This window comes from Streptomyces sp. NPDC004838 (genome assembly GCF_053600955.1).
Genome location: NZ_JBSGAW010000004.1, coordinates 115,344 through 230,686, shown reverse-complemented (window position 1 = coordinate 230,686; position 115,343 = coordinate 115,344). Strand labels below are relative to the sequence as shown.

Sequence of the window (115,343 nt, the reverse complement as noted above, 5' to 3'; positions counted from 1 at the left end):
CCTCGCGGTCGTAGAGGCCGGTGCCGAAGCCCGGAGTCCCGAGCGCGAAGTCGATCGCGGTGTCGACGGGGGCCTTGACCGTGTACTCATGGGCGGCGACTCCGTCCTCGATGGCTTCCCAGGCGTCCATGACGTCCATCAGTCCGGCGCCCTGCTCATGCGCCTTCACTCCGGGGATCCTGTCCGCGGTGCTGGTGACGGCGGTACGCAGCTTCGCCGGGGTGAGGTCGATACCGCGCTGCCCGGCGGCCGACAGCAGCAGCGCGCTCGCGCCCGCCACCTGCGGCGAGGACATCGAGGTGCCCTGGATCATCGAGTAGCCGGGCGGGAGCTGGTAGCCGGCGTCGGCGACCGGGCCGCCGGGGGCCCAGGTCTGCGTGGTCTGGATCGCCGAGCCGGGCCCGGTGATGGTGGGCGTGAAGCCGCCGTCCTCGCGCGGGCCGCGGGAGGAGAACGGCATCATGGCGTACTTCTTGCTCACCTGCGAGCCGTAGTTGGCGGCCCAGGTCTCCTTGGAGATGGACGCGCCGACGGAGATCGCCTTGTCGGCGACGCCGGGGTCGCCGATGGTGTTGACGCCCGGACCGTCGTTGCCCGCGGAGATCACCAGCTGGACGCCGTAGAGGTCGATGAGCCGGTTGTACAGCTCCGCACGGGCGTTGTTGCCGTCGTTCAGCGCCGGCAGTCCGCCGATGGAGATGTTGACGATGTCCACACCGCGGTTGACGACCAGATCGGCCAGGCCCTCGGTGAGCGCGATGTTGGTGCAGCCGCCACTCCAGGAGCAGGCGCGCGAGGAGACCAGCTTGGCGCCGGGGGCGGCCCCGTTCATCCGGCCGCCGAACAGGCCGTTGGCGGCGGTGATACCGGCGACGTGCGAACCGTGCGAGCCCTCGATGACACCGATGTTCGCGTAGTCGGCCTTCGCGCCCGTGGCGGGGTCGTAGACGACGTCCTTGCGCAGCTCGATGACGAACGGGATGCGCTCGACGACCGGGGTGGCCGGGTCGTCGGTGCCGAAGTAGCCGACCTGGAAGCCGTCCTTGTACGGCTTCATGGCGGTGTCGTTCCCGAAGTCGGCGTCGTCGTCGAGGTCGACGCGGACGGTTCCCGCGGCCGGGTCGTACAGCATGGCCCACACATCGGTGGTGTCGCCGTCGCGGTTGAGGTCACCGGCCATGTCGCCGCCGAGGGTCGCTCGCTCCGCGAAGAGACTGAACCGGTACTTTCCGCTCGGGGCGTTGTAGGTACGGCCGTTGACGGCGAACGTCGGACCGGAGACCTCCAGCCGCATCTGGCGCCAGGTGCCGTCGCGGTCGGCGACCGGGTCGGTCGCGGTGACCCAGTCGACGATCTTCCGCTCGCCGGTGGTGGTCTTCTGGAGCGCCGGGTGACCGAGGTCGACGCCGGAGTCCAGGATGCCGATGGTCACCCCGCGTCCGTCGTACTTCGGGTACTTCTTCACGAAGTCCACCGCGCCCGTCTCGAAGGACGGGTTGTACGGGTTCTTCGCGGGCGTGTTCCGGTCGGGAGCGGGGTACTTCCCGCCCTGCGGGCCCGCCTTGACGGAGGCACCGGCGGCCGGCCCGGCGGCGTCGGCGACCGGGGTCGGGTCGTCCAGCTTCACCTCGTGCTTGAGGTCGATGCCGTGGACGCTGGGGAGCCTGGCGGCGGCCTTGAGGGCGCGTTCCGCCTGCGCCGTGGGGATGGTGGCCCGCACATAGCCGAGCTTGTCGTAGGTCCTGCCGACCAGCGCGCCCTTGACGGCGTCCAGTTGACCGGCGACCTGCTCGGTCTCTCCGGGGGCGGTCGCCACCATGACGGTGACGTTCTTCTCGCCCTTGGCCTCCGCCTCGGCGAGCAACTCGACGTCGGCCGCGCCGATCTTCTTCTCGGCGGGCCGTGCCGTCTTCGCCCCGGCGCCCGCGCCCGGATCGTCGGCGGGCGGAGTGGAGAGGGCGGGTACGGTTCCCGCGGCCACCAGCGCGGTCACGATCGAGGCGGTGGCCGCGATGCGGGCCACGCGTCTGCGCCCGGACACGGAGCGCCCCGATATGGAGCGTCCGGATGTGGAGCTGGGTGATTGGAGGGTCATCAGCATCCCTGTGGGTGAAAGAGACGATTCCCTGCGGTGAAGAGTCGGTCCGGATTTCGGTGCCGGATGACCGCTCAGCCTTGCGCACGGGACCACGGTTGTGGAGGCCGATGAGGGATGTGATGTGTCCATGGCGTACATCCGCCAGTGCGGAGGATGTGCCATCGGGAACAGATGCGCCAGAGGGAACAAACGGGAAGCGGGGGACCGGCTTCCGGCGGAGTCAGCGGGGCAGCACCGCCAGATAGGCGGCGGGCTCGCGGTCCGCCGCCGCGATCAGGGCCGTACGCACCACCGCCGCCTGCTGCTCCGGCGACTCCCGCAGCTTCCTCGGGGTGAGGTGCACGACGGTGATCCCGAACCGCTCCAGACGCTCCCGCTTCCGGGCGCGCTCCGCCCACCTCTCGTCCTGGTCCGGCCGCGGCCGGGGACGCTCCCCGGCAAGGTCCCCCGGGAGGGTGTCCAGCTCCACGGCGACGGCCTGCTCGGGCCAGTACGCGTCCACCGTGCCGAGCCGAGGACCGCCGGGCAGCCGCAGATCCACGTTCCAGAACGGGTCCGGGAGCCCGTGCAGGAACACCATCTCGTACAGCAGCCCCTCAGCGAGCGACCTGCCCTCCGCGAGCAGCGAGTCCGCCGCGTCCACGACCTGCGGCCGGTCCAGCAGCCGCGCCCGGTTCAACTCCGCCACCACTGCGGCCGGTTCGCAGTGCCCGCCGCGTACGGCCTCCGCCAGCAGCGACCGTACGGTGTCGGGGTCGTCCGACTCGGCGACGGCGTCCGCGAGCGCGCGGGCCACGGGCGCGACGGGCAGCCCCGTGATCTCCTCCGCCCCCGGCATCGCGTGCGCCCGTACGATCCGGGCGTACCCCGTGGACCGCAGCCGCCGCGTCCTCGGCACGAGTACGTCGATCCGCTCCAGCGCGGGCAGCGCCGGCACGGTGGCGAACCCCCGCAGCGCGAGCGCGGCCAACCCGGTGATCATGGCCTTCCCGTACGGCTCCGCCTTCCCGCCCTGCGCCGGGACGCGGGGCCGCCGTGCGTACAGCAGTGCCCCGTGCAGCCGCTCCTCACCGGTGACGGGCCCGGAGTGCAGGACGTACACCCCCGGCAGCAGTGCCTGCCAGGGTCCGCCAGGCTTGCACCGCGCGGTGGTCAGGGCCGCGGTGACCCCGTGCGCGCGGAGCTGTGCGGCACAGAGCACACGGCGCTGGACGTCGGAGGAGAGGTGGGCGAGGGGGACGGGGGAGAGCGGGGCGTCGTGGTTCATGGCGTGGGCATTCCCACGGGTGGGGTGCGAGCAATCCGCTGTGACGAATCCGTCGACATTCCGGGACATGCCTGCCCTAAAGTACGGCAGTTCGAATGCCGAAGGGCTTGCGCTCGCGCCCCCTCCGGGCATCCGTTCCGCTCCGCAGGAGCGTCCGGGGCGCCAGGCCGAACCTCGGCGCGAACCCGGCGCGACGAACCCCGACAGGATCCAGACGGAACCTCCGGCGACACCCCGTGGGAACGCCCGGAGTAACCGAACGGACGCCCACAACCCACCTCCCGACGCCAGACGTCAGCCGGACGCGGCCCCCGCCGCGCCCGCGTCGCACGCCTGGCCGCGCAGGGACCTCGCGAGGTCGTCCCGCGCTTCGACGACCAGCCTGCGCAGCGCGGGAGCCGCGTCCTCGTGCGAGGACAGCCACTCGTCCGTCGCGGCGAGCGCGCTCTGACCCTGGAGAGAGGGGAAGAGCCCGGACACGACATCCATGCCGATCTGGATAGAGCGCTCGTTCCACACCCGCTCGATCGCCGCGAAGTACTTGGGCGCGTACGGAGCGAGCAGTTCCCGCTGCCCCGACTGCGCGAAGCCCGAGATCGTCGCCCCCACCAGCGTGTTGGAGAGCGTGTCGGACTCCACGACCTCCGCCCACGCCCGGTCCTTCACCTCGGCGGACGGCCGTGCGGCCAGACAGCGGACCTGATGGCGGCTGCCCGATGCCGTGTCGTCACGGGAGAGTTCCGCCGCGATGACCGACTCGTCCGCGACCCCGTGGGACGCCAGGGGCTCCAGGAATGCCCAGCGCAGCTCCTGGTCCACATCGAGCCCGTCGATCTTCGCCGTGCCCTCCAGCAGCCCGGCCAGAAGCTGAAGGTCCTGCTCCGACACCGCGACCGACGCGAAGAAGCGCGCCCACGAAAGCTGGTGCTGGCTTCCCGGCTCGGCGAGCCGCAGCTCACGGAGCGCGCCCTGCGCCAGCAGCCGCTCGCCCTCCTCGCGCCAGGCGGGCGCGGCGTAGTTGACGAGCGCGGAGCGGGTCCAGGCGTGCAGCATCTGAAGGACGCCGATATCGGACTCGCGCCCCGAGAACCGGAGCACGAGATCCACGAAGTCCCGCGCGGGCATCAGCGCGTCACGCGTCAGATTCCACAGCGCGGACCAGCACAGGGCCCGTGCCAGCGGGTCGGAGACATCGCCGAGGTGCGCCCGGAGCGTCGTCAGCGAACGCTCGTCGAAACGGATCTTGCAGTACGTCAGGTCGTCGTCGTTCACCAGGACCAGCTCGGGCCGCTCGGACCCCGCCAGCTCGGCGACCACGGTCCGCGCGCCCGTCACATCGACCTCGGCACGGGCGTACCGCACCAGGTCCGGGCCGTCGAACCGGTACAGACCGACCGCCACCCGGTGCGGCCGGAGCACCGCGTCGCCGTCCTGGACGACCGCGAGTTCGGTGATCCGGTCGGCCGAGTCGTAGGTCGTCACGGGCGTCAGCGAGTTGACCCCGGCGGTCTGAAGCCAGGACCGCGACCACGCCGCCAGGTCACGCCCCGACGTCTCCTCCAGCACGGAGAGCAGATCGCCCAGACGGGTGTTCCCCCAGGCGTGCTGCTTGAAGTAGCGCCGCGCGCCGTCCAGGAACGCCTCTTCGCCGACGTACGCGACGAGTTGCTTCAGCACGGAAGCCCCCTTCGCGTAGGTGATGCCGTCGAAGTTCAGCTTGGCGTCCTCCAGATCGCGGATGTCGGCCGTGACCGGATGCGTGGAGGGCAGCTGGTCCGCCCGGTACGCCCACGCCTTGCGGTTGTTGGCGAACGTGATCCACCCATGGGTGAAGCGGGTCGCGCCGACCAGCGCGTACGAGCCCATGAAGTCCGCGAAGGACTCCTTGAGCCACAGGTCGTCCCACCACTCCATGGTGACGAGGTCGCCGAACCACATATGCGCCATCTCGTGCAGGATGACGGTGGCCCGGCGCTCGTACGCCGCCTGCGTGACCTTGCCGCGGTAGATGAACTCCTCGCGGAAGGTGACGCATCCGGGGTTCTCCATCGCCCCGATGTTGTACTCGGGCACGAACGCCTGGTCGTACTTCCCGAAGGGGTACGGGAAATCGAACCGGTCGTGGAAGAAGTCCAGTCCCTGCTTGGTGACCAGGAAGACGTCGTCGGCGTCGAAGTACCGGGCCAGGCCCTTGCGGCACATCGCGCCGAGCGGGATCTCCAGCACGGTCCCGTCGTCGAGGGTCCGCGTGTAGAGGTCCGTCTCGTAGTGGTACGGACCGGCCACGACGGCGGTGATGTAGGTGGAGATCGGCTTGGTGTCGGCGAAACGCCAGACCCCGTCGTCCCCCCGCTCGCCCGCGCCGTTGCTCCAGACGGTCCAGCCGTCGGGCGCGGTCACCTCGAAACGGAACGGGGCTTTGAGGTCGGGCTGTTCGAAGTCGGCGAAGACCCGGCGGGCGTCGGCCGGCTCGTACTGCGTATAGAGGTAGACCTCGCCGTCCTCGGGGTCGACGAACCGGTGCAGTCCCTCGCCGGTACGGCTGTAGGCGCACTGCGCGTCCACGACCAGGACGTTCTCCTCGGCGAGCGAGTCGAGCGCGATCCGGGTTCCGTCGAAGACGGCGGCAGGGTCCAGTTCCTCGCCGTTCAGGCTGACGCTCGTCACGGACGGCGCGACCAGATCGGCGAAGGAGGAGGCCCCCGGCCGGGCACAGCGGAAGCGGATCGTCGTCACCGACCGGAAGGTGCGCGGCCCGGAACCCTCGGGTGCGTCGCCGACCGCGGAACGCAGGTCGAGGGCCACCTCGTACCCGTCGACGGACAGCAGTTCGGCCCGGTCGCGGGCCTCGTCGCGGGACAGATTCTCACCGGGCACGGGCACTCCTTCGTGTCTCGTTCGAACAGGTCCGATACTCCCATGGGCCTCTGGCGGCCGGTATCCGGGAATCGGCCGGTGACCGGTGGCGTTGTGGTGAAGAGTCCTGCTCGTGGAGGAGTCAGAGGAGACTGAGGAGACTTATGTCCGATAACGGCAAGACCCCTGTGGACTTCTGGTTCGATCCGGTGTGTCCGTGGGCGTGGATGACCTCCCGCTGGATGCTGGAGGTGGAGAAGGTCCGCGACGTAGAGGTCAGCTGGCATGTGATGAGCCTCTCTGTGCTGAACGAGGACCGGCTGGACGATGTCCCCGAGGAGTACCGCGAGGGACTGAGGCAGGCGTGGGGGCCGGTCCGGGTCGTCATCGCCGCCCAGCAGCTGTACGGCGACGAGGTCGTCGGGAAGCTGTACACGGCGCTCGGCACCCGCTTCCACAACCGGGGGGAGGGCGTGACCCGCGACTCGATCGCCGCCGCGCTGAAGGACGCCGACCTCCCCGCCGACCTGATCGAGTACGTGGACCTGGACACGTACGACACCGAGCTGAGGGCCTCCCACAAGGAGGGCATCGACAAGGTCGGCCAGGATGTGGGCACCCCGGTGATCGCGGTTCCGGGCGCGGACGGCGAGCAGATCGCCTTCTTCGGTCCCGTGGTCACGCCCGCGCCCACCGGCGAGGACGCGGCGAAGCTCTGGGACGGCACTCTGCTGGTGGCCTCCATCCCCGGCTTCTACGAGATCAAGCGCACCCGCACGGCAGGACCCGACTTCTCCAATATCTGAACCGAAACATCTGAACCGAGCCGTCCGGCCCGGCGACGGAGGGCTCCCGTGAGTACGGAGGGGGCCCCGCGAGCACGGAGGGCTCCGCGAGTACGGAAGGGCCCCCGCGAGTCACGTCCTCGCGGGGGCCCTTCTCTCATCCGCCTGCAAGTGAAGGTTGAGAAGACGATCACGAGCAGGACGACGGTGCGCGCGTCACGGCGCGATCAGCGGTGTGCGCTCCTTCGCCTCGGCGAAGCGCTTCGACACGTCCTGCCAGTTCACGACCTGCCACATCGCGTCGATGAAGTCCACCTTCTGGTTCTTGTACTGAAGGTAGAAAGCGTGCTCCCAGGCGTCGAAGACCAGGATCGGCACCGAGCCCTGGCCGACATTGCCCTGGTGGTCGTAGACCTGCTCCACGATCAGACGACGGCTCACCGGCTCGTACGCGAGAACGCCCCAGCCCGAACCCTGCGTCGTCGCGGACGCCTTGGTCATCTGGGCCTTGAACTTGTCGAAGGAGCCGAACGACTCGGCGATCGCGTCAGCCAGCTCGCCGACGCCGTCCTTCTCCAGCGGCTCGCCGCCGCCGTCGCCGGTCATGTTGTGCCAGTAGATGCTGTGCAGGATGTGCCCGGAGAGATGGAACGCGAGGTTCTTCTCCAGCCCGTTGATCGCGCCCCACGCCTCCTTGTCGCGCGCCTCCGCCAGCTGATCGAGCGTGTCGTTGGCGCCCTTGACGTAGGCGGCGTGGTGCTTGTCGTGGTGCAGCTCGATGATCTGGGGATTGATGACCGGTTCGAGCGCCGCGTAGTCGTAAGGAAGTTCAGGAAGCGTGTAGATGGCCATGGCCGGTCCCTCCGAGCTGCTTATTGCACATCTTATGCAAGTGCACGGTAGCAGCAGGAGCATTCCGGGAAGGATCAGGCATTGGTCCTAGGACTTCCGCGTGTCCGGCACGCCGGCCGGTCCGCCGGCCGGTCCGCCCCGCGTGCCGTATTCCGCAGGCAGGGAGTGGCCGTCCGATACGGGCCACGGGACTCACGCGCGGTGCGCACACGCACCTCTCGCGGCGATGAGCATGCCGGGCTGGGCTTTGGTGGAAACCTACAGTGCGCCCTTCTTCGATCGACCGCCCAAGAAACCCTCTGCCTCCAGTGACAAGGGTCACCCTTACGAATGCGTGTCACACGGCCTTTGTTTGGTTTCCATTAACAGTGCTCGTCCGCCTTTGTCGGCGGCCGACGTCGATCAAGTGAATCCCGGTGGGCTACCTTCACCGTGTTCCCCCTACACGTTTTCTTCTTCAGGCCCTCACCCTCACCTCTCCTCTCTTCCTCGCCCTCGTGGAGTACTGATGAGCACTGTTTCTGCCACCTCCCGTCCCGGTGCGGTCCTCGCGGACCTGCTGCCCGCCTCCCGTACGCGGGACATCGCCCTCGTCATCGGCGGCGCGGCGCTCACCGGTGTGGCGGCCCAGATCGCCCTGCCGGTCCCCGGCTCCCCGGTCCCGGTCTCCGGCCAGACCTTCGCCGCCCTCCTCGTCGGCACGGCGCTCGGCGCCCGCCGGGGCCTCGCCTCCCTCGGGCTGTACGCCGTGGCGGGCATGGCGGGCATGCCCTGGTTCGCGGAGGGCGCGTCCGGCTGGAGCATGCCCACGCTCGGCTACATCCTCGGCATGCTCATCGCCGCCACGGTCGTGGGTGCGCTGGCCCGCCGTGGCGCGGACCGTTCCGTGCTGCGCACGGCGGGCGCGATGGCCCTCGGTTCCGTGATCATCTACGCGGTCGGCGTCCCCTACCTCGCGCTGTCCACGGGCATGACGTTCTCCCAGGCGGTCGCGGCCGGTCTCACACCGTTCCTGATCGGCGACGCGGTCAAGGCGGCCCTGGCGATGGGCGCGCTGCCCACGGCCTGGAAGCTCATCGGCCGCAAGGGCTGAACGCCCCGCGCACGGAAGGGGCCCGGTCAGCACTGGGCCACCCCGCCACCCCGTGGCGGTCGCGGGTCCCTCTCCGTGCCATATTTGGACCATGCGCGTGTACCTCGGTTCCGACCATGCCGGATACGAACTCAAGAACCACCTCGTCGAATGGCTCAAGGCCCACGGCCACGAGCCCGTCGACTGCGGCCCTCACATCTACGACGCCCTTGACGACTACCCCCCGTTCTGCCTCCGCGCCGCCGAGAAGACGGCCGCCGACCCCGACAGCCTCGGCATCGTCATCGGCGGCTCCGGCAACGGCGAGCAGATCGCGGCGAACAAGGTGAAGGGGGTACGGGCGGCGCTGGCCTGGAGCGAGCAGACCGCCGCGCTGGGGCGTGAGCACAACAACGCGAACGTGGTGGCCGTCGGAGGCCGGATGCACTCCATCGAGGAGTCCACCAAGTTCGTCGAGATCTTCCTCTCGACGCCGTACTCCGGCGAGGAGCGGCACACGCGCCGCATCGAGATGCTCTCCGCGTACGAGTCCACGGGCGAACTCCCCCCGATCCCCGAGGGCCACCCCCAGGACTGACGCCACGGCCTTTCCACCGGGGCCTTCCGGGCGTCGGACTCCGGTCCTTCAAATTTCCCGGGGCCGTGCCCGGAAGGCCCCGGTGTCGGCGTGCGGGCCGTCCGGCCTTCGGGGACGGCTCCGACCCCCCGGTCGCGGATACTGGGCGGGGGCGGGTGCGTCGGATCCGGCGATCGAGGCCCGTCCCGCGTCGTGGACCGGGGCCGACGCCGGGGCAACGCCCCGACAGGAACCCGTGGTCACAGGGGAGCCCGCAGCGAAGGGCCCGGGGAGAAGAGGAGCCGTACCGTGCCCGAAGGGCATACGATCCACCGCCTGGCCGCGGACCACCGGACCGCGTTCCTCGGTCGCCCCGTCACCGTCCGCAGCCCCCAGGGCAAGTTCTCCGACTCCGCCGCCCTCCTCGACGGGCAGGTCCTCGACGACGCCGAGGCCCACGGCAAGCACCTCTTCCTCGGCTTCGGGGCCCTCGGCTGGATCCATATCCACCTCGGCCTCTTCGGCAAGGTCGACTTCGGCGACGCACCCGCCCCGCCGCCCACCGACACCGTCCGGCTGCGGATCGCCGACGCCGAGTCGTACGTCGACCTGCGCGGCCCGACGACCTGCGCGCTCATCACGGACGGCGAGAAGGCGGCGATCCACGAGCGCCTCGGCCCCGACCCGCTGCGGGACGGCGACGACCCGGAACGCGTCTGGTCGAGGATCACCCGGTCCCGTACGACCATCGCCGCGCTCCTCATGGACCAGAAGATCATCGCGGGCGTCGGCAACGTCTACCGCGCCGAAGTCCTCTTCCGCCACGGCATCGACCCGTACCGCGCGGGCAAGGACCTCGCCCGCGCCGAGTGGGACGCGATCTGGGCGGACCTCGTGGCTCTGATGCGCGAGGGCGTACGCCACAACCGCATCGACACGGTCCGGCCCGAGCACACCCCCGAGGCGATGGGCAGGCCCCCGCGCGTGGACGACCACGGCGGCGAGGTCTACGTCTACCGCCGGGCGAACCTGCCCTGCCATGTCTGCTCCGCCGACATCCGCACCGCCGGCCTGGCGGCGCGGAATCTGTTCTGGTGCCCGTGCTGCCAGCGCGTATGACGCACGCCAGCGCGTACGACGCACGCCACCGCGTACGACGCACGCCGAACGGTGAACGGCCGGGCCCGCAGGGCTTACCGGGGCCGCGCGGTGAACACCCGGCCCCGGTAAGCCCCGCGAGCCCGAGCGCATCCGCCACCGCGGGGGCCGTCACGCCGGCGGGCCCGGTGAAGCGCGCTTCCGTGTCCGACCCCGACGGCCGCGGGCGTCGCCCGGCAGAGGGACCAGCGGCCGGATCCGCGTCAACGCTCAGAAGTCATGCGGCCCCCAGGGGGCCACCTCGCCCCCGAACGCCAGCGACGCCGCTTCCGCCGCCGCGCGCGAGACGGCGCGCACCCGGCCGGCCGCCTCCAGCTCCCGCAGCGCGGCCCCGCCCAGATACATCGCGCCCAGCTCCCGCACCGACAGCACCACATCCGCCGCGTCCGCCGTCCGCTCGCAGACCGCGCCCTTCGCGTCCCCGGAGAGCCGCCACCGCCCCTCGTTCCAGGGGCAGAAGGAGTCCTCCACCTCCAGGACCACGTCCACCGGCACCCGGTAGGTCCGGGCCGCGAGCGCCGCGCCCACGTCCACCGGCCGGACGTACAGCCCGTCCCACACCCGCAGTCCGCACCGGCGCGGATCGGAGACCAGATGGAACAGCGGCTCGTCCACCGGCCGGTTGTCGAGGGACAGGGTCGAGGTGAGGTCGATCCCGAAGAGGAACCGCCACAGGGCCGCGCCGGACGAGGGCTCCAGGGCGTGCAGATCCTGTAGTTCGACCGTCCCCTTCGGTCCGTACACGTCCCAGGCCGACCGGTGCCGGAAGAGGGCGTACCCCGTGACCTCGCCGTCCCGCTCGGCGAGCACGCACTGGAGCGGGGACGCCGGGTCGCGGTCGAAGACCTGGAGGGTGTCCCAGCCGGGCAGCCGGGCGGGCATACCGGGGCGGGACGGCACGGCCCGCGCGTACACGGACTCGCACTCGGCCGTCGCGTCGATGGGCGCGACCTGCCGGAGCCGTACCGCGTCCACGTCCGCCGGCAGGGCCTCCAACCGCACTCGCGAGGTGTCGATCTCCGCCTTGAGCTGCCGGCTCGCCACCCCGTATCCGAAGCGCCCGTAGATCGCGGGCTCGGACGCCTTCAACATCGCCAGCGGCTCGCCCCACTCCCGTATGTCGTCGAGCTGGCGGCGCATCATCGAGGTGAGGATCCCCCGCCTGCGGTGGGTCGCGGCGACGCTCACCATGGTGACGCCCGCGAAGGGGACGAGGCCGCCGCCCGGCACGGTCACCTCGAAGCCGAAGGACCCGGCCGTGCCGACGCACTCGTCGCCGTCGAACGCGGCGAGCGAGCGGTCGAAGTCGGTGAGCCCGCGAACCAGCTCGCGGTGCTCGGTTCCCTTGGAGCCGCCGGAGGCCCGTTCCAGCCCCGCGTACCAGGCGTCCCATTCGGTCGGCCGGAGGGTCCTCAGCTCGGTTGTCATACGTCCATCCCTACCTCAAGGACAACAGAAGTCACTTCCCGTCACACCTCGCGACAACTTCCGTCGTCCCGAGGGCCGTTCGGCACCAGCCAAGGTCAGCGCGACCGCTCCCGCAACACGATTGTCATATGCCATGATTGCAGGACGATATGTCGACAGTGTGATCCGATTTCGAACGCATTGTCTCAGGGATCCCCCTGCACGAACGGCCGATGGATCGATAGGGTCACACGACAATGGCCCATGGGAGCGCAGCAAATTCGACCAAGGCCCGGACACGGATGGCGTGGCACCGGGTCCGTACCGCGATGCGCCGATCCGCGGTCGACTACTTCCGGGGCGACGGCTCGGACACCCTCGCCCTCATGGGCCTGATGCTCACCGTTCCCCTGCTCACCTGGGGCACGGTGCTCAAGTCCGAGTGGATCTCGCCGGCGGCCCTCGTCCTGCCGATCGTGGCGGGCGCGCTGCTGCTGCGGCCCGCCAGCCTGCTCGGGCTGTACGCGGCCTGCGCGGCCGGGTTGATCGTCGAGACGTTCGTCCTCGGCCCGTACGCCGACGGTCCGGCCCGGGTCACTCCGGGCACCGTGCTCGTCGTCGCGGCCTGCGGCTTCTTCGGGCTGCTGATCGCCCAGTTCAGAGCCCGTGTCGGCGTCCCCTGGCGGCGCGGCGGGACGATGCTCTTCGACCTCCGCGAACGCATCAGGGTCCAGAGCGCCCTGCCCCGCCTGCCCAAGGGCTGGCACCGGGAGATGGCGCTGCGCCCGGCGGGCGGGCAGTCGTTCTCGGGCGACTTCGTCGTGGCGGCCCGCACGAACGGCGGACGCACCCTCGAAGTCGTCCTCACCGACGTCTCCGGCAAGGGCATGGACGCGGCCTCCCGCGCGCTCCTGCTCTCCGGCGCGTTCGGCGGGCTCCTCGGCTCGCTGCCGCCGCACGGCTTCCTGCCCGCCGCCAACGGGTATCTGCTGCGTCAGGACTGGGACGAGGGGTTCGCCACCTCGATCCATCTCGTGCTGGACCTCGACTCGGGCGACTACGAACTGCTCTCCGCGGGCCACCTGCCCGCGCTCCAGCTCAACGCGGGCAGCGGGCGCTGGGAGGAGAAGGACGCGGAGGGCCCGCTCCTCGGGGTGTACGACGGGGCGCAGTTCGATCCGGTGAAGGGCTCCCTGGGTCCCGGCGATGTGCTGATGCTCTTCACCGACGGTCTGGTGGAGGCGTCGGACCGCGACATCGCCGAGGGCATGGACCGGCTGACCGGTGAGGCGGACCGCTATGTCCACTCGGGGTTCGAGGGAGCGGCCTGGCATCTGATCGAGGCGGTCGCCAAGGACGTCAACGACGACCGGGCCCTGCTGCTGCTCTGCCGCGAAGGGTAGTTCCGGGCACCGCCGACCAGGGCATCCCGGACCCGGAGCCTGAGCCCGGGCATCCCGTACCCGGAGCCCGAACGCTGCTCCGGAGCCTGGACGGAGACCACGACGCCCGGACGCCGGGTCCGCTGTCTGCGTCCGTCCGGCCCCCCGACAGCTGCGAGCTCGGCCGGCCGCCGCGCTCAGGCCCGTAGCGGGTCCCGTACGGGCATGACGCGGGCGAGCAGCGACGAACGGCCCGCCAGCAGGGGGCTGAGAACCGCCTGCACCAGCACATACCCGGCGATGAAGGGCGAAAGCCTGCCGTCGAGACCGGCGTTGGCCGCCATCGTCGCCAGGATCAGCGCGAACTCGCCCCGCGCCAGCAGCGTGGTGGAGATGTTCGCGGCGGGCCCCGGACCGAACCGGTAGATACGCGCGGCGGCGATCCCCGCGAGGACGTTCATCGCGAAGGTGACCGCGACGGCCGCGAGGACCGGCCACAGCACCGACGGCAGATCGCCGGGGTCGATCGAGAGGCCGAACGCGAAGAAGAAGATCGCGCCGAACGCGTCCCGGAGAGGATGCACGAGCTTGCGGATCCGGTCGCCGGAGGTCGTACTGCCGAGCATCAGGCCGACCATGAACGCGCCGATCGCGTCCGCCACTCCGAACCACTCGGAGACCCCGGCGAGGAAGACGGCCGCGCCGAGGAAGGAGATCACGAGGAGTTCGTCGTCAGGGGTGTTGATGAGCCGTCCGACGACCCGGACGCCGTACCGCGCGGCGAGCGCGAGCAGCAGCAGGAAGCCGAACGCCTTCCCGCCGTCCATCACCGCGCTCGAGAGGCTGTCCGCGCCGGACAGGATCGGTTGGAGGGCGGCCAGATAGAGCGCGAGGAAGACGTCCTCGACCACGACGATGCCGAGGATGGGCCGGGTCTCGGGATTGCCGAGGCGGCCGAGGTCGACCAGGACTTTCGTCACGATCGCCGACGAGGACATGCCGAGTACGCCGGCGAGGACGAGCGCCTCCGAGGTGCCCCAGCCGAGGGCGAATCCGAAGGCCAGCCCCGCGCCGACGTTCAGCACGAGATAGATCCCGCCCGCCAGCGCCATCCGCCGGCCGCCCGACTTCAGATCGTCGAGATGGAACTCCAGGCCGAGATAGAAGAGCAGCAGTACGAGGCCGAGGGCCGAGAGCATCTCCAGGTCGTGCGGGTCGGCGACGAGGACGATGCCGGGGGTGTGCGGGCCGAGGAGGATCCCGGCCAGGATGAAGAGGGGGATCGTCGGCAGGCCGATCCGGCCGCCGATACGGGCGAGGAAGGCGGCGGCGAGAAAGGCGCCGCCCATGGCGATGAGGGTGTCCGCGTGTCCGATGGGCTCATCCTTCGTCGTGATGGGGGCGGTATGACGCGAGCGGTACGGCGGGTTCATGGCAGCGCCGACGCCCGGGGTCCGGGCGTCGGCGCTGCCACTGAGCCGATGGTCAAAGAAGCGTCAAGGATTCGTCAGTAATTAGTTTAACAAATGGTTGATGTTGGCAATTACCCTTGTCTGCATCGAACCGTTCGGTGGGGTTGTCCCCACCCTGGATCCGCCAGCAGCCGCCATGGCCGGCTGATCTCCCGCTCCGTAGCGTCTAAGGCGTTGACCTGCACAGACGTCATTGCCACGGAAGGTGGAGAAGATCATGGGGCTGCGACGCGCCAAGCGCCGGCACGAGACAGAGGGCCACCCGCCCAGCGCCCTCGCAGCGCTCACCGCCCCCCCTGCGCACACCGCCCCCCTTGCACACACCGGGCCGACCGCGCCCACAGACTCCGCGGCGATCGAACTCCGCGGTGTGCGACGCCACTACGGCCGGGGCGCGAGCACCGTCCACGCCCTGCGCGGAATCGACCTCGTCCTGCCGCGCGGAAGCTTCACCGCCGTCATGGGACCCTCCGGCTCCGGAAAGTCGACCTTCCTGCAGTGCGCCGCGGGGCTCGACCGGCCCACCTCCGGCTCCGTGCGCCTCGGCGGCACCGAGGTCACCGGCATGAACGAGAACAAACTCACGGTCCTCCGCCGCACCCGCCTCGGCTTCGTCTTCCAGGCGTTCAACCTGATGCCGTCCCTGACCGTCGAGCAGAACGTGCTGCTGCCGCTACGCCTCGCCGGACAGCGCGCCGACCGCCGCCGGGCCGCCGAGGCGCTGGCGCAGGTCGGCCTCGGCGACAAGGGCGGACGCCGTCCCACCGAACTCTCCGGCGGACAGCAGCAGCGCGTCGCGCTCGCCCGCGCGCTGGTCACCCGGCCCGATGTGGTCTTCGCCGACGAGCCGACCGGCGCGCTGGACACCACCACGGCCGCCGAGGTCCTCACCCTGCTGCGCTCGGCCGTGGACCGCATGGGAGCCACCGTCGTCATGGTCACCCATGACCCGACCGCGGCCGCCTACGCCGACCGGGTGCTCTTCCTCGCCGACGGCCGGATCACCGACAGCCTCTCGCACGCGGACGCCGAGCGGATCGCCGCCCGCATGACCTCCCTGGCCCGCCCCTCGCACGCACCCGTGGCCGCCTGATGTTCGTGCCCAACGGCCTCGCCCGTGCCGCGATCCGTCTCCGGCCCTCCTCGTTCGCCGGCACCTTCGTCGCCCTGATGCTCACGGCGATGATCGTCTCGGCGTGCGGAATCATGCTGGAAACCGGCCTCCGGGCCTCCGTACCGCCCCAGCGGTACGTGGACGCGCCCGTCGTCGTGTCGGCCGACCCCCGCTCCCACCTGATGGTCGGCAGTGGCGAGGACCGGTACGACGAGTACGCGGAGATCCCGGAGAAGGCACGCCTCGACGACTCCCTGGTCGCCCAAGCCGCTTCCGTCCCCGGTACGGCATCGGCCATCGCGGACGTCACTTTCCCCGTCCGGCTCGCGAACTCCCCGCTGACGGCCCAGGGCTGGGGCTCGGCGGCCTTCACCGGCACCGGGCTGACCGCCGGGACCCCGCCCCGGGTGGGCGAAGTGGTCCTCGGCGGCGAAGCCCGTGTCGGCGACCGGGTCGTCCTCCACACCCCGGAAGGGGAGAGGAAGTTCACGGTCTCCGGCCTCGCGGGGGAGCCCGGCGCCTGGTTCGCCGACCGGGAGGCCGTCGCCCTCTCGGGGCACCCGGGCAGGATCGACGCCATCGCCGTACTCCCCGAGCCGGGCACATCGGCCCGCACTCTGGCCGACCGCCTCACCGAGGTCTACGGCACGGGCCACGACAGACCCCGCGTCCTCACCGGGAACGACCGGGGCGCGGTCGAGAACAGCGGAGTCGCCCAGGCCAGGAGCCTCCTCGAAGGGCTCGGGGCGTCCTTCGGCGGGATCGCCACCATGGTCGCGGTCTTCACCGCGTCCGGCACGGTCGCCCTCTCCGTAGGGCTCCGCCGCAGGGAGTTCGCCCTGCTGCGGGCCATCGGCGCGACGCCGCGCCAGATTCGTCGCACCATCGCCACCGAGGCACTGCTCGTGGCCCCGCTCGCGGGCGTGCTCGGCTGTCTCCCCGGAATCGCCCTCGCCACCTGGTGGTTCGGCCGGCTCCGCGACAAGGGCGCGATCCCCGAGGCCGTCGAGCTGGCCGTCTCCCTGGTGCCCCTGGCCACCGCCTGCGGCGTCGCCGTCCTCACGGCCCTGCTCGCGGGCTACGCGGCGGCCCGCCGCCCGTCGAAGATCAAGCCCGGCCAGGCTCTGGCCGATGCCTCGGTCGAACGGCTCGGCCCCGGCTGGATCCGTACGCCGCTGGGGCTCGCCGCCCTCGTCGGGGGCCTGGTCTTCGCCGGTGTGGCCGCCCAGGAGACCGGAGAGGACGCGGCGAACGCGTCCCTCGGCGTCGTCATGCTCTTCATGCTGGCCGTCGCCCTCCTCGGACCGCAGATCGCCCGCGTCTGCTCCGCCCTCTTCGGCCTGCCGCTGCGCGCCGCGGGCGCGTCGGCGTCGCTGGCCGCCGCCAACTCCCGTGCCAACGCCCGCAGACTCGCCTCCGCGATCACACCGATCGTCCTCGCCATGGCCTTCTCGTCCGTACTCGTCTTCCTCCACACCAGCACGGACCACGAGTCCGAACGGCAACTCCGCGACGGCCTGACCGCGGACCACGTCGTCACCTCCGGCGAGGGCGTCCTCCCGGTCGACGCGGCCGAACGCGCCGCCGCCACACCCGGAGTCTCGGCGGCCGTCTCCGTCCTGCGCACAACCGTCCTCGTCCCCGCCAGATCCGCCGGCGCCCCATTCCTGGCCACGGCCTCGGCCCAGGGCGTCGGCGGCGACCCCGCCGCCCTCGGCGCGGTCCAGAACCTCGACATCCGTACGGGCTCACTGGACGCCCTCGCCCCCGGCACGGTCGCCATCGACAGCACCCTCGCCGACTCGGCACGGAAGAAGGTCGGCGACCGCCTCGAACTGCGACTGCCCGACGGCACCAAGACCTCCGCCCGGATCATCGCCGTGTACGGCCGGGGCCTCGGCCTCTTCCAAGTCACCCTCCCGGCCGCCGCCCTCAAAGCCCATGTCACCGCCGCCTACCCCCAGGACCTGCTGGTACGCGCCACCCCCGCCGCCGCGGCGGAACTCACCGCCCTCGGCACGGTCCACGACAGAGCCGGCTACGCGGCGACGCGGAGCCTCGACCGTGAGCTGAACGCCTGGGCCAACACCACCATGGCCGCGATCCTCGGTGGCTTCGCCGCCATCGCCGCAGCGAACACCCTGGTGATGACGGTCCTCGACCGCCGCCGCGAACTCGGCATGCTCCGCCTCATCGGCTCCACCCGCCGCCAGACCCTGCGCATGATCCACTGGGAGACGTTCCTGATCACCTTCACGGGTATCGCCCTCGGCACCGCCATAGCCCTGGCCACCTTGATCCCCATGGCCAAGGGCCTCACCGGGCAGGCCCCTCACATCCCGCCCGCGGTCTACGCCTCCTTCGTCGCCTCCGTCCTCACCCTCGCCTTCGCGGCCACGACGCTCCCCACCCGGACGATCCTCCGCGGATAGCCCCGCCCGAGGCACGGGTCCGGGCCCGAGCAAGCGGCCCTGCGCGCGGAACCCCCGGACCCGGCCGCCCGTTCACGGCGAGCCGCCCTACAGTCAGGACATGGCACAACCGCCGCTGACACTCGCCGAGGTCGAAGCCGTCGCCCGCGAGGCCCACGCCCGCCAGACCGACAAATCCGGACGCCCCTACGCAGAACACCTCGCCGCCGTCGCCGAAGGCGTCCGCGCCCGCGGCGGATCGGAGCACCAGATCGCCGCCGCGTGGCTCCACGACGCCATCGAGGACCACGCGCTCTCCGGCGCCTGGCTGGAGAGCGCCGCGCTGCCCCGGACCGTCAAGGACATGGTCCTCGCCCTCACCAAGCGCGAGGGCGAGGACCTCGAGTCGTACGCCCACCGCATCCTCGCCACCCCCGGCGCGCTCCTGGTCAAGGAGTCGGACCTCGCGCACAACTCCGATCCCGCCCGGCTCGCCGACCTCGACGAGCCGACCCGTGCCCGCCTCACCGCCAAGTACGCCAGGACCCGCGCCCTCCTGGGGCTGTCCTGAACTCTCGGGTGACTGAGATCACCCCGTTTCGATCAGGCCGATTTCTTCTGTGCCAACCTTCGCTTTCTCGCTTCGGCAGAGGTGGAAAGGCCCTGCGTGCAAGGGGGACCGGGAGCGCGCATGGCTGGATCACGCCGTCGACGATTCGTCAGAGGGCCGCATGGACCGCGCGGTTGGTGGCACGATGTTCATGAGGCGGGGGCGTGCTGAGCCGCAAGTCCCCGAGCCGGCAAGGCGGACCGACCGAGGGTGTGATCAGTTGTGGCCATTTCACTGTCTGTGGTGCTGCTGTTGGGCATCATCCTCGTGGTGCTGATGCGCTCGGGCGCGATCAAGGCCGGACCGGCCATCGCCGCCATACTCTTCGGCTTCTTCCTCGCCTCCTCGGGCATGGCTCCGTCGATCAACAGATTCCTCAACTCGATAGCGGAGACGATCAACGAGATCAGCTTCTGACCGGTCCGCACCGCGTCGAGACAGCCCCGCGCCGAAGGCGGTGCCGCTGAGGAAGCAGTCGAGACGACTCGGGAACCGGACACCGGAACGAGAACGATCCGGAGCGGGAACGATCCGGGACGGGAACGGAACGGCTCGGGCCCGGTTCACGATTTCTGGTGAACCGGGCCCGAGGCGTTACCGGAGCGGGCGACGGGAATCGAACCCGCGTAGCTAGTTTGGAAGACTAGGGCTCTACCATTGAGCTACGCCCGCGAGCACCGCACGAGTGCGGTACGAGGAGCATCGTAGCGGGTTCCGGGAGCGCCACGCACACCCGATTGCCGCGCGCCGTCGCTCCACTCGATAAGCGGCGGCCTGACTGCCTGCGAACATGTACCCTACGTGTCGCACCGACGGGGTGTGGCGCAGCTTGGTAGCGCGTCCGCTTTGGGAGCGGAAGGTCGTCGGTTCGAATCCGGCCACCCCGACCATCACCATCATTGCCCTGCAAGATCGCATTGTGGGGCGCATCCGGCTTGCGGCTACTATGCAAACCGCGTGCCCATGTGTCGGACGAGTCGGCGAGTGAGGCCCGGCCGAGACGATGATCAGGGTCGATCAGCTGCCTGTATGAGTTCCATGTACGGCGGACGCGGCAGAACCCCAGAATTCAGCCACCAAGGAGACCGAACCGTGAAGAGCGCCGTGGAGACCCTGAACCCGACCCGGGTTCGGCTCACTGTCGAGGTGCCCTTCGAGGAGCTCAAGGACAGCCTCGACGCGGCGTACAAGAAGATCAACCAGCAGGTCACGGTCAAGGGCTTCCGCAAGGGCAAGGTCCCGGCCCGAGTGATCGACCAGCGGTTCGGCCGTGGGGCGGTGCTGGAGGAGGCCGTCAACGACGCGCTCCCGAAGTTCTACACCGAGGCGGTCAACGAGGCGGAGCTCAACCCGCTCGGCCAGCCTGACGTCGACATCACGGAGCTGAAGGACGGCGAGACGCTGAACTTCACCGCCGAGGTCGACATCCGCCCCGCCATCGAGCTCCCGGACTACTCGGGCATCGAGGTCACCGTCGACGCCGTCGAGGTCACGGACGAGGACGTCGACAAGTCGGTCGAGCAGCTCCGTGAGCGCTTCGCCTCCACCACGCCGGTCGAGCGCGCCGCCGAGGACGGCGACGTGCTCACCATCGACCTGGAGGCCAAGGTCGACGGTGAGGTCCTGGCGGACGGCGTCGCGACCGGTGTCTCCTACACCGTCGGCTCCGGCGAGCTGCTCGACGGCATCGACGACGCGGTGAAGGGCCTGGAGGCCGGTGGCGAGGCCACCTTCACCTCCCAGCTCAAGGGCGGCTCCGCCGAGGGCAAGGACGCCGAGGTCACCGTGAAGGTCACCGCGGTCGCCTCCCGTGAGCTTCCCGAGCTGGACGACGACTTCGCCCAGCTGGCGAGCGAGTTCGACACGCTTGAGGAGATGCGGGCCGACAGCCGTAAGCGCCTGGAGAACATGAAGGCGTACGACCAGGCCACGCAGGCCCAGGAGCGGGTTCTGGAAGAGCTGCTGAAGCTCGCCGAGGTGCCGATCCCCGAGAAGCTCCTCGAGGACGAGATCAACACCCGCAAGCACAACCTCGAGCACCACCAGCTCGGTCAGATGGGCCTCGACCTCGGCAAGTACCTGGAGATCCAGGGCAAGACCGAGGAGGAGTTCGAGACCGAGACCAAGGAGCAGGCGGTCAAGGGCATCAAGACCCAGTTCCTCCTCGACGAGCTGGTCAACAAGGAGAAGCTGAACGTCAACCAGGAGGAGCTGACCGAGCACCTCATGCGGCGTGCGGCGTCCTCCGGCATGAGCCCGGACCAGTTCGCCCAGGCGGTCGTCGAGGGTGGCCAGATCCCGATGCTGGTGGGCGAGGTCGCCCGCGGCAAGGCGCTCGCCGTGGTCGTCGAGGCGGCGAAGGTCGTCGACACCAACGGTGAGGTCGTCGACCTGGACGACGAGGTCGACGAGGCCATCGAGGCCGAGGCCGCCGGCAAGACCGGAGCCGAGGCCGAAGCGGACGTCGAGACCGACGCCGACGCGGCGGCCGAGTCGACCGAGGAGAAGCCGGGCGCCTGAGCCGGCCGGGATCGGTGTGACCCGCGCGGGACCCGGTGCCGAGCCGGGGCCGACGCGGGTCCGGTTCCGAGCGCTCCCTGTGTGATCGGAGGACCCGGACGCCGATGCGTCCGGGTCCTCCGCCATACGCACCCCGTGCGTCCCTCCGAACGGCCGCCTGCCCCTCCGCACCGCCCCTCACCGTCGTATTCCGGCCACCCGCACCGCCCACCCGGACCTTCGCGCGCCACTCGCCCGTACCCCGGCACCGGCTTGATTTCGCCCCTCGGCCCCAGGCACCCGAACGCCCGCCCGGACCCGTCCGCCGCCGTGCCCTCGGCGTGCGCACGCGCCCGCCCTCAGCCGTACCGGCCGCCGTGATCCCGCCAGCGCGCGCTCGCCGTAGCGAACCGTCCGCCGCCGGCGGAAGGCACGCGGGGCACTGAAGGGACGCAGGGCACGCAGGGCCCGGACGCACGCGCGCCCCGCGCATCCGCCGCCCGCCCAATCCCCGTCCGGCACCTTGCGCTCCGAGCGAACAGTTCGGGAACCGGGATGGCGTTGTCCGACCTGCGCGTTAGGGTCCATGAATACGAGGGCAGGGCAACCCGCCCCCGGCTACGAAGACGCTGAGACGGCGGGCAGCCGTCAGAGACGAGCAGGTGGATACGTGACGATTCTGATGCCCAACGCCGCCGGTGAGCCGTCCATCGGCGGTGGCCTCGGCGACCATGTCTACAACCGGCTGCTCGGCGAGCGGATCATCTTCCTCGGCCAGCAGGTCGACGACGAGATCGCCAACAAGATCACCGCGCAGATGCTGCTCCTGGCGGCGGACCCGGAGAAGGACATCTACCTCTACGTCAACAGCCCCGGCGGCTCGGTGACGGCGGGCATGGCGGTCTACGACACCATGCAGTACATCCCCAACGACGTGGTCACCATCGGTATGGGCATGGCGGCCTCCATGGGCCAGTTCCTGCTGACCGGCGGTGCGCCCGGCAAGCGCTTCGCGCTGCCGAACACCGACATCCTCATGCACCAGGGCTCGGCCGGCCTTGGCGGCACCGCCTCCGACATCAAGATCCAGGCCGAGTATCTGCTGCGTACGAAGCAGCGCATGGCGGAGATCACCGCTCACCACTCCGGCCAGACCGTCGAGACGATCATCCGCGACGGCGACCGCGACCGCTGGTTCACCGCCGAGGAGGCCCGTGACTACGGCCTCATCGACCAGATCATCTCCGCCGCGTCGGGCGTGCCGGGCGGTGGCGGCACGGGCGCCTGAGCCCCGAGCCCCGCGCCCTTCGTCGCTTAGCCCCAGCCCGCGCACCGCACGCCCATCGTCACGCAGAACGCCACCAGGATGGTGAACACCCACATGAGCAACATCTCCGCGAGCGGCCTCTACACCGGCCCGCAGGTGGACAACCGTTATGTCGTCCCGCGCTTCGTCGAGCGCACCTCCCAGGGTGTGCGCGAGTACGACCCGTACGCGAAGCTGTTCGAGGAGCGGATCATCTTCCTCGGCGTGCAGATCGACGACGCCTCCGCCAACGACGTCATGGCCCAGCTGCTCTGCCTGGAGTCGATGGACCCCGACCGCGACATCTCGATCTACATCAACAGCCCCGGTGGTTCCTTCACCGCGCTGACGGCGATCTACGACACGATGCAGTTCGTGAAGCCGGACATCCAGACGGTCTGCATGGGCCAGGCGGCCTCCGCCGCGGCCATCCTGCTCGCCGCCGGCACCCCCGGAAAGCGGATGGCCCTGCCGCACGCCCGTGTCCTGATCCACCAGCCGTCCTCGCAGACCGGCCGTGAGCAGCTCTCCGACCTGGAGATCGCGGCCAAGGAGATCCTGCGGATGCGCGAGCAGCTGGAGGAGATGCTGGCGAAGCACTCCACCACGCCGATCGAGAAGATCCGTGACGACATCGAGCGCGACAAGATCCTTACCGCGGAGGACGCCTTGACGTACGGTCTTGTCGACCAGGTCGTCTCCACCCGCAAGACCACTGCAGCGGCGGCCGCCTGACCGGTGCACCAGCCCTTGGCGCGGTGCACGACAATGTGAACCGCGCCAAGGGGGGCCCGAACGAGGGCCCCGGCAAGGTACCGTCGGATATGAGGCACCAGGAGTCGGCTGAACCAAGCCGCTCCCAGGCGAAGGGGAAGCACCTCGTGGCACGCATCGGTGACGGCGGCGATCTGCTCAAGTGCTCGTTCTGCGGAAAGAGCCAGAAGCAGGTGAAGAAGCTCATCGCAGGCCCCGGTGTGTACATCTGCGACGAGTGCATCGAACTCTGTAACGAGATCATCGAGGAGGAGCTCGCCGAGACCTCCGAGGTGCGGTGGGAGGAACTGCCCAAGCCGCGCGAGATCTACGAGTTCCTGGAGAGCTATGTCGTCGGGCAGGAGCCCGCGAAGAAGGCGCTCTCCGTCGCGGTCTACAACCACTACAAGCGGGTCCAGGCCGGGGAGACCGGCGGAGCGCAGGGCCGGGACGACGCCATCGAGCTGGCGAAGTCCAACATCCTCCTGCTGGGCCCCACGGGCTCGGGCAAGACACTGCTCGCCCAGACGCTCGCCCGGATGCTCAACGTCCCGTTCGCCATCGCCGACGCCACGGCGCTGACGGAGGCGGGATACGTGGGCGAGGACGTCGAGAACATTCTGCTGAAGCTGATTCAGGCGGCCGACTACGACGTCAAGAAGGCCGAGACCGGGATCATCTACATCGATGAGATCGACAAGGTCGCCAGGAAGAGCGAGAACCCGTCCATCACCCGCGATGTGAGCGGTGAGGGCGTTCAGCAGGCGCTGCTGAAGATCCTGGAGGGCACCACCGCCTCCGTGCCTCCGCAGGGCGGACGGAAGCACCCGCACCAGGAGTTCATCCAGATCGACACGACGAATGTGCTGTTCATCGTGGGCGGCGCGTTCGCCGGGCTGGAGAAGATCATCGAGTCGCGGGCGGGCGCGAAGGGCATCGGCTTCGGCGCCACGATCCGCTCCAAGCGCGAGATCGAGGCGAGCAACCAGTTCCAGGAGGTCATGCCGGAGGACCTGGTGAAGTTCGGGATGATCCCCGAGTTCATCGGCCGCCTCCCGGTCATCACCTCGGTGCACAACCTCGACCGTGAAGCGCTGCTGAAGATCCTGGTCGAGCCGCGTAACGCACTGGTGAAGCAGTACCAGCGCCTGTTCGAACTCGACGGTGTGGAGCTGGACTTCGACCGTCCGGCGCTGGAGGCCATCGCCGACCAGGCGATCCTGCGCGGCACGGGCGCGCGGGGTCTGCGCGCCATCATGGAGGAAGTCCTCCAGTCGGTGATGTACGAGGTGCCGTCCCGCAAGGACGTGGCCCGTGTCGTCATCACGGCGGACGTGGTGCGCGACAACGTCAATCCGACGCTGGTACCGAGGATCGTGAAGAACGACGGCCGCCACGAGAAGTCGGCGTAACGTCTTTTCCACGGGCTCGGCCGGATTCGGCTCCAGCCCGCGGGCAGAGTAGTACGGCATCAGTACGACGCAGGGGCGCCCGGCCGGTTCAACCGGCCGGGCGCCCCTGCGTGTGTCGGGCGTGCCGAACATTCCGACCGGACCCCGACCGGACCGCGACAGGATCCCGATCGGGCCTCGATCGGGCCTCGGGTCAGACCTTGGTGCGCGAGGTCTTGTAGAGCTGCGCGGCCAGATCGGCCGTCTGGCTCTCCGTCAGGGGCTTGCCGGCGCCCGTGCCGGCCAGGGCCGCCATGTCCATGGGCATCACGACGGCGACGGTGCTGTAGTCGGCCCAGACGCACATCGGCATGTCGAACGCCTTCCCGCCCGGGTTCGTCGCGCCCTTGGGAGTGAACTTGGCACTCTGGCACTTCATCAGAGCGCCCTCGAAGCCGGTCGGCGTGAACTCCTTGGGACTGCCCACCAGTTCGACCTCGGCGTCCTTGCTGTCCTTCCCCGTGGCTTCGAAGAACCCGTCCAGCGCCTGCGCCGGGTCCTCGACCTCGCCCCAGATCCCGGAGAGAACGAGCATCTTCGCCGCCAGCGGGTCGTTGCCGGAGCTGTAACTGGACGCCACCTTCGACGGGTTCTTGACCCCCGTCTCCGCCGCGTTCTTCTTCTCCGTGTCGGACATGGCCCCCGTCTGGTCGGTGCCCGCCTTCTTGTACTCGCCGACCGAGGCCGCCGGAGTCAGCTTGTAGCCCTTGGTGGAGTCCGCGACATCGCTGTTGCCACTCCCCTCGCTCAGCAGGAAGTACGCCCCCGCGGCGATCACCGCGAGCGCGACCACGGCCGCGCCGATGATCAGACCCGTCTTCTTCTTGGGCGCGGCCGGCGGGGGCGGCACCTGGCCGCCGGGGACCTGGCCGTAGGGTCCGGGCTGCTGCGGCTGCCCCCACTGACCCTGCTGGGGCGGAGCCCCCTGCTGCGGGTATCCGTAGCCCGCCTGCGGATCCTGCTGCGGATAGCCGTAACCAGGCTGCGGGTCCTGCGACGGGTAGCCGTACCCGGGCTGCGGCGTCTGCGGCGGCTGCTGGCCGTAGGGTCCCGGCTGACCGTACGGTCCGGGCTGCTGAGGCTGGCCGCCGTATGGGCCCGGCTGGTTGTGGCTCATGTCCGAGTTCCCCCTCCAGATACTTATATGGTCCTGACATCTTCGCCCACCAGCGGTCATGGCAGGGCGACGGGGGTCACACCGTTACGGAACATTCCCGTTTCAGTACGCCCCCGTGACACCCCTAAACTGGGCCCCGTGACCGAGAACACTCAGCAGCAGACAGTCAGCGACCCCGAACTGCCGACCCAGTACGCGCCGGCCCAGGTGGAGGGGAAGCTGTACGAGCGCTGGGTAGAACGCGGTTACTTCACGGCGGACGCCAAGAGCGAGAAGCCGCCGTACACCATCGTCATCCCGCCGCCGAACGTCACCGGCAGCCTCCATCTCGGACACGCCTTCCAGCACACCCTGATGGACGCCCTCACCCGCCGTAAGCGCATGCAGGGATACGAGTCGCTCTGGCTCCCCGGCATGGACCACGCGGGCATCGCCACCCAGAACAAGGTCGAGCAGCAGCTCGCCGAGGAGGGCAAGTCCCGTACCGACCTCGGGCGCGAGGAGTTCACCGCGCGCGTGTGGAAGTGGAAAGAGGAGTACGGCGGCAAGATCCTCGGCCAGATGCGCCGCCTCGGCGACGGCGTCGACTGGAGCCGGGAGCGCTTCACCATGGACGACGGCCTCTCACGGGCCGTTCAGACCATCTTCAAGAAGCTCTACGACGACGAGCTGATCTACCGGGCCGAACGCATCATCAACTGGTGCCCGCGCTGTCTGACCGCGATCTCCGACATCGAGGTCGACTACCAGGAGGACAACGGCGAACTCGTCTCTCTCAAGTACGGGGAGGGCGAGGACACCCTCGTCGTCGCGACCACCCGCGTCGAGACGATGCTCGGCGACACCGCGGTCGCCGTCCACCCCGACGACGAGCGGTACGCGCATCTGATCGGCAAGCGGATCAAGCTGCCGCTGACCGACCGTACGATCCCCGTCGTCGCGGACACCCATGTCGACCCCGAGTTCGGCACGGGCGCGGTCAAGGTGACCCCGGCCCACGACCCCAACGACTTCGCCATCGGCCGGCGCCACGGACTCGAATCCCTCACGATCATGGACGAGCGGGCCGTCATCACCGTCCCCGGTCCGTTCCAGGGGCTCGACCGCTTCGAGGCGCGCGCCGCGATCGTCGCCGCGCTGCGCCAGCAGGGCCGGGTCGTGGCCGAGAAGCGTCCCTACGTCCACTCCGTCGGCCACTGCTCCCGCTGCGAGACCACGGTCGAGCCGCGTCTCTCGCTCCAGTGGTGGGTCAAGGTCGGTCCGCTGGCGCAGGCGGCGGGCGACGCAGTCCGTGACGGGCGGGTCGCCATCCACCCCGCGGACATGTCGAAGCGCTACTTCGACTGGGTCGACAACATGCACGACTGGTGCATCTCGCGCCAGCTCTGGTGGGGCCACCGCATCCCCGTCTGGTACGGCCCGAACGGCGAGACCGTCTGCGTCGGCCCCGACGAGCAGCCGCCGGCCGGCGAGGGCTGGACGCAGGACCCGGACGTCCTCGACACCTGGTTCTCCTCCGGTCTCTGGCCGTTCTCCACCCTCGGCTGGCCCGAGCGGACCCCCGATCTGGAGAAGTTCTACGGGACCGACGTCCTGGTCACCGGCCACGACATCATCTTCTTCTGGGTCGCCCGGATGATGATGTTCGGTCTGTACGCGATGGACGGCGAGGCCCCCTTCAAGACCGTCGCCCTCACCGGTCTCGTCCGCGACGAGAACGGCAAGAAGATGTCGAAGTCGTTCGGCAACGCGGTGGACCCGCTGGACTGGATGGACGAGTACGGCTCCGACGCCGTCCGCTTCACCCTCGCCCGCGGCGCCAACCCGGGCGCGGACGTCCCGATCGGCGAGGACTGGGTCCAGGCGTCCCGTAACTTCGCCAACAAGATCTGGAACGCCACCCGCTTCGCGCTGATGAACGGCGCGACGGTCGAGGGCCCGCTGCCCGAGGCCGGGAAGCTGTCGGCCGCCGACCGGTGGATCCTGTCGCGGCTCAACAAGACCGTCGCCGAAGTCGACGCGTACTACGACGACTTCCAGTTCGCGAAGCTGGCGGACTCCCTCTACCACTTCGCGTGGGACGAGGTCTTCGACTGGTACGTCGAGCTGTCCAAGACGACGTACTTCGCGGGCGGCGAGCAGGCGAAGGTCTCGGCGCGGGTCCTCGGCGAGGTCCTCGACGTCACGCTGCGGCTGCTGCACCCGGTGGTCCCCTTCGTCACCGAGACCCTGTGGACCACGCTCACCGGTGGCGAGTCCCTCGTCGTCGCCGACTGGCCGGGGGACAGCGGCTTCCGCGACGAGGCCGCCGAGCGCGAGATCGAGCTGGTCCAGCGCGTCGTCACCGAGGTCCGCCGCTTCCGCTCCGACCAGGGGCTCCAGCCGGGCCAGAAGGTCCCGGCGCGGCTCGAACTGTCCGGTACGGCGCTGTCCCCGCACGAGCCCGCGATCCGTCAGCTCCTCCGCCTCCAGCCGGAGGGGGAGAGCTTCAGCGCCACGGCGACCCTCCCGGTCGCGGGCGCCACGGTCGCCCTCGACCTCTCCGGGACCATCGACGTCGCCGCGGAGCGCAAGCGCCTCGCGAAGGACCTGGCGGCGGCGGAGAAGGAGAAGTCGCAGGCGCACGCCAAGCTCGGCAACGAGGCGTTCCTGGCGAAGGCACCCGATCAGGTGGTCGACAAGATCCGTACGCGACTCGCCCACGCGGAGGAGGAGATCGCGCGGATCACGGCTCAGCTGGAGCGGCTCCCGAAGGCGTAGGCCGCTTCTGGTGGATCTTGCTGGGCTCGCGTGCCCTGGCACCGCGCCTCGCTGCGTTGTCGTCGGTCACCTATGCTCCGCATGGATTCCCTCCTCCGCCTTGCGATGCACGGCACCAGACCCCGCTCCCTGATCCAGCCTGATCCATCAGAAACGACCAGGCCGCTTCCGCTCCGCCGCGGACGCGAGCCAGGGCGACCGCCGCACGCGCGAGGACACCCCGCGCGTGCGGCGGTCGTGAACGGCGCAGGTCATGTGCCACAGGCGTGGGGTACCGGGCCGCACGGCAGACGCCCCCCGGCGTGGGGGGCGTTCGCACCGCCCCTGGATGATGGGAGCCATGCTCGCGCCCGTGACCTACGCCGTCCGCCGCCTCACCGCGGCGGCACAGGTGTACGCGCGGCGCTGGTCCTCCTCCCCGCGGGCCCTCGACGTCATCGCCGCGCTCAGCTGCTTCTCGCTGATGGTGCTGGACGTTCCCGGGCTCGCCGAGGCGGACAACTCCCTCACCGGGCTCACCGCGACCCTCGTCCTGGCCGTGGGCGCGGCCACCCTGGTCGCCCGCAGACGGTGGCCCTGGCTGCCGTATCTCGTCGCCCTCGTGCTCCTCGGCTGGCTGCACGAGCTGACGCTCATCCAGTTCGCGCTGTACTCGCTGGGGCGGTTCCGGGGGCGGTGGGCCGGGGTCGGCGCCACCCTCGGCTACATCGCCGTCGCGTACGCGCTGTTCAATCTGCCGGGATGGCCCGAGGACCGGGCCGGAACCCTCAGCGCGTTTCTGGGCCTGGTCATCCCGATCGGGGTGCTCGCGGCCGGGGTCGGCATCGCCGCGTACCGCCAGGATCTCGTGAGGGAACTGGAGGTCCAGCGCGCGGAGGCCGCCGCGCTCCAGGCCGTCCAGGACGAACGGATCTCGGTCGCGCGCGATGTGCACGATCTCGTGGGACGGGAGCTGACCGTGCTCGCGGTACGGGCCGAGGTGCTGTCCGTACGGTCGCGGGGCACCGCCCACCAGCGGGACTTCGAGGAGCTCGCGGACACGGCCCGCCGCGCCCATCTGGTGCTGAACGACACGATCGTCCACCGCGCCGACGAACGGACCGCGACCCCCGGCCTGGAGGGACTCGCCGCGCTCGCCGAGGAGAGCGGGCGGATGGGCAGTCCGGTGACGCTGGAGGTCGCGGAGGCGGCCCACCGGCTCTCACCGCTGCGCCAGACGGCGGTCTACCGGGTCGTCCAGGAGTGTCTGACGAACGCGGCGAAGCACGCGCCGGGGGAGCGGGTGACCGTCTCCATCGGCCTGCACGGCGGACAGGTGCGCGCGGTCGTCGGCAACCCGCTGCCCGAGTCCGCGCCGCCCGCCGAGCCGGTCTCCACCGGCACCGGCACCTTCTCGATGCGCGAACGCGTCGGCAGCATGGGCGGCACGCTGCTGGCGGGCGCGGCGGACGGCTCCTACACCGTGGTCGCGCTCCTTCCCGCGGGCTGGCCGCCGTCGGAGTACCCGAAGTGACCGCCTGAAGCGAGCGCCCGGCATCGGACCCCGGCATCAGACCCCGGCATCAGACCCCGGCATCAGACCCCGGCATCAGACCCCGGCATGAGGGCCCGGCATGAGGGCCCGCGACGAAGGGCCGCGGCGGACGACCGTGGTGACGACCGGGAGGAGGGTTCCGATGAGAGACCGGTGAGAGCACCGTGAGCCCGAAGGCGCCGGGGAACCCCCGGACTTTAGACTGGACCCGTGAGCGAGCACCCCGCCGGCGATTTCGGCGAGCCCCATGAGCCCGATCTCTTCGATGAGATCGTCGACGCCGAGACCGACCGTGACCCCGACCTCGCGGTGATCGAGGCCGGCAGCCGCACCCTGCGGGCCCAGGCCCCGCAGCCGCGGCCCGACAGCGTGCCCGGCCGCCCCGCCGACCCCGAGGTCGACAAAGCGCTCCGCGCGGTCGAGGCGGACCTGGCGACCCGCTGGGGCGAGACCAAGCTGGACCCCTCGGTCGCCCGGATCACCGCGCTCCTGGACGTGCTGGGCGAGCCCCAGCGCGCGTACCCCTCGATCCACATCACCGGGACCAACGGCAAGACCTCCACCGCCCGGATGGTCGAGGCCCTCCTCTCCGCGTTCGACCTGCGCACCGGCCGGTACACCTCGCCGCACGTACAGTCGATCACCGAGCGGATCAGCCTGGACGGCGCGCCGATAGAGGCCGAGAGGTTCGTGTCCGCGTACGAGGACATCAAGCCGTACGTGGAGATGGTCGACGCGGCCCAGGACTTCCGGCTCTCGTTCTTCGAGGTACTGACGGGCATGGCGTACGCGGCCTTCGCGGACGCGCCCGTGGACGTGGCGGTCGTCGAGGTCGGCATGGGCGGGAGGTGGGACGCGACGAACGTGATCGACGCGCCCGTGGCCGTGGTCACCCCCATCTCGCTGGACCACACCGACCGGCTCGGCTCCACCGAGGCGGAGATCGCGGTCGAGAAGGCCGGGATCATCAAGCGGGGCGCGACGGTCATCCTGGCGCAGCAGCCGGTGGACGCGGCGCAGGTGATGCTGAAGAAGGCCGTCGAGGTCGATGCCACGGTGGCCCGTGAGGGCATGGAGTTCGGCGTCGTCTCCCGCGAGGTCGCGGTCGGCGGCCAGCTGCTGACCCTGCGCGGCCTCGGCGGCGAGTACGAGGAGATCTTCCTTCCGCTGCACGGGGCCCACCAGGCGCACAACGCGGCGGTGGCGCTCGCGGCGGTCGAGGCGTTCTTCGGCGTGGGAGCGGAGCACGCACGCGCGCTGGACGTCGACGCGATCCGCAAGGCGTTCGCGGCCGTGACCACGCCCGGCCGGCTCGAAGTCGTACGCCGGAGTCCGACGGTCGTGCTGGACGCGGCCCACAATCCGGCGGGCGCGCGGGCCGCCGCCGAGGCGGTCACGGAGGCGTTCGGGTTCTCCCGGCTGATCGGCGTGGTCGGCTCCAGCGATGACAAGGACGTCAGAGGAGTCCTCGAAGCCTTCGAGCCCGTCTTCGCGGAGATCGTCGTCACCCGGAACTCCACGCATCGCGCGATGGACGCGGACGCGCTGGCCGCGATCGCCGTCGAGGTGTTCGGCGACGATCGCGTGGTCGTCGAGCCGAGGCTGGACGAGGCGCTGGAGGCGGCGATCACGCTCGCCGAGGAAGAGGCCGAGTACGCGGGCGCGGGTGTGCTCGTGACCGGCTCGGTGTTCACGGTCGGCGAGGCCCGGCTGCTGTTGGGAAGGAACTGACATGCGTACGCTCGCGGCGAGCACACTGATCGGCGAGTTCTTCGTCATCGGTTTCGCCGGACTCGTGGCGATGAAGAACGACGATCTGTCCATGACGACGGTCTGGACGGTCTGCGGCGTCGCCATGGTGCTCTCGCTGCTGCTGTGCGGGATGCTCACCCGTCCGGGCGGGGTCCAGCTCGGCTGGGTACTCCAGATCGGTCTGATCGCCAGCGGGTTCGTCGTCCCGATGATGTTCCTTCTCGGGGCCTGCTTCGCGGGCCTGTGGTGGGCCTCGATCCACTACGGCCGCAGGATCGACGAGGCGAAGGCGAGATGGGCGGCGCAGGCGGAGACCGAGGCGCAGGGGGCCTGACCTTCCGGGGCCGGCTCGGATCGGGCCGCTCGGATCCAGGGGCCGGCTCGGATCGGGGGTCCGGCTCGGATCGGGCCGCCGCCGTCCGGGGCCTCTCGGATCCGGGTGCGGCCGTCGGGGCGAGCCCCTGTAGCCTCACAGAACCGCACTCGTCTGCCCGCAAGGAGCCGCACATCATGATCCAGCGCACCCTCGTCCTCCTCAAGCCCGACGCCGTCCGGCGGAAGCTTGTGGGCGAGATCATCGGCCGTATCGAGGCGAAGGCGGGCTGGACGGTCGCCGCGCTGGAGCTGCGACAGCTCGACCGGGAGACGCTGGAGCTGCACTACGCCGAACATGTGGGCAAGGTCTTCTACGAGCCGCTGGTCGAGTTCATGCTGTCCGGTCCCGTCGTCGCGCTCGTCGTCGACGGCGAACGGGTCATCGACGGTGTACGCCAATTGGCGGGACCGACTGACCCGATTGCCGCACAGCCCGGGTCCATTCGTGGCGACTTCGGCACGATTGTCCGGGAGAACCTGATTCACGCTTCGGACTCGGAGGAGTCCGCCATTAGGGAACTGAAGATCTTCTTCCCCGGACTTTCCTGACGGGAAAGGTGAGCGGCGCCGCCTGGCGGGCCGCCCCGGGGCCGACGGCCGGACGAGGGTCCCGCTCGTCGGCCGAACAGCGCTCATGACCTGGGGCGGCCGAAGGAATTCGGTCGCCTTTTGGCATATGCGGACACTTTTCGGGAACGCATCGCTGCGACACCTCGTCACCTATAAGGAGGTGGTCCACCGCGCGCTGTGCGGAGAGGCGGCACTACGATGGAAGCCTCCAAGCCACAGCATCCACCACCTCGCCATCCTGAAAAGCCGTCAAAGCTCGATTTGGGAAGGCCAGACGCATTCTCATGGGGAACCATATGTCGTTCATCGGCCGTGACATGGCTGTCGACCTCGGGACCGCCAACACGCTGGTGTACGTCAGGGGCCGGGGGATCGTTCTCAACGAGCCGTCCGTCGTCGCCATCAACACCAACACCGGCGGCATCCTCGCGGTCGGCTCCGAGGCGAAGAAGATGATCGGCCGGACGCCGGGCAACATCGTTGCCGTCCGGCCGCTGAAGGACGGCGTCATCGCCGACTTCGAGATCACCGAGCGGATGCTCCGCTACTTCATCCTGAAGATCCACAAGCGCCGGTACCTCGCCCGTCCGCGCGTCGTCGTCTGTGTGCCCTCGGGCATCACCGGCGTCGAGCGCCGCGCGGTCATCGAGGCGTCCACGCAGGCCGGCGCCCGGCAGGTGCACATCATCGAGGAGCCCATGGCCGCGGCCATCGGCTCCGGACTCCCGGTCCATGAGGCCACCGGCAATATGGTCGTCGATATCGGTGGCGGCACCACCGAAGTCGCCGTCATCTCTCTCGGCGGAATCGTCACGGCGCAGTCCATCCGCGTCGCGGGTGATGAACTGGACAATGCGATCATTCAGCACATCAAGAAGGAGTATTCGCTCCTGCTTGGTGAGCGGACCGCCGAGAACATCAAGATCACTATTGGTTCCGCGTACGACATGGACAAGGACGAGCACACCGAGATCCGCGGCCGTGACCTCGTCTCCGGGCTGCCGAAGACCGTCGTCATCTCGGCCGCCGAGGTCCGCAAGGCGATCGAGGAACCGGTCAACGCGATCGTCGACGCCGTCAAGACCACCCTCGACAAGTGTCCGCCCGAGCTGTCGGGCGATGTCATGGACAGAGGCATCGTCCTCACCGGCGGCGGAGCGCTGCTGCGCGGCCTCGACGAGCGGCTGCGGCGCGAGACCGGCATGCCGATCCACATCGCCGAGGATCCGCTGGACTCGGTGGCGCTCGGCTCCGGCAAGTGCGTGGAGGAGTTCGAGGCGCTCCAGCAGGTCCTGGACGCCCAGCCGCCCCGGCGTTAGTCCGATGGCCCGTCAGCCGATGGGCGCGTCGGGCCGTCGGCCTGTCGGCGCACCCGCCCGTACCCCCGCTCACGCACACGCGCGCGCGGTGGCGTCCGGCGGTGGCCACGGGGGACGCGCGCGCCCCGACCGACGGTCCGCCGAGGGTTCGAGAACCCCTGTACGGGTGCCTGCCACCCCGTCCGGCTGATCGTTGATATACAGACATCGACATTCCTACGAGGAAGGCACGGCCGCCGCACGTGAGGGACACACGAGAGAGCCGGCTGCTCCTGGTGCTGCTGATCGCCATCGCGTTCGCTTTGATCACGGTGGACATCCGCGGGGGCGAGGACTCCCCGGTCGACGGCGCCCGGCAGGCCGCCGCCTCTGTCTTCGGACCGATCGAGAACGGCGTCGCGACCGCCGTCGACCCGATCGGCAACGCCATAGGGGCGGTCCGGGACTCCGGCGAGCGCCATGACCGCATCAGCGCGCTGGAGCGAGAGAACGCCGAACTGAAGGCCAGACTCGGCAGCGACGACCGCAACCGCAGCCGCGCCCGCGAGCTGGACGGCATGCTCAAGAAGGCCGGCGCGGGACAGTACGGCATCAAGGGCGCGGAGGTCATCGCCATAGGAGCGGCCCAGGGCTTCTCCTGGACGGTGACCATCGACGTCGGCTCCCGCGACGGCATCAAGCGCGATATGACCGTGCTGAACGGCGACGGGCTCGTCGGCCGCGTCACCACCGTCGGCCCCGGCACCGCGACCGTGCTGCTCGCCAACGACCCGGACTTCACCGTCGGCACCCGGATGGAGAAGAGCGCCGAACTCGGCTTCGCCACCGGACAGGGCGACCGCCCGCTCTCCGTCCAGCTCCTCAACGGCAAGTCCAAGGTCAAGAAGGGCGACCGGCTGGTCACCTTCGGCTCCCAGGGCGCCAAGCCGTTCGTGCCGGGCGTGCCGATCGGCGAGGTCGTCCGCGTCGACCCCGCCCGCGGCGATCTGACCCGGACCATCTACGTCAACCCGTATGTGGGCTTCAGCAAGCTCGACATCGTCGGCGTCGTCGTCGAGGCGCCCAGGACCGACCCGCGCGACACCGTGCTGCCGCCCCGGCCCGCCCCGCCGAAGCCCGCGCCGACGGTGACCGTCACGGTCACGCCCTCCACCGGGGCCGTCCAGGACAGCGGCCAGAACAGCAGTCAGAACGACGAGCGGTAGGAGCTGATCCGTCATGCGTGTCAACCGGATGCTTCTCTCCACGGCCCTGGTCGTGGTCGCCCTCGTCATCCAGGTCTCCGTCCTCGCCCGGCTCCAGCTGCCCGGCGCCGTCCCCGACCTCCTGCTGCTCACCGTCCTCGGACTCGCCTTCGTGTACGGGCATCTGGCGGGCGCTTTCATCGGCTTCGGCGCCGGGCTGCTCGCCGACCTCGCCCCGCCCGCCGACCACGCGGTCGGACGGTACGCCCTCGTCCTCTGTGTGATCGGCTATCTCGCGGGGCTGGCGCGGCCCGAGAACGGCAGGATCAGATCCGCCACCGGGCCGATGCTCGTGGTCGTCGCCGCGGCCATCGGCTCCACCCTGCTGTACGCGGGAGTGGGCGCGCTCGTCGGGGACACCGCAGCCCGCCATGTGGGCCTGGGCGACCTGCTCTTCACGGCCGCCGTCTACGATCTGCTGCTCGCGCCCTTCACCGTGCCGCTCATCATGGCGCTCGCCCGGCGCGCCGACAACGATCCGCTCGCCGAGAGCCAGAGCGGCGGCGGTGACGTCGCCTCCGGCCTGCTCTCCTCCGGCACGGGCCTGCGGATCGGCGGCCAGCGCGGGGGACTGCGGATGAAGACGGCCCGTGCCCGAGCGGCCCGGGCCGGCCGTATCAAGGGCGTCAAGCGACTGTGACCGAGGGAGGGGAACTCGCGCCATGAGCAATATCCCGGAGACCGGGCGGACGCCCCGGGTGCAGATCCGGCTCGTCGTCATCCAGGTACTCGTCTTCTCACTCCTGCTCACCCTCGGCGGACGCCTCTGGTACCTCCAGATCCGCAACGGCCAGGAGTACACCGACGAGGCCAAGAACAACGGCGTCCAGCGGGTTGTCCAGCCCGCCGTCCGGGGCTCGATCCTGGACGCGCGCGGCATCCCGCTCGCCGACAACGAGACCCGTCTCGTCGTCTCCGCGTCCCGCACCGAACTGATGAAGATGAAGGACGACGGCGAGGCCGTCCTCACCCGCCTCGCCGGAGTCCTCGGCATGAAGCCGAAGGACGTCATCGACAAGGTCCGGCTCTGCGACGCCGACACCCCCCAGCCCTGCTGGAACGGATCGCCCTACCAGCCGATCCCCGTCACGGACGAGGCCACCACCCAGCAGGCCCTCCAGATCCGCGAGCGCGCCGAGGACTTCCCCGGCATCACCGCCGAGCCCACCGCCGTACGCCGCTACACCGCCCCCGGCAAGGCCAACACCGCCCAGGTCCTCGGCTATCTCTCACCCGTCACCGACGACGAGATCGCCAAGGCCAAGGACAGCGACTCGCCCTACCTCCGCTCCGACCAGGTCGGCCGCTCCGGCATCGAGCGGACCTACGACAAGGCGCTCCGCGGCAAGGCCGGCATCACCCGGTACGAGGTCGACAACCTCGGCCGGGTCATCGGCGAGGGCGACCGCGACAAGGCCCAGGCCGGCGCGCACCTGGTCACCTCCATCGACGCCCGCGTCCAGGCCGTCGCCGAGTACGAGCTGAACGAGGCGATGAAGGCGGCCCGCAAGGAGTTCGACAGGAACACGCGGGAGAACTACAAAGCCGACGCGGGCGCGGTCGTCGTCATAGAGAACAAGACCGGGCGCGTCATCTCGATGGCCTCCCAGCCCACGTACGACCCCAACGCCTGGGTCGGCGGCATCTCCGGCAAGGACTACGCCAAGCTCACCGGCAAGGACTCCAACTACCCCCTGCTGAACCGGGCCATCCAGGGCCAGGCGGCCCCCGGCTCGATCTTCAAGGTGGTCTCGTCCGCCGCCGCGGTCAAGGCGGGATACGACTTCGACGGCAACTACCCCTGCCCCTCATCGCTCTCCTTCGGCGGCCGGGAGTTCAAGAACTTCGAGTCCAAGGGGTACGGCAGCATCAACCTGGGCCGGGCTCTCGAAGTCTCCTGCGACACCGTCTACTACGGCCTCGCCTACCGCGAGTGGCAGAAGGACGGCGGCACCAAGCCCAAGAAGAACGCGAACGACTGGTTCTACCGCACGGCCCACCAGTTCGGCCTCGGCGCGGAGACCGGCATCGACCTCCCCAACGAGGTCACCGGCCGGGTTCCCGACCGGGAGTGGAAGCAGCGCTTCTGGGAGGCCAACAAGACCGCCTGGTGCAAGCAGGGGAAGAAGGGCGGCGACTACGTCGAGCAGATCGCCTACGAGAACTGCCTCGAAGGCAATCAGATGCGCGCGGGTGACTCCGTCAACTACTCCATCGGCCAGGGCGACATCCTCGTCACCCCCATCCAGATGGCGACGATCTACGCGGCCATCGCCAACGGCGGCACGCTCTACAACCCCACCATCGGCAAGGCGATCGTCAGCGCCGACGGCAAGAGCGTTCAGGAGATCAAGCCCAAGTCGCACGGCAAGCTCCCGATGAGCAACAAGACCAGGAACCAGATAAACGATGCCCTCGCGGGAGTCGTGACCACCGGTTCCGCCGCCTGGCGGTTCAACGGCTGGCCCCACGACGAGATCCCGATGCACGCCAAGACGGGTACCGCCGAGGTCTTCGGCAAGCAGACGACCTCGTGGTTCGCCACGTACACCGACGACTACACGATCGTGATGACGATCTCCCAGGGCGGCACCGGATCGGGCGCCTCCGGACCGGCCGTGCGCAAGATCTACGAGGCGATGTACGGGCTCGACGAGGACGGGGGGCAGGACCTGAAGCAGGCGCTCCTGCCCAAGCCGCAGAAGTCGCTCCCGAAGATCTCGGCGGACGGCACCATCGACGCCCCGGAGATCAGGCCCTACGAGCCCAGGAAGCCCAAGGACCCCGAGGCAGCGGACACCCAGCTCCTCACCGGGGACCAGCGGGACCCGGACACCGACCCGACGGATCCGGACCTGGGCCAGGACCAGCAGGATCCGGGCGGCGGGCAGCCGGACTCGGACCAGGGGCTCGCGAGCCCGCCCGCGCGGAGGGACTGAGGCATGTCCGGCACCAATGGCTTCTCCGTCTCCGGCTACGGGCCCCGGCGCGGCGGCGTCTGGGCCCAGCTCTCCGCCCGTGACTCGATCGTCCGCAGGCTGGACTGGCCGCTGCTCTGCTCCGCGCTCGCGCTCTCCGGCATCGGAGCACTGCTGGTCTGGTCGGCGACCCGAGGGCGCACCGAGCTGAACCAGGGAGACCCGTACTACTTCCTCTTCCGGCACCTCCTCAACACCGGCATCGGCGTCGCGCTGATGGTCGGCACGGTCTGGCTCGGTCACCGCACTCTGCGCACCGCGGTCCCGGTGCTGTACGGGCTCTCCGTCCTGCTGATCCTGCTGGTCCTCACCCCCGTCGGCGCGACCATCAACGGCGCGCACGCGTGGATCGTCATCGGCGGCGGATTCTCCATCCAGCCCTCCGAGTTCGTGAAGATCACCATCATCCTGGGGATGGCGATGCTCCTCGCCGCCCGCGTCGACGCGGGCGACCTCACCCATCCCGACCATCGCACGGTCGCCAAGTCGCTCGGCCTCGCCGCCCTGCCGATGGCGATCGTCATGCTGATGCCGGACCTCGGCTCGGTGATGGTCATGGCGGTGATGGTCCTCGGCGTGCTCCTCGCCTCGGGCGCTTCCAACCGCTGGATCCTCGGCCTCATCGGCAGCGGTGTCGCCGGCGCGTTCCTGGTCACCGCCCTCGGACTGCTCGACGAATACCAGATCAACCGCTTCGCCGCCTTCGCCAACCCGGAACTCGACCCCGCGGGCGTCGGCTACAACACCAACCAGGCACGCATCGCGATCGGCTCCGGCGGACTGACGGGCACGGGACTGTTCAAGGGTTCGCAGACCACCGGCCAGTTCGTCCCCGAACAGCAGACGGACTTCGTCTTCACGGTCGCGGGCGAGGAACTGGGCTTCCTCGGCGCGGGTCTGATCCTGGTGCTCCTCGGCGTGGTGCTCTGGCGCGCCTGCCGGATCGCACGGGAGACGACCGAGCTGTACGGGACGATCGTCGCGGCCGGGATCATCGCCTGGTTCGCCTTCCAGTCCTTCGAGAACATCGGGATGACCCTCGGCATCATGCCGGTGGCGGGTCTGCCGCTGCCGTTCGTGTCCTACGGGGGCTCGTCGATGTTCGCGGTCTGGGTGGCGATCGGACTACTCCAATCGATCAGGGTTCAGCGGCCGATAACGGCATAAGGAGCGTTCCGCTACTGCCGTCGCGAATCTTCGCGAACTAGATTCGATATATGGCGGACACGAAGCGCGAGATCGAGCGGAAATACGAAGCCAGCCCCGACACCCGGCTGCCGGACCTGACCCGGGTGGCCGGGGTCTCGGCCGTCCGGAACCAGGGCGTCGACGAACTCGACGCCGTCTACTACGACACCCCCGACCTGCGGCTCGCCGCCGCCTCCATCACCCTGCGCCGGCGCACCGGCGGCGGCGACGCGGGCTGGCATCTCAAACTGCCCGTGGCGCCGGGGGTGCGGGACGAGATCCGCGCGCCTCTCTCCGGCTCGCTGCCGCGCGGCCTCGCGGGACTGGTCAGAGCCCGTGTCCGCGAAGCCGGGCTCGGGCCCGTGGTACGGCTGCGCTCCTCCCGTGAGGTACACCATCTGGTGGACGCCGACGGCGTGCTGCTCGCCGAGCTGAGCCGGGACGCGGTCCGCGCCGAACGCCTCGGCGACGGCCGCGGCGACGTGGACGGCGATGGGAAGGAAGCCGATCAGGGGGACGGGCACAGGGCCGGGGACGACGCCGTCGGGCGTACGGCCGAGTGGGACGAGATCGAGGTCGAGCTGGCCGACGACGGCGATCCGGCCTTCCTGGACAAGGTCGGGAAGAAGCTGCGCAAGGCGGGGCTGCGGGAGTCCTCGGCGCCGTCGAAGCTGGCACGGGCGCTCGCCGAGACCGGCCACGAGGCCCCCGCCGCGGGCGCCTCCGAAGCGACCGGAGCCTCCGCGCCTCCCGAAGCCCTGGCACCGCCGAACGCGGGCGACCACATCCTCGCCTATCTGCGTGAGCAGGCCGCCGCCCTGCTGGCGTACGACCCCGGCGTACGCCGGGACCTCCCCGACGCGGTCCACCAGATGCGGGTCTCCACCCGTCGGCTGCGCAGCGCCTTCCGCACGTACCGGAAGATCCTCGACCGGACGGTCACCGACCCGGTCGGCGAAGAGCTGAAGTGGCTCGCCGCCGAGCTGGGTTTCGCCCGTGACCACGAGGTTCTCACCGAACGGCTGCGCTCCCGGATCGACGCGCTGCCCCGGCAGGTGGTGCTCGGCCCGGTGCGCGGCCGGCTCCGGATCCGGACCACCGCCCATGGCGCGGACGCACGGCGCAGGGCCGTCGCCACCCTCGACAGCACGCGCTACCTCGCCCTGCTCGACACCCTGGACGCGCTGTTCGCCGATCCGCCGCTGCTGAAGCAGGCGTCCGGCCCGGCCGACGTCGTCCTGCCCAAGGCGATGCTCAGGGACTACGACCGGCTGGCCCTTAGGGTCACCCACGCCCTGGACCTTCCCCACGGCCCCGACCGCGACCTCGCCATGCACGACGCCCGCAAGGCCGCGAAGCGCGCCCGGTACGCGGGCGAGGCGGCGACGCCCGCGCTCGGCGGGAGCGCCAGGCGCTTCGCCAAACGGATGAAGGCCGTCCAGACCGTCCTCGGCGACCACCAGGACAGCGTGGTGGCCCGTGACGCCCTGCGGAATCTGGCGATCCAGGCCCATGCGGCGGGGGAGTCGGCCTTCACCTGGGGACTGCTGTACGGCCAGGAATCGGCGGCGGCGGACGAGCGGGAGCGGGAACTGCCGGACGTCTGGGCGAGAGCCTCGGCCGAGAGGCTGCGGGAGTGGCCGGCCCGGTGACCCGCGGTACCTCCGGCGCGGGCTACCGCCCTGGCCGGAGGTACCGCGGGTCAGGGCGGGCGGGAGCCGGATCAGGTCCGAAGGACCCGGTTCTCTGACAGGCCCGGGGCCACGGAGGGTCGGTCGACCGTGGCCGCGGAGGCCGGTTCGCCCGTGGCCGCGGAGGCCCGATCGCCGTGCGGGGGCCGCTCCCGAGCGCGTTACGCTAGTGAGTCGCCCCCTGCCAGCCCACGAAAGACCCGAGATGCCTGTTGCTGCCGAGTCGGTCTTCCCACAGCTCGAAGCTCTTCTCCCGCACGTGCAGAAGCCCATCCAGTACGTCGGCGGTGAGCTGAACTCCACCGTCAAGGAGTGGGATGCCACCGATGTGCGCTGGGCGCTGATGTACCCGGACGCGTACGAGGTCGGGCTGCCGAACCAGGGCGTCATGATCCTCTACGAGGTGCTGAACGAACGCGAGGGCGTCCTCGCCGAGCGCACCTACAGCGTCTGGCCCGACCTGGAAGCGCTGATGCGGGAGCACGGCGTACCCCAGTTCACGGTCGACAGCCACCGGCCGGTCGGGGCCTTCGACGTGTTCGGGCTGAGCTTCTCCACCGAACTGGGCTATACGAACATGCTCACCGCCCTCGACCTCGCGGGCATTCCCCTCCAGGCGCGCGACCGGTCGGTCGACCACCCGATCGTCCTCGCGGGCGGCCACGCGGCCTTCAACCCGGAGCCGATCGCCGAGTTCGTCGACTGTGTGGTCATCGGCGACGGCGAGCAGGCCGTCCTCGACATGACGGCGATCATCCGCGCCTGGAAGGCGGAGGGCCGCCCCGGTGGCCGCGAGGAGGTCCTGTTCCGGCTCGCGAAGACCGGCGGTGTGTACGTCCCCGCCTTCTACGACGTGGAGTATCTGCCGGACGGCCGCATCGGCCGGGTCGTACCGAACCGCTCCGGCGTCCCGTGGCGCGTGTCCAAGCACACGGTCATGGACCTCGACGAGTGGCCCTACCCCAAGCAGCCCCTCGTCCCGCTCGCCGAGACCGTCCACGAGCGGATGTCCGTCGAGATCTTCCGCGGCTGCACCCGCGGCTGCCGTTTCTGCCAGGCCGGCATGATCACGCGTCCCGTACGGGAGCGAAGCATCACCGGCATCGGCGAGATGGTGGACAAGGGCCTGAAGGCGACCGGCTTCGAGGAGGTCGGCCTGCTGTCGCTCTCCAGCGCGGACCACTCCGAGATCGGCGATGTGGCGAAGGGGCTCGCGGACCGGTACGAGAAGGACAAGATCGGTCTCTCCCTCCCCTCCACCCGCGTGGACGCGTTCAACGTCGACCTGGCCAACGAGCTGACCCGCAACGGCCGCCGCTCCGGTCTGACGTTCGCGCCCGAGGGCGGCTCCGAGCGGATGCGCAAGGTCATCAACAAGATGGTCTCGGAGGACGATCTGATCCGTACGGTCGCCACGGCGTACGGCAACGGCTGGCGGCAGGTGAAGCTGTACTTCATGTGCGGTCTCCCCACCGAGACCGATGAGGACGTGCTCCAGATCGGGGACATGGCGGTCAAGGTCATCGCCAAGGGCCGCGAGGTCTCCGGCTCCAACGACATCCGCTGCACGGTCTCCATCGGCGGCTTCGTCCCCAAGCCGCACACGCCCTTCCAGTGGGCCCCGCAGCTCAGCGCCGAGGAGACCGACGCCCGGCTGGGCAAGCTCCGCGACAAGATCCGCGGCGACAAGAAGTACGGCCGCTCCATCGGCTTCCGCTACCACGACGGCAAGCCCGGCATCGTCGAGGGCCTGCTCTCCCGGGGGGACCGGCGGGTGGGCGCCGTCATCCGCGCCGTGTACGAGGACGGCGGCCGTTTCGACGGCTGGCGCGAGCACTTCTCGTACGACCGCTGGATGGCCTGCGCCGACAAGACGCTCCCCGAGTTCGGCGTCGACGTCGACTGGTACACGACCCGTGAGCGCACCTACGAGGAGGTCCTGCCCTGGGACCACCTCGACTCCGGGCTCGACAAGGAATGGCTCTGGGAGGACTGGCAGGACGCGCTCGACGAGACCGAGGTCGAGGACTGCCGCTGGACGCCGTGCTTCGACTGCGGTGTCTGCCCCTCCATGCAGACGGAGATCCAGATCGGCCCGACCGGCAGGAAGCTGCTGCCCCTCAGTGTGGTGAATCAGTAGCTCCACCGTCCTCGGGGGAGGCTGCCGGAGCGGCGGCGCGGGGCGGTGGGGAAACAGCGGTGGGGAAACAGAGGGAAGCGATACCGCATCCGTACGGGCGTCCGGCGCGTCATCTCTGACATGGATCTGGAGAAGGCGCGACCGGCACCGGTGGCCGGCCGGCACGGTGGGGTCGGCCCGGCGGTTGAACCCGAGGGCTGTCTGGCCGTCGCCGTGCGGGTGCCCGTGCGGATCGTGGTGCTGGTCCTCGTCGTCCCCGTCCGGCTGCTCTGGGACCTCCTCGCCATCGCCGGGCGCGCGACCCACCGCGTACTGCTGCGCCCCCTCGGCAACGGGCTGTCCTGGCTGTTCGAGCACGCGGTACTCCCGGCGATGGCCGGGCTGGGGTGGCTGCTCCGGTTCACCGGCAGACTGCTCTTCCTCTGGCCGTGGGTGGCGTTGTGGCGGTACGTCGTCGTTCCGGTGGCGGTCTACGGGATCGGCGTGCCGGCCCGGTGGGTCTACCGGCAGCTGCTGACTCCGCTCGGGCACGGCCTCCTCTGGGTCGGAACGAATCTGGTGGCGGCCCCCGCCGTCTGGTTCTACCGGCGGGCCTTGACTCCGCTGGGTCGGGGGACGGCCGTCACGCTGCGGTGGGTGGTGCTGGCGGTGTTCGTGTGGCCGTGGGTGGCGTTGTGGCGGTACGTCGTCGTTCCGGTGGCGGTCTACGGGATCGCCGTGCCGGCCCAGTGGGTCTACCGGCAGCTGCTGACCCCGCTCGGGCACGCCACCCTCTGGCTGCTCACCCGCGTCGGCGGGGCCCTGGACTGGGCGCTCGCGTATCTGCTCTTCAAACCCCTGGTCTGGCTCTTCCGGTACGCCGTCTTCGTGCCGCTCGCCGCGCTCTGGCGGTACGTCCTCAAGCCGGTCGGCGGCGAGATCGTCTCCGCCGTCGGCGTCGCCTGGCGTGTCGCCGGATATCTCGTCCGAGCCCTCGGCGACGCCTTCCTCTGGTTCTTCCGCACCCTCCTCGCGCCGCCCGCGCGCTGGTTCTACCAGCACATCTGCACACCCGTGGGACATATGGCGCGCGACGCGCTCTGGCGGCCCGCCAAGAGAGCCGCGGTCGAGGCGGGGCAGGCAGCGCGTTCCGCGCTCCGGTCGGCACGCGAGGCGGTGCGTCAGGCCAGGCAGAGCGCGTGGCGCGCGATGGGCCGAGGAGTGCGGGTACCGGAACCTGTGGAACCGGGTGTGCCTTCGGCGCGTACTCTGGGTAGTACAAAGACTGTCTCCGGCGCGGCGGCCGGGCCCGAGGTCTCCCTCCACAAGCGGGGGTGAGGCCGGGCAGGCCCCCACGGGGCACCCAGCATTCCGAGGGCGGCGTGCCACCCGCCACCGCCCCGCAGCGAGGAGAAGAACCACTGGGCAAGCGACAGCCCGAAGGCCCGCCGCCCGCACCCGCGGTGCAGCGCATCCGCTTGCGCTACACCAAGCGCGGCCGCCTCCGGTTCACGAGTCACCGCGACTTCCAGCGCGCTTTCGAGCGGGCGCTGCGACGCGCCGAGGTGCCCATGGCGTACTCGGCGGGCTTCACCCCGCATCCGAAGGTGTCCTATGCCAATGCCGCACCCACCGGCACGGGCAGCGAGGCCGAGTATCTGGAGATCGCGCTCGCCGAGCACCGAGACCCGGACAGACTGCGCGAGCTGCTGGACGAGTCACTGCCGGCCGGGCTCGACATCACCGACGCCGTCGAGGCCCGTACGCCGGGGCTCGCCGACCGGCTCACCGCCTCCGTGTGGGAGCTGAGACTCGACGGCGTGACCGTCGAGGACGCGGAGAAGGCCGTCGCGGTCTTCCTCGCGGCCGAGACCGTCGACGTGGAGCGCAGGACGAAGAACGGGATGCGGACCTTCGACGCGCGCGGTGCCGTGGTGGAGCTGTCGGCGCTCCGTCCACAGCCTGATAGGCCGCTGGACCAGCCCTGTGCGATACTGCGGCTGGTAGTGCGGCACGTAACACCTGCCGTGCGACCCGACGACGTCCTGTCCGGTCTCCGCGCTGTGGCCGACCTGGCGCCGCCGGTCCCCGCAGCGGTGACCAGGCTGGCGCAGGGGCTCTTCGACGAGGAGTCCGGCACGGTGACCGACCCGCTCGCGCTCGACCGCGAGGCAGTTCCGGCCGTTCCAACCACGACCGTCGGGACCGCCTCCCCCTAGCTCAGCCAGGGGGACCCCACGACGGCACGCGGTGGGACCTCCGGGGCGTGCCACGCCCACAGGCAGTCGTCGCAGCGCGGCCCTCGTACTCGGAAGCCACCTGGGTCGGGCCGCGAGAAAGACCACAAGACTTTCGCCAGGCCGTGCGTACATCGCGTACGGAACCGGCGAGCCACACATACAGCTCCCGTGCGGCGCCCGCGCCCCGGACGGCGGCATCGCGCGACGCGTGGGCCGTGACCGGACCGGAAAGAGGCGCGGCGCCCGGGAGCGCGACGGGAGAACCGCCCGCATGCACGAGCCGAACGAACCCGGCAACGCCGGAGACAACGCCAACATCACCGACGAAGAACGCACCACCCCCAGCGACACGCTGCCGCCGCGCCGCCGTCGCCGCGCCGCGTCACGTCCCGCCGGGCCGCCCGGCGCGCCGACGGCCGAGGCCGCCGCATCCGCCCCTGTGGTCGAGCCTGTCGTCGCCGCGGAGGCCGAGGAGACGGCCGCTGCCGAGATCGTCGTGGAGGAGGTCGCTGCGCCGCGTGTGCGGCGTCGGGCGACGCGTAAGGCGACTGCTCCCGAGACGTCGCCGCAGGTGGCCGAGGTTCCGGTGGAGTCCGGGACGCTGACGGGGGTTGCCGGGGTCGAGGCTTCGGCCGAGGCCGAGACGGCCGCTGTGGCTGATGTCGTGGAGGAGGGTGCCGCTCCGCGTCGGAGCCGTCGTCGTGCGTCCGCTCCGGCGGGTGCTCCGGTGGCGCAGTCCGAGGTGGCCGAGGAGGTGGCGGAGGAGGTTCCGGCCGCCCCTGCGCGCCGCAGGGCCACCCGTAAGACCGCCCCATCCGCCCCCGTGGTCGAGCCTGTCGTTGCCGCGGAGGCCGAGGAGACGGCCGCTGCCGAGACCGTTGTGGAGGAGGTTGCTGCGCCGCGTGTGCGGCGTCGGGCGACGCGTAAGGCGACTGCTCCCGAGGTGTCGCCGCAGGCGGTCGAGGTTCCGGTGGAGTCCGGGACGCTGACGGGGGTTGCCGGGGCCGAGGCTTCGGCCGAGGCCGAGACGGCCGCTGTGGCTGATGTCGTGGAGGAGAGTGCCGCTCCGCGTCGGAGCCGTCGTCGTGCGTCCGCTCCGGCGGGTGCTCCGGTGGCGCAGTCCGAGACGGCTGAGCCGGTGGCCCAGGAGGTGCCGGAGGAGGTTCCGGCCGCCCCTGCGCGCCGCAGGGCCACCCGTAAGACCGCCGCCCCCGCTGCCGAGCCCGCCCCGCAGACGCCCGCGGACACCGCCGAGCCCGGCGAGCCCGAGACCGCCGCCGAGCAGGCCGCGCCCCGAGGCCGTCGCCGCCGTGTCAGCTCTCCCGAGTTCACCGCCACCCCGGCCCGGGCCGGGGAGGAGGAGAAGCCCGCCCGCCGCGCCGCGCGGCCCGCCGTGGCTCTCTTCCAGGCGCCCGTCTTCGCCGAGCCGATGTTCCAGACGCCCGAGACGGCCGCCGCTGCCGCCGCCGCGGACCGTGCCCTCGACGAGGACGACATCGAGGCCGCCGAAGAGACCGACGGCGAAGCGCCGGTGGAGGCGGCGGACGAGACCCCTGTCGCCGAGCCCTCGGGCCGCCGTCGCCGCCGCCGTCGCGGTGAGCCCGCCGAGCCCGCCGAGGCCGCCGAGAGCACGGCCCCTGCGGCCGAGGAGCCCGAGCCCGCCGCCGCCGGGGAAGCGTCGGAGGAAGGCGAGGAGCAGGACGAGTTCGAGGACCGTCCCTCACGCCGCCGCCGCCGTGGTGGCCGTCGTCGCCGCCGTGGCGACTCCGCCGAGGAACACGGCACCGAGGACGCCCACGACGAGGAGCCCGCCGAGGACGCGCCGTCCGAGGAGTCCGCCGAGGACGCACGGGACGAGACCGCACGCGCCGAGGAAGCGCACGACGACGACACCGACTCGTCCGCCTCCGGAGGCAGCGCCAGCAGCCGTCGCCGCCGTCGCCGTCGCCGTCGCAGCGGTGAGCCCGCCCTTGAGGAAGAGCCGGGCGCGACCGACCCGGAGCGTACGGTCGTCAAGGTCCGCGAGCCGAGGCCCGCGCGCGCCAAGAGCGACGAGCCCACCGACTTCCAGGACGCGGTGCAGTCCATCAAGGGCTCCACCCGGCTCGAGGCGAAGAAGCAGCGCCGCCGTGAGGGCCGTGAGCAGGGCCGCCGCCGTGTGCCGATCATCACCGAGGCCGAGTTCCTGGCCCGCCGCGAGGCCGTCGAGCGGGTGATGGTCGTCCGCCAGAGCGGCGAGCGCACCCAGATCGGCGTTCTGGAGGACAACGTCCTCGTCGAGCACTACGTGAACAAGGAGCAGTCGACGTCGTACGTCGGCAATGTCTACCTGGGCAAGGTGCAGAACGTACTGCCGTCCATGGAGGCCGCGTTCGTCGACATCGGCAAGGGCCGCAACGCCGTCCTGTACGCGGGTGAGGTCAACTTCGAGGCGCTGGGCATGGCGAACGGCCCCCGTCGCATCGAGGCCGCGCTCAAGTCCGGCCAGTCCGTGCTCGTCCAGGTGACGAAGGACCCGATCGGCCACAAGGGCGCCCGGCTGACGAGCCAGGTGTCGCTGCCCGGCCGCTACCTCGTGTACGTGCCCGAGGGCTCGATGACCGGCATCAGCCGCAAGCTGCCCGACACCGAGCGCGCCCGGCTGAAGACCATCCTCAAGAAGATCGTCCCCGAGGACGCGGGCGTCATCGTGCGCACCGCCGCCGAGGGCGCGAGCGAGGACGAGCTGCGCCGCGACGTCGAGCGGCTCCAGGCGCAGTGGGAGGACATCAGGAAGAAGTCGAAGGGCGGCAGCGGCTCGAACGCGCCCGCGCTGCTGTACGGCGAGCCGGACATGACCGTCCGGGTCGTCCGCGACATCTTCAACGAGGACTTCTCGAAGGTCGTCGTCAGCGGTGACGAGGCGTGGGAGACCATCCACGGCTATGTCGCCCATGTCGCGCCGGACCTCGCCGGCCGTCTTCAGCGGTGGACGAGCGAGGTCGACGTCTTCGCGACCTACCGGATCGACGAGCAGCTGATGAAGGCGCTGGACCGCAAGGTCTGGCTGCCGTCGGGCGGCTCGCTGGTGATCGACAAGACCGAGGCCATGGTCGTGATCGACGTCAACACCGGCAAGTTCACCGGTCAGGGCGGCAATCTGGAGGAGACCGTCACCAGGAACAACCTGGAGGCGGCCGAGGAGATCGTGCGCCAGCTGCGGCTGCGCGACCTCGGCGGCATCGTCGTCGTCGACTTCATCGACATGGTGCTGGAGTCCAACCGGGATCTGGTCATGCGGCGGCTGCTGGAATGCCTCGGACGTGACCGTACGAAGCACCAGGTCGCCGAAGTCACCTCGCTGGGCCTGGTTCAGATGACCCGTAAGCGCGTGGGGCAGGGGCTGCTGGAGTCCTTCTCCGAGACCTGCGTCCACTGCAACGGCCGCGGTGTCATCGTGCACATGGAACAGCCGACGTCCATCGGCGGCGGTGGCGGCAAGCGCGCGAAGAAGCGTGGCCGAGGCGTCGCCGAGCACGTCCACGAGGTCGAGGCCGCCCCGGAGGCCGAGACCGAGGCGCAGGTCGCCGCCGAGGTGGCCGAGCCGGTCGCGCTCGCCGAGCCCGCGTTCGTACCGGACGAAGAGCTGTACAGCAGCGCCGCCGAGGCGGAGGCCGCCGCTCAGCGGGGTCGTGGCCGCCGCCGGGCGACCCGCAGGGTGTCCGCGCCGAGCGGTTCGCCGAAGAGCGCCGCTTCCGAGACCGGGACCGTGCCCGAGACGGAGACCGAAGCGAAGGCCGCGGCGGTGACGGAGGAGGCGGCTCCGGCCGTCGCCGAGCCCCAGGCCCCGGCTGCGGAGGCTCCGGTCGCTCAGGCCCCGGCCCCGGAGGCCCCCGCCGAGGTCCCGGTCGCCGAGGCTCCCGAGCCGCAGCCCGAGGCCGCTCCCGCGGGCCGGACCCGCCGCAGGGCGACCCGTAAGGCGACGGCTCCGGCCGGATCGCCGGCTGCCGCGGAGCCCGAGGTGGTCATCGAGGCCGTGACACCGGCTCCCGCCGCCGAGACGCCAGCGCCGGCCCCCGAGGTCTCGGCCGAGGTCCCGATCGCCGAGGCTCCCGAGCCGCAGCCCGACGAGGCTCCGGTCGCTGAGGCCCCGGCCCCGCCGCGCGTCCGCCGCCGGGTGACCCGCAAGGTCACCGCCCCGGCCGGCTCGCCCTCGGGCGCCGAGGAGGCCGCGATCGTGGTGGTCGCCGCCCCCGACACGCCGGAGACGGATGTCACGGAGGCGGATGTCACAGCGGAAGAGGCGTCCACGGCGCCGGCCAAGAAGGCGGTCCGCAAGACCGTCAAGAAGGCCACCGCGAAGAAGGCCGCCACCAAGAAGACGGCGGCCAAGAAGAGCGCGGCGAAGAAGACGACCGCCAAGAAGGCCGCGGCGAAGAAGGCCACGGTGAAGAAGACCGTCGCCGCCGACCAGCAGACGTCTTCGACGGTGACGGCGGTCACCGAGGGCTGAGACGAGCCGCAGGTGGCAGCCGGTCGATCGCGGGTGATCGGTGAATACCGTGCCCCATCCCACACAACCGGGATGGGGCGCGGTAATTGTCGCCGAGTTGATGCAATGCCTTCGCCAATGGTTCAGGAATGCGCTGTGAAATCCCTGATAATGTGACGGCGGTCCCTGCCGGGTGGGAATCCCGTCCCGGAGACTACGGTGGAGACCGGACCGGGTCGGGAATGCAGAACCGGCCGAAGATCCTCGGTAGGGCGTCGGCTTGCGCCGGATGGGGTGTGCGCGGCCTCGCGAGATGTTCGCTCCTCCTCCTCGATACTCCTGCCACAGACAGCTCTTGGTGTTCTAGGAGGACCTCCAAATGACGAGCGGCAACAAGCAGCCCATCCCCGCTGCCCGCCCGGTGATCGGTGAAGAGGAGATCGAGGCCGCGGTACGCGTACTGCGCAGCGGCCGGGTCGTGCAGGGCCCCGAGGTGGCCGCTTTCGAAGAGGGCTTCTCGGAGCTGGTGGACGGTCGCCACTGCGTCGCCGTGAACTCGGGAACCTCCGCGCTGCATCTGCTTCTGCTCGCTCTGAACATCGGTCCGGGCGATGAGGTAATCGTTCCTTCATTCTCGTTCGCCGCCACCGCGAACGTCGTCCGGCTGGTGGGCGCCGACGCCGTCTTCGCCGACATCGAGCCCGACACCTACGGTCTGGACCCGGCCGCGGTCGAGGCCGCCATCACCCCCCGTACCGCCGCGATCATGCCGGTCCACCTGTACGGCCACCCGGCCTCGATGGACAAGATCATGCCCATCGCCGCCAAGCACAAGCTGGCCGTGGTGGAGGACGCCTGCCAGGCCCACGCCGCGGCGCTCCACGGCACCCCGGTCGGCGCGTTCGGCGCGGGCGGCACCTTCAGCTTCTACCCGACCAAGAACATGCACTCCCTCGAAGGCGGCATGATCTCCACCGCCGACGCCGAAATCGCGCGCACCCTGCGGCTGCTGCGCAACCAGGGCATGGAACAGCGGTACGCCAACGAGATCATCGGCGTCAACATGCGGCTGACCGACGTGGCCGCCGCCGTCGGCCGCGTACAGTTGACGAAGCTCCACGGCTGGACAGAACAGCGCATCGCCAACGCCGCCTACCTCAGTGAACACATCAGCGCGCCGAACGTGACCACGCCCACCGTCGCCGAGGGCGCGCGTCACATCTACCACCAGTACACGATCCGCGTCAGCGGCGACCGCGACGCGGCCATGGCCAGGCTCACCGAGGCCGGCGTCGGCAACGCGGTCTACTACCCGACCCCGATCCACCGGCTGAAGCCGTTCTGGGAGCCCGACCAGAAGGCAGGGCGCCACTGGGACCTGCCCGAGACCGAGCGCGCCGCCGCCGAGGTCATCTCGCTGCCGGTGCACCCCTCGCTGTCCCGGGAAGACCTTGAGCGCATCGTCACCGCCGTGAACGACCTTGGAGAGAATCTGTGACCACCGCCCAGGCCCCTCAGGGAGCCCAGGGACTGCGGGCCGGCCTGATCGGCCTCGGCTCGATGGGCCGCCACCACGCCCGCGTACTCGCCGGGCTGGACGGCGTCCGCTTCGTCGGCGTCGTCGACCCGATGGGGGACAAGCACGGCTGGGCGCAGAACGCCCCGGTGCTGTCGACCGTCGAAGAGCTGATCGCGCTCGGCATCGACTACGCCGTGGTCGCCTGCCCCACCGCCCTGCACGAGGAAGTCGGCCTGAAGCTGGCCGTCTCCGGCATCGGCGCCCTGATCGAGAAGCCGGTCGCGGACACCGTGGCCGGGGCCCGCAGGCTCGTCGAGGCGTTCGAGTCGCGCGGACTGGTGGCCGGAGTCGGCCATATCGAGCGCTGCAACCCCGCGCTGCGCTCCCTGCGGCAGCGTCTGGAGGCCGGCGAACTCGGCGACGTGTACCAGGTCGTCACCCGCCGTCAGGGACCCTTCCCGCACCGGATCGCCGACGTCGGCGTGGTCAAGGACCTCGCCACCCACGACATCGACCTCACCGGGTGGGTGACCGGCCAGACGTACACCTCGATCTCGGCGCGCACCGTCTCCAAGTCGGGCCGCCCGCACGAGGACATGGTCTCCGCGGTCGGCCAGCTCTCCGACGGCACCATGGTCAATCACCTGGTGAACTGGCTGAGCCCGCTCAAGGAGCGCTTCACCTCGGTCACCGGCGAGAAGGGCTGCTTCATCGCCGACACCCTCACCGCCGACCTCACGTTCTACTCCAACGCCGCCCAGACCACCGAGTGGGAGGCGCTCCAGGCGTTCCGCGGAGTCGCCGAGGGCGACATGATCCGGTACGCCATCCCCAAGCGCGAGCCGCTGCTCGTCGAGCACGAACTGTTCCGGGACGCGATGCTCGGCAAGTCCGACGACATCTGCACGCTGCGCCAGGGCCTGCGGACGGTCGAGGTGGCCGCCGCCGTACTGGAGTCCGCGGCGGCGGGCATCACGGTCGGCCTCATGGACCGGGAACGGACGGAAAATGGGGCCTGACGGCGTCGAGGAGACCCGGGAGGGCTCACGCGGGCGGATCGTCATGCTCGTCGACAACGGGGTGCACGGCGACTCCCGCGTCCAGAAGCAGGCGATGTCGGCCGCCGCGGCGGGCTGGGACGTCACCCTGCTCGGCAGGATCGTGAGCAAGGACGGGCCGGAGAGCTGGAAGCTCGGCGAGGCCGAGGTGCGGCTGATCCGTGTGAAGTCGAGGATGTCGGTCACCCCCGGGGATCTGGGCGGTGCCCCGCTGCGCCGCCCGCTCGCCTACTCGTCCGACCGCGTCGCCGCGTTCCGGGTGCAGCAGGTGAAGGCGTGGCGTGCGGACCTCCGGGTGCGCGGCGACTCGCTCCGGGCGGGCGAGAGCGGATCGGCGCTCGGCCGGAAGGGCGGGCGGGTCTGGCTGACGGTGCCCCGCGCCATGGCCAAGGCCACCTCACGCTGGGTGTCCCTGCGCAACCGCGAGACCAAGAAGCTGCGCCAGATTCGGCGCACACGCTCCCACGCCATCGACAAGGCGGTCACACACTTCTGGCTGACGTCGATGGGACACCGCGCCTGGCGCCGTCTCGACCCGGGCGTCTGGGACTTCGAACTGGCCTTCGCTCCCGTCATCGACGAGCTGAAGCCGGACATCATCCACGCCAACGACTTCCGGATGCTGGGCGTGGGCTCCCGTGCCGCGATCCGGGGGCGGGCCGCCGGCCGCCGGGTCAAACTCGTCTGGGACGCACACGAGTTCCTGCCCGGAGTGCGCTCCTGGGCGAATCAGCGCAAGTTGCCGGCGATGGTGGCCTACGAGCGCGAACACGCCAAGTACGCGGACGCGGTCATGACCGTCTCGGGTGGCCTCGCCGATCTGCTGCAGAAGTCCCACAAGCTCGCCGAGCGGCCTGCGGTGGTGCTCAACGCCCCGGACTCCGGGGCGACCTCCCGTTTCCCCGACGAGCCCGTGCCGGACATCCGGGCCCTGTGCGACATCGGCCCCGACGTACCGCTGCTGGTCTACAGCGGCCTCGCCGCCCGTCAGCGCGGCCTCGACATCATGGTCGACGCCCTGCCCGAATTGCCCGAGGCGCATGCGGTGTTCGTGGCGGCCAGCCCCGAACTCCCCTACGTCCAGGAGCTGATGAGGCGTGCCGAGGAGCTGGGCGTCGGGGACAGGGTGCACGCCCTGCCGTACGTACCGCACTGGCAGGTCGTCCCGTTCCTCTCCGGCGCCGATGTCGGCGTGATCCCGATCCACCACTGGCCGAACCACGAGATCGCCCTGATCACCAAGTTCTTCGAGTACTCGCATGCGCGGCTGCCGCTGGTGGTCAGCGATGTGAAGACGATGTCCGAGGTGACCCGCGAGACCGGACAGGGTGAGGTCTTCAAGGCCGAGGACGTCGCCGACTATGTGCGCGCCGTCCGGGCCGTGCTCTCCGATCCGAAGCGGTACACCGCCGCCTACGAGGTCGAGGGACGGCTGGAGGAATGGACCTGGGAAGCCCAGGCAGAGGTACTCGACCAGGTGTACACCCGATTGACGCAGGGAGCGGGGGATGGGCAGAACCCCTGACGTCCGCGTGCCGGATGTCAGCGTCGTCGTGGCCGTCTACAACACGATGCCGTATCTCACGGAGTGCCTGACCTCCCTGGTGGAGCAGAGCATAGGGCTCCGCCGACTGGAGATCGTGGCGGTGGACGACGGGTCGACCGACGACAGCGGACGCGAACTCGACCGGTTCGCCGCCGAACACCCCGACACGGTCAAGGTGATTCACCAGGCCAACTCGGGCGGGCCCGCGGCGCCGAGCAACCGGGCCCTGGACATCGCCACGGGCCGGTACGTGTACTTCATGGGCTCCGACGACCACCTCGGCGAAGAGGCGCTGGAACGCATGGTCGCCTACGGCGACCGGCACGGCTCCGACGTCGTCGTGGGACGGATGGTCGGCACCAACGGCCGCTACGTGCACCAGGCGCTGTACAAGAAGAACGAACCGGACGTCAGCCTCTACGACTCGGCGCTGCCGTTCACCCTGGCCAACACCAAGCTGTTCCGGCGAGAACTCGTGGAGCAGAACAAGCTGCGCTTCCCGGAGGACATGCCGGTCGGTTCCGACCAGCCGTTCACGATCGAGGCGCTGGTGCGGGCGGAGAAGATCTCCGTCCTGGCCGACTACGTCTGCTACTACGCGGTCAAACGCGGTGACGCCTCCAACATCACCTACCGCGCGAACCATCTCTCCCGGCTCCGCTGCGCCGCCGACATCATGCGGCACGCGGCCGGGCTGATCGAGCCCGGACCTCGACGGGACGCCGTTTTCAAGCGTCACTTCACCTGGGAACTCGCCAAGTTGATCCAGGACGACTTCCCGTCCCTGGAGCCCGAGACCCAGCGGGACGTCTGCGCCGGGATCGCCGCGCTCGCCGATCTGTACTTCACGGACGAACTGCGCGACTCCATGGACGTCACACGGCGCGTACGCATCGGGCTGGCCCAGCGCGGCGCGCTCGCCGAACTGCTGGAGGCGATACGCGGCGGCCCGGTGACCTTCCTCGTCGAGGACGGCCGGGCCTACGCACGCTATCCGGGGTTCCGCGACCCGGCGCTGAACCTGCCCGACCGGCTCTTCGAGGTCCTCGACGGCGAGGGAATCACCACGCTGCTCGCCGAGGGCAGCGGGCTGGTGCACGCCGACTGGGAGCAGTCCGGCGGGACGGGCGAGACCATGGCGGTCTCACTGGCCGCGCGGATAGGAGTCGTCGGCGACGCCGAGTCGGCGGTGCTGCGGCTGGCCTCCACACCGCTGCCCAAGAGCGTCGACCGGTCCGGGGGCCGGCGGCTCACCGCGGAACCCCCCGCCTTCGACGGGGAGCAGAGCAGTGAGCCCTGCGCGGACGGCACCGGTACGGTGCTGAGGGCCGTGTTCCCGGTCCCGCCGCGGCGCGCCTCCTTGGGGCTCCGCATCTACGTGGTCATGGTGGGTGCGACCTATGAAATTCCCGTGAAGATAAGGGATCTGCCGCTGCCCCTGGCCCGGCGCTGGCGCGAGAGGATCCCGTTCCGGGTCTCCGCGACCGGTGACCGCAAGGGTCGGCTGGTGATCACTACGGCCCCGCTCTGGGCGCCTTCGGCCGGCGCGGGCAAGCGGCTGCGCCAAACGATGTCCCGTGTGAAGAGGAAACTGACCCGATGAAAATCTGTGTAGTCGCACTCGGCAAGATCGGCCTCCCGCTCGCCGTGCAGTTCGCCGCCAAGGGCCACGAGGTCATCGGGGCGGACGTCAACGAAGCGGTCGTGGAACTGGTCAACGCCGGCACCGAGCCCTTCCCCGGCGAGTACGACCTGGACCGGCTGCTGAAGGAGACCGTCGGCGCGGGGCTGCTGACCGCGACCACCGACACCACCGCCGCCGTCGCCCAGTCCGACGCCGTCGTGGTCGTCGTCCCGCTCTTCGTGGACGCCGAAGGCACCCCCGACTTCGGCTGGATGGACTCCGCCACCAAGGCCATCGCCAAGGGCCTCAAGCCCGGCACCCTCGTCTCGTACGAGACCACGCTGCCGGTCGGCACCACCCGCACCCGCTGGGCGCCGATGCTCCAGGAGGGCTCCGGCCTCACCGCGGGCGAGGACTTCCACCTCGTCTTCTCCCCGGAGCGCGTCCTCACCGGCCGGGTCTTCGCCGACCTGCGCCGCTACCCCAAGCTCGTCGGCGGCATCGACGAGGCGTCCACGGCCCGCGGCGTCGCGTTCTACGAGCAGGTGCTGGACTTCGACGAGCGCGAGGACCTGCCCCGGCCGAACGGCGTCTGGGACCTCGGCACCGCCGAGGCGTCCGAGCTGGCCAAGCTCGCCGAGACCACGTACCGCGATGTCAACATCGGCCTGGCGAACCAGTTCGCGCGCTTCGCCGACAAGAACGGCATCGACGTCAAGAAGGTCATCGAAGCCTGCAACTCGCAGCCCTACAGCCACATCCACCAGCCGGGCATCGCCGTCGGCGGCCACTGCATCCCGATCTACCCGCGGATGTATCTGTGGAACGACCCGGAGGCCACCGTCGTCCGCTCGGCACGCGAGGCCAACGCCGCGATGCCCGAGTACGCCGTCGACCTGCTGGCCGCCGCCTACGGCGACCTGACCGACGTCGGCGTCCTCGTGCTCGGCGCGGCCTACCGGGGCGGCGTCAAGGAGACCGCTTTCTCCGGAGTCTTCGGGACCGTCGAGGCCCTCAAGGCCCGCGGCGCGGTGCCGTACGTCTCCGACCCGATGTACACGGCGGAGGAACTGGCCGCCCACGGACTCACCCCCCACCAGGGCGAGAAGGTCACCGCCGCCGTCCTCCAGGCCGACCACGCCGAGTACCGCGAGCTGGCCGCCGCCGACCTGCCGGACGTCACCGTCCTCGTCGACGGCCGTCGTACCACGGACCCGGCGCGCTGGGCCGGAGTCCGCCGGGTCGTCATCGGCGGCTGAGGCAAGCACCCGCGACAAGCCGAAGAGGCTGCCGCCACCGGGATCCCGTACCCCGGCGGCGGCAGCCTCTTCGGCTTCTTCCCTGCAAGCCCTAGGTCAGGAACTCCGACAGGACCTCCGCCGTCTTGGTGCCGTCGTGGTACTTCCGGGCGAACTCGGCCGACCGCGCCCCGACTTCCGCCGCCGCCGCACGGTCGTCCAGCAGCCGCTGCAGGGTCTCGCGGAGGGTCGCCGTAGTCGTGTTGACGATGGGCAGATCCGGGGCACAGCGCTCGCGGACCTCCTCCGCGACATAGGCCATGACGGGCTTGCCGGCGGCCATGCCCTCACAGGCGAAGGTGCCGTAACTGCCGATCGCGAACTGGTCGATGACGATGTCGGCGTTGCGTACTCTCTCCCGCATCTCCGTCCAGTCGACCTGCTCGGCCAGCTGGAACTCGATCACGCCGCGATCGTGGAGCTCGTTCAGCAGCGGCAGCGCCCGGTCGGTGCCCTTGGTCCAGCGCTTGGAGGGGGCGTGCAGCACCACGGGCCGTGCGCGTTCCAGGACGGGACGGTCACAGGCGAAGGCGTCCACGTTGACGACCAGCGGGGCCCATACCGCTGTGGGCAGATCCACCAGGAGGTCGGGGGTGGTGACGAAGGTGGGCAGGCCGAAGCGTTCGACGACGGCCCGGTTCCGTTCCGCGGTCGCGGTCAGCCGCTCCACCACACCCTCGGGGGCGTCGTGGAAGAGGGAGTCGGGGTGCCGTTCCATATGACGCCCGGGGTGGCGTACCTCGCTGCCGTGGGCGAGCAGCGCCACCTTGATGCTGGTGCGCAGCAGCGCGGGCAGATCGCCCTCGACATGGCTGCCGTTGAGGCGGCCCAGCAGCGGCAGGAACGCGTCGGCGATGAAGTGGGTCGAGTTGCGGAAGACGCGTTCCACCTGCTCCAGCTGGATGGTGAGGCGTCCCAGCTTCGACGAGTCGAGGTAGACGTCCGCCGGGTAGTTGAAGGTGCCCGGGGAGGTCGCCATCATCACCTGTGCCGAGACGTCGGGCCGGGAGCGGCACACGGCATGGGCGAAGGACGCGAGCTGTCCCGCGTAGTTGGCGGGGCCGAGTCCGAGGCGGACGGGGGTGTCGCGGGTGAGCGGCGCCCAGGTGGGCAGGGGCCGCCGGGGCCTGGCCTCTCCGGTGGGCTGCGACGGTACGAGGGTGGGGCGCCCGGCCAGCTCCGCGAAGAGGTCCAGGAGCGGTGCCACGTTCTCCTCCCAGGTGTGCGCGGAGACCGGGCCGGCGCCGATCGTCTCCACCAGGGACTTGGCGAGATCGCGCGGCCGTTCGCCGACGGTGACCGTCCGCAGCCCGGCCAGTCCGTACACAGCGGTGAGCAGATCGAGTTCCGGAGCGGTCGGCGGAGCGGTGACCGGGCTCACGAGGGCGACGTCGGCGGAGGCCAGGTAGGCCCTGAGCCGTTCCGGCTCGGAGCCCGGGGGCGCGGGCAGGTGGACGCGTCCGCGTACGCCCGCCTCCTCCGCCAGCCGCAGCAACTCCTTGACGGAGGCGTCGCCGCGGTCGCCCAGCACGGCGAGGTGATGGTCGCTCAGCTCGGTGAGCGCGTCGACGACCGCCATGGGGAACAGCATCGGCCCATGGTCGGCGGACCACACCCACAGAGGTCCGGCACCGTGTAGACCGCACAGATCACGCAGCGCGGGCAGCGGCTGGCCGTCGGCCGGGACGGGCGCTATCGGGGCTTCCCGCACGAGCAGCGGGTCGAGACCCGGCGCGAGCCCGGGAACGGCCTCGGTGACCGCGTCCGCGCGTCCGGAGAACTCCCGTACCAGTGCCTCGGCGGCCGCCGGTTCCAGCGCACCGGAACCCCCGTCGGCGGGCACGGCGTCGTACACCCAGCGGGTGGGTACGCCCGCGGCCCTCAGCCGGGCGGCACTGATCGAGGCGGTGGCCAACAGGCCCGCCCCCACGACATGGATGACAGCGGGCCGCAGCTTCTCCAGCACCGGACCGATTGCCAGATCCTGGTCCAGCAGGACCGGCCAGTCGGTGCGCCAGTCGCCCCGCGCATCCGTGGACGCCCTGTCCCGTCGCTCCTCCCAGCGGAACATCCGGACCCGGAAACCGTGCGTGGAACGCCGTATTCGGATCAACGCCCTGCCGACGCCTCTGAGAGGGCCGCCGGGCCCGTCCTCCGCAGCGGCGACAGCGCGCATCCACGCCTGGTGGGCCGCGCGCGAACGGTCAAACGCGGCACGGTCGGGAAAACCCGCTTGAGTGAACACGCGACGCAGCCGGTGCCCCCGCCGGGTGAGGGCGGCCTGGGTACGCAGCGCCGTACCCACCGGCACCCGGACGACGGCGACGGGCCCCAGAGCGCTTCGCTCCGGCTTCTGTCCCGCGGTCTTCTGCCCCGCGGTGAAGGTGAGCAAGGTGACGTCCCAGCCGGCCCTGGCGGCGGCGAGGGCCGTGCGACCGGGGCGGGTGGCGTCGGTGACGTCACCGTCCGTGGTCAGGACGACCAGGCGGACGGAAGGCGCGCGCTGGGACATCGGAACTCTCCTGCGGGAAGAGGATTTGAGGCGGGAGGGTGCGGGCTGCGATACCTATCCGCGGACCCGCGCGGCAGGGAGCCAAAGTGACCACGGCCGTGGTAGGCGGGCCATCATGTCATGTTAGCGTTTCGGAGTGTCTACCCCTGCAGCTGCTCGCAAGCATGTGATTTACCTGGCCATCGGGTTTCCTCCCGCCGCCAAGAGCTGTGCCTACCGGATGAGGGAGACGGCAAACCAGTTCGTCACCCAGGGCTGGGACGTCACTGTCGTGACCATCGCCGACGAGTCCTGGGAACGCGACTTCGGCCTCGACCACACTCTTTCCGAGCGCGTCGATCCGCGGGTGCGGATCGTCAAGCTGCCACTGGTGCGCGAAGACCTGGAAACCGACATACGGCTGTTCTCGGAGGACCGGGCGCTCCGGCCCGTGCAGTGGGCCGCCGCGTACCGCAAGAAGGGGATGAAGGACTTCCCCGAGCCGATCTACGGCGGCTGGAAGGCCGACCTGGAGCGGGCGGTGCGGCGCATCCACCACGACAAGCACGCGGACCTCGTGCTCGCGACATGCGTCCCGTACGTCAACATGGCCGCCGCGCTGAAGCTTTGGGAGACCGACAAGGTCCCGTACGCGATCGACTTCCGCGACGGCTGGTCGGTGGATGTGCTGGGGGCCGAGGAGGCGTTCACCGAGGACTCCTTCTCGGGAAAGTGGGAGAAGCGGGTTCTGAGCAACGCGCTGTCCCTGTGGCTCGTCAACGATCCGATCGCGGACTGGTACCGCGAACGCCACCCGTCACTGGCCGATCGTGTCCATGTCGTGCGCAACGGCTACGACGAGGACTCCGTTCCGGCGTCGATCCGCCGCCCCGACCCGGACCGGGGCCTGGTCTTCGGCCACCTCGGTGTGGTCACCTCGCCGCCGCGCATCCTGCGCGCCGTGCTCGACGGCTGGAAACTGGCGCGGGAGCGCGATCCGCTGGTGGCCCGTTCCCGGCTGGAGGTGCGCGGCCAGATCGGCTCGGGCGCCGCTCGGGAGGCCAATGCCCATATGGAGATGATCCGGCAGGCGCAGGCGGCCGGAGAACAGGTCTCCTTCGGCGGGCCCGCTCCCAAGGCGGAGGTCCCGGAGATCTTCGGCGGCTGGGACGTCCTGCTGCTGATGATCATGGGCGGCAGGTTCATGACCTCTGGCAAGGTGTACGAGTACGCCGCCACTGGTCTGCCGGTGATGTCGGCGCATGAGGTCGAGCACGACGCGACAACGGTGATGACCGGCCACCCGCTGTGGACCGGGGCGTACGGGTTCGACCCCGAGAAGCTCGCCGACGCCTACTCCGCCGGGGCACGGCTCGCGGTCGAGGCCACGGAGGAACAGCGGGCCGCGGCACGCCTTCACGCTGCCCGGTACGCCCGCGGCGCACAGATGGAACCGGCCGTTCGGCGACTGCGGGAACTGGTGGAATCGGGACGCTGGGAACTGGTGGGATCGGGACGCCCGTCTTCGAACCTGGACCTGGTGGAGGGCCTCCCGGCATGACACACGTACTTCTGATCGCGGGTGCGGCACCGCAGCCCGAGGTCCTCAAGGCGTCCTTGGAGAAGTTCGGCGCGGGGGGAGCGACCGTACGGCTCGTGGGTCTGTTCGACGCCACGGAGATCGAGGGCGGCATCGGGCTCGTCGACGTCCTCTCGCTCCAGGAGGCGGCCGAGGCACGCGGTGAGAGTTTCGCCAAACGAGTGGCCAAGCTGGCGGGGCCCCGCCGGATCTGGGCGAGCGCCGAGGGCGACCCCCGGATCCGCCGCTGGGCCCGTCAGGCGCACGTCCTCGTGGCGCTCGACGCGCCCGCCGTCTACAGCGTCTGGCAGTTCTCCCAGCGCAACCGCAGGGCACACGCCGTCTTCGGTATCGCGCCCGCTCTCAAGGCCGTGTCTGACCGCCGCGAGCGTCCCGCGCACTACAGGCTCCAGGACGCGCGCAACTCGATGCCCAGTCCCGTGCACGCGGCGCGCACCACCAGACGTAAGAGCAGGCACGCCGCCGGTGCGGCACTGCGCCGGGCCTCCTCGCCCGCCGTGATGCGGACCTCCGTCGGCGCCAGGGTGTGGCGCGCCGCCGTGGGCGCGCCGAAGCTCCCCGACGGGCTGCGTGCCAAGCTGGCCCGCCGGGTCAGCCACTCCATGAGCAAGGGCGGCCGCAAGGCCGGCGCTTCCATCGTGCTGACCTCGGCGGCGAAGCTGACCGCCGATCGGGCGATCCAGGCCGATCTGTTCGCCGAAGCGGCCCGAGCCGACCTGGCCAGGGGGCACGACGGTCCGGAGGGCCGCGCCGAGGCCATCAGAACCTCGCTGGCCCAGGCCGACGCCCGACACCGGAAGGGCGATGCCAAGGGAGCCGCGGCGGCGCTGTCCGGCGCCCTGACCCTGGCCTTCCACCGGGCCGTCCATTTCGACGCGCTGTCGTCGCCGCTCGCGGCCGACCCGACGGGCTATCTCGCGCCGTTCTACGCCAGCTCGGCCTTCGCCGCGCTCACCACGCCGCGAGGGCGCGCTGTCCCGGCGGCCCCGGCACCGGTCGACCGACCGCTCCGGCTGCTGGTCGCCACGTACGCCAACTCCACCTTCCTCCAGCCCGTCCTGGAACGATACGGCGACCACCCGGACGTGGAGATCCGCTTCCTGGACTTCAAGGCGGACGAGACACTCGGCGCACTGGCGCGGGGTGGCCAGCGGATGATGGAACACGTGCTCGGCGGGCAGGCGGAGTTCGGCAGGAAGGTCGAAGAGGCGCTGCGCCCGCATCTGGACTGGGCGGACACTCTCTTCATCGACTGGTGCACCAACGTGGCCGGCATGGTCACCCAGATCGACCCGGGATCCACGAGGATCATCGTACGGCTGCACAGCTACGAGGCGTTCAGCCTCTGGCCGCATCTGGTGGATCACTCCCGGATCGACGACCTGGTCTTCGTCGGAGCCCATCTGCGTGACCTGACCGTGGACTCGCTGCCGCGCCTGCGTGCCGAGGGCGCCCCCGGACTGCACGTGATCGCCAACGCCATGGCCCTGGAGCCCTACCAGCGGGAGAAGGAGTCCGCCGAGGCCCGCTTCACCCTCGGCCTGGTCGGCGTCAGCGCCGTCGCGAAGGACCCGCGCTGGGCCTTGGAGGTGCTGCGCGAGCTCCGCGCCCACGACGAGCGGTACCGGCTCGTCGTCATCGGCAACGGCCTCGACCGAAAGGCGAGCGCCGCGGCGCGCGCCTATGACGACCTGCTGCAGAAGGACCTGGCCGAACTGGTCCCGTCCGGCGCCGTGGAACTGGTCGGCCGTACCGAGGACGTACCGGGCGCGCTGACCTCGGTCGGGGTCATCCTCAGCACTTCGGTGCGCGAGAGCTTCCACTGCGGTCTGGTGGAGGGCGCGGTCAGCGGAGCGCTGCCGGTGGTGCGCGACTGGCCCTTCTTCGCCGGGAGGGAGAACAGCGCGCGGACGCTGTTCCCGGACGACTGGGTCGTCTCCTCGCCGAAGGAGGCCGCCGAGCGCATCCGCGCCCACACCGCCTCCGAGGACGCGTGGCGGACGGCGACGGCCGCGGCGGCGAAGCACTCGCTGTCGACCTGGGACTGGTCGGTGATCAGCGAGGAGTTCGACCGGCTGATCCTGCGTGGGCCGCGCGCCTGAGCGGTCGTACGAGGCCGTGAAGCCAGGGTCATGGGAACAGGGCCCATGAAGGCGAGGCTGTGAGAAGAGGTCCCGGCGTCAGCGACGACGCCGGGACCTGTTCTTGTGGTGTTCTTGTCGTGCCGGGGGCGGGTGACGCCGAGGCGTCAGGGCGAGTGGCTGGCGACCAGCAGCACGTAGCTGCCGTAGAGGCTGGACACCAGAGTGGCAGCGGTGAGGAGGGTCCAGATCACGGCCGTGCGTGATCGAGCCAGCACCTTCGCGAGCGGGATGAGCAGCACGAACGCGGGGACCAGGAAGCGACCCTTGGAGTGGAAGTACCCCTCGCCGCCGATCGTCATCAGCACGATTATGGCGCCGTAGATCAGGAGCGGCGCGGGCTGGCGCTGGAGTACGCAGATGACCAGCAGGGTCGCGGCGGCGAGGATCGTCCCCGCGATGACCAGGTAGCTCAGCCTTCCGCTCTGCTCGCTGAACACCTCGGAGATCCGCTGGGCGGTGAACACTCCGCCGTCGAAGGACGACCCCCACCGGTCCTGCACCTGGAAGTAGCCGTCCCAGCGGCCGGCCCGGTAGCCGACCCAGCCGAACCAGGCGAACCAGCCGAGCGGTGAGACGAGGACGGCCGTCAGCAGCCGGCCGACGGGCCGTTCGCCGTCCGGGCCCGGACGCAGCAGGGCCCAGAGCGCGCACAGGACGACGGCGGCCACGACCGCCGCGCCGGGCGGGCGGGTCAGTCCGGCGAACACGGCGAGGGCGGTGGCGGTGAGCCAGCGCTTGGTGAGCACGGCGTACAGAGCCCAGGCCGCGAGCGCCGTGAACAGGGACTCGGTGTAGGTCATGGACTGCACCACGGCGTGCGGGACGATGCCCCACAGAACGGCGGTGACGATGGCCGTCCTGCGGCCCGCGATCACTTCGACGACGGCGTAGATGCCCCAGGCCGCGACCAGGGACGAGACCAGGGCGATGATCCAGCCGGCCATGCTCGGGGACACCGGGAAGACCGCGCTGACGCCTCTTATCAGCTCCGGATAGAGGGGGAAGAAGGCGTAGCGGCACATCTCGCCCTGAATCGAGGGGCAGGTTTCCGTGTACCCGGACTCGGCGATCTTGAGGAACCAGAAACTGTCGTGCCGGGTGGACAGCCTCGTGAGGAGCGGCTGGTCGGAGCGGAGCATGATGAACGTCAGGCCCACCAGCCTGACCAGGGCGTATCCCGCCAGTGCGGGCCAGGCGCGGCGGGCCGCGTCCTTCAGACCGCGCGCCGCGCCCTTCAGGCCGCCGGTCGGGGAACTCCCGTCGTCGGCATCGTGGGCGATGTCGGCACTCTCGGTACGGTCCGCGCTGTCGGCGCTCCGGTGGGCCGGGGTCTGGGCGCTGGTCGTCGCCGTTGTGCGCTGAAGTCGCTGCATCCTCGTTGTTTCTCGTTCCATGGGCGGCGGCACCTGGTCCGACGGGAAGACGCCCGCCCCGTCGGCTCCGGTGCCATGAGACGGGCCGACGGGGCGTCAGGGCGGTGGCGTCAGCGGTGACGGCGGCCGAGCCGGGAGCCGATGCCCCAGACCGTGACCCGCCACAGTGCCTCGACGACGATGGAACGGCTCATCTTGCTGTCGCCGCGTTCGCGTTCCACGAAGGTGATGGGCACTTCGACTACCCGGAATCCGCCCTTGACCGTGCGCCAGGCCAGGTCGACCTGGAAGCAGTAGCCCTGGGACGCGACGCGGTCGAGGCCGATGCCCTCCAGGGTCTCCTTACGGAAGGCGCGGAAACCGCCCGTGACATCGCGTATCGGTACGCCGAGCAGGGTGCGCGAGTAGAGGCTGCCGCCACGGGACAGGAACTCGCGGGACTTCGGCCAGTTGACCACGCTCCCGCCGGGCACCCAGCGGGAGCCGAGCACCAGATCGGCGCCGGACAGGGCCTCCAGCAGCCGGGGCAGTTCCTCGGGGCGGTGGGAGCCGTCGGCGTCCATCTCGACCAGGACGTCGTAGCCGTTGTCGATGCCCCAGCGGAACCCGGCCAGATAGGCGGCCCCGAGCCCTTCCTTCCCCTCGCGGTGCAGCACATGGACGTGCTGGTCCGAATCCGCCATTTCGTCGGCGAGTTTGCCGGTGCCGTCGGGGCTGTTGTCGTCGGCGATCAGGATGTGCGCGTCGGGGACGGAGGAGCGGACACGCGCGACGATCGGCCCGACGTTCTCGGCTTCGTTGTAGGTCGGGATGATCACCAGCACAGTGCCGAGAGGTCTCCTGGCGCCCCGTACGCCGTCCTTCACATCTGCCCCTTGTCGCTCCAACAACGCCGACACCCCGTCGACTACGCCGCGATTCCGCCCAGGGTACCGTCACCGGGAGACGCCGAAACACGCCTGCCGGGGCGGCGACTTCACCGGAATTGACGGGTCCGGTGGAGCGTGGGGCAGGCGTCGGGATGCGCGGCCGCGGGTCGCCCTCAGCGGGCCTGCCCGTCGGCAACCGCACTCGGGGCCTCGCCGGGAACCTCGCTGAGGACGCCGTCCTTCTCCTCGTACAGGGCACCGGACTTGGGGCATACGAAGACGCCCGGCTCGCCCTCCCGCCCGACGAGCTTCACACCGCTCCGGCCGACCCAGCCGACCTGCCGCGCGGGCACACCCACGACCAGCGCGAAGTCCGGCACGTCCTTGGTGACCACGGCGCCGGCCGCGACCATGGCCCAGCGGCCGATCCGGATCGGGGCGACGCAGACCGCGCGGGCGCCGACGGAGGCCCCGTCGGCGATCTTCACGCCCACGGCCTCCCAGTCGCCGCCGCGCTTCTGCTTGCCGTCGGGGTCGACGGACCGGGGGTTGTGGTCGTTGGTGAGGACCACGGCGGGGCCGATGAAGACGCCGTCCCCGAGTTCGGCGGGCTCGTACACCAGGGCGTAGTTCTGGAGCTTGCAGTTGTCGCCCATGCGCACCCCCGTGCCGACGTACGCGCCGCGGCCGATCACACAGCCCTCGCCGAGGCGGGCGTCCTCCCGGATCTGCGCGAGCTCCCACACGCTGCTGCCGTCGCCGATCTCGGCGGTGTCGGCGACCTGGGCGGTGGGCTGGACCCTGTAGTTCACTGTGCTGCCTTCCGGGCGGGAGCGGTACGAGCGGGGGGTACGGCGTTTCGACGGGCGAGCATACGTCCCGTGACCGGGGCCGGGCGTACGCCGTGGGAGGAAGCCGCGGGCGTACGCCCCGGAACGCGCGGGCGTACTCGTGGAACGCCGGGCGGGCGGACGTACGCCGCCGCCGCGGGGCGGAGCCGCGGGCAGGCGACCCGGAGCGGAGGGGGCGCGGCCGGAAGCGGACCCGGTTTGACCCCTCTGGGCCCGTCCCCGTAACCTTGACCGTCGGCGTGTCTGCTTGCACGCCTGCTCCTGAGCACCTCCCTCCGGCTTCCGTTCGGAGAGGCCGCTCGTCCCATCCGGACAGTCACGGACCCCGGTCCGTGCGGGCGGCTGGCATCAGGGGTTTCCGTTCCGAGCGAGAGAGAGTTCCGCGTGTACGCCATCGTGCGCAGCGGTGGTCGCCAGCACAAGGTTGCTGTCGGCGACATCGTTGAGGTTGACAAGATTCCCACCGCCAAGGTTGGCGACACGGTAGAGCTCTCTACCCTGCTCGTTGTCGACGGCGACGCCGTGACCAGCGACCCGTGGGTCCTGGCCGGCATCAAGGTGCAGGCCGAGATCGTGGACCACCACAAGGGCGCCAAGATCGACATCCTTCGCTACAAGAACAAGACCGGCTACCGCCGTCGCCAGGGCCACCGCCAGCAGTACACGGCGATCAAGGTCATCGGCATTCCCACGGCTGCGAAGTAAGGGACTGAGGAGAGATGGCACACAAGAAGGGCGCATCGTCCACCCGGAACGGTCGCGACTCCAACGCTCAGCGGCTCGGCGTGAAGCGCTTCGGCGGTCAGGTCGTCAACGCCGGTGAGATCCTGGTCCGCCAGCGTGGCACGCACTTCCACCCCGGCACGGGCGTCGGGCGCGGCAGCGACGACACGCTGTTCGCGCTGAACGCCGGTGCGGTCGAGTTCGGCCGGCACCGTGGCCGCAAGGTCGTGAACATCGTTCCCGTCGCCTGACCCAGGCGCCTGGAGCGGTAGCTCGTCGCGAGGGCGGACCTCCCTTCCCCTACGGATCTCCGTAGGGGAAGAGGGTCCGCCTTTCGCGTGTTACGTCCAGGGCGCGTCCGGCCCGGCCGATCCGGCCGATCCGACCGATCCGACCGAATCCACCGGACCGGCTCCGCCCGGTCCACGGGATCAGCTGATCACCGGACCAGCGGACCATCGAGACCAGCGGACCAGCGGACAAGCCCTGGGACACCCCGTTCAAGGACACCTGGCACCCCACCCGGCAGCACGTTTCTGGAGGCACATCCCATGACCACCTTCGTGGACCGCGTCGAGCTGCACGTCGCCGCGGGTAACGGAGGCCACGGCTGCGCCTCCGTGCACCGTGAGAAGTTCAAGCCGCTCGGCGGCCCCGACGGCGGCAACGGCGGGCGCGGCGGCGATGTCATCCTGGTCGTGGACCAGTCGGTGACCACGCTGCTGGACTATCACCACAGCCCGCACCGCAAGGCCACCAACGGCCAGCCCGGCGCCGGCGACAACCGCTCCGGCAAGGACGGCCAGGACCTGGTCCTGCCCGTCCCGGACGGCACGGTCGTCCTCGACCGCCAGGGCAATGTCCTCGCCGACCTCGTCGGCCACGGCACCACCTTCGTGGCGGGCCAGGGAGGGCGCGGCGGCCTCGGCAACGCGGCGCTGGCCTCCGCCCGCCGCAAGGCCCCCGGCTTCGCGCTCCTCGGCGAGCCGGGCGAGGCCCGCGATGTGGTGATGGAGCTGAAGACCGTCGCCGATGTGGCGCTGGTCGGCTACCCGTCGGCGGGCAAGTCCTCGCTGATCTCCGTGCTGTCGGCCGCCAAGCCGAAGATCGCGGACTACCCCTTCACCACCCTCGTGCCGAATCTGGGCGTGGTCACCGCGGGCTCGACCGTGTACACCATCGCGGACGTCCCCGGCCTGATCCCCGGCGCGAGCCGCGGCAAGGGCCTCGGCCTGGAGTTCCTGCGCCATGTGGAGCGCTGCTCCGTCCTCGTACACGTACTGGACACGGCGACCCTCGAATCGGACCGGGACCCCGTCTCCGATCTCGATGTGATCGAGGAGGAGCTGAAGCAGTACGGCGGCCTCGACGACCGGCCGCGCATCGTCGTCCTCAACAAGATCGACATCCCGGACGGACAGGACCTCGCGGAGATGATCCGCCCCGATCTCGAAGCCCGCGGCTACCGCGTCTTCGAGGCGTCGGCCGTCGCACGGACCGGGCTGAAGGAGCTGTCGTACGCCCTCGCAGGGGTCGTCGCCGAGGCGCGCGCCGCCAAGCCGAAGGAGGAGGCGACCCGGATCGTCATCCGGCCGAAGGCGGTCGACGACGCGGGCTTCACGGTCGGGGTGGAGGAGGACGGCCTCTTCCGCGTACGCGGCGAGAAGCCGGAGCGCTGGGTGCGCCAGACCGACTTCAACAACGACGAGGCCGTCGGCTATCTCGCCGACCGGCTCAGCCGCCTCGGCGTCGAGGACGAGCTGATGAAGGCCGGTGCCCGCGCGGGAGACGGCGTCGCCATCGGGCCCGAGGAGAACGCGGTCGTGTTCGACTGGGAGCCCACCGTGATGGCGGGCGCGGAGATGCTCGGCCGCCGCGGCGAGGACCACCGCCTCGACGCCCCGCGCCCGGCGGCCCAGCGCCGCAGGGACCGCGAAGCGGCGCGGGACGACGCCGAGCGCGCGTACGACGATTTCGGCCCCTTCCAGTGAGCCCGAGGTGAGCTGCCGACGGGTCCTCCGGGTGCGTCGGGCGCCTCGCATTCCGCGCCCGACGCCTCATGGGGTGCGGCTGCCGTCCCGGAGGGTGCGACTGCCTTCCTAGAGGTACGGCCGCCCTGCCGCGCGCGGTCCGCCGTCCGCGCCATGAGAGGCACCCGGTGCGGACGCGAGCCGTCACCGGGACGGCGAGAATTGATAGGGAAGACGGCGCAACCTCCGGCTCCCGGCCGATGTCTTGCAGTCATGACGCGTCGGACGGCGGACGTCGTGAGCCGGGGGCGGAGCCACACTGCCCCAGGACAGCGAACGGAGCCTTGATGAAGATCTCCTTCCTCATACATACGATCTACGGCATCGGCGGTACCATCCGCACCACGCTGAATCTGGCGGAGGTACTCGCCGACCGTCATGAGGTGGAGATCGTCTCGGCCTTCCGGCACCGCGACGTCCCGCTCTTCCACGCCGATCCGCGCATCAAGCTCGCCTATCTCGTCGACACCCGGCCCAAGTCCCCGACCTTCGAGAAGAACGACCCGGTCCACCAGGAACCCTCCGAGTTCTTCCCCCGCAACGAGGCCCGGTACAAGGAGTACAGCAGGCTCACCGACGAACGCGTCCGCGCCTACTACGAAGCGTCGGACGCGGACGTGGTCATCGGCACCCGGCCCGGACTGGTCGCCTACGTCGCCCGTTTCGCGCCCGAGGGCGCGGTGCTCATCGGCCAGGAGCACATGACGTACAACCATCACCGGCAGGAGCTCCACGACGAGATGCGGCCCCACCTCGCCGCGATGGACGCCCTCGTCACGGTCTCGGAGGGGGACGCGGCGGTGTGGCGGGAGCGGATGCCGCTCCCGGACACGCGTGTGCTGTCGATACCCAACAGCGTCCCCGAGCCGGTCGTCGCCCCCTCCGACCTGCGCGGGAACGTCATCGTCGCCGCCGGGCGGCTCTCCCGCGAGAAGCAGTACGACGTACTGATCAACGCCTTCGCCAAGGTCGTCGAGGTCAGGCCGGAGTGGACCCTGCGCATCTGCGGCTGGGGCCCGGACAAGAACAGGCTCCGGCGCACCGTCGACAGACTCGGCCTGAACAACAGCGTCCTGCTGATGGGGCCGCGCTCGCCGATCGAACCCGAATGGGCCAAGGGCGCCATCGCGGCCTCCACCTCCCGCCACGAGTCCTTCGGCATGACCCTCGTCGAGGCGATGCGCTGCGGGCTCCCCGTCGTCACCACCGACTGCGACTACGGCCCCCGCGAGATAGTCGAGGACGGCGAGGACGGTCTGCTGGTGCCGGTCGGCGACGAGGCCGCGGTGACGGAGTCCCTGCTCAGGCTGATAGACGACGAGCCGCTCCGCCGGAAGATGGGCGCCGCCGCCATCAGGAACGCCCGCCGCTTCGACCCCGTCGCCGTCGCCGAGCGGTACACGGACCTCTTCACCGAACTCGGCGCGGGCTCCCTCCGGCGCACCGCCGCCCCGCTCTCCCCGAGCACCGAGCCCTTCGCCCCCCTCGCCGACTGCGTCGTCGAGAAGGACGGCTCCCTGACCGTCGCCGTCGTCGCGCCCGCGGCGGCGGCCCTTCGGCATCCGGGGCTGCGCCTGGTCTTCACCCATCGCGAGGGCAAGGCCGAGGAGCGCGTCTATCCGCTGAAGCCGGACGGCACGGCCACGGTCCCGGCGGCCGACGAGTTCGCCGACGGCCACTGGATCTGCCACGCCGACGATCCCCGTACCGGACGCCGCGCCGAGGTGACGGCCCGCTCCGTCGACCAGCGTGAGTCGATGCGGGTCGCCGACCGGCTCACCATCGACTCCGGCGTACGCCATCTCGTACCGCACCGGCTCGCGCCCGAGCAGCGCTTGGTGCTGCGCTCCTGGGTCCGTCCCGTGCACGCCGAGGCCGCCGATGTGGTGCGCTCCGGCCGCAGACTGATCCTGACGGGCCGTCTGGTCGGACCCCTCGAACCGTCCGGTGAACCGTCGTTGGCGTTGCGCCGCAGCGGCGATGCCGACGACGAGCTGATCTTCCACGGCACCCGCGAGGGCACCCGCGGCTTCTCGGTCACCATCGACTGCGAGGCCGCGGCCGGACGGCTCGCGAGCGCGAAGGAGCGCTGGGAGCTATGGCTGCGCTACGCCCCCGATCAGGAGCCGGTCCGGGTCGGACGGGTCCTTGACGATGTGGTCCGGAAGGGTGATGTCTTCGTCTATCCGGAGATGCTGCTGCACAAGCGGCGCTCTCTGCTGCTGGCCCGCCGGGTGCTCCGCAGACTGCGGCGCCGGGGCCAGCGACTGATCACGGTCAAGGTGGCGTACGACGCCGCCAACTGGCTCGACCTCCACGTGGGGGATCGATGAGCGCCATCGGTAAAGACCGGCACTCTGTGCCGTCCATCACATGTTCCATGCGTCGGAGGGTCGTCAACCTCGCTGGCCGGAAGGTGAACCCACGGTGTCCCGACGGTGTCGTGCGCACCATGCCCACCTTGCGAGACGGTCACGCAGAGTGCGACGATCGAGCCGCCCCCCACTCACCTCAGGATTGGTCGTTCTGTGTCTGCGCCGCGTGAAGTCAAGTACCGGACCACGGCAGTTGTGCTGGCCGGTGGTACCGGTCAACGCGTGGGGCTGGCGATTCCGAAGCAGTTGCTGAAGATCGCGGGGAAGGCGGTCATCGAGCACACGCTGTCGATCTTCGAGCAGGCCGATGCCGTCGACGACGTGATCGTGCTCATGGCGCCGGGATTCGTGCCCGAGGTGGAGAAGATCATCGCCAAGGCCGGCTTCGGCAAGGTGAGCCGGGTCATCGAGGGCGGCACGACCCGCAACGAGACGACCCGACGGGCGATCGCGGCCCTCGGCGAGGGGCTGAAGGAGGGAGAGGACCTGAACGTCCTCTTCCACGACGCGGTCCGCCCGCTGCTGTCGCAGCGGGTGATCCGGGACTGCGTGGACGCGCTCGGCCGTTTCCGGGCCGTGGACGTCGCCATCCCGTCCGCCGACACCATCATCGTCACCCGCACCCACGGCGACGACGGCGAGTTCATCACCGACGTGCCGGACCGCTCCCGGCTCCGGCGCGGCCAGACCCCGCAGGCGTTCAGGCTCTCCACCATCCGCAGGGCGTACGAGATCGCCGCGGACGACCCCAACTTCCAGGCCACCGACGACTGCTCGGTCGTTCTGAAGTACCTTCCGGACGAGCCGATCCACGTCGTGGCCGGCGACGAGTACAACATGAAGGTGACCCAGCCGGTCGACGTCTTCATCGCGGACAAGCTGTTCCAACTCGCGTCCACGGCAGCCCCCCGCCAGGCCGGGGAGGCCGCCTACCGCGAACGGCTCGCCGGACGCACCCTGGTCGTCTTCGGCGGCTCGTACGGCATCGGCGCGGACATCGCCTCCCTGGCGGAGGAGTACGGGGCCAGGGTCTACGCGCTGGGCCGCTCCACCACCGGCACCCATGTCGAGAACCCCGAGCACATCGACGACGCGCTCGCGCGCGCGTACGCCGAGACCGGCCGCATCGACTACGTCATCAACACCGCCGGCGTCCTGCGGATCGGGAAACTCGCCGAAACCGACGACAGCACCATTCAGGAAGCCCTGCGGATCAACTATCTGGCACCCGTCCAGATCGCCCGCGCCAGCTACAAATATCTCGCGGAGACCAAAGGCCAGCTCCTTCTCTACACCTCCTCCAGCTACACGCGCGGCCGCGCCGAGTACAGCCTGTACTCCTCCACCAAAGCCGCCATGGTCAACCTCACCCAGGCACTCGCCGACGAATGGGCGGGCGAGGGAATCCGCGTCAACTGCGTGAACCCCGAACGCACCGCCACTCCCATGCGCACCCGGGCCTTCGGCGCCGAACCCGCCGGCACCCTGCTCTCCTCCGAAGCCGTGGCGAGAACCAGCCTCGACGTACTCCTCTCCGAACTCACCGGCCACGTCATCGACGTCCGGCAGCAGGACCCCACCCGTGGCGCCGGTGAGGCATCGGGCTTCGAGCAGGCCCTCGCCGCGGTCCTCGACCGCGAGGAGGATGTGTAGACTTTCCGCTTGGGATCTCTCGAAAAACATTCCCGAAACTCTGCGGTCGCCTCGCCGTGAAAACGCCGGGGAATCACCAGGATAAACCGAAGATAAACGCAGAAACGCTGAAGAAATCCGGGACACGAGAGACTCGAAGAACAGAGGACCGGCTCTCTGTGAAGCCATCGCTTCCCCAGCGCGACCCGGCCTTTGCGTTCCCTGTGAATGATCGACCGGCACCCTTTGGAGCAGGTTTCACGTGATTTCCACCGCCATTCGTCTGGTACGTGTCGGCAGCCGTTCCCAGCTGGCCGCCGCAGCGCTGATGGCATTCGGCTATCCATGCGTCATGATCGCCGCGCTGCTCCCGAGCGTCCCGATGTTCGCGGCCGCGAGCGCCGTGACCTACGCCGCGGACTGGTATCTGCACCAGAAGCGCAGCCGCCTGGTCAGCCTGTTCAACACGGTCAAGGTCGGACTGCCGATGCGGTTTCTGCTGCGTCAGCTGCTGCTGATCCTGCTGCTCGCCCGTGAGGAGTTGGCCCAGACCGCCCTCTTCTACACGGCCGTCGCCGGATTCCTCGTCTTCTACGGCCTCCAGGCGCCCCACGGAGCCCTGTCGACCCTGATCCGGCTGCGCCGCACCCTGCCGGTCGTCACCCGGAACGTGGACCTCCACACCATCCGCATCCCGGACGCCCCGCCGAAGGCGCTCGTGAACCGCTCCGGCGAGAAGATGCTCCACCTCGACATCCCCGCCATGGCCGGAGTCCTCGCCGCCGCGGCCACCGGCAAGGACGCCATCGGGTACGCGGGCGTCATCGCCACCGTCGCCCTCGGACTGCTCTACACCGCGATCCTCGCGCCCTATCTGCGCAGCCGCCGGGTCCCGGCCGCCGCGACCGTGCTGAAGGCCGTGAACAACTGGCTGCGCGAGTACCGTCCCACCGTCGTCCTGTACTTCTCCGGCTCCGACGAGTCCGCGTACCAGGTCAACATGTGGCTGGAGACCCTGGAGCAGATCGACGGGCGTCCGCTGATCGTCATGCGCGAGCGCGAACTGGTGCCGAGGCTCAACCCGACCGTGGTGCCCGTCCTCTGCGTCCCCGGCGGCACCCACACGATGAACCTCGACCTCTCCACCGTCCGCGTCGCGCTCTACCCGGCCAACGTCGGCAAGAACATCCACATACTGCGCGTACCGACCATGAAGCACGTCTTCATCGGTCACGGCGACAGCGACAAGCTCGCCAGCGTCAACCCCTTCAGCAAGGTCTACGACGAGGTGTGGACGGCCGGACGCGCCGGGCGCGACCGCTACGCCCTGGCCGACGTCGGCGTACGGGACGACGACATCGTCGAGGTCGGACGGCCCCAACTGGCCCCCATCCGGACCGGCACGGGCGCCCCGAAGAACCCCATCCCGACGATTCTGTACGCCCCCACCTGGGAGGGCTGGGACGACAACCCCGGCAACACCTCCCTGCTGCTCGCCGGTGAGAACATCGTCCGCGGACTGCTCGACGCCGAGCGGCCGGTCCGCCTCCTCTACAAGCCGCACCCGTTCACCGGCATCCGCAACAAGAAGGCCAAGGCCGTCCACCAGCGGATCACCGCCATGGTGAAGGCCGCGGCGACCGAGCGGCGCGGCGACCCCCGCTGGGCCTCCGAGGCCGCCGCCGCGGCCCACGACCAGGAGGCGGCGCGCGCCGAACTCGTCGCCCTGGAAGCCGAGCTGGCCGCACTGGCGAGCCCCGGCCGCCGCTCGGGCGGCGACGAGGCCGAGGAGTCACGGACCTCCCTCGCCGACCCGGTCCGCCTCGCCCGGATCAAGCGGCTGCGGGCCGACTGGAACGACGCCTACTGGCGCTCCGCCGGCTGGTGGGAACACCGGGTCGTCACCGGGAACGAGCCCAAGCTGTACGACTGCTTCAACGAGGCGGACGCCATGGTGTCCGACATCTCCAGCGTGGTCTCGGACTTCATGGCGAGCGGCAAACCGTACGCCGTGACCGACTCCGCAGAACTCGGCGCCGAGGAATTCCGGCGGCAGAACACCGCCGCCCGCGCGGCCGTCGTCCTCACCAACAGCGCCGCCGAACTGGACGAGCTGCTGGCCGCGGTCGCCTACCCGGAGCGCGACCTGACGGCGGACGCGCGCCGCGAGCTGAAGGAGTACCTCCTCGGCCCCGACCGTCCCACCTCGATCGAGCGCTTCGACTCCGCCGTGGCAGCGCTTCAGGCCGGCGCCGAGGCCCGGAACACCGCGGTCGCGCAGCGCGTCGACGAACGGCGGTGGACCTCGCCGGGCCACGGGACGGCGGCGGGCGCGGGGGAGCCGAGCGAGACACAGAACACCCTGGCGCGCTGAGCGCCCCGGAGTGCGCGGGCCCGTACGGCGACACCGCCGTACGGGCCCGCCGCGTCCGGCGCTCCCCGCCCGCGGCCCGTACGCGGAGTCTTCGGCCTGTACCCGAACACGGTCCGTACGCGAACACGGTCCGTACGCGAACACGGTCCGTACGCGAACACGGCCCGTACCCGAACACGGTTCGTCACCGGCGGACGGGCACGCGAGCCGCGGACGGGTCCGGCCACGGCGGACCGCATCTGCCCGGCGGCGAGGCGGTCCGGCCTGTCCAGCGGGTGAAATGCGCGGGCGTCCGGCCCGCGCCGTGCCATAGATTCGGCCTGTGACAGTGGCAAGACAGCAGGTAGCGCAGGCCCGCAGGATCGTCGTCAAGGTCGGATCGTCCTCCCTGACCACCGCCTCGGGCGGGCTCGACGCCGACCGCGTGGACGCCCTCGTCGACGTACTCGCCAAGATCCGGAGGATGGGCGTCGCCCCCGGCGCCCCGGCCGAGGGCGGCGGCGGGAAACGGGCCGGCGGGGGAGAGAAGCAGATCGTGCTGGTCTCCTCGGGAGCCATCGCCGCCGGGCTCGCGCCCCTCGGACTGATCCGCCGCCCCAAGGACCTCGCCCGCCAGCAGGCCGCCGCCAGCGTCGGCCAGGGCCTCCTCGTCGCCCGCTACACCGCCTCCTTCGCCCGCTACGGCGTACGCGTCGGCCAAGTACTGCTCACCAGCGACGACACCAGCCGCCGCGCGCACTACCGCAACGCCTACCGGACCCTGGACCAGCTCCTCGCCATGGGCGCCGTCCCGGTCATCAACGAGAACGACACCGTCGCCACCGACGAGATCCGCTTCGGCGACAACGACAGGCTCGCCGCCCTCGTCGCCCATCTCGTACGGGCCGATCTGCTCGTGCTCCTGTCGGACGTGGACGGCCTGTACGACGGCGACCCCTCGAAGCCCGGCACGTCCAGGATCGAGGAGGTACGCGGCCCGGCCGACATCGAGCACGTCCAGATCGGCAGCGCGGGCAAGGCGGGCGTCGGCACCGGAGGCATGGTCACCAAGGTCGAGGCCGCCAGGATCGCCACGGCGGCCGGCGTCCCCGTCGTCCTGACCTCCGCGGTACGCGCCGCCGACGCCCTCGCGGGCCGCGCCACCGGCACGTACTTCCACAGCACCGGACGCCGCTCGGCCGACCGGCTGCTCTGGCTCGCCCACGCCTCCACCCCCCAGGGCGCGCTGATCCTCGACGACGGCGCGGTCAAGGCCGTCGTCCAGGGCCGGAAGTCGCTCCTGCCTGCGGGAATCGCCGCGGTCGAGGGCGACTTCACCGCGGGTGACCCGGTCGAGCTGCGGGACACCGCCGGCCGCGCCGTGGCCCGCGGGCTCGTCAACTTCGACGCCAAGGAGATCCCCCAGCTCCTCGGCCGCTCCACCCGCGACCTCGCACAGGAGCTCGGTCCGGCCTACGAGAGGGAAGTCGTACACAGGGACGATCTGGTCGTACTGCACCCCTGAAACGGCTGAAAGTCCCGCCAACCGCCAGGGACCTTTACCAAAACCGCCCCACGTCCCGTCCGGGACTGGTCAACTTTGATTCGGGATTTGGCGGGGGACGGCAAGTCGACACATGCAAACAGGAGGCCGCCGGTGAGACGAGCGCGCCCGGGGGACATGCCCCGAGGCAACGATGGCGTCCCCCACATCCGCAGGGCAGCGGGCGAGTCCGCCCGCAGATCCGCGGCGGACAACGCCCGCAGGGCGGCGGGCGAGGAGCGCACCCTGACGAGCGTCGAGGCGGGAGCCGACTTCGGCGCGGCCCCCACCGGGCTCCGCGCCGCCTCGTCCGACCCCGCCGGCGCGGACGTCCACGCCGACGAGCGGGCCCAGTCGAAGCTCTGGCACATCACCCTCAGCGTCTCCGGCGCCGAAGCCCCGCTGAAGGAGGTCCGGCGCGGTCTCGAACAGCTCGCCCACGACCACCCCTTCCTGCTGACCAGCCGCTATGCCAACGATCACGCGGAAATCCGCTACTGGGAAGAGGCCCGCGACCTCCATGACGCGGCGGCCGTGGCCCTGCGGCTCTGGGGCGAACACCGTTCGACCGCCCGGCTGCCGCCCTGGAACATCGTCGGGCTGGAGGTCATCGACCGGCAGACCTACCACCAGCGCATCGCGGAGGGATACGGTCCGCCCCCGGCGTCCCCGGTCGGCGTCCACCCCTTCTGAGCCCCGTTATCCGAGCCCCGCGGGCCCCGTGTCTTAAGCCCCGCACCCCTCCCAGGGCCGCCCTCTCGCCGCCCGGCCCCGCCTTCCCGCCCGGCCCCGCCCGGCTCGTCTTCCCCGCCCGGCCTCGCCTGGCCTTCCGGTCCGTCGAGCGCCGCACCGCCGGTCGGCGGTTTGCAGGTTTTCGTCTCGGAGTGCGGAATACGTGCCGGACGGCCGCGGCGCGCGCATTACCCTGCGGGTATGACGACGTCCTCGCGGCTCTCCCCGTACGACAACCTCTCCCCGGTCGCCCAGACCGCCTACCGGGCGCGTGCCGCCGCCGCGGACATCGCGCCCCTGCCGCGCTCGGCGAAGGACGACGCCCTGCTCGCCATGGCGGACGCCCTGGAGGTCCGTACGGCCGAGATCGTCTCGGCGAACGCCGAGGACGTCGCCCGCGCCCGTGAGGCGGGCACCAGCGAGGCCATCATCGACCGGCTCACCCTCACCCCCGAGCGGGTGCGCGCGATCGCCGCCGATGTACGCGATGTCGCCGCCCTGCCCGACCCGGTCGGCGAGGTCGTGCGCGGCTCGACCCTCCCGAACGGCATCGACCTCCGCCAGATCCGCGTCCCCCTCGGCGTCGTCGGCATCATCTACGAGGCACGGCCGAACGTCACCGTGGACGCCGCCGCCCTCTGCCTCAAGTCGGGCAACGCCGTACTGCTGCGCGGCTCGTCCTCCGCGTACTCCTCCAACACCGCCCTGGTACGGGTCCTGCGGGACGCGGTCGGCGGCTCGGGCCTGCCCGCCGACGCGGTACAGCTCGTGCCCGGCGAGTCGCGCGAGTCCGTGGCCGAGCTGATGCGCGCCCGCGGCCTCGTGGACGTCCTGATCCCACGCGGCGGAGCCGGCCTGATCCGTACGGTCGTCGAGCAGTCCACCGTCCCCGTCATCGAGACCGGCACCGGCAACTGCCATGTGTACGTGGACGCCGCGACCGATCTCGACATGGCCGTCGACATCCTGATCAACTCCAAGGCCCAGCGACCCAGCGTCTGCAACGCCGCCGAGACCCTCCTCGTCCACCAGGACATCGCCGCCGCCTTCCTGCCGCGCGCCCTGGACGCCCTCGCCGATGCCGGGGTGACCGTCCACGGCGACGAGCGCGTGCTGGAGTACGCCGACAAGACCAAGGCCACCGTCGTGGCCGCCACGCCCGACGACTGGGAGACGGAGTACCTCTCGTACGACATCGCCGCGGCCGTCGTGGACTCCCTGGACGCCGCCGTGGCGCACATCCGCCTCTGGTCCTCCGGGCACACCGAGGCGATCGTCACCACCTCGCAGGCCGCCGCCCGCCGCTTCACCCAGCTGGTGGACTCGACCACCGTCGCCGTGAACGCGTCCACCCGGTTCACCGACGGCGGCCAGTTCGGTTTCGGCGCGGAGATCGGCATCTCCACCCAGAAGCTCCACGCCCGTGGCCCGATGGGCCTGCCCGAGCTGACCTCCACGAAGTACATCGTCACCGGCGACGGTCACACCCGGTAACGACTACGGGACACGGTCATCGGCCGTGTCCCGCGTCACCCCGGCGGGGAGACTTCTGCTTCCGTCTGCCCAAAGTCACTTCTCACGTCTACTCTGAAGGCGTGCCGGACGACGTGGGGGGCAGGCCGTTCCCGGACGGCTGGGAGCCCGACGACGACCGCGGAGGCGCGGACGAGGACTTCGCCTCCGTGGTGTTCGACGAGGACTTCGTCAGGGCCGCCGAGGTACATGAGCCGACCGCCGTCGAACGGCTGCTCGCCGCCGCCCAGGCCCGCGCCGAGGCCGAGGCCGCCCGCGCAGGGTCGGGAATGGGCGTCGCCGACGACGAACCGTACGACGGCGCTTACGGCTTGTACGGCCGTGAGCGCGCCTACGACGACGGCTCCCACCTCGACGACGAGTACGCCGACCCCTACGGCAGACACGGCGGCTCCCTGCGCCCCTACCGAGGCAGCGCCCGCTGGCACCGGCCGGTCGCCTGGGTCCTCGCGCTGCTGATGGGCATCGGGATGGTCGCGCTGGCCTTCACCGCGGTCTACCGGGGAGCCTCGGGCAACCGTCAGGACCAGGTGCCCCCGCCCGCGACGACCGGTGTGGACGCCACCAAGTCGACCCGCTCCGCCCCGGAAATGGCCCCGCCCGGTTCCCCCGGCTCCCCTCTCAGGGACCGCATCGGCCGCCCCTCGGTCTCCGCCGAGTACTCCGCACCGGCGGTGCCGGCCGACCCCCGTACCCCGTAATTTTGTGGCTCGGTTCTCCCCCGGACTCCGTCCGGGGGGACCCCCACGGGGCGCTCTGGGCGTGTGTCGACGGTCGACCGTGCTCGACCGCTCGTACCTCACGGCCTCCGCGCACTCTCCACTTTCGACACCCGCGCGCCCCTCCAGCCCACTTGGCCCCTCTTTTTGGGCTCGTTCCCCTCCGGGGCGCTTTCAGCGTGTGTCGACGGTCGACCGTGCTCGGTCCCTCGTTCCTCGGGACCTCCGCGCGCTCTCTCTTTCGACACCCGCGCGCCCCTTCAGCTCACTCGCTGGGGAGAACCCGGCACCCGCGCGCCCCAGCGCTCTCGTCGGGGAGACACCCCACCCGACGCACCCACGCAGCGCGACCCTTCCGGTCACCCAACGACGCTCAGCCGCCCTCTCGGGCCACTCGTCGGGGAGACACCCGACCAGCGCGGCCCCAGCGCTCTCGTCGGGGAGACACCCCGCCGGACGCATCCATCCCGCGCGCCCCGCGGCTCGCTCGCCCCTTCTGTGGGAGACGCTCGGTGACCGCCCCGCGGGCGTTCCCGGACGGTTCGCGTCCAGGTGCCGAGGCCGTCCGGTGATCAACCCCGGTCCGACGGCGAACGGTTGTCGGCGGACTTGGTGAGAACTCGTCAGACTTTGTCGTGTACCGGCGCGTTTACCACAGCCCCGCCCGACCTACCCTGAAGGTATGGCCGGGCGCGCAGACCCGCCTGAGGGGACACCCGAGGGGCTCCCCGGCGGTGGTGAGGACGAGTACCGATCCGTCGTCTTCGACGAATCGTTCATACAGGCTGCGCGACTTCAGGAGTTCTCCGCGCAGGAGCGGATGGGCGAGCACGCGCGCGCCGTGCGCTCGATGCCCGACCGGCCCCGCGGAAAGACGGGCTCCAAGCAGGTCGTGGTGCTGGTCCTCCTGGTCGCCCTGGCGTTCGGAACCGCGATCTATCTGGGCGTCCGTCACCCCCACCAGCCTTCGGCCGCCAGACGGGCCGAACCGTTGCGTATCACGATGATCCCCCTTGTTCCGCAGGGCCCCGTCCCGGGCGGAACCCCCGCCGACCTCTTCGCGCGCAGCCCCGCGGCGCGGGACCGCGTCGCCGCCTCGGGCATCAACCTCCCCGGTGTCCGCCGCACCCGGAACTTCTCCGAGAGCCAGGTGATGAACGCCCTGACCATCGCCAAGGACTATCTGGTGGAGTCCTCACTGGACCCCGACGTGCTCACCGGTGGCGCCGTGCGTCCGGTGAGGGTGCTGCTCGATCCGGACCAGCTGGAACAGTTCGACCGGAGCATGGCCACTCCGGTCGCCGACGGCCACCACGCGGCCACCGGCTGGCTGGTGCGCTTCGACCCGCGGAAGGTGGCTCTGGCCGACCCCGACGTCCGGGTGCGAGGCGCGCTGAGCTATCTGGAGCTGGGGCCCGACGCGCTGGAGGTGACGTCGAAGCACACCTTCACCTACGCCCTCCGCCCGACCGGGACGGCGGGCATCCCGAGGGGCGGGACGCACACGGCGTCCCTTTTCACCGTCCGCCGTGAGCTGCACCTCCGCTTCGACCGGGAGGATCTCGACCATCGCCGTACCGAACTGGTCTCCAGCCACGTCCAGGCCGGCCCCCAGGAATGCTCGAACAACGCCTCCGGAACCCTGAACCCCCTTCTCGCCGGCCGACGCGCCACCACGGGACGCCCCGCCGGCACCGACCCCTACGCCACAGGTGAGGCCAGGACGGCCCTCTGCGGCTCCCTGTCGCCTTCGGCCCAGCCGACGCACCCGGCGAAGAAGCCCTGACGGGCCCTGCGAGGCGGCAGGAGCCTCCAGCGGGCGGTGTGGAGCCAGGCGGGCCTTGTGGAAGCCATGCGGAGCCGGGCGGAGCCGGGCATGAGGCGTGAAGGTGGAATCCGCGGGCGGAAGGCGGCGCGCGGCGGGCGGGACGCCCGGCCGGGAAGCCGGGCGGACGTCCCGGAGCGCCCTCAGCGGGCTCGGTGAAGCGCGCTGCCGCTCCGACGCCGTCGGACCAGGTCTCGGCCTCGCCCGGCATAAGGATCAGCGGCCGGACGCGCCGCAACCCGTATCAGAGGCCGGACGCGCCCCTGCTCAGCTGTCGCCGTTGCTCCCGCTGCTGCCCGAGGACCCACCGTTGCCCGTGAACTTGTCGCGGAGCTTGCCTCCCAGGTCGCCCGCGCCGCCTGCTATGTCGCCGACCAGCTTCATCAGCGGATCCGCGCTCGTACGCACCGAGTCCGCGTAGTGCGAGGCCGACTCGCGGAAGGAGCCGGACACCGAGGTGTCCTTGTCCTCCGTGCGCCGCGGGTAGTGGCCGTCCATGATCCGCTGATAGTCACGGCTCTCGGCCCACTTCTTCAGCTCGGCCGCGCGCACCGTGGTGAACGGGTGAGTGCGCGGCAGCACATTGAGGATCTTCAGCACGGAGTCGCGTAGATCGCCGCCCGCCTCGTACTCCTCGGCCTGCTTGAGGAACGCGTCGACGTTCATCTCGTGCAGATGGTTGCCTCCGGCGATCTTCATCAGCCCTCGCATGGACGCCCGCAGATCCTGGCCCACCAGCAGCCCAGCGCGGTCCGCGGACAGCTCCGACTTGCGGAACCACTCCCGCAGCGCCGTGATGATGGCCATGATCGCCACATTGCCGAGCGGGATCCAGGCGACCTTCAGCGCCAGATTCGTCAGGAACAGCAGAATCGTGCGGTAGACGGAGTGGCCGGACAGCGCATGGCCCACCTCGTGGCCCACGACCGCCCGCATCTCCTCCTCGTCCAGCAGTTCCACCAGACCGGTCGTCACCACGATGATCGGCTCGTCCAGACCGATGCACATCGCGTTCGGACGCGGATCCTGCGTGACGTACATCGCCGGGACCTTCTCCAGGTCCAGGATGTAGCACGCGTCCCGCAGCATGGCGTTCAGATGCGCGAACTGCTCGTCGCTCACCCGGACCGAGTCGGAGAGGAACAGCAGCCGGAGGCTGCGCTCCGGCAGCAGTCCGCTCAGAGCCTTGAAGACGGTGTCGAATCCGCTGAGCTTGCGCAGGGCGACCAGCGCCGAGCGGTCCGCGGGATGTTCGTACGCCCGTGAGGAGATGCCCGGGAAGCGCTTGCGCTGCCTGCTCGGCGCGTTCTCATGACTGCTTTCGGTCATTCAAGCCCCCTGTTTGACCTCGATGGTGCGTATTGCCGATGGTTGGCTCGTCCCCCTGACAAACCCCAGCGTAGGTGCTGGTGCCACAGTGCGTCGGGGGCTGTGGATAACTTCGGAGTACGGGAACCGCGCGGCCCGGTCTCCACCGGATCCAGCCGCACGGCACCGCCGCGGCTATGCCGTGACAACCCCAACGACTGAGTCGGCGTGAGCGTGCCCGAGCGGCCCGCATACGATGTGCCCGAAGTCTCTCCGCCCCGATTCCCGATCGATTGGTCCAGCCGAAGATGAGCCTCACCAGCACTGCCGCGACCCTGGTCACTCTCGCCGAAGGCGCTGAGCAGGGAGGTAATCACGAAAGCCTCAGCCCGCTTCTCATCGGTGGCGGCGCGCTCTGCCTGCTGCTGCTGATGCTGTGGATCACGACCCGCTTCAACCGCGACCGCTGAGCCGCGCCGGGAGGGCCGCGTGGACGTGCCAGTAGGCTCTACACGCATGGGAGAGCAGCAAGTTCCTCAGGGTGCCGCTTCCGGCAGGCGTCGGCTCGGCGTGATGGGCGGGACGTTCGACCCGATCCACCACGGACACCTGGTGGCCGCCAGCGAGGTGGCCACTCTGTTCCACCTCGACGAGGTGGTGTTCGTACCGACCGGACAGCCGTGGCAGAAGACCCACAAGGTAGTGTCCCCGGCAGAGGACCGCTATCTGATGACGGTCATCGCCACGGCGTCCAACCCCCAGTTCTCGGTGAGCCGTATCGACATCGACCGCCCGGGTCCGACGTACACGATCGACACGCTCAGAGAGCTGCGGTCCATCAACGAGGACTCCGACCTCTTCTTCATCACCGGAGCAGACGCCCTCTCCCAGATCCTCGGCTGGCGTGACGCCGCCGAACTGTTCTCCCTCGCCCACTTCATCGGCGTGACCCGCCCCGGACACGATCTGACGGACGACGGGCTGCCCGAGGGCAAGGTCTCCCTGGTGGAGGTGCCCGCGCTGGCGATCTCCTCGACCGACTGCCGGGCGAGGGTCGCGAAGGGAGATCCGGTCTGGTACCTGGTACCGGACGGTGTCGTGCGCTACATCGACAAGCGCCAGTTGTACCGCGGCGAGTGAGCCACGGAGAGGGGGCACCGGTGAACGACCAGCAGAATCCGTACGATCCGTATTACCAGGAGCCGCAGATCATCGGCTACGACGAGTACGGGCAGCCGGTCTATCAGCAGCCCCAGCAGTACGACCCCTACGCGCAGCAGCAACCGCAGCACCCAGAGCAGCACCAGGCACCGGGGCAGACCCCTCAGGGGTACGGCTACGACCCTTACGCGCAGCAGGCCGCGCAGGCCGGGCCGTACGATCCGTACGCGCAGCTTCCCCAGCAGGACCGGAGCCACACCGGCCAGGACGCTCAGGGATACCCGTACGGGTACGACACGGGCCACGACGGCTATGCCCACGGCTACGACACCGGCCGGCAGCCCGCCGCCGTGGACACCACCCAGCACCCGGACACCACCCAGCAGTGGAACACCCAGCACCAGCAGACCGCCGACCCGGCCGGCTCGCTCGCGGCGACCGCCGCCGTCCCGGAGACCGGGCAGGACGCCCCCGAGCCGATCGTGCCCGGCCAGCGCCGGCCCGACGGCGACCGGGAGTACCGCACGGAGCAGTTCTCCTTCATCGAGGAGCCCGACGAGGACTCCGAGGACGTCATCGACTGGCTCAAGTTCACGGAGAGCCGTTCCGAGCGGCGTGAGGAGGCCAAGCGCCAGGGCCGCCACCGCGTCGTCGCGCTCGCCGTCGTCCTGGCGCTCGTCGTCCTGGGCGGCGTCGGCTACCTCTGGGCCACGGAGGGGCTGCCCGGGCTCTCCGACGACCAGAAGTCGGACACGGCCACCGGCCCGCAGAAGCGGGATGTGATCGTGGTGCATCTGCACAACACCAAGAAGAAGGGCGCCACCTCCACAGCCCTGCTCGTCGACAACGTCACCACCCGGCAGGGCACCACCGTCCTGCTCCCCAACTCGCTCACCGTCGCCAACGACGACGGCACCGGGACCACCCTCGGCAAGTCCGTGGACGACGACGGCTCGGCGGGCACCCGCGAGGCGGTCGGTACCCTCCTCGGCGCGAAGATCACCGGTACCTGGCGGCTCGACACGCCCTTCCTGGAGAACCTGGTCGAGCTGGTCGGCACCATCGACCTGACCACCGACGCGGAGGTGCCCGGTGACAAGAAGGGCGCCGCGCCGCTGGTGAAGAAGGGCGAGAACCAGACCCTGAACGGGCGCGCGGCCGTCGCGTACGCGACCCATCTCGGGCCCGGCGAGGCCGAGGCCGCACAGCTCCAGCGCTTCGGCCAGGTCATGCAGGGCGTTCTGAAGAAGCTCCCGAGCGACGCGAAGTCCGCGACCGTCACCGTGGAGACCCTGGCGCAGATCCTCGACCCCTCCCTGACGGAAAAGGATCTGGGCGCATCGCTCGCCAAGCTCGCGGAGCGCGCCAAGGGCGGCGACTACAAGACGGCGTTGCTGCCGGTCCAGCAGGACGGCACGCTCACCGAGCAGGCGTCCGACAGCGTGGTCAAGGACATCCTGGGCGGCTCGGTCAGCGCTCCGGAACAGGGCGCGGCCGTTCGCGTGGGCGTCAAGAACGCGACCGGGAAGACCTCGGCCACCGAGACCGCCCGGATCTCCCTGGTCAACGGCGGCTACACCGTCCTCGACAGCGGCAAGGCCGACACCGCCCCCGCCTCGCGGATCACCTACGCCGACGAGGCGAAGAAGGCGGAGGCCACCGAGGTCGCCAAGACCCTGGGCCTGCCGACGAGCGTGGTGAAGAAGGGCGCCCCCGTCGCCAACGCCGACATCAGCGTCGTCCTCGGCAAGGACTTCGGCACCGGATGACAGAACCCGGATCGCGGGCGGAGCCGGCCTGACCGGCCCCGCCCGCGACAGGGACACGGTGAGCCCGCGTGGCAGCCGTGGTGATCCGGGACACAGCGACACGAGGGGATGGGGGGGGGACGGGCCGTCCGGACCGGCGGGAGCGTGCCTGCACGGGGGCCGCCGAATAGTGGGGCGAGGGTTGTCGGTGGTCCGTGAGACCCTTGAAGGGTTACTCGACCGCCGACGAAAGCCTGCTTGTGACCGCTACGGACCGCTCCATCGAGCTCGTCAACGCCGCCGCCCAGGCGGCTGCCGACCGGCTCGCCCACGACATCATCGCCTATGACGTCAGCGATGTGCTGTCGATCACCGACGCCTTCGTGCTCGCCTCCGCGCCCAACGACCGCCAGGTCAGGTCGATCGTCGACGAGATCGAGGAGAGGCTGAGCAAGGAGCTGGACGCCAAGCCGGTCCGCCGGGAGGGCGACCGCGACGCCCGCTGGATCCTCCTCGACTACGTCGACATCGTGGTCCACGTCCAGCACAGCGAGGAGCGCGTCTTCTACGCCCTGGAGAGGCTGTGGAAGGACTGCCCCGAGCTGCCCCTTCCCGAGGACGCCCTCCAGACCCGCGGCAAGGCCGCTGCGCACGCGGAGCTGTCGGGCAAAGCGGACGGTGAGCTGAACTGAACGAGGACGCCTACCAGCGGCCCGGCCGCCGTCTCGTCCTGTGGCGGCACGGCCAGACCTCCTGGAATCTCGAGCGCCGCTTCCAAGGGACCACGGACATCGCCCTCACCGAGAGCGGTGTCGCCCAGGCCCGCCGGGCCGCGCGGCTGCTCGCCGCCCTCAAGCCGGACGCGATCATCGCCTCCGACCTCAAGCGAGCCGCCGCCACGGCCGGTGAGCTCGCCGGGCTGACCGGCCTCGACGTCTCGTACGACTCGGCCCTGCGCGAGACCTACGCCGGCGTCTGGCAGGGACTGACCCACCAGGAGATCATCGAGCGGCACGGCGATCAGTACGCGGCCTGGAAGCGCGGCGAGCCGGTGCGCCGGGGCGGCGGCGAACTGGAGACCGAGGTCGCCGACCGGGCGGCTCCCGTGGTGCTCCGCCATGCCGGGAAGCTGCCGGAGAACGGCACCCTGGTCGTGGTCAGCCACGGCGGCACCATCCGTACCACGATCGGCCGGCTGCTGGGCCTCGACTCCCACCACTGGGAGAGCCTCGGCGGACTGTCCAACTGCTGCTGGTCGGTCCTCGGCCAGGGCGCGCGCGGCTGGCGGCTGCTGGAGCACAACGCCGGCACCCTGCCGGAACCGGTCCTCGGCGACGACGACTGACCCCGCTCCCACCGGGGTCATGAGGCCGGTGACGGCCCTGTACCCGGCGGATTTCACTTTCCGGCTGGTCGCAGGCTAAAGTTCTTCTTGTTCGCAGCGCCGAGCGCGAAGAACACGCGGGGCTATAGCTCAGTTGGTAGAGCGCCTGCATGGCATGCAGGAGGTCAGGAGTTCAATTCTCCTTAGCTCCACAGTCCGGAATCCCCGTCCTCTCCAGAGGGCGGGGATTCCGTGTTTCCCCCGATGGTGGCCGTCCGGCCATTTCCGGCGGTTGCGCGGGGAGGGGGCGTGAACCCGCCGTGGGTCCGGAGAGCGAAGTCGGCGGCTCCCGCCGCACCCGGGGCTCAGCACTGTCGGCGTGGGTCCGGCGTGCGCTCTTCAGCCCCGCTCCCACGGGAGCGCCGGGGGAGTGCGCCGGGAGTTCGCGGTGGACGCCCGCAGGCTGACGGTGACCTTCACCGGGGTCCGGCAGATGGGCCGGACCGCCTTTCTCGGTACGTTGCTCGGTACGTTGCTCGCGAACCGGCCGACCGCGCCGGGGCGGAGCGCTCCTTCGACGACCTGCGGATCCGCGCCAGGCCCCGACCCCCGTGTCACTCCTTGGAGTTGTGGCCGGTCTCGTATGCAAACGTCACTGACCATCTTGCGTGGCCATGGCAGAATCGGACGGCCGGAGGGGACACCGGCCAGAACGGGAAGGAGAGCACGATGTCCGCCAGCAGGAGCCGGTTGAACGATGCCCTGCTCGCGACGGCGGACATACGCGTACTCCTCAGTTGCCCGTCCTGCGGATCGGCGCATGTCGCCCAGGTCCTCGGTGACAATGGTGGAGTTTCTTACGTGTGCACGTCCTGCGGCCACAGCTGGAACTGACTGATGGGGGCACACAGGCGTAAATGTGACTGGTGCGGCAGCGGTACGCCCATCGTCCGGGACATGGACCCGATCAATCCCGAGTACCAGTACTGGTGCGAGGAGTGCGCGCGGGCGCTGATCATAAAAGGCGATCCCATCGAGACCTACCGGGAGCTTGAGGGCGAGCCCATCTACGGGCGTCTCCTGGACGAGCACTGCGCGCTCAAGCGCTTCTACTCGTTCGCTACGGCATAGGCCCGCCCGGCGCCCTGACGGGCGGATTCCAGCCGTTCCGCGCGGCACGGGCCGACGGGTTCCGCGGCACGGGCCGTGCCATCCGCACAGCCCGCTCCACGGCCCCCAGGAGCGGCGGAAACGATTTGGAGATGCGCCCGGCAGAGCGTTAGTGTGGTCGATGTCGCCACGAGGAACCCGCGAGGGGAGCGAACGCTCGGGCGGCATCTCGCAAGGGGCTATAGCTCAGTTGGTAGAGCGCCTGCATGGCATGCAGGAGGTCAGGAGTTCAATTCTCCTTAGCTCCACAGGCTTCACTCTGAAGCTCTGTTCGGAAGATCCCGCCGGGACCGATCGGTCCGGTGGGATTTTTTGTCGCCTGTCGGAGGTTTGGTTCCCCGGTGGCGACAGAAGGAGGGCGGGTACCCGATCGGGTGACCCGCCCCCTTTTCTCCATTTCAGCGCGGTGCGGTCGCCGTCAACCGCGGCCGCTGCCCAACGCCTTGCGACTGGCGGCGGGCAGTGCGGGACGGCCCGCCTTCGGCGCCGGCGCGGAGGTCTGCTCGATACGCATCGCCAGGGCCGGACACCGCCGTACGGCTCGCTGCGCGCGCCCCCGCAGATGCATCGGCACCATCGCGTCGGCCACCGACGGGTAGCCGTCCGGGTTGATCCGGATCAGTTCGGGGATGACGTCGGCGCAGAGCCCGTGCCCCTGGCAGAGGGTCCAGTCGATGAGGACCTTCTCGCCGCTCGGGATCGACTCCTCCGCCTCCTCGTAGCCGGGCATCGGAAGAGGCAGCACACCGGTCGTCTCGCGCCCGCAGCCGCCGTGCAGCACATGGGCCGCCAGATCGTCCGTGAACGCGGACAGGGTGGACGCGAAGAACCGCGCCGAGCCGTCGGGGTGCTTGCACGCGCCCCGGCCCTTCACGGCCTGCGTCACCTCGCGCAGGGCCTCCAACGCCGCCGGACCGCCGCCGTTCATGACGTCCGCGAGACCGCCCGCCGCCGCGGGCAGCCCCAACTTGCAGGGACCGCACTGGCCGGCCGTCTCGGCGGCGAGCCAGTTGGCCACCCGCAGCGCCTCACCCAGGGGACAGGTCTCCGGGCCGATCGGAAGGATCGCGCCGGCACCGAGCGAACCGCCCACGGCCGCCAGCGACTCGCGCGAGACCACCGCCTCGTGGACGGCCACCGAGTCGATCCAGTTGCCGTGGTAGCCACCGGTCAGCACCCCCTGGGGGAGCGGCGGAGCGCCCGCCATCTGCAGCACGTACCGCAGCGGCACACCCGTGGGCACCTCGACCACCATCGGACGCGCCACGGCCCCGGAGATCGTCAGCATGACCGTGCCCGGCTCGGATCCCGTACCGGTGTTGCCGTAACGGCGGGCACCGATCCGGGCGGCGACGGCGAGTTGCGCGTACGTCTCCGCGTTGGACAGCAGTGTCGGAGCACCACCGACGCCGGTGTCCGCCGCCCGCACACGGCGTCCCGGCGGAAGAGCGGGACCGCCGTTGACCGCGCGGATGACGGAGGACGCCTCACCGGAGACCATCCGCTCCGGCGTACGGACGATCCGCGCGCGCAACTGCTGTCCGCGCCGGTCCGACAGACCGCGCTCGGCGAGAGCGGCCCGCATCGAGATCTCCGTGGAGTTGCGGGTCACGGCGACGACCAGGGTGCGCGCCCCGAGCGCCTCGGCCGCCAGCAGCGCGCCGTCCAGGATCAGATGGGGCGCCCGGTTCAGCAGCACGGTGTCCTTGCGGCAGGCGGGTTCGCCCTCGCTGCCGTTGACCACGACGACGGGCCGCACCCCGCGTCGGATGGCGGACTCGGCGACGGCACGCAGCTTCTGCCCGAAGGGGAAGCCGGCGCCGCCGCGACCGCGCAGGGATATCTCCTCGGCGAGTTGCGCGAGCCGCTCGCCCGTCACCGGTTCGAGCGGGCCGTGCACCTTGAGGTGCATCTGCAGATCGAGGCGGTCGACCAGGTCGAAGCCCTGGGTCAACTGAGGGAGGCCGACGACGCGGACCTCGGGCACATCGGGGAGGGGGGTGTTCAAGGTCGGTCTCCTGCGGGCGTGTTCCAGGGCTCTCCCGCCTGCGGCGGGAAGAGCGGTCCGGGCATCGCCTGTGTGTGGTCGTCGTATGCGGCCGGGTCGGCCGGGTCGTATGCGGCGGATGAAGTTCCGTAGGCGGGTTCGGAGAGTGGGTACGGGGCTGCCGCGGGCGCCTCGTACCGGGACGGAGCGGTGAAGGCCGAGGTTCCGTACGGCGCGGCGTCCGGCTGCCGGGCCGTGTACGGCGAGGAGCCGAAGGACGTGCCTGGCGCCTGGGAACCGTAACCGGCCGGGTCGTACGGGGGAGGAGGGTCGAACGACGGGGGTACGGCCTGCACCGGCTCGGACATGAACATCTGCGCGAGGGGCGGGGTCTCGGTCGGGAACGTCCCGGACGGCTGCGGCGGGAACTCGGCGACGAAAGCCTGCGCGGGGGGCGGCGGCGACGGGGTGGGCCACAGGCCGGGGGAGGGTCCGTCGTCCGGGACGACGGGGAGTTCCTCGGTCATCGGTATGCGCTCGGCCAGCGGAGCGGAGGGCTCGCCGGCGAGGGAGACCGCTCGATAGGCGGCGGAGATCCCGGTTCCGGCGCCCGCGCCCAGTCCCGCGCCGGCTCCGGTGGGTGTGTCGGCGGAGAGGCCCGCCGGGGTGCTCGCGCGAGAGCCGAGGCCGCTGCCGCTCGTGGCGGGCTCCGAGGCCAGGGACGGGGGAGCCTCGTAGAGCTGCGGGGCGGGGGGCGCGAGCCGGGCCTGCTGACGGGGCCGGCCGAGTGCGGTCCGGCCGAGGACCGTCTCGCGCTGGAGGTCCGCTTCGAAGGGGCGCTGCGGGGGAAGGCCGTTCCCGCGGCCGAATGCCGCCGCACCGCTCGGGCCGGGAAGACCGGGGAGGGGAGCCTGCGCGAGGTCACGCTGCGAGGCGTCGTCCGAGCGGCCCTCGGAGCCGCCGCCGGGCAGACCGAGCACTCTGCCGGCCAGGCGGCGCTGCGCGGGGCGCGGTAGCAGGCGTACGGACACGGCGCCCGCGACGGCCACCAGCGCCAGGCAGTACATCACCACGACCCAGGTCGCGGCCGGGCGGCCGGCGAACAGGCCGTGGACAAGCGCGAAGCTCCAGGCCGGATAGGCCAGCATGTGCAGGGTTCGCCAGCGCCCGGCGACCTTGACGTTGCCGGCCAGCGCGCTGCGCAGCGCGCCGGTCGTTCCCGCGATCACCATGAGGAAGCCGGCCAGCGAGCCGAAGCCGATGAGCCCGGACGTACCGCTCACGCCGAGGCCGAACGGCACCAGGGCGCCGATGAGTTCCACATGTCCGAGCGACACCTTGACGGTGGCGTGAAGTACCAGGAAGCCGAGCGAGGCGGTCGCCGTGGCACGGTGGACGGCCTGGGCGACGAGGCGGTGGCGCGGAGACAGCAGCAGCCGGTCCGTGGCGATGAGCCCCCACGCGATCGACGCGGTCAGGGACAGCAGAGACAGAACCCCGGTGGTGAAGTCGAGCGCGGCGCGGAAGCTGTCGCTCCCGCCGACGGCGAGCAGAGGAACGAGCACGAACGCCGCCACGATCAGGCCGCCTTGGACCGGGGCCCTGAACCCGGTACTGCGCGCCGGCGACGAACGGCTCTTGCGGTGAGGCTTCATGGGGCAACTCCGAGGGTGCGGGAATGCGGTCCCGTTGACGCATGCTAAGTCGACCCATACCGAGCGGTACGACGTTTCAGAGGTTTAGAGGGGCGAATTACAGCCAACTGGTGCGGGGGTTGCCCCGGATGGGGTCGATACGCGGAGTAAGTGGCGCGACTGGGGAATAGTCAGGCGGCCGTCGGGAAGTGCTCTGCCGAACGCGGGCACTCCCGCCTCCCCGGCGCCCCGCGTCCGCCCCCCGCCGCGGTCTCCCGTGGGCAGCCCATCGATCTCCATGGGGATACATACGGGGCTCGGTGCGGGTTGGTTCGATGAGGCCCCGGGTCCGGCCGGATCCGGGCCTGGATCCGGCCGGAGGGCGACCCCCGGCCCGGCGGCCACGGTCCCGGCAAGGGGTATCCCCTGCGTCTCGGCGAGGGGTATCCCTCGCGCGCCCGGAACGTCCGCTGCGGTACCCTGGCGTCATGCGTGCCGTACGCCTTCTGCTTAGCGAGCCGCGCTGATCAGTCCCGACGGATGAAAAATCCGGTCGGATTCGGCGCGGCGTCCCCTCCTGTGCGAGGGGTCCTTTTGTTTGTGGGCAGTGCCGCCCTTCCAAACCGCTGGCAGAGACGATCGATGGAGCTTTGAGGATCATGAGCGAGACGAATTCCGCTGCTTCCGCGGCCGAGGCGGCCGCGCCGCACCGGTACACGGCGGCAATGGCCGCCGACATCGAGGCACGCTGGCAGGACTTCTGGGAGGCCGAAGGCACGTACGAGGCCCCGAACCCGACCGGTGACCTGGCCGGGGACCCCGCCCTGGTGGCGCGGCCCAAGAAGTTCATCATGGACATGTTCCCCTACCCCTCGGGTGCCGGTCTGCACGTCGGACACCCCCTGGGCTACATCGCCACCGACGTCTTCGCCCGTCACCAGCGGATGACCGGGCACAACGTGCTGCACACCCTGGGCTTCGACGCCTTCGGCCTGCCCGCCGAGCAGCACGCGGTCGCCACCGGCACACACCCCCGTGTGTCGACCGAGGCGGCCATGGAGAACATGAAGCGCCAGCTGCGCCGCCTGGGTCTGGGGCACGACCAGCGCCGGTCGATCGCGACGATCGACCCGGAGTACTACCGGTGGACCCAGTGGATCTTCCTGCAGATCTTCAACTCCTGGTACGACGATGAGGCGCGGCGGGCCCGCCCGATCGCCGAGCTGATCGCACAGTTCGAGGACGGACGACTCCCGGTGCCGGGCTCCACGCGCGCGTGGAGTGAGCTGAGCGCCGTCGAGCGGGCGGACGTGCTGGGCGGCTACCGCCTGGCGTACGCCTCCGAGGCGCCCGTCAACTGGTGCCCCGGACTGGGCACCGTGCTGGCCAATGAGGAGGTCACCGCCGACGGCCGTTCCGAGCGCGGCAACTTCCCGGTCTTCAAGGCCAAGCTGCGCCAGTGGAACATGCGCATCACCTCCTACGCCGACCGGCTGCTGAACGATCTGGACGCCCTGGACTGGCCCGAGGCGATCAAGCTGCAGCAGCGCAACTGGATCGGCCGCTCCGAGGGCGCGCGCGTCGACTTCCCCATCGAACACCGCGACGAGGCCCGGATCACCGTCTTCACCACCCGCCCCGACACCCTGTTCGGCGCGACCTATATGGTGCTGGCCCCCGAGCACGGTCTGATCGACTCGATCCTGCCCCCGGAATGGCCCCAGGGCGTCAAGGACACCTGGACCGGCGGGGCGGCCACCCCCGCCGAGGCCGTGGCGGCCTACCGCAAGCAGGCCCAGACCAAGAGCGACGTCGAGCGGCAGACCGAGCACAAGGACAAGACCGGCGTCTTCACCGGCGCGTACGCCGTCAACCCGGTCACGGGCACCCGTATCCCGGTCTTCGTCGCCGACTACGTCCTGATGGGCTACGGCACCGGCGCGATCATGGCGGTCCCCGGACAGGACGAGCGCGACTGGGAGTTCGCCGAGGCGTTCGAGCTGCCGATCATCCGCACCGTGCAGCCGCCCGACGGCTGGGAGGGGGAGGCGTTCACCGGTCAGGGACCGGCGATCAACTCCGCCAACGACCAGATCTCCCTGGACGGCCTGGACGTCGCCGAGGCCAAGTCCCGTATCACCGAGTGGCTGACCGCGCGCGGAATCGGCGAGGGAACCGTCAATTTCCGGCTGCGCGACTGGCTGTTCAGCCGGCAGCGCTACTGGGGCGAGCCCTTCCCCATCGTCTACGACGAGGACGGCGTCGCCCACGCGCTGCCCGAATCGATGCTGCCGCTCGAACTGCCCGAAGTCGACGACTACACCCCGCGCACCTTCGACCCCGAGGACGCCGACACCCAGCCCGAGACGCCCCTGTCCCGTAACGAGGAGTGGGTCGACGTCACCCTGGACCTGGGCGACGGGCCCCGGAAGTACCGCCGCGAGACCAACACCATGCCCAACTGGGCGGGCTCCTGCTGGTACGAACTGCGTTACCTGGACCCGCACAACAGCGAGAAGCTGGTCGACCCTGCCATCGAGCAGTACTGGATGGGGCCGCGCGACGGCATGCCGCACGGCGGTGTCGATCTGTACGTCGGCGGCGCCGAGCACGCCGTACTGCATCTGCTGTACGCGCGATTCTGGTCCAAGGTGCTGTTCGACCTGGGGCACATCTCCTCCCCGGAGCCGTTCCACAAGCTGTACAACCAGGGCATGATCCAGGCGTACGTCTACCGGGACGGCCGCGGCTTCCCGGTTCCCGCCGCCGAGGTGGAGGAGAGGGAGGGGAAGTTCTGGTTCCAGGGCGAGCCGGTCAAGCGCGAGCTGGGCAAGATGGGCAAGTCCCTGAAGAACGCGGTCACCCCGGACGAGATCGCCGCCGGGTACGGAGCCGACACACTGCGGCTGTACGAGATGGCGATGGGGCCGCTGGACGTGTCCCGGCCGTGGGACACGCGGGCCGTCGTCGGCCAGTACCGGCTGCTGCAGCGGCTGTGGCGCAACATCGTCGACGAGGCGACGGGATCGGTCACGGTCGTCGACGACGTGGCGCCCGACGACGCCACCCTGCGCGCCCTGCACAAGGCGATCGACGGCGCCGGACAGGATCTGGCCGGGCTGCGCTTCAACACCGCCATCGCCAAGATCACCGAGCTGAACAACCATCTGACCAAGGCGGGCGGCCCGCTGCCGAGAGGCGTGGCCGAGAGCCTGGTGCTGCTGATCGCCCCGCTGGCCCCGCACATCGCGGAGGAGCTGTGGCGCAAGCTGGGCCACACCGACTCGGTCGTACACCAGGACTTCCCGGTCGCGGACCCGGCGTACGTCGTGGACGAGACCGTGACCTGCGTCGTCCAGATCAAGGGCAAGGTGAAGGCGCGGCTGGAGGTCCCGCCGTCGATCGCGGACGAGGAGTTGCGGACACTGGCGCTGAGCGACCCGGCCGTGGTCGCGGCGCTGGACGGCGCGGGCATCCGCAAGGTGATCGTCCGGGCGCCGAAGCTGGTCAACATCGTTCCCGCGTAGGCTCCCCGTCCGGCCGACGGCGGGACCGCCACGCCGGGCCGTGCGCCCCGACCCCGTTTTCAGGGTCTCCCCTACGGGCAGGTTGGGGGTTCCGAAGGAACCCTCCGCCTGCCCGTTCCGTTTACGGTGGAAGAACCACAATCGACGCCGAAGGATTGTCCATGGACGCCGTGATTCTGATTCTGGCGCTGCTTTTCTTCGCCTTCGTGGCGTTGGGGGTGTTTGTCACGGTGAAGGCTGTCGGAGCGGCCAAGCGAGGTGTGGAGCGTACGGTCAGCCAGGCCCGGCGTACGGTCGAGGAGACCACGCTCCGGGCCAAGAGCTATGGGCAGGTCGGCGTCGCCGGTGAGCTGGCGCAGCTGCGGCTGAAGCTGCGGACATCGATGCGGGCGACCCAGGACGCGCTGCGCGCGGGCGTGTCGGAGGACGCCTCGCTCTCCGAGTCCATCGGCCTCTTCGAGCGTCTGAGCGCGCACGGGCACGAGCTGGACGACGAGCTGAAGCGGCTGGAGCGCGAGCCCGACCGGACCACGGTGGCCGCGAGGCTCCCGGATCTGCGCGAGCGCGCCGAGCGGATCATTCGCTCCGCGGAATCGCTGCGGTGGGCCGCACGGGACCGGGCGCGGGAGTTCGCCGACGACGATCTGGACTCGCTCAGCACCCAGATCGACATGGAGGCCGACGCACTGAGGAACTGGTCGGCGACCGGGGAGCCGAAGGCCGGTGCCGGAGCCGCCCCGACCGGTGAGCCGCAGGGCGCTCCTCGGGCGGCCGCCGACTGGCCGGAGGCGGACGGTGCCGTTCCGGAGCAGACCTGGCCCCAGGAGGACGCCGCCACGCGGGCCGGTGCTCCCGATGGCCCGTCCCCGCAGCCGGAACCGCAGGCGATCACGGCGCGTGACCCGCGGGTGGAGACCTATCCCTGGCAGAAGACCGCCCGCCCCGAGACGACGAACTGACGGCGTGACGGGGGCGGAGACGACGGGCTGGAGCGGGGACCCGGACCGGTGCGTCGGCACGGCGACGCCGTGCCGCATATGACGGGACCGGGAACCGGCGACGCGCCGGGTCCGGGACGACAACCGGCACACGAAGTGGAGACCGCGAACCGGTGCGGTGGGACCGAGGCCGTGCGCCGGCCTGGTCGGGTGGGCCGGGGGAGGCGGTCCGGTGGGCGTCCCCCGTCGGCCGGGGGCATGGTGACGCGTGATCGGCGAGGGGCTGGGCTGCCGTCCGATGCCGCCGACCGGTAACCTCCCGCTCATGTCCCGCCATGTCGCGATCATCACCGATTCCACGGCCTACCTGCCGCAGCCGGCGTTGGAGCGCCACGGCATCGTGGCGGTGCCGCTGACGGTCGTACTCGGTGGTCAGGCGCTTGAAGAGGGCACCGAGATCTCGGCCCGCTCTCTCGCGCTCGCACTCCAGAAGCGACGTTCCGTGACCACCTCGCGGCCGAGCCCCGAGACGTTCGCGGAAACCTATCGGATCGCGGCGGACGCGGGCGCGACCGGAATCGTCTCCCTCCATCTGTCCGCGGAGTTCTCCGGGACGTACGACGCGGCCGTACTCGCCGCCAAGGAGGCACCCGTCCCGGTGCGGGTGGTGGACACCGGGATGGTCGCGATGGCCCTCGGATTCTGCGCCCTCGCGGCCGCGGAGACGGCCGAGGGCGGCGGCACCCTGGACGAGGCGGTGGCGGCGGCGGAGAAGCGGGCCGCGGGCACGTCCGCCTACTTCTACGTCGACACCCTCGACTATCTGCGGCGCGGCGGCCGGATCGGGGCCGCCCAGGCGCTGCTGGGCTCGGCGCTGGCGGTGAAGCCGCTGCTGCAACTGGACGGCGGCCGGATCGAGATGCTGGAGAAAGTGCGTACGGCATCCAAGGCGATCGCCCGCCTGGAGGAGATCGTGGTCGAGCGGGCGGGCGCGAGTACGGTCGACGTCGCCGTCCACCATCTCGCCGCGCCGGAGCGGGCCGGCGCGCTCTCGGAACGGCTGCGGGAGAGGCTGCCGGGCCTGGCCGACCTGCATGTCAGTGAAGTGGGCGCGGTGATCGGGGCGCATACCGGGCCAGGGCTGCTGGGTGCCGTGATCTCCCTGCGCTGATACCCCTGACGGATGTGCAGGGGGTCTGCCGCTAGCACGTGAGGGTGACCCGGTTATCCACAACGCGCTGGTTTTCCACAGGAATTGAGCCTGCTCAGCGGGCTCGGACGGATGCGCCTACCGTCCTGTGCATGGCTCTTCGATCACGCTCCGTAACCAGTGGGCCGGGTCGCGCCCCGGCATCCGACGGCCGTGCCCGCACCGGGCATGGCACAGCTCCCGGACCCGGCGGGGGCCGACGACCGGCCCGTGCGTTCCGCAGGTCCCGCGCACCCGGCGCACCCCGCGCGTCCGGTGCCTCCCGTGCGCGCGGCACAGGCACGGTCGACGCTTCGGCGATCGCCCTGCGTCGCCGGGCGGACGCCCTGTTCGCGGGGCCGGCGGGCGGTGGGGGTGCCGCACCGGACATCGGGGACGGCGCATCCGGCCGGTTCGGCGTGGGCACGGGCGTCGGTGGGAGCGCTCGGGTGGGTCTCGGCGCGAGGGAGAGAGGCTCCGGCATCGGCACAGGCTCCGGCACCGGCACGGGCTCCTCCGCACACGGGGGCTCTGATGCGGACGCGGGCTCCGACGTGGGCAGAGGCCCTTGTGCCGTTGACGGTCTCGCCGCGGACGAGGGGCCGCGGTCCGGTGCCTTATCGGGCTCCGGCCGGGGCGTCCGGCGGCGGGCGGCGCTCGTCCTGCGGGAGCGGTTGCCGCTGTGGGCGCAGCTCCGATGCGGGCTCGAACCGAGAACCCTCGCCGCTCTGGCCGTGGTACCGGTCGTGGCGGCGGTCTTCGCGGCCCAGCACTTCTGGGTGGGCCGGCCTGAGAGCGTCCCGGCCCCGGCGCGGGTTGCGGCCCATCAGGGCACTCCCGCACCGCAGTCGCCCCGGCCCTCCACCGGACCGCTGTCGCTCTCGGGCGCGGGGGCTGCCGCGCGGATCGTGGTCGACGTCGGCGGCAAGGTGCGCCGACCCGGTGTCCTGCGGCTGCCGGCCGGATCACGGGTCGCCGACGCGTTGACGGCAGCCGGCGGGGTCAAGGAGGGCGCGGATCTGACCGGCCTCAACCGGGCGCGGGTGCTCATCGACGGGGAACAGGTGCTCGTGGGGGTGCCGACGCCACCCGGGTTCTCCGGGACGGGACCGGCGGCACCGGGAGCGGCCGCACCGGGACCGGGAACGGGGCGCTTCCGTCCGCAGAATGACGGCGGCGCGGGAGGCGGGCTGCCCGCCGGGCCCTTGAGTCTCAACGCGGCCACGGCGGAGCAGCTCGACACCCTGCCGGGCGTCGGTCCCGTGCTGGCACAGCACATCGTCGACTACCGCACCCGTAACGGCGGTTTCCGGTCGGTCGACGAACTCCGCGAGGTCGACGGGATCGGCGACCGCCGGTTCGCCGACCTCCAGACCCTTGTACGGCCATGACCCGCCAGGCGGTGCACGCCGCGTCGGGGCACCGGCTGGGAGCGTCCCACCCGCGCCAGGAAGCCCCCGCCGATCTGCGGCTGGTACCTCCGGCCCTGGCGGCCTGGGCGGCGTCCGCCCTCGCGCTGGGCGCGCCGGGACGGTGGACGGCGGTCGGCGTCACCGTCTGCGCGGTCCTGGCGGGGGTGCTGCTCGCCCCCGCGGCCATGACAGCGATCAGGCGTGGGTCCGCGCCTGGCCGCACGGGAACGGTCCGGCGGGAAGGCGGCCCCCCTCTCACCGGGCGTACCCCGCGAGCCCGCCCCGGACGTCGGCACGGGCTCCATGCCACAGCTCTCGCCGCGATCCTGCTCTGCGGCGGCGCGGGGGCCGCCTCGGCCGGACTGCACGGCGCGGATCTCCGTCGTGGCCCCGTGCCCTCCCTCGCCGAGCGGTACGCCCACACGACCGTCGAGTTGACGGTCACCTCCGACCCCCGGCTCACCCGTCCTCGGGCTCCCGGCGACCCGGAGACGGCACGGTCGCTGATGTTCGACGCGGAAGCGACGCGGGTGACCTCCACCGGCGGGACGGTCACCGCCACCCGGACGCCCGTGCTGGTGGTCCTCCGGCCGGGGGTCCCCCCTGACACCCTCGCCCGATGGAGGCGTCTGCTGCCTACGACCCGGCTGAAGCTGTCCGGACGCCTCGCACCGCCGCTGACCGGGAACGACCGCTTCGCGGCCGTGCTGAGAGTGCGCGGATCGGAGCCGCGCGTCACCGGCGCGCCAACGGCCCTCCAGCGACGGGCCGGAGAGCTGCGGGCGGGCCTGCGGGAGGCGACGGAGGCGCTGAGTCCGGACGCTCGCGCCCTCCTCCCCGGACTCACCGTCGGCGACACCTCGCGCGTCACTCCCGAGCTTCAGGACGCCTTCGAGGCGACCGACCTCACCCACCTTCTCGCTGTTTCGGGAAGCAACCTCGTCGTCGTGCTGATCCTCCTCATCGGGGCCCCTTCCAGAGCCGGGCTCGCCGAACGGGGCGGCCTCGCACCCCGGTTGGGCATCACGCTGCGGGGGACGGCCCTGACAGGCGGAGCGCTGACACTGGCCTTCGTCGTCGTCTGCAGGCCGGAGCCGAGCGTCCTGAGAGCGGCGGCCTGCGGGGCCATCACACTGCTCGCCATCGGCACCGGACGCAGGCGAACCCTGATCCCCGCACTGGCGGCCGCCGTACTGACGCTCGTGCTGTACGACCCCTGGCTCGCGCGGAACTACGGATTCCTGCTCTCCGTGCTGGCGACCGGCGCACTGCTCACCATCGCCCCCACCTGGAGCGCCCTGCTGGAACGCAAGGGCGTGCCGCCGAGGCTCGCCGAGGCGCTGGCCGCAGCCGGAGCGGCACAGGCCGTGTGCGCTCCCGTGGTCGCGGTCTTCGCGGGCAGGCTCAGCCTGGTGGCGATCCCTTGCAACCTGGTGGCCGAGATCGCGGTGGCACCGGCCACCGTGCTCGGTTTCTCCACCCTCGCGGCGGCCACGGTCTCGATGCCCCTAGCGGAGGCGCTCGCCCGGGTGGCCGGATGGCCCGCCGGATGGATCGCCTCCGTCGCCCGCGCCGGGGCGGGGCTGCCCGGCGCGCAGGTGGACTGGCCGGACGGCTGGGGCGGCGGTCTCCTGCTCGCCGCCGTCACCGCCCTGGCCCTCCTCATCCTCCGCAGGCTGCCGCGCCACCCCTGGACGGCCGCCGCCTGCGCCCTGCTGCTCCTTCTCGCCCTGGTGCGCCCGGCTCCGCTCATCAGAGTCCTCACCGGCTGGCCGCCGCCCGGCTGGTCCTACGCGATGTGTGACGTCGGGCAGGGAGACTCCACCGTGCTGGCGGTCGGGGACGGCTCGGCGGTGGTCGTCGACGCCGGCCCCGACCCCGAACTCGCCGACCGGTGTCTGAGCGACCTCGGGGTCACCCGAGTCCCCCTCGTGCTGCTCACCCATTTCCACGCCGACCACGTCCGGGGGCTGCCGGGAGTCCTCCGGGGCAGGACGATCGGCGCGGTTCAGGCCACCACGCTTGACGAACCGAGGGAGCAGAGCGCCTTCGTCCGCAGAGTGACGGCGGCGGCGCGAGTGCCCCTGATCCGTGCCACGGCCGGGGAGGTACGCGCGGTGGGGCGGCTGAGCTGGCAGGTGCTCTGGCCCACGGTCCGCCTGCCGGCGACCGGCCCAGCCGCGAGCCCCGTCACCGGCCTCCCGCCGACCGGCCACCCGTCGGGCGTGGACGGCGCGGGCAGGGGATCCGCCATCGTGCCGGAAGGGCCCAACGACGCCAGCGTCACCCTGCTCGTACGCGTCCGGGAGGGGCCGACCGTGCTGCTCCTCGGCGATCTGGAACCACCGGCACAGCGGGGCCTGCTGCTGGCCCGTCCGGACCTCTTGCCGGTCGATGTGCTCAAGGTCGCCCACCACGGCTCCGCCCACCAGCACCCCGGCCTGCTCCATGCCGTGCGCCCCAGGCTGGCGCTGATCTCCGCGGGCCGCGACAACGGGTACGGTCATCCCGCGCCCCGTACCATCGACGCGCTCAGAGCCGGGGGAGCGGCGGTGTTCCGCACCGACAGGGACGGGCCGATCGCCGTGACGGGAGCCGGCCGGGATCTGCGGGCCGTGCTCCGGCGTGGCCGCCGGGTTCCATGCCGGGCGCGCCGTGCTCCGGGGCCCGGCCTCGGCCGGGCCCCGCAGGGCGGACACTCTGTGAGCGATGGCCCTCACTCCCGCCGATCACGGTGTGTCGGGTTCGGCACTGGGGTCACACTGTCACCATGGACGACTACCTCCGCCGTATCGGTGCCGACCGCCCGGAGCACGCAGACGCCGCCGCGCTGCGCGATCTACAGCTGCGGCACTTGCGGACCGTCCCGTTCGAGAACCTGTCGATCCATCTCGGCGAGGACATCGTGCTGGAGGAGAAAGCACTGCTCGCCAAGGTCGTGGGCCGCGAGCGAGGCGGTTTCTGCTACGAACTCAACGGCGCGTTCGCGGTGTTGCTCAGGGACCTCGGGTTCCACGTCACCCTGCTCCAGGCCCGCGTGTTCGACGAAGGAGGGCGGCTCGGGATTCCGTACGGCCATCTCGCGCTGCTGGTGGAGACCGAGGACGGTGCCGGTCGCTGGCTGGCCGATGTCGGGTTCGGCGACCACGCCCACCACCCCCTCGCATTCGACCTCCGCGAGGAGCAGAGCGACCCGGCCGGTACGTTCCGGCTCGTCGAGGCGTCCGAGCACGGTGATCTCGACGTCCACCGGGACGGAGTGCCGCAGTTCCGCCTGGAGACCCGGCCGCGTGAGCTGGAGGACTTCCGGGCCGCAGCCTGGTGGCACAGCACATCGCCCCGGTCGCACTTCACCAAGTCCCTCATCTGCTCCCGGCTCACCGCCGAAGGCCGGATCACCCTCAGCGGTCACACACTGGTCACCACCGGCCACGGTGAGCGGCGGGAGCAGCCGCTCTCCGGCGACGCGGCGGTCCTCGCCGCCTACCATGACCACTTCGGGCTCCGGCTGGGCCGTCTGCCGCTCGAACCCCACCGCGCCGACTGCTGAGCGGGTTCCCGGAGGGCACCGGACCCCATGCCCCCGCGGGCTACCGGTCGGCCCAGCCCTCCGTGTTCGAGTAGGACTCGTAGCTGTACCGGGTGTCGCGGTTCCACTTCTCGCCGGTGAGGTGCTCGTACGCGTTGTCCGGGACGTACAGGATGCCCTCGGCCCAGATGAACTCCTCGGCGTAGGGACGGAACGCGGCCGTGTCACCGAGCACGCGCTCGTAGGCGTTCCTACCGTCGGCGACAACGGCGCAGCGGGTGTAGAGAAAGGCGTCGCCGGACAGTTCGTCCCCGTACTCCCGGCGGTCGAGCCGGTACAGCAGCCGGGCCAACTGCTCCGCGAAGCCGATCACCTCGGGGACCGTGCCCCGGGACAGGCGGGAGGTCAGGGCCTCGGCGAGGCCGTCCGCGTCGGGGTCGGGGCCGGCGGGGCGGCACTCCTCCAGGAGCTGCCAGAAGTCGTTCTCGTCCATGTGGGTGTCCATGGCCGAAGCATCCCCCAGGGGACTGACACCGGGACGGGGCCGCTCCGTGCCGCCGGGGAGCGGCGAGGCGTCACCGGGGGAGCGGCGAGGCGCGAGGCGGCTCCGTTGTCACCGGGGCGTCTCCAGCCACCCGTCGTACTCCGCCGCGAAGCCGTCGAGCGCGGCGGGGTCGAGTCGGGCCTCGGGGTCCTCCAGGACGACCAGCCACTGGGCGTCCTCGGCGTCGTCCTCGCCGGCCAGCGCGTCGCGTACGAGCTGCGGTTCCTCGGCCACGCCGAAGCGGTCCGCCAGCTCCCGCGCCACCTCTTCGGCGGCGTCGCGGTCCGGCAGTACCAGTACATGTCGTCCTTCGCTCACCCGGTCATTGTGCGATACGGGCGGCGGCTCCGGGACGGAGTGTCAGTGGCCCGTGGGATGCTGGAGCGCGATGGCCACCAGGAAGAATTCGACAGACGATCCGCTCGCCCCCGTCACCCTCGCCGTGGGCCAGGAGGACCTGCTCCTCGACCGCGCGGTGCAGCAGGTGGTGGCGGCCGCGCGGGCCGCCGACGCCGATACGGATGTCCGCGATCTGACCGCCGATCAGCTTCAGCCCGGCTCGCTCGCCGAGCTGACGAGCCCGTCGCTCTTCGCCGAGCGCAAGGTCGTGATCGTGCGGAACGCGCAGGATCTCTCCGCCGACACGATCAAGGACATCAAGGGGTATCTCGACGCGCCTGTCGAGGAGATCACCCTCGTCCTGCTGCACCCCGGCGGAGCAAAGGGCAAGGGGCTGCTGGACGCGGCCCGGAAGGCGGGTGCGCGGGAGATCGCCTGCCCCAAGACCACGAAGGCCGCGGAGCGGCTGACGTTCGTGCGGTCGGAGTTCCGGGCGCTCGGCAGGTCGGCGACGCCCGAGGCGTGCCAGTCGCTTGTCGACTCCATCGGCAGCGATCTGCGGGAGCTGGCCAGCGCGGTCTCGCAGCTCGTCGCGGATGTGGAGGGCACGATCGACGAGGCCGTCGTCGGGCGGTACTACACGGGCCGTGCCGAGGCGTCCAGCTTCACCGTAGCCGACCGCGCGGTGGAGGGCCGGGCGGCCGAGGCGCTGGAGGCGCTGCGGTGGTCGCTGTCGACCGGGGTCGCGCCCGTGCTGATCACCAGCGCGTTGGCCCAGGGCGTCCGGGCGATCGGCAAGCTCTCCTCCGCGCGCGGGGGCCGGCCGGCGGATCTGGCGCGTGAGCTGGGGATGCCGCCGTGGAAGATCGACCGGGTACGGCAGCAGATGCGGGGATGGACGCCGGACGGCGTCGCCATGGCGCTGCGGGCGGTCGCCGAGGCGGACGCGGGAGTGAAGGGCGGCGGAGACGATCCGGAGTACGCGCTGGAGAAGGCGGTCGTCGCGATCGCGCGTGCCGCCCGAATCCGGCGCTGAGGGGGCCCTTCTTTTTGTGGCTCGGTTTACTTCCGGGGCGCTCTGAGCGTGTGTCGACGGTCGACCGTGCTCGACCGCTCGTACCTCGGGACCTCCGCGCGCTCTCCCTTTCGACACCCGCGCGCCCCTCCAGCTCACTCGCTGGGGGGAGACACCCACACGGCGCGGACCCTCGGCGCACTCACCAAACCGGTGCCTGGACCGGACGGCAAGGAGCCGGGGCCGTGGGGGTCGTGGATGGCGCGGGAGGGAGGGAGCGCCGAAGGCCCCGGTGGGAGCCGGGGCCTTCGGGGTGGTCCTGCTGTGCGGACTCGCACCCGCGTGGCGAACGCAGGTCCAAGTGCGAGTCCCAGGGGCCGGTCGGGGAGCGGAGAGAGAGGGCCCGCTCAGGTCCGTCCGGCGATCAAGTCGTCCGGCGGGTCGTCCCGCGAGGGAAACCGCCGGGAGTACTGCGGGGGTGCTGCGTGAGTGCTCAGCCCTGGAGGGCGGCCACCTTGGACGCCAGCGCCGACTTCTTGTTGGCGGCGGCGTTCTTGTGGATGACGCCCTTCGAGACAGCCTTGTCGAGCTTGCGGGCGGCCTCACGAGAAGCCGCGGTGGCCTTCTCGACGTCACCCGCGGCGGCGGCCTCGCGGGCCTTGCGGATCGCGGTCTTGAGCGAGGACTTGACGGCCTTGTTGCGCAGGCGCGCCTTCTCGTTCGTCTTGTTCCGCTTGATCTGGGACTTGATGTTCGCCACGAAAGAGCCTTCTCAGGTTCGGTTGATCTTTGATGAGCGTCTCGTCCATGATCCCCGTACGACACGGGGAATCGAGACACAGCTAGCCAGGCTACCAGTCACCCTCCGGGCGTCCCAAACGGGGCGCAGTCCCTTACCCGTGGGACCATGGAGGCTACGTATCGATCCGCCTTCGCCCGAGACGAGACGCCCGGCGTCTCAAGAATCAGGACCCTGCGTGCCCGCGACTCCTCTCAACGTGCCCGAGCCGAGCCGTACCGACCCGGCGCTGATCCGCAATTTCTGCATCATCGCGCACATCGACCACGGCAAGTCGACCCTCGCCGACCGGATGCTTCAGCTGACCGGGGTGGTGGAGCAGCGGCAGATGCGTGCCCAGTACCTCGACCGGATGGACATCGAGCGCGAACGGGGCATCACGATCAAGTCCCAGGCCGTCCGACTGCCCTGGGCGCCCACCGAGGGCGTCGGCCAGGGCACGACCCACATCCTGAACATGATCGACACGCCTGGGCACGTGGACTTCACCTACGAGGTGTCCCGCTCCCTCGCGGCCTGTGAGGGCACGATCCTGCTCGTGGACGCCGCGCAGGGCATCGAGGCGCAGACCCTCGCCAACCTCTATCTGGCGATGGAGAACGATCTCACCATCGTTCCGGTCCTCAACAAGATCGACCTCCCGGCGGCCCAGCCGGAGAAGTTCTCCGAGGAGCTGGCGAATCTCGTCGGCTGCGACCCGGACGACGTGCTCAAGGTCTCGGCCAAGACCGGTCTCGGCGTCGAGGCGCTGCTCGACCGCGTGGTGCGGGAGGTGCCCGCCCCCGTCGGCGTTGCCGACGCGCCCGCCCGAGCGATGATCTTCGACTCGGTCTACGACTCCTACCGCGGCGTCGTCACCTACGTACGCGTCATCGACGGGAAGCTCGGCAAGCGCGAGCGGATCCGGATGATGTCCACCGGCGCCACGCACGAGCTGCTGGAGATCGGCACCAACTCGCCCGAGATGCTCCCCGCCGACGGCCTCGGCGTCGGCGAGGTGGGCTATCTGATCACCGGGGTGAAGGACGTCCGCCAGTCCAAGGTCGGCGACACCATCACCCAGCAGCACAAGGGCGCCACCGAGGCGCTCGGCGGCTACAAGGACCCCAAGCCGATGGTGTTCTCCGGCCTCTACCCGCTGGACGGCTCGGACTATCCCGAGCTGCGCGACGCCCTCGACAAGCTCCAGCTCAACGACGCCGCGCTGGTGTACGAGCCCGAGACCTCCGCGGCGCTCGGCTTCGGCTTCCGCGTCGGCTTCCTCGGGCTGCTGCACCTGGACGTGATCCGGGAGAGGCTGGAGCGCGAGTTCGGCCTCGATCTGATCGCCACGGCCCCGAACGTGGTCTACCGCGTGGTCATGGAGGACGGGGCCGAGGTCTCGGTCACCAACCCAAGCGAGTTCCCCGAGGGCAAGATCGCGGAGGTCCACGAGCCGGTCGTACGGGCCACGATCCTCGCGCCCAGTGAGTTCATCGGCGCGATCATGGAGCTGTGCCAGACCCGTCGCGGCACCCTGCTCGGCATGGACTACCTCTCCGAGGACCGGGTCGAGATCCGCTACACCCTCCCCCTCGCCGAGATCGTCTTCGACTTCTTCGACCAGCTGAAGTCCAAGACGCGCGGTTACGCCTCCCTCGACTACGAGCCCACGGGCGAGCTGGTGTCCAGCCTGGTCAAGGTGGACATCCTGCTGCACGGCGACAAGGTCGACGCGTTCTCGGCGATCACCCACAAGGACGCGGCCTACGCCTACGGTGTGCGGCTCGTCGCCAAGTTGCGCGAGCTGATCCCCCGGCAGGCGTTCGAGGTGCCGATCCAGGCCGCCATCGGCTCCCGGGTCATCGCCCGCGAGACCATCCGCGCCATCCGCAAGGACGTCCTCGCCAAGTGCTACGGCGGCGACATCTCCCGTAAGCGGAAGCTGCTGGAGAAGCAGAAGGAAGGCAAGAAGCGGATGAAGATGGTCGGCAGCGTGGAGGTGCCGCAGGAGGCGTTCATCGCGGTGCTGTCCAGCGACGAGAGCGGCGGCAAGAGCAAGAAGTAGCCGCCGGCCGGTCCGGCACCGCCGGAGCACCCGGCTGGCGGCCGGGCCCGGCATCACCCGACTGGCCGACCGGTCCGGCACCGCCCGGCCGCGGCTGCCGGGGCCGGACCCGCCGTACGCGTACGGAATCAGCGCCCACCCCCTGTGACGGATCGGCGGTCTCCAGGGGTGGGCGCTGTCCCGTTCCGGCCTGCCCGTGCCCGTCCCGCCCCCGTGCTCCGTGTCCGGTCTGCCCGTGCCCGTCCCGCCCCTGAGCCACCCCGCTCCGGCACCGGCTCCGCGACGGTCCCGCCCGCCCCCCTTCCGTGCTCCGCGCGGCGGCTCCGCGGATCGTCGTTCAGGGCTGCTCCGGCCGCCGCCCGGGTAAAGAGTTCGTTATGAAGCGGCGGGTCGTTTCCCCTTACGCACCAGCGATACGCGTTCTAATCTGATCGCGACTCGCATGGTTACTCGCCAGTTGGAAACAGCCAGTCGTGTGCAGTGCTGCCGCAGGCCCGGAGGATGTTTTGAGCGACACACAGACCATGATCGAGAATCGCCCGCCCTCGGTGGCGGTCCTGTTCGCCGAGCGCGTCGAAGCGACACCGGACGCCGAGGCGTTCCGCTACCCGGTCGCCCCCGTCTCCGGCACCGGCCCCTCCGAGTGGAAGTCGCTGAGCTGGGGCGAGACCGCCGACCGCGTCTATGCCATCGCCGGAGGTCTGATCGAACTGGGCGTACGGCCCGAGGAACGGGTCGCGGTCCTCTCCACGACCCGGATCGAGTGGATCCTCGCCGACCTCGGCGTGATGTGCGCGGGCGGTGCGACGACGACGGTCTACCCGTCCACCAACGCCGAGGAATCGGCGTACATCCTCTCCGACTCCGGCAGCCGGGTGCTCTTCGCCGAGGACGCGTCCCAGCTGGCCAAGGCCCGTGAGCGGCGCGCCGAACTGCCCGAACTCCGGCATGTCGTGGTCATCGACACCGAAGGAGTGGAGCCGGACGAGAGCGACCCCGAGGGCTGGGTCGTCACCCTCGCCGATCTGGAGGCGCGCGGGAAGCGGCATCTGGAGACGCACCCCGAGGCGGTCAAGGAGCGGATCGGCTCGATCACCGCCACCCAGCTTGCGACGCTGATCTACACCTCCGGCACCACAGGCCGCCCCAAGGGCGTGCGGCTGCTGCACGACAGCTGGTCGTACATGGCCAAGGCCACCGTCGCCACCGGCCTCATCGGCAAGGACGATATTCAGTACCTCTGGCTGCCGCTCGCCCATGTCTTCGGCAAGGTGCTGACCTCCGGGCAGATCGAGGTCGGTCATGTCACCGCCGTCGACGGCCGTATCGACAAGATCATCGAGAATCTGCCGGTCGTCCAGCCGACGTACATGGCGGCCGTGCCGCGCATCTTCGAGAAGGTCTACAACGGCGTCGCGGCGAAGGCGCGGGCGGGGGGCGGCGCCAAGTACAAGATCTTCCAGTGGGCGGCCGAGGTCGCGCGCGACTACGCCAGGGCCACCCAGGACAACTTCCGCCGTACGGGCACGGCCTCCGCGCCCTTCGCCCTGCGCACCAAGCACAAGGTCGCCGACGCGCTCGTCTACGCCAAACTGCGCCAGGCGTTCGGCGGACGGCTGCGGGCCGCGGTCTCCGGCTCGGCCGCGCTCTCTCCCGAGATCGGCTACTTCTTCGCGGGCGCCGGGATCCATGTCCTGGAGGGGTACGGGCTCACCGAGTCGAGCGCCGCGTCGTTCGTCAATCCGGGCGAGGCGTACCGTACGGGAACCGTGGGCAAGCCGCTGCCCGGCACCGAGGTGCGGATCGCCGACGACGGGGAGATCCTGCTCCGCGGCCCCGGGATCATGGAGTCCTACCACGGGCTGCCGGAGAAGACCGCGGAGGTCCTCGAAGCCGACGGCTGGCTCCACACCGGTGACATCGGCGAACTCTCCGTCGACGGATATCTGACGATCACGGACCGGAAGAAGGACCTGATCAAGACGTCGAGCGGCAAGTACATCGCGCCGACCGAGGTCGAGATCCAGTTCAAGGCCATCTGCCCGTTCGTCTCCAACATCGTGGTCCTCGGCGCCGACCGGAACTACTGCACCGCCCTGATCGCGCTCGACGAGGCGACCCTCCTCGGCTGGGCCGCGGAGAACGGACTGGAGGGCAAGTCGTACGCGGAGGTCCTCGCCTCACCCGCGACGGTCGACCTGATCCAGGGCTATGTGACGCAGCTCAACGACGGGCTGCAGCGCTGGCAGACCGTCAAGCGGTTCCGGCTGCTGCCGAGGGACCTCGACATCGAGCACGGCGATCTGACGCCCAGCCTGAAGCTGAAGCGGCCGGCCGTCGAGCGCGCGTTCAAGGACCTGATCGAGGAGATGTACGCGGGCCAGCGCGAGGCGTAGAGGCGCAGAGGCAACGCAGCGGGGCCGGTCGGCGGCCGGAGGGCGCCACAAGGCCGGTGCGGTCTGCCGCGGGCGGGAGGTTCCCGCTCGCGGCCCGGCCGGCTCTCCGGGTCGCCCCCTCAGTCCGGGCTCTTCCCCGAGCCCGGAACACGCCGGTTCTCCGTCGCGCTCCGGACCGGCCCGCGCCCGCTGCCCGCGCCCGGACGGGCGACCCGCCGCGGTGACGGACAATGGGGTGCATGCCTTCCGTACTGCCCGACGGCGAGCCCGTGCCCGAGGACGGGGCGCTGCCCGCGTCCGCCCTCGACGGGGCCGGTGACCGGCCCCTCGCCTTCTATCTGCATGTGCCGTACTGCGCCACGCGCTGCGGCTACTGCGACTTCAACACCTACACCGCGACCGAGCTGCGCGGCTCCGGCGGTGTCCTCGCCTCGCGCGACAACTACGCCGCGATCCTCGCGGACGAGGTCCGGCTGGCGCGCAAGGTCCTCGGCGACGACCCGCGCGCCGTGCGGACCGTCTTCGTCGGAGGCGGTACGCCGACGCTGCTCGCCGCGGCGGATCTGGTGGCCGCGCTCGACGTCGTACGGACGGAGTTCGGGCTCGCGGACGGTGCGGAGATCACCACCGAGGCCAATCCGGAATCTGTCGGTCCGGAGTATCTGGCGGAACTGCGGGCGGGGGGCTTCAACCGGATCTCCTTCGGGATGCAGAGCGCGCGCCGGCATGTGCTGAAGGTGCTCGACCGCACCCATACGCCCGGCCGCCCGGAGGCATGCGTCGCCGAGGCGCGCGAGGCGGGCTTCGACCATGTGAACCTCGACCTGATCTACGGCACGCCGGGGGAGAGCGACGACGACTGGCGCGCCTCCCTGACGGCCGCGGTGGGGGCGGGGCCGGACCATGTCTCCGCGTACGCGCTCATCGTGGAGGAAGGCACCCGGCTGGCGCGGCGGATCCGGCGGGGCGAGGTGCCCATGACCGACGACGACGTCCACGCGGACCGCTATCTGATCGCGGACTCCGTCCTCACGGACGCGGGCTTCTCCTGGTACGAGGTCTCCAACTGGGCCACCTCGGAGGCCGGCCGGTGTCTGCACAACGAGCTGTACTGGCGTGGTGCGGACTGGTGGGGCGCGGGCCCCGGCGCACACAGCCATGTGGGCGGGGTGCGGTGGTGGAATGTGAAGCATCCGGGCGCGTACGCGCAGGCGCTGGCGGCCGGGCGGTCGCCGGGGGCTGGCCGGGAACTCCTCACGGCGGAGGACCGCCGTGTGGAGCGGATCCTGCTGGAGCTACGGCTCCGGGACGGCGTCCCGCTCGCCCTGCTGAGGCCCGCGGGGCTGGAGGCCGCACGGTCCGCCCTTGCGGGCGGTCTGCTGGAGCCCTCGCCGTACGACGACGGGCGCGCGGTCCTGACGCTGCGCGGGCGGCTGCTGGCGGACGGGGTGGTGCGGGGGCTGGTGGACTGAGGCCGCCCCGTCGCGGGGCTTCTCCCGGACGTCTGGCCCCTTCCACGCCGCCGCCCTCTCGCGTCCTGGCCCCTCCCGCGCCGCCCCGCCTCTCGCAGGCCCGCCCCGTCGCGCCTCCGGCCCGTCTCTCCCTCGCCGCTCCCGTGCCCCGCTGCCCCCGTGGGTCAGGCACCCCTGCGGGACGCGTCCCTCACCCGTCCCCGTCCTCCACCGTCACAAAGTCGATCAGCTCCTCCACGCGTCCCAGGAGCTCGGGCTCCAGATCGCGGTAGGACCCCACCTTCGACAGGATGTGCTGCCAGGCGACGCCCGTGTTCTCGGGCCAGCCGAGGGCCCTGCACACGCCCGTCTTCCAGTCCTGGCCGCGCGGGACCGAAGGCCACGCCGGGATGCCCACGGAGGACGGCTTCACCGCCTCCCAGACGTCGATGTAGGGGTGGCCCGCGACCAGGACGTACGGATCGGTCACCGAGGCCGCGATACGGGACTCCTTCGAACCGTCCACCAGATGGTCCACCAGGACGCCGAGGCGGGCGTCGGGGCCGGGGGAGAAGTCGGCGACGATCGAGGGAAGGTCGTCGATGCCTTCCAGATACTCGACGACCACGCCCTCGATACGGAGATCGTCGCCCCAGACCCGCTCGACGAGCTCCGCGTCGTGCCGGCCCTCCACATAGATCCGCCCGGCGCGGGCCACCCGTGCCCGCGCTCCCGGCACCGCGACCGATCCCGAGGCGGTCCTGGACGGCGCGGAGCGGGCCGTGGACGGGCGGATCAGAGTCACCACCCTGCCCTCCAGGAGAAAGCCGCGCGGATCCAGCGGGAAGACCCGGTGCTTGCCGAAACGGTCCTCCAGGGTCACCGTCCCCGCCTCGCAGCGGATCACCGCACCGCAGAAGCCCGTGGCGACCTCCTCCACGACCAGACCGGGATCGGCGGAGACCTCGGGAACCGGGGCCGACTTCTTCCAAGGGGGCGTCAGATCAGGGCTGTAGCTGCGCATGGGCCCATTCTGCTGTGCCCATCCCCCCGACCCCGCTTCCCCCGCGCCGAAGTTCTCCCGGGCCCGCTTCCCCGTGCCCGCATCGCTCTGAACCCGCATCGCTCTGAACCCGCATCCCAGAACCCGTGTCACCGGAACCGAACCCGCGTCCCCCGAACCCGGTTCCCTACCCCGCCCCGAAACGCTCCGCCAGCGCGTCGCGCTGCGCCCGGACGAACCCCGCGTCCACCACCGCCCCGTGCCCCGGCACATACGCCGCGTCCTCGCCGCCCAGACCGAGCAGCCGGTCCAGCGCGGCGGGCCAGCGGGACGGGACCGCGTCCGGGCCCGCCTGCGGCTCGCCGGACTCCTCCACCAGATCGCCGCAGAACACGACCGCGGGGCTCCCCGGCACCAGGGCCACGAGATCGTGGCCCGTATGGCCGGGGCCCGCATTCGCCAGCAGCACCCGGCGGCCGCCGAGATCGAGCGTCCTCTCGCCGGAGACCGGATGCGCCGGGGCCACCAGCGACTGTGCCGCCGACTCCGCCTCGTCCGCGGGCACGCCATGCCGTACGGCGTCGGCGCGCAGCGCCTCCCGCTCCCGCCGCAGCAGCGCGCCGACGCCCGCCGCGCCGTACACCTCCGCCCCGGCGAACGCCGCCGTGCCCATCACATGGTCGAAGTGCGGATGGCTCAGCGCGATATGCGTGACCCGGCGGCCGGAGAGCAGCGACTCGGCCTGGGCGCGGAGTTCGGCGCCCTCCCGGAGGGTGGAACCCGTGTCGTACAGCAGTGCGCCGTGTGCGCCGACGATCAGGCCGCAGGTCGCGTCCCAGCCCGGCAGCCGGCGCCGGCCCACCCCCTCGGCCAGTCGCTCCCAGCCGAACTCTTCCCAACGGACGTCCATACGGCGACGCTAATAGCAGACCCGGACAGAGGCACAGGCGCGGGGCTCGGCGGAGCCCACGGGAAGAGCCCGGCGGAGTCCCAGGTGAAGCGCCAGGCAGAGGCCCGTTCGAATACGGAGACGACCGCACGGTAGGGTGGCCGGTCGCCCTTGCTAGCGGTGTACCCCGCAGCCGTACACTGGCACGGGAAAATCCTGGCACTCGGGCACGTTGAGTGCCAGGCAGTGACCGGAGAACGACCCAGGGACAACAGCTGGAGGTGTGCGCCATGCTCAGCGAACGCAGACTCGAAGTGCTGCGCGCCATCGTCCAGGACTATGTCGGAACCGAGGAGCCCGTCGGCTCCAAGGCACTCACCGAGCGTCACAAGCTCGGGGTCTCCCCCGCCACCGTCCGCAACGACATGGCGGTGCTGGAGGACGAGGGGTTCATCGCCCAGCCGCACACCAGTGCCGGCCGGATCCCCACCGACAAGGGATACCGTCTCTTCGTCGACAGGCTCGCCGGGGTCAAGCCCCTCTCCTCGCCGGAGCGCCGTGCCATCCAGAACTTTCTGGACGGAGCCGTCGACCTCGACGACGTCGTCGGGCGTACGGTACGGCTGCTGGCACAGCTGACCAGGCAGGTCGCGATCGTCCAGTACCCCTCGCTGACCCGGTCCACGGTCCGGCACGTGGAGCTGCTGTCCCTCGCGCCCGCCCGGCTGATGCTCGTACTGATCACGGACACGGGACGGGTCGAGCAGCGCCTGATCGACTGTCCCGCGCCCTTCGGCGACGTCCCGCTCGCCGATCTGCGGGCCCGGCTGAACAGCCGGGTCGTGGGACGCCGTTTCGCGGATGTGCCGCAATTGGTGCAGGATCTTCCCGACTCGTTCGAAGAGCCGGAGGACCGGGGCACGGTCTCGACCGTGCTCTCCACTCTCCTCGAAACCCTCGTCGAGGAGACCGAGGAGCGGCTGATGATCGGCGGCACCGCCAATCTGACCCGCTTCGGACATGACTTCCCGCTGACCATCAGGCCGGTGCTGGAGGCGCTGGAGGAACATGTCGTTCTCCTCAAGCTCCTCGGCGAGGCCAAGGAATCGGGCGGTACGGGCCTCACCGTGAGCATCGGTCACGAGAACGCCCACGAGGGTCTCAACTCAACGTCCGTGGTCGCCGTCGGCTACGGTTCGGGCGACGAGGCAGTCGCCAAACTCGGCGTGGTCGGACCGACCCGCATGGACTACCCCGGAACGATGGGAGCGGTACGCGCAGTGGCACGTTACGTCGGACAGATCCTGGCGGAGTCGTAAGTGGCCACGGACTACTACGCCGTACTCGGCGTGCGCCGCGACGCATCGCAGGACGAGATCAAGAAGGCATTCCGACGGCTCGCGCGTGAGCTCCATCCGGATGTCAATCCCGATCCGAAGACACAGGAGCGGTTCAAGGAGATCAACGCCGCGTACGAGGTGTTGTCGGACCCGCAGAAGAAGCAGGTCTACGACCTCGGCGGCGACCCGCTGTCCCAGGCGGGCGGTGCCGGAGCGGGCTTCGGCGGTGCCGGCGGTTTCGGGAACTTCTCGGACATCATGGACGCGTTCTTCGGCACGGCGTCCCAGCGCGGGCCGCGCTCGCGGACCCGGCGCGGCCAGGACGCC

At 70.7% G+C, this 115,343-nt stretch carries 83 protein-coding genes, 4 tRNA genes and 1 pseudogene (2 of these 88 cut by a window edge); 67 read left to right on the top strand and 21 right to left on the bottom strand.

The features are described 5' to 3' along the window. From ACWEFL_RS07050 to pepN, 3 genes are all read right to left on the bottom strand, one after another. Positions 1–2,101: the 5' portion of a S8 family serine peptidase gene (locus ACWEFL_RS07050; protein ID WP_451708545.1), read on the bottom strand. It extends 1,259 nt beyond the left edge of the window; only the first 2,101 of its 3,360 coding nucleotides appear in the window; it begins with the start codon at positions 2,099–2,101; its stop codon lies beyond the left edge, outside the window. Positions 2,102–2,318: 217 nt separating this feature from the next. Next, positions 2,319–3,365: a hypothetical protein gene (locus ACWEFL_RS07045; RefSeq protein WP_451708542.1), complete on the bottom strand. Its 1,047-nt coding sequence runs from the start codon at positions 3,363–3,365 to the stop codon at positions 2,319–2,321. A gap of 294 nt (positions 3,366–3,659) precedes the next feature. Further along, the gene (gene pepN, locus ACWEFL_RS07040) at positions 3,660–6,242 is read right to left on the bottom strand and encodes an aminopeptidase N (RefSeq protein ID WP_451708539.1); all 2,583 of its coding nucleotides are present in this window, start codon (positions 6,240–6,242) and stop codon (positions 3,660–3,662) included. A 143-nt stretch (positions 6,243–6,385) separates the two neighbouring features. On the opposite strand from pepN, the gene ACWEFL_RS07035 reads away from it, so the two are divergent. Continuing rightward, positions 6,386–7,027 carry a mycothiol-dependent nitroreductase Rv2466c family protein gene (locus ACWEFL_RS07035; protein WP_451708536.1) on the top strand — a complete coding sequence of 214 codons (642 nt, stop codon included), beginning with the start codon at positions 6,386–6,388 and terminating at the stop codon, positions 7,025–7,027. Between the two features lie 195 nt (positions 7,028–7,222). Here the strand turns inward: ACWEFL_RS07035 and ACWEFL_RS07030 are convergent, their stop codons facing one another. Further along, the gene (locus ACWEFL_RS07030) at positions 7,223–7,858 is read right to left on the bottom strand and encodes a superoxide dismutase (RefSeq protein ID WP_451708533.1); all 636 of its coding nucleotides are present in this window, start codon (positions 7,856–7,858) and stop codon (positions 7,223–7,225) included. A 508-nt stretch (positions 7,859–8,366) separates the two neighbouring features. Here ACWEFL_RS07030 and ACWEFL_RS07025 point away from each other — a divergent pair. The 3 genes from ACWEFL_RS07025 (at position 8,367) to ACWEFL_RS07015 (ending at position 10,626) form a co-directional block, all read left to right on the top strand. Next, complete coding sequence (locus ACWEFL_RS07025; protein ID WP_451708530.1) at positions 8,367–8,951, top strand: biotin transporter BioY; 585 nt, start codon at positions 8,367–8,369, stop codon at positions 8,949–8,951. 91 nt (positions 8,952–9,042) lie between these two features. Continuing rightward, on the top strand, positions 9,043–9,528 hold the full coding sequence (locus tag ACWEFL_RS07020) for a ribose-5-phosphate isomerase (RefSeq protein ID WP_451708528.1): 486 nt from the start codon (positions 9,043–9,045) through the stop codon (positions 9,526–9,528). 288 nt (positions 9,529–9,816) lie between these two features. Then, a complete protein-coding gene (locus tag ACWEFL_RS07015; protein WP_451708525.1) occupies positions 9,817–10,626 on the top strand; it encodes an Fpg/Nei family DNA glycosylase in 810 nt (269 codons plus the stop codon). 249 nt (positions 10,627–10,875) lie between these two features. On the opposite strand, the gene ACWEFL_RS07010 is transcribed toward ACWEFL_RS07015, so the two are convergent. Then, positions 10,876–12,093 (bottom strand): GNAT family N-acetyltransferase, encoded by a 1,218-nt coding sequence (locus tag ACWEFL_RS07010; protein ID WP_451708522.1) that lies wholly within the window; start codon positions 12,091–12,093, stop codon positions 10,876–10,878. A 236-nt stretch (positions 12,094–12,329) separates the two neighbouring features. Between ACWEFL_RS07010 and ACWEFL_RS07005 the strand changes: the two genes are divergently transcribed. Beyond that, positions 12,330–13,475, top strand: coding sequence for a PP2C family protein-serine/threonine phosphatase (locus ACWEFL_RS07005; RefSeq protein ID WP_451708519.1), 1,146 nt, complete (start codon positions 12,330–12,332; stop codon positions 13,473–13,475). 176 nt (positions 13,476–13,651) lie between these two features. On the opposite strand, the gene ACWEFL_RS07000 is transcribed toward ACWEFL_RS07005, so the two are convergent. Beyond that, the gene (locus ACWEFL_RS07000; RefSeq protein ID WP_451708516.1) at positions 13,652–14,803 is read right to left on the bottom strand and encodes a cation:proton antiporter; all 1,152 of its coding nucleotides are present in this window, start codon (positions 14,801–14,803) and stop codon (positions 13,652–13,654) included. Positions 14,804–15,143: 340 nt separating this feature from the next. Between ACWEFL_RS07000 and ACWEFL_RS06995 the strand changes: the two genes are divergently transcribed. From ACWEFL_RS06995 to ACWEFL_RS06980, 4 genes are all read left to right on the top strand, one after another. Then, entirely contained in the window at positions 15,144–16,019 is an 876-nt protein-coding gene (locus ACWEFL_RS06995; RefSeq protein WP_451708513.1) for an ABC transporter ATP-binding protein, read from the top strand. Next, a complete protein-coding gene (locus ACWEFL_RS06990) occupies positions 16,019–18,472 on the top strand; it encodes an FtsX-like permease family protein (protein ID WP_451708510.1) in 2,454 nt (817 codons plus the stop codon). The genes ACWEFL_RS06995 and ACWEFL_RS06990 overlap by 1 nt, the downstream gene beginning before the upstream one ends. Before the next feature lie 100 nt (positions 18,473–18,572). Further along, the gene (locus ACWEFL_RS06985; protein ID WP_451708507.1) at positions 18,573–19,022 is read left to right on the top strand and encodes an HD domain-containing protein; all 450 of its coding nucleotides are present in this window, start codon (positions 18,573–18,575) and stop codon (positions 19,020–19,022) included. A 261-nt stretch (positions 19,023–19,283) separates the two neighbouring features. Beyond that, entirely contained in the window at positions 19,284–19,478 is a 195-nt protein-coding gene (locus ACWEFL_RS06980) for a hypothetical protein (protein WP_451708504.1), read from the top strand. A gap of 184 nt (positions 19,479–19,662) precedes the next feature. On the opposite strand, the gene ACWEFL_RS06975 is transcribed toward ACWEFL_RS06980, so the two are convergent. Beyond that, positions 19,663–19,733: transfer RNA gene (locus tag ACWEFL_RS06975), tRNA-Gly, on the bottom strand. 141 nt (positions 19,734–19,874) lie between these two features. On the opposite strand from ACWEFL_RS06975, the gene ACWEFL_RS06970 reads away from it, so the two are divergent. The 5 genes from ACWEFL_RS06970 (at position 19,875) to clpX (ending at position 25,031) form a co-directional block, all read left to right on the top strand. Next, a tRNA-Pro gene (locus tag ACWEFL_RS06970) sits at positions 19,875–19,951 on the top strand. A gap of 202 nt (positions 19,952–20,153) precedes the next feature. Further along, entirely contained in the window at positions 20,154–21,581 is a 1,428-nt protein-coding gene (gene tig / locus ACWEFL_RS06965) for a trigger factor (protein WP_451708501.1), read from the top strand. Positions 21,582–22,242: 661 nt separating this feature from the next. Then, a complete protein-coding gene (locus tag ACWEFL_RS06960) occupies positions 22,243–22,848 on the top strand; it encodes an ATP-dependent Clp protease proteolytic subunit (RefSeq protein WP_451708842.1) in 606 nt (201 codons plus the stop codon). 78 nt (positions 22,849–22,926) lie between these two features. After that, on the top strand, positions 22,927–23,601 hold the full coding sequence (locus tag ACWEFL_RS06955; protein WP_451708498.1) for an ATP-dependent Clp protease proteolytic subunit: 675 nt from the start codon (positions 22,927–22,929) through the stop codon (positions 23,599–23,601). 146 nt (positions 23,602–23,747) lie between these two features. Further along, positions 23,748–25,031 carry an ATP-dependent Clp protease ATP-binding subunit ClpX gene (gene clpX, locus ACWEFL_RS06950; protein ID WP_451708495.1) on the top strand — a complete coding sequence of 428 codons (1,284 nt, stop codon included), beginning with the start codon at positions 23,748–23,750 and terminating at the stop codon, positions 25,029–25,031. Between the two features lie 193 nt (positions 25,032–25,224). Here the strand turns inward: clpX and ACWEFL_RS06945 are convergent, their stop codons facing one another. Further along, on the bottom strand, positions 25,225–26,187 hold the full coding sequence (locus tag ACWEFL_RS06945) for a hypothetical protein (RefSeq protein ID WP_451708492.1): 963 nt from the start codon (positions 26,185–26,187) through the stop codon (positions 25,225–25,227). A 138-nt stretch (positions 26,188–26,325) separates the two neighbouring features. Between ACWEFL_RS06945 and ACWEFL_RS06940 the strand changes: the two genes are divergently transcribed. The 20 genes from ACWEFL_RS06940 to ACWEFL_RS06845 all read left to right on the top strand — a co-directional run bounded on the left by ACWEFL_RS06940 (position 26,326) and on the right by ACWEFL_RS06845 (position 57,434). After that, on the top strand, positions 26,326–28,947 hold the full coding sequence (locus ACWEFL_RS06940; protein ID WP_451708489.1) for a valine--tRNA ligase: 2,622 nt from the start codon (positions 26,326–26,328) through the stop codon (positions 28,945–28,947). Positions 28,948–29,287: 340 nt separating this feature from the next. Next, complete coding sequence (locus tag ACWEFL_RS06935; RefSeq protein ID WP_451708486.1) at positions 29,288–30,460, top strand: sensor histidine kinase; 1,173 nt, start codon at positions 29,288–29,290, stop codon at positions 30,458–30,460. 231 nt (positions 30,461–30,691) lie between these two features. Further along, positions 30,692–32,212 carry a bifunctional tetrahydrofolate synthase/dihydrofolate synthase gene (gene folC, locus ACWEFL_RS06930; protein WP_451708484.1) on the top strand — a complete coding sequence of 507 codons (1,521 nt, stop codon included), beginning with the start codon at positions 30,692–30,694 and terminating at the stop codon, positions 32,210–32,212. A gap of 1 nt (position 32,213) precedes the next feature. Further along, a complete protein-coding gene (locus tag ACWEFL_RS06925) occupies positions 32,214–32,567 on the top strand; it encodes a DUF4233 domain-containing protein (protein WP_451708482.1) in 354 nt (117 codons plus the stop codon). Between the two features lie 176 nt (positions 32,568–32,743). Further along, positions 32,744–33,157: a nucleoside-diphosphate kinase gene (ndk, locus tag ACWEFL_RS06920; protein ID WP_451708480.1), complete on the top strand. Its 414-nt coding sequence runs from the start codon at positions 32,744–32,746 to the stop codon at positions 33,155–33,157. Between the two features lie 317 nt (positions 33,158–33,474). Next, the gene (locus ACWEFL_RS06915) at positions 33,475–34,497 is read left to right on the top strand and encodes a rod shape-determining protein (protein ID WP_451708839.1); all 1,023 of its coding nucleotides are present in this window, start codon (positions 33,475–33,477) and stop codon (positions 34,495–34,497) included. A gap of 242 nt (positions 34,498–34,739) precedes the next feature. Beyond that, the gene (gene mreC, locus ACWEFL_RS06910; RefSeq protein ID WP_451708477.1) at positions 34,740–35,702 is read left to right on the top strand and encodes a rod shape-determining protein MreC; all 963 of its coding nucleotides are present in this window, start codon (positions 34,740–34,742) and stop codon (positions 35,700–35,702) included. A gap of 13 nt (positions 35,703–35,715) precedes the next feature. Next, the gene (mreD, locus tag ACWEFL_RS06905) at positions 35,716–36,381 is read left to right on the top strand and encodes a rod shape-determining protein MreD (RefSeq protein WP_451708474.1); all 666 of its coding nucleotides are present in this window, start codon (positions 35,716–35,718) and stop codon (positions 36,379–36,381) included. A 22-nt stretch (positions 36,382–36,403) separates the two neighbouring features. Continuing rightward, positions 36,404–38,680 (top strand): penicillin-binding protein 2, encoded by a 2,277-nt coding sequence (gene mrdA, locus ACWEFL_RS06900; protein WP_451708471.1) that lies wholly within the window; start codon positions 36,404–36,406, stop codon positions 38,678–38,680. A gap of 3 nt (positions 38,681–38,683) precedes the next feature. Continuing rightward, the gene (rodA, locus tag ACWEFL_RS06895; protein WP_451708468.1) at positions 38,684–39,886 is read left to right on the top strand and encodes a rod shape-determining protein RodA; all 1,203 of its coding nucleotides are present in this window, start codon (positions 38,684–38,686) and stop codon (positions 39,884–39,886) included. Positions 39,887–39,936: 50 nt separating this feature from the next. Further along, positions 39,937–41,559 (top strand): CYTH and CHAD domain-containing protein, encoded by a 1,623-nt coding sequence (locus tag ACWEFL_RS06890; RefSeq protein WP_451708466.1) that lies wholly within the window; start codon positions 39,937–39,939, stop codon positions 41,557–41,559. 244 nt (positions 41,560–41,803) lie between these two features. Next, positions 41,804–43,738: a TIGR03960 family B12-binding radical SAM protein gene (locus ACWEFL_RS06885; RefSeq protein ID WP_451708463.1), complete on the top strand. Its 1,935-nt coding sequence runs from the start codon at positions 41,804–41,806 to the stop codon at positions 43,736–43,738. A 120-nt stretch (positions 43,739–43,858) separates the two neighbouring features. Beyond that, positions 43,859–45,055 (top strand): hypothetical protein, encoded by a 1,197-nt coding sequence (locus ACWEFL_RS06880; RefSeq protein WP_451708460.1) that lies wholly within the window; start codon positions 43,859–43,861, stop codon positions 45,053–45,055. Between the two features lie 125 nt (positions 45,056–45,180). Then, entirely contained in the window at positions 45,181–45,936 is a 756-nt protein-coding gene (locus tag ACWEFL_RS06875) for a TIGR03936 family radical SAM-associated protein (protein WP_451708836.1), read from the top strand. Positions 45,937–46,228: 292 nt separating this feature from the next. Beyond that, positions 46,229–50,449 carry an Rne/Rng family ribonuclease gene (locus tag ACWEFL_RS06870; RefSeq protein ID WP_451708457.1) on the top strand — a complete coding sequence of 1,407 codons (4,221 nt, stop codon included), beginning with the start codon at positions 46,229–46,231 and terminating at the stop codon, positions 50,447–50,449. 358 nt (positions 50,450–50,807) lie between these two features. Further along, positions 50,808–51,926, top strand: coding sequence for a DegT/DnrJ/EryC1/StrS family aminotransferase (locus tag ACWEFL_RS06865; protein WP_451708455.1), 1,119 nt, complete (start codon positions 50,808–50,810; stop codon positions 51,924–51,926). Continuing rightward, positions 51,923–52,966 carry a Gfo/Idh/MocA family protein gene (locus tag ACWEFL_RS06860; protein WP_451708453.1) on the top strand — a complete coding sequence of 348 codons (1,044 nt, stop codon included), beginning with the start codon at positions 51,923–51,925 and terminating at the stop codon, positions 52,964–52,966. Before ACWEFL_RS06865 ends, ACWEFL_RS06860 begins: the two co-directional genes overlap by 4 nt. Continuing rightward, complete coding sequence (locus tag ACWEFL_RS06855) at positions 52,956–54,530, top strand: glycosyltransferase (RefSeq protein WP_451708451.1); 1,575 nt, start codon at positions 52,956–52,958, stop codon at positions 54,528–54,530. The genes ACWEFL_RS06860 and ACWEFL_RS06855 overlap by 11 nt, the downstream gene beginning before the upstream one ends. Beyond that, entirely contained in the window at positions 54,514–56,154 is a 1,641-nt protein-coding gene (locus ACWEFL_RS06850) for a glycosyltransferase family 2 protein (RefSeq protein ID WP_451708449.1), read from the top strand. Before ACWEFL_RS06855 ends, ACWEFL_RS06850 begins: the two co-directional genes overlap by 17 nt. Further along, positions 56,151–57,434 (top strand): nucleotide sugar dehydrogenase, encoded by a 1,284-nt coding sequence (locus ACWEFL_RS06845; RefSeq protein WP_451708447.1) that lies wholly within the window; start codon positions 56,151–56,153, stop codon positions 57,432–57,434. The genes ACWEFL_RS06850 and ACWEFL_RS06845 overlap by 4 nt, the downstream gene beginning before the upstream one ends. 91 nt (positions 57,435–57,525) lie before the next feature. Here the strand turns inward: ACWEFL_RS06845 and ACWEFL_RS06840 are convergent, their stop codons facing one another. Beyond that, positions 57,526–59,985: a glycosyl transferase family 1 gene (locus ACWEFL_RS06840; protein ID WP_451708444.1), complete on the bottom strand. Its 2,460-nt coding sequence runs from the start codon at positions 59,983–59,985 to the stop codon at positions 57,526–57,528. Between the two features lie 220 nt (positions 59,986–60,205). Between ACWEFL_RS06840 and ACWEFL_RS06835 the strand changes: the two genes are divergently transcribed. Continuing rightward, a complete protein-coding gene (locus ACWEFL_RS06835) occupies positions 60,206–61,525 on the top strand; it encodes a glycosyltransferase (protein ID WP_451708833.1) in 1,320 nt (439 codons plus the stop codon). Then, the gene (locus tag ACWEFL_RS06830; RefSeq protein WP_451708441.1) at positions 61,522–63,666 is read left to right on the top strand and encodes a glycosyltransferase; all 2,145 of its coding nucleotides are present in this window, start codon (positions 61,522–61,524) and stop codon (positions 63,664–63,666) included. Before ACWEFL_RS06835 ends, ACWEFL_RS06830 begins: the two co-directional genes overlap by 4 nt. A gap of 146 nt (positions 63,667–63,812) precedes the next feature. On the opposite strand, the gene ACWEFL_RS06825 is transcribed toward ACWEFL_RS06830, so the two are convergent. From ACWEFL_RS06825 to ACWEFL_RS06815, 3 genes are all read right to left on the bottom strand, one after another. Continuing rightward, entirely contained in the window at positions 63,813–65,081 is a 1,269-nt protein-coding gene (locus tag ACWEFL_RS06825) for a glycosyltransferase family 39 protein (protein WP_451708439.1), read from the bottom strand. 110 nt (positions 65,082–65,191) lie between these two features. Next, positions 65,192–65,947: a polyprenol monophosphomannose synthase gene (locus ACWEFL_RS06820; protein WP_451708436.1), complete on the bottom strand. Its 756-nt coding sequence runs from the start codon at positions 65,945–65,947 to the stop codon at positions 65,192–65,194. A gap of 176 nt (positions 65,948–66,123) precedes the next feature. Further along, positions 66,124–66,762, bottom strand: coding sequence for an acyltransferase (locus ACWEFL_RS06815; RefSeq protein WP_451708433.1), 639 nt, complete (start codon positions 66,760–66,762; stop codon positions 66,124–66,126). Positions 66,763–67,185: 423 nt separating this feature from the next. Between ACWEFL_RS06815 and rplU the strand changes: the two genes are divergently transcribed. From rplU to ACWEFL_RS06760, 11 genes are all read left to right on the top strand, one after another. Further along, positions 67,186–67,506, top strand: coding sequence for a 50S ribosomal protein L21 (gene rplU, locus ACWEFL_RS06810; protein ID WP_451708430.1), 321 nt, complete (start codon positions 67,186–67,188; stop codon positions 67,504–67,506). Between the two features lie 14 nt (positions 67,507–67,520). Continuing rightward, complete coding sequence (gene rpmA / locus ACWEFL_RS06805; RefSeq protein ID WP_451708427.1) at positions 67,521–67,775, top strand: 50S ribosomal protein L27; 255 nt, start codon at positions 67,521–67,523, stop codon at positions 67,773–67,775. A gap of 300 nt (positions 67,776–68,075) precedes the next feature. Beyond that, positions 68,076–69,515, top strand: a complete 1,440-nt coding sequence (gene obgE / locus ACWEFL_RS06800) for a GTPase ObgE (RefSeq protein ID WP_451708425.1) — start codon at positions 68,076–68,078, stop codon at positions 69,513–69,515. 326 nt (positions 69,516–69,841) lie between these two features. After that, positions 69,842–71,887: a glycosyltransferase gene (locus ACWEFL_RS06795; RefSeq protein WP_451708423.1), complete on the top strand. Its 2,046-nt coding sequence runs from the start codon at positions 69,842–69,844 to the stop codon at positions 71,885–71,887. 195 nt (positions 71,888–72,082) lie between these two features. Then, on the top strand, positions 72,083–73,582 hold the full coding sequence (locus ACWEFL_RS06790; RefSeq protein ID WP_451708421.1) for an SDR family NAD(P)-dependent oxidoreductase: 1,500 nt from the start codon (positions 72,083–72,085) through the stop codon (positions 73,580–73,582). A gap of 241 nt (positions 73,583–73,823) precedes the next feature. Beyond that, entirely contained in the window at positions 73,824–75,935 is a 2,112-nt protein-coding gene (locus ACWEFL_RS06785; RefSeq protein WP_451708419.1) for a hypothetical protein, read from the top strand. Positions 75,936–76,257: 322 nt separating this feature from the next. Further along, positions 76,258–77,439: a glutamate 5-kinase gene (gene proB, locus ACWEFL_RS06780; protein ID WP_451708417.1), complete on the top strand. Its 1,182-nt coding sequence runs from the start codon at positions 76,258–76,260 to the stop codon at positions 77,437–77,439. Between the two features lie 132 nt (positions 77,440–77,571). Beyond that, positions 77,572–78,150, top strand: a complete 579-nt coding sequence (locus ACWEFL_RS06775) for a hypothetical protein (protein ID WP_451708415.1) — start codon at positions 77,572–77,574, stop codon at positions 78,148–78,150. Between the two features lie 240 nt (positions 78,151–78,390). Beyond that, complete coding sequence (locus ACWEFL_RS06770; RefSeq protein WP_451708412.1) at positions 78,391–79,683, top strand: glutamate-5-semialdehyde dehydrogenase; 1,293 nt, start codon at positions 78,391–78,393, stop codon at positions 79,681–79,683. Positions 79,684–79,784: 101 nt separating this feature from the next. Beyond that, positions 79,785–80,423 carry an SCO2584 family spore wall biosynthesis protein gene (locus tag ACWEFL_RS06765; protein ID WP_451708410.1) on the top strand — a complete coding sequence of 213 codons (639 nt, stop codon included), beginning with the start codon at positions 79,785–79,787 and terminating at the stop codon, positions 80,421–80,423. A gap of 700 nt (positions 80,424–81,123) precedes the next feature. Continuing rightward, positions 81,124–82,227, top strand: coding sequence for an SCO2583 family membrane protein (locus ACWEFL_RS06760; protein WP_451708407.1), 1,104 nt, complete (start codon positions 81,124–81,126; stop codon positions 82,225–82,227). A gap of 306 nt (positions 82,228–82,533) precedes the next feature. On the opposite strand, the gene ACWEFL_RS06755 is transcribed toward ACWEFL_RS06760, so the two are convergent. Next, positions 82,534–83,595 carry a M48 family metallopeptidase gene (locus tag ACWEFL_RS06755; protein ID WP_451708406.1) on the bottom strand — a complete coding sequence of 354 codons (1,062 nt, stop codon included), beginning with the start codon at positions 83,593–83,595 and terminating at the stop codon, positions 82,534–82,536. A 287-nt stretch (positions 83,596–83,882) separates the two neighbouring features. On the opposite strand from ACWEFL_RS06755, the gene ACWEFL_RS06750 reads away from it, so the two are divergent. From ACWEFL_RS06750 to ACWEFL_RS06725, 6 genes are all read left to right on the top strand, one after another. Continuing rightward, positions 83,883–84,044, top strand: coding sequence for a hypothetical protein (locus tag ACWEFL_RS06750; RefSeq protein ID WP_451708403.1), 162 nt, complete (start codon positions 83,883–83,885; stop codon positions 84,042–84,044). Positions 84,045–84,090: 46 nt separating this feature from the next. Next, the gene (gene nadD / locus ACWEFL_RS06745; protein WP_451708400.1) at positions 84,091–84,714 is read left to right on the top strand and encodes a nicotinate-nucleotide adenylyltransferase; all 624 of its coding nucleotides are present in this window, start codon (positions 84,091–84,093) and stop codon (positions 84,712–84,714) included. 20 nt (positions 84,715–84,734) lie between these two features. Continuing rightward, the gene (locus tag ACWEFL_RS06740; protein WP_451708398.1) at positions 84,735–86,504 is read left to right on the top strand and encodes a LytR C-terminal domain-containing protein; all 1,770 of its coding nucleotides are present in this window, start codon (positions 84,735–84,737) and stop codon (positions 86,502–86,504) included. A 239-nt stretch (positions 86,505–86,743) separates the two neighbouring features. Next, complete coding sequence (gene rsfS, locus ACWEFL_RS06735) at positions 86,744–87,175, top strand: ribosome silencing factor (RefSeq protein WP_451708832.1); 432 nt, start codon at positions 86,744–86,746, stop codon at positions 87,173–87,175. Then, a complete protein-coding gene (locus ACWEFL_RS06730) occupies positions 87,172–87,828 on the top strand; it encodes a histidine phosphatase family protein (RefSeq protein ID WP_451708829.1) in 657 nt (218 codons plus the stop codon). The genes rsfS and ACWEFL_RS06730 overlap by 4 nt, the downstream gene beginning before the upstream one ends. A 118-nt stretch (positions 87,829–87,946) precedes the next feature. Then, positions 87,947–88,019, top strand: a tRNA-Ala gene (locus ACWEFL_RS06725). Between the two features lie 402 nt (positions 88,020–88,421). Here the strand turns inward: ACWEFL_RS06725 and ACWEFL_RS06720 are convergent. Continuing rightward, on the bottom strand, positions 88,422–88,589 hold the full coding sequence (locus ACWEFL_RS06720; protein WP_451708876.1) for a hypothetical protein: 168 nt from the start codon (positions 88,587–88,589) through the stop codon (positions 88,422–88,424). 115 nt (positions 88,590–88,704) lie between these two features. Here ACWEFL_RS06720 and ACWEFL_RS06715 point away from each other — a divergent pair, with 115 nt between their 5' ends. Both ACWEFL_RS06715 and ACWEFL_RS06710 read left to right on the top strand, forming a co-directional pair. Continuing rightward, positions 88,705–88,938 carry a hypothetical protein gene (locus tag ACWEFL_RS06715; protein ID WP_451708395.1) on the top strand — a complete coding sequence of 78 codons (234 nt, stop codon included), beginning with the start codon at positions 88,705–88,707 and terminating at the stop codon, positions 88,936–88,938. 214 nt (positions 88,939–89,152) lie between these two features. Then, positions 89,153–89,225, top strand: a tRNA-Ala gene (locus tag ACWEFL_RS06710). 170 nt (positions 89,226–89,395) lie between these two features. Here the strand turns inward: ACWEFL_RS06710 and ACWEFL_RS06705 are convergent. Then, on the bottom strand, positions 89,396–90,985 hold the full coding sequence (locus ACWEFL_RS06705; protein WP_451708393.1) for a ferredoxin: 1,590 nt from the start codon (positions 90,983–90,985) through the stop codon (positions 89,396–89,398). Further along, positions 90,982–92,541 (bottom strand): hypothetical protein, encoded by a 1,560-nt coding sequence (locus ACWEFL_RS06700; protein ID WP_451708391.1) that lies wholly within the window; start codon positions 92,539–92,541, stop codon positions 90,982–90,984. The genes ACWEFL_RS06705 and ACWEFL_RS06700 overlap by 4 nt, the downstream gene beginning before the upstream one ends. A 716-nt stretch (positions 92,542–93,257) precedes the next feature. Between ACWEFL_RS06700 and leuS the strand changes: the two genes are divergently transcribed. The 6 genes and pseudogenes from leuS to ACWEFL_RS06670 all read left to right on the top strand — a co-directional run bounded on the left by leuS (position 93,258) and on the right by ACWEFL_RS06670 (position 103,214). Then, positions 93,258–96,125: a leucine--tRNA ligase gene (gene leuS, locus ACWEFL_RS06695; protein ID WP_451708389.1), complete on the top strand. Its 2,868-nt coding sequence runs from the start codon at positions 93,258–93,260 to the stop codon at positions 96,123–96,125. A gap of 161 nt (positions 96,126–96,286) precedes the next feature. Next, positions 96,287–97,084, top strand: coding sequence for a hypothetical protein (locus ACWEFL_RS06690; RefSeq protein ID WP_451708387.1), 798 nt, complete (start codon positions 96,287–96,289; stop codon positions 97,082–97,084). 304 nt (positions 97,085–97,388) lie between these two features. Then, positions 97,389–98,234 carry a DegV family protein gene (locus ACWEFL_RS06685; RefSeq protein ID WP_451708385.1) on the top strand — a complete coding sequence of 282 codons (846 nt, stop codon included), beginning with the start codon at positions 97,389–97,391 and terminating at the stop codon, positions 98,232–98,234. Positions 98,235–98,986: 752 nt separating this feature from the next. Beyond that, a complete protein-coding gene (locus ACWEFL_RS06680; RefSeq protein WP_451708382.1) occupies positions 98,987–99,643 on the top strand; it encodes a helix-hairpin-helix domain-containing protein in 657 nt (218 codons plus the stop codon). After that, positions 99,640–102,288: pseudogene (locus ACWEFL_RS06675) on the top strand (ComEC/Rec2 family competence protein); the annotation flags it as partial. The gene ACWEFL_RS06680 and the pseudogene ACWEFL_RS06675, both read left to right, overlap by 4 nt. Positions 102,289–102,434: 146 nt before the next feature. Then, positions 102,435–103,214 (top strand): arylamine N-acetyltransferase family protein, encoded by a 780-nt coding sequence (locus tag ACWEFL_RS06670; RefSeq protein ID WP_451708380.1) that lies wholly within the window; start codon positions 102,435–102,437, stop codon positions 103,212–103,214. A gap of 40 nt (positions 103,215–103,254) precedes the next feature. Here ACWEFL_RS06670 and ACWEFL_RS06665 read toward each other — a convergent pair whose 3' ends face one another. Continuing rightward, positions 103,255–103,698 (bottom strand): DUF4240 domain-containing protein, encoded by a 444-nt coding sequence (locus tag ACWEFL_RS06665; RefSeq protein ID WP_451708377.1) that lies wholly within the window; start codon positions 103,696–103,698, stop codon positions 103,255–103,257. 108 nt (positions 103,699–103,806) lie between these two features. Next, complete coding sequence (locus tag ACWEFL_RS06660; protein WP_451708374.1) at positions 103,807–104,055, bottom strand: hypothetical protein; 249 nt, start codon at positions 104,053–104,055, stop codon at positions 103,807–103,809. Positions 104,056–104,125: 70 nt separating this feature from the next. On the opposite strand from ACWEFL_RS06660, the gene holA reads away from it, so the two are divergent. Continuing rightward, positions 104,126–105,112, top strand: coding sequence for a DNA polymerase III subunit delta (holA, locus tag ACWEFL_RS06655; protein WP_451708372.1), 987 nt, complete (start codon positions 104,126–104,128; stop codon positions 105,110–105,112). 472 nt (positions 105,113–105,584) lie between these two features. Here the strand turns inward: holA and rpsT are convergent, their stop codons facing one another. Continuing rightward, positions 105,585–105,851: a 30S ribosomal protein S20 gene (gene rpsT / locus ACWEFL_RS06650; protein WP_451708369.1), complete on the bottom strand. Its 267-nt coding sequence runs from the start codon at positions 105,849–105,851 to the stop codon at positions 105,585–105,587. Between the two features lie 217 nt (positions 105,852–106,068). On the opposite strand from rpsT, the gene lepA reads away from it, so the two are divergent. The 3 genes from lepA to hemW all read left to right on the top strand — a co-directional run bounded on the left by lepA (position 106,069) and on the right by hemW (position 111,805). Next, positions 106,069–107,937, top strand: coding sequence for a translation elongation factor 4 (lepA, locus tag ACWEFL_RS06645; RefSeq protein ID WP_451708366.1), 1,869 nt, complete (start codon positions 106,069–106,071; stop codon positions 107,935–107,937). A 506-nt stretch (positions 107,938–108,443) separates the two neighbouring features. Beyond that, complete coding sequence (locus ACWEFL_RS06640; protein ID WP_451708363.1) at positions 108,444–110,333, top strand: AMP-dependent synthetase/ligase; 1,890 nt, start codon at positions 108,444–108,446, stop codon at positions 110,331–110,333. Positions 110,334–110,572: 239 nt separating this feature from the next. Beyond that, positions 110,573–111,805 (top strand): radical SAM family heme chaperone HemW, encoded by a 1,233-nt coding sequence (gene hemW / locus ACWEFL_RS06635; protein WP_451708360.1) that lies wholly within the window; start codon positions 110,573–110,575, stop codon positions 111,803–111,805. A 190-nt stretch (positions 111,806–111,995) separates the two neighbouring features. On the opposite strand, the gene ACWEFL_RS06630 is transcribed toward hemW, so the two are convergent. Together ACWEFL_RS06630 and ACWEFL_RS06625 are read right to left on the bottom strand one after the other, a co-directional pair. Then, positions 111,996–112,808: a DUF3097 domain-containing protein gene (locus ACWEFL_RS06630; protein WP_451708358.1), complete on the bottom strand. Its 813-nt coding sequence runs from the start codon at positions 112,806–112,808 to the stop codon at positions 111,996–111,998. Positions 112,809–112,974: 166 nt separating this feature from the next. Further along, positions 112,975–113,697: an MBL fold metallo-hydrolase gene (locus ACWEFL_RS06625; RefSeq protein WP_451708354.1), complete on the bottom strand. Its 723-nt coding sequence runs from the start codon at positions 113,695–113,697 to the stop codon at positions 112,975–112,977. A 269-nt stretch (positions 113,698–113,966) separates the two neighbouring features. Here ACWEFL_RS06625 and hrcA point away from each other — a divergent pair, with 269 nt between their 5' ends. Next, positions 113,967–114,995, top strand: coding sequence for a heat-inducible transcriptional repressor HrcA (gene hrcA, locus ACWEFL_RS06620; RefSeq protein ID WP_451708351.1), 1,029 nt, complete (start codon positions 113,967–113,969; stop codon positions 114,993–114,995). Further along, positions 114,996–115,343, top strand: partial view of a molecular chaperone DnaJ gene (dnaJ, locus tag ACWEFL_RS06615; protein WP_451708348.1) — the beginning only. It continues 789 nt past the right edge of the window; only the first 348 of its 1,137 coding nucleotides appear in the window; its start codon is at positions 114,996–114,998; its stop codon lies off the right edge, out of view. It abuts the gene before it with no gap.

Coding starts and splice junctions, on each gene's coding strand:
- ACWEFL_RS06770 (WP_451708412.1), top strand. CDS start 78,391: ATGACGACGTCCTCGCGGCTCTCCCCGTACGACAACCTCTCCCCGGTC.
- ACWEFL_RS06945 (WP_451708492.1), bottom strand. CDS start 26,187: ATGAGCCACAACCAGCCGGGCCCATACGGCGGCCAGCCTCAGCAGCCC.
- mreD (WP_451708474.1), top strand. CDS start 35,716: ATGCGTGTCAACCGGATGCTTCTCTCCACGGCCCTGGTCGTGGTCGCC.
- ACWEFL_RS06835 (WP_451708833.1), top strand. CDS start 60,206: ATGAGGGAGACGGCAAACCAGTTCGTCACCCAGGGCTGGGACGTCACT.
- ACWEFL_RS07005 (WP_451708519.1), top strand. CDS start 12,330: ATGGCCCATGGGAGCGCAGCAAATTCGACCAAGGCCCGGACACGGATG.
- ACWEFL_RS06625 (WP_451708354.1), bottom strand. CDS start 113,697: ATGGACGTCCGTTGGGAAGAGTTCGGCTGGGAGCGACTGGCCGAGGGG.
- ACWEFL_RS06865 (WP_451708455.1), top strand. CDS start 50,808: ATGACGAGCGGCAACAAGCAGCCCATCCCCGCTGCCCGCCCGGTGATC.
- ACWEFL_RS07045 (WP_451708542.1), bottom strand. CDS start 3,365: ATGAACCACGACGCCCCGCTCTCCCCCGTCCCCCTCGCCCACCTCTCC.
- leuS (WP_451708389.1), top strand. CDS start 93,258: ATGAGCGAGACGAATTCCGCTGCTTCCGCGGCCGAGGCGGCCGCGCCG.
- ACWEFL_RS07020 (WP_451708528.1), top strand. CDS start 9,043: ATGCGCGTGTACCTCGGTTCCGACCATGCCGGATACGAACTCAAGAAC.
- hemW (WP_451708360.1), top strand. CDS start 110,573: ATGCCTTCCGTACTGCCCGACGGCGAGCCCGTGCCCGAGGACGGGGCG.
- ACWEFL_RS06935 (WP_451708486.1), top strand. CDS start 29,288: ATGCTCGCGCCCGTGACCTACGCCGTCCGCCGCCTCACCGCGGCGGCA.
- ACWEFL_RS06840 (WP_451708444.1), bottom strand. CDS start 59,985: ATGTCCCAGCGCGCGCCTTCCGTCCGCCTGGTCGTCCTGACCACGGAC.
- ACWEFL_RS06825 (WP_451708439.1), bottom strand. CDS start 65,081: ATGCAGCGACTTCAGCGCACAACGGCGACGACCAGCGCCCAGACCCCG.
- ACWEFL_RS06885 (WP_451708463.1), top strand. CDS start 41,804: ATGCCTGTTGCTGCCGAGTCGGTCTTCCCACAGCTCGAAGCTCTTCTC.
- ACWEFL_RS06845 (WP_451708447.1), top strand. CDS start 56,151: ATGAAAATCTGTGTAGTCGCACTCGGCAAGATCGGCCTCCCGCTCGCC.
- mrdA (WP_451708471.1), top strand. CDS start 36,404: ATGAGCAATATCCCGGAGACCGGGCGGACGCCCCGGGTGCAGATCCGG.
- ACWEFL_RS07025 (WP_451708530.1), top strand. CDS start 8,367: ATGAGCACTGTTTCTGCCACCTCCCGTCCCGGTGCGGTCCTCGCGGAC.
- ACWEFL_RS06750 (WP_451708403.1), top strand. CDS start 83,883: ATGAGCCTCACCAGCACTGCCGCGACCCTGGTCACTCTCGCCGAAGGC.
- ACWEFL_RS06990 (WP_451708510.1), top strand. CDS start 16,019: ATGTTCGTGCCCAACGGCCTCGCCCGTGCCGCGATCCGTCTCCGGCCC.
- ACWEFL_RS06880 (WP_451708460.1), top strand. CDS start 43,859: ATGGATCTGGAGAAGGCGCGACCGGCACCGGTGGCCGGCCGGCACGGT.
- ACWEFL_RS07035 (WP_451708536.1), top strand. CDS start 6,386: ATGTCCGATAACGGCAAGACCCCTGTGGACTTCTGGTTCGATCCGGTG.
- ACWEFL_RS06870 (WP_451708457.1), top strand. CDS start 46,229: ATGCACGAGCCGAACGAACCCGGCAACGCCGGAGACAACGCCAACATC.
- ACWEFL_RS06995 (WP_451708513.1), top strand. CDS start 15,144: ATGGGGCTGCGACGCGCCAAGCGCCGGCACGAGACAGAGGGCCACCCG.
- ACWEFL_RS06890 (WP_451708466.1), top strand. CDS start 39,937: ATGGCGGACACGAAGCGCGAGATCGAGCGGAAATACGAAGCCAGCCCC.
- obgE (WP_451708425.1), top strand. CDS start 68,076: ATGACCACCTTCGTGGACCGCGTCGAGCTGCACGTCGCCGCGGGTAAC.
- ACWEFL_RS07030 (WP_451708533.1), bottom strand. CDS start 7,858: ATGGCCATCTACACGCTTCCTGAACTTCCTTACGACTACGCGGCGCTC.
- ACWEFL_RS06850 (WP_451708449.1), top strand. CDS start 54,514: ATGGGCAGAACCCCTGACGTCCGCGTGCCGGATGTCAGCGTCGTCGTG.
- ACWEFL_RS06755 (WP_451708406.1), bottom strand. CDS start 83,595: ATGACCGAAAGCAGTCATGAGAACGCGCCGAGCAGGCAGCGCAAGCGC.
- ACWEFL_RS06955 (WP_451708498.1), top strand. CDS start 22,927: ATGGTGAACACCCACATGAGCAACATCTCCGCGAGCGGCCTCTACACC.
- ACWEFL_RS06915 (WP_451708839.1), top strand. CDS start 33,475: ATGTCGTTCATCGGCCGTGACATGGCTGTCGACCTCGGGACCGCCAAC.
- ACWEFL_RS06690 (WP_451708387.1), top strand. CDS start 96,287: ATGGACGCCGTGATTCTGATTCTGGCGCTGCTTTTCTTCGCCTTCGTG.
- ACWEFL_RS06665 (WP_451708377.1), bottom strand. CDS start 103,698: ATGGACACCCACATGGACGAGAACGACTTCTGGCAGCTCCTGGAGGAG.
- hrcA (WP_451708351.1), top strand. CDS start 113,967: ATGCTCAGCGAACGCAGACTCGAAGTGCTGCGCGCCATCGTCCAGGAC.
- ACWEFL_RS07010 (WP_451708522.1), bottom strand. CDS start 12,093: ATGACAACCGAGCTGAGGACCCTCCGGCCGACCGAATGGGACGCCTGG.
- ndk (WP_451708480.1), top strand. CDS start 32,744: ATGATCCAGCGCACCCTCGTCCTCCTCAAGCCCGACGCCGTCCGGCGG.
- ACWEFL_RS06670 (WP_451708380.1), top strand. CDS start 102,435: ATGGACGACTACCTCCGCCGTATCGGTGCCGACCGCCCGGAGCACGCA.
- ACWEFL_RS06685 (WP_451708385.1), top strand. CDS start 97,389: ATGTCCCGCCATGTCGCGATCATCACCGATTCCACGGCCTACCTGCCG.
- nadD (WP_451708400.1), top strand. CDS start 84,091: ATGGGAGAGCAGCAAGTTCCTCAGGGTGCCGCTTCCGGCAGGCGTCGG.
- ACWEFL_RS06925 (WP_451708482.1), top strand. CDS start 32,214: ATGCGTACGCTCGCGGCGAGCACACTGATCGGCGAGTTCTTCGTCATC.
- holA (WP_451708372.1), top strand. CDS start 104,126: ATGGCCACCAGGAAGAATTCGACAGACGATCCGCTCGCCCCCGTCACC.
- ACWEFL_RS06830 (WP_451708441.1), top strand. CDS start 61,522: ATGACACACGTACTTCTGATCGCGGGTGCGGCACCGCAGCCCGAGGTC.
- ACWEFL_RS06960 (WP_451708842.1), top strand. CDS start 22,243: ATGCCCAACGCCGCCGGTGAGCCGTCCATCGGCGGTGGCCTCGGCGAC.
- ACWEFL_RS06715 (WP_451708395.1), top strand. CDS start 88,705: ATGGGGGCACACAGGCGTAAATGTGACTGGTGCGGCAGCGGTACGCCC.
- rodA (WP_451708468.1), top strand. CDS start 38,684: ATGTCCGGCACCAATGGCTTCTCCGTCTCCGGCTACGGGCCCCGGCGC.
- ACWEFL_RS06795 (WP_451708423.1), top strand. CDS start 69,842: ATGAAGATCTCCTTCCTCATACATACGATCTACGGCATCGGCGGTACC.
- ACWEFL_RS06985 (WP_451708507.1), top strand. CDS start 18,573: ATGGCACAACCGCCGCTGACACTCGCCGAGGTCGAAGCCGTCGCCCGC.
- ACWEFL_RS06855 (WP_451708451.1), top strand. CDS start 52,956: ATGGGGCCTGACGGCGTCGAGGAGACCCGGGAGGGCTCACGCGGGCGG.
- ACWEFL_RS07000 (WP_451708516.1), bottom strand. CDS start 14,803: ATGGGCGGCGCCTTTCTCGCCGCCGCCTTCCTCGCCCGTATCGGCGGC.
- rpmA (WP_451708427.1), top strand. CDS start 67,521: ATGGCACACAAGAAGGGCGCATCGTCCACCCGGAACGGTCGCGACTCC.
- ACWEFL_RS06760 (WP_451708407.1), top strand. CDS start 81,124: ATGGCCGGGCGCGCAGACCCGCCTGAGGGGACACCCGAGGGGCTCCCC.
- ACWEFL_RS06630 (WP_451708358.1), bottom strand. CDS start 112,808: ATGCGCAGCTACAGCCCTGATCTGACGCCCCCTTGGAAGAAGTCGGCC.
- ACWEFL_RS06720 (WP_451708876.1), bottom strand. CDS start 88,589: ATGTCCGCCGTCGCGAGCAGGGCATCGTTCAACCGGCTCCTGCTGGCG.